Genomic DNA, 115343 nt, shown 5'->3' on the forward strand with positions numbered 1-115343 from the left:
CTCCCCGGTGGCGCTTCGCTTACCGGGGCTACGGGTTCACCGCGTCCCACCAGCCGGTAGCCCGGAAAAGGCGCGTCAGGCGCCGCCTCCGGGAAACAATTGGCACGAAGCCTGAGTTCAACCTCCCCGGTGGCGCTTCGCTTACCGGGGCTACGGATTCACCGCATTCCACCAGCCGGTAGCCCGGAAAAGACGCGTCAGGCGCCGCCTGCGGGAATCGATTGGCACGAAGCCTGAGTTCAACCTCACCTACAGGTTCACCGCTCTCCGCGGTCCGGCTGTTGTTAGCGTAAATTCATCTGGTCGAGCTTTTCGCGCAATTCCCCTTCCAGCGGCTGCGCCTTCTGCGTTTTCAGATCAATGCAAACAAAGGTAATCAGCGCATCGGCCACCACTTCACCGTTAGGATTAAGGGTCACCACCTGACTTAAGGTGCCGCTTTTACCGTTCAACTGCTCCAGCTTACTGGTCACGGTAAGTACATCCCCGAGTACCGCCGGGCGGCGATAATTGATATTGATATTGACCACTACAAAAGCGATGTTATGGCTGGTCATCCAGTGAAACGCCGGGCTACTCTCCAGCCCATCCCAGCGCGCCTCTTCGAGAAACTCCAGATAACGAGCATTGTTAACGTGCTGGTAAACGTCCAGATGATAACCGCGAACTTTAATTTGAGTCTGCATAGCGCACATGCCTTACTATTATTGTTGTTAATCAGGTAAGAGGTCACACCAGATGGCGTAACCTCTTTAGCATGGCAAAGATTTACCACTGTGCAAACCAGCGGGTGAAATTAGAGCGTCAGATGTGACAGATTTCTCTCTACCAGCGAACTGCCCATCCCCGGAACCTGTTTAAGATCGTCGAGAGTCTTAAACGGCCCATACTCTTCGCGGTAGCTGACGATTGCCTGCGCTTTCTTGAGCCCAACGCCGTTCATGGCCTGTGCGAGCTCCTCCGCGCTGGCATTATTGATGCTGACCCGCGCGCCGACGTTATCGGTCGTTTTTCCTTCCTCCGGCATTTTCGTCTGCGGCGCCTGAATAGTCTCTTTTGCCGATGCCGCCTTGCCGCTCGCCGATGCCGCCAGCGCCCCCTGAGAACCCGCCGTACAAGCCAGCAACACGGCGACAATAACCATTTTCATTCCTCTGTTCATGCTGTTATCTCCTTGTTTGTAGACAGCAAGGTCACGATAGCGGCTGCGAAAACGGAGTACAAAAGGCAGATTGCGGAAATGGAAAAGGCCGCGAAAGCGGCCTTTGAGTATTGCATCGCGTTACCTCGTTTTGCGAGGCGGCGCGAAATTATTGCTGCTGGTCGACGAGGTCGCCAAGCTTGATTTTGGCGTCTTTACGCAGGTTGCTCATCAGCGCTTCGAATGCGATTTGCGCATTATTCTGGGTAATACCCTGCACCATCGCTTTCTTCTGCTCTTCTGGCATAGAACCCGCTTTCACTTCATCAAGCGCCAACAATACTACGTTGCCTTTGGCATCGTTGCCCACGCCGTAGCTCGCTTTATCTTTCTGCGGCAGCGGCAGGGAGAAGGCTGCCTGGCTCAGCGGATCCTGGCCGGTACGGGACAGCGTCTGCGCCGCGCCGAAGCTCAGGCCGGCGGCTTTCATCGCTTCATCGCCTTTGCCCGCTTTCAGGTCGGCCAACAGTTTATCGGCATCCAGTTTCGCCTGCTGTTCCGCTTTGTTGCGCTTCACGATATCAGTCACCTGCGCTTTCACTTCCGCCAGCGGTTTAACGCTTTCCGCTTTGTGCTCGCTAATACGCAGGACAAAGGCGCGATCGCCGTCAACGGTAATGATGTCGGAGTTATTACCCGGCGCGCCGTTTTCACCCACCAGACCGCCATTAAAGATAGCATCGGCAACCGGCTTGAAGTTCAGCTCTTCCGGTAAGTTGTTACGACCGAACCAGCCGGTCTCAACCACTTTCAGGCCGGCGACCTGCGCGGCCCCCGCCAGGGATTCGTTATCGTTGCTGGCCGCATCGCTAACCTTCTGCTGTAGCGCGTAGTAAGCATCCAGCGCTTTTTCCTGCTTCACTTTCGCCGCGATGTCGTTACGCACGTCGGCCAGCGGTTTGACCTGCGCCGGCTGAACATCGTCCAGGCGCGCCACCAGGAAACCTACAGAAGATTTAATCACCCCGGAAAGCTGGCCTTTGTCTTTCAGGCCGGCATCTTTCAGCTCAGGCACGGTGGAAGCCTCTTCCATCCAGCCCATATCGCCGCCGTTACGCGCGGAGATGATGTCGGTCGATTTCTCTTTTGCCAGCGTGGCGAAGTCGGCGCCTTTTTGCAGTTCGGCCAGTACCGCTTTCGCATCAGCTTCAGTTTTAGTCTGAATCACGCTGTAGCGATTACGCTGCGGCTGAGTGAATTGATCTTTATGCTGGTCGTACCATGACTGAATTTCTTCGTCAGAGGCGTTTTCCTGCATGCTGGCGGCATCCATCTTGATGTAGCTCACGCGGAACTGCTCCGGCGCCATAAAACGGGCCTGGTTCTGCTGCCAGAAGGCGTTAATCTCTTCATCGCTAACGGTCTGTTTCGCCGCCAGAGCGTTAACATCGATAGTCGCTTCACGAACCACGCGCTGCTGGGAGACCAGCGCCGCCAGTTGATCGGACTCGCCCGGCAACATGAAATCGGTACCGGCTACCGCGTTGATCAGCTGCTGAGTGGTCAGCTGATTACGCAGCGCTTGCGCGTATTGATCGGTGGTCATGCCCATTTGATTCACGATACCGGTGAAACGTTCGTTATCAAACTTGCCGTTTGACTGGAAGGCCTGGGTCTGGAAGATGGCCTGTTTCACCTGGTCGTCACTGATGCTAAGGCCCAGTTGACGAGCATACTGGTCCAGCAGCGATTCGTCGATCAGGCGGTTCAACACCTGCTGACGCATGGTCTTCATGTAGTTTTCGTTGGCCGCCAGTTCGGAGAACTGATCGCCTAGCTGCTGCTGCATGCGGTTACGCTCGCTGGCAACGGCATTTTCAAACTGCGCGCGGCCAATCTCCTGACCATTCACTTTTGCGGCATAGTTGTTGCCGCCGCCAATCAGGTAACCACTCACCCCGGTCAAAATGAACGAGACGATAATGATACCGAAAATAATCTTGAGCACGACGCTGTTGGCGGCCGTGCGTAGGTTGTCCATCATGGTGTAACAACGCTCCGCTGTAGATGACTTTTGCTCGCGCAGCATAGCACGTGATGGCTGCCGCGCGTGAGGACGTATTTTGACAAGAAAACGGGGCAATTGTCAGCCCACAAGTGCGCATAAACACACATAAAGTCGCGTTCTGGACAAATAAAAAAGGCACATCTCGCGATGCGCCCTTGTACTTCGTCACATTCCCTGACGGGAGAGCCGATTAGTTTACCGCGTCTTTCAGCGCTTTACCTGCACGGAAGCCCGGTACTTTAGCGGCAGCAATGGTAATTTCTTTACCTGTTTGTGGGTTGCGACCAGTACGGGCAGCACGCTCTTTAACAGCAAAAGTACCGAACCCTACCAGCGCAACGTCATCCCCAGCTTGCAGAGATTCAGTAACAGAAGCGATCAAAGCATCTAACGCACGTCCAGCTGCAGCTTTAGAAATGTCCGCACCCGCAGCAATTTTGTCAATCAGTTGAGATTTATTCACTGTTCTCTTCCTCTCTTTATAATTTATATCGCACCAGAATCCTTCATGGCGCGACCGCGCAGCAGTTATATCAGGACTGTCATGCCCTTACAACAGAGTTGTCGATGACCCCTGCCAGCGATCTAAGTTAGCTACACAAAAAAAGGCTGGCAAGTACGAATTTACTTACCAGCCCCACTTTTCTTAACGCTATTTGCGCGATATCACTATTTTGCGCTTACAACCTGCATGCCAAACGGTTCATTTTGCAGAGCAAGTGTCAGAACTTCCTCGATTCGCTGTACCGGATGGATATCCAAATCGGCGATAACGTTTTCCGGAATTTCTTCAAGGTCACGCTTGTTTTCGTAAGGAATCAGAACAGTCTTAATGCCCCCACGATGCGCCGCCAGCAGTTTTTCCTTCAGACCGCCGATCGGCAGCACCTGGCCGCGCAGGGTGATTTCCCCTGTCATCGCCACATCGGCGCGTACCGGGTTACCGGTCAGACAAGAAACCAACGCGGTGCACATCGCCGTACCGGCGCTCGGACCATCTTTTGGCGTTGCCCCTTCCGGTACGTGCACGTGAATATCGCGTTTTTCGTAGAAGTCCGGATTGATACCGAGCTTCTCAGCACGCGCGCGCACCACGGTCAGCGCAGCCTGAATCGACTCCTGCATGACTTCGCCAAGTGAACCGGTATAGGTTAACTTACCTTTGCCCGGAACGCAGGCGGTTTCGATGGTCAGCAGATCGCCGCCCACTTCCGTCCACGCCAGACCGGTCACCTGACCTACGCGGTTTTCACTATCCGCACGGCCATAGTCAAAGCGCTGCACGCCAAGATAATCATGCAGATTTTCACCGTTAATCTCGATGTGTTTCAGCGATTTATCCAGCAACAGCTGTTTAACGGCCTTACGACACAGTTTGGAGATTTCACGCTCCAGGCTACGAACGCCCGCTTCACGGGTGTAGTAACGAATAATGCCGATAATGGCGCTATCGTCGACCGTCAGCTCGCCTTTTTTCAGCGCGTTGCGTTCGATCTGCTTCGGCAGCAGGTGGCGCTTAGCAATGTTCAGTTTTTCATCTTCGGTATAACCGGAGAGACGAATGACTTCCATACGGTCCAACAGCGGAGCCGGAATATTCATGGAGTTGGAGGTCGCCACGAACATGACGTCGCTGAGATCGTAGTCCACTTCCAGATAGTGGTCGTTAAAGGCCACGTTCTGTTCCGGGTCCAGTACTTCCAGCAACGCTGAGGCCGGATCGCCACGCATGTCGGAGGACATTTTGTCGATCTCATCCAGCAGGAACAGCGGGTTTTTCACCCCGACTTTCGCCATTTTCTGGATCAGTTTACCCGGCATGGAGCCAATATAGGTACGGCGGTGACCACGGATTTCCGCTTCATCACGCACGCCGCCCAACGCCATGCGCACGTACTTACGCCCGGTGGCTTTGGCAATAGATTGACCCAGCGAGGTTTTACCTACCCCCGGCGGTCCAACCAGGCACAGGATCGGCCCTTTCAGCTTGTTAACGCGACTCTGCACCGCAAGATACTCAAGGATGCGGTCCTTGACTCGTTCCAGACCATAGTGGTCGGTATCGAGGATCTCCTGCGCCTGACGCAGATCTTTTTTGACCTTGCTGCGAGCATTCCACGGCACCTGCACCATCCAGTCGATGTAGCCGCGCACGACGGTGGCTTCCGCCGACATCGGGGACATCATCTTCAGCTTTTGCAGTTCCGCTTCGGTTTTTTCTTTCGCCTCTTTCGGCATCTTCGCCGCGTCGATCTTACGCTTCAGCGCTTCGTTTTCGTCCGGGGCGTCATCCATCTCGCCGAGCTCTTTCTGGATGGCTTTCATTTGCTCATTCAGATAATACTCACGCTGAGATTTTTCCATCTGCTTTTTCACGCGGTTGCGAATGCGTTTCTCAACCTGCAGCAGATCGATTTCAGATTCCATCATCGCCATCAGATATTCCAGACGTTCGTTCACGTCGGACATCTCCAGCACGGACTGTTTGTCCGCCAGCTTAAGCGGCATATGCGCAGCGATGGTATCCGCCAGACGTGCGGGATCGTCGATGCTATTCAGCGACGTCAGCACTTCCGGTGGGATTTTTTTGTTCAGCTTGATGTAGCCTTCAAACTGGCTGATAGCCGTACGCACCAGCACTTCCTGCTCACGCTCTTCAATGACCGGAGAAGCAAGGTACTCTGCTTTGGCGGAGAAGTGTTCGCCGTTATCGGACAGCGCAGTAATACGCGCACGCTGCAAGCCTTCCACCAGCACTTTCACGGTGCCATCAGGCAGCTTCAGCATTTGCAAAATTGACGCCACGGTCCCGACGGTGAAAAGATCGTTTACACCCGGCTCATCCGTCGACGCTTCTTTCTGTGCGACCAGCATGATTTTTTTATCATGGTCCATGGCCGCTTCCAGACAACGGATAGATTTTTCCCGCCCTACAAACAGGGGTATGACCATGTGCGGATAAACCACCACATCGCGCAACGGCAATACGGGGATTTCAATGCGTTCAGAACGCTCAGGATTCATAGAGCTCTCTCTTAGTTTAAAGTCCGCCAGGTAGCCGACGACACCTTCATTAACGCGTCGCCGTTAATATGTAATCCAGTATATGGGGATGTATTCCATACATTCAACGGCGGGAACACAGGAAAAATAAAAGGGGGGATAAAATCCCCCCTTTTTGCTTAACTGCTTGTGTCGATTGGCGAATTATTCGCCAGATGCCTGCTGCGCTTCCGGCTTGCCGTAGATCAGCAGCGGTTTGCTCTGACCTTCGATTACCGACTCGTCAATCACCACTTTTTCGACATCTTCCATGGAAGGCAGATCGTACATGGTGTCGAGCAGCGCGGCTTCAACGATTGAACGCAGGCCGCGGGCGCCGGTTTTACGCGCCATCGCTTTCTTCGCGATCGCATCCAACGCTTCATCACGGAATTCCAGCTCCGCGCCTTCGAGGCCAAACAGCGCCTGATACTGCTTAGTCAGGGCGTTTTTCGGCTCTTTCAGGATCTGAATCAGCGCTTCTTCACTCAGTTCATTCAGCGTCGCAACAACCGGCAGACGGCCGATAAATTCCGGGATCAGACCAAACTTGATCAGATCTTCCGGCTCGACCTGCGCCAGTAGTTCACCTTCGCTGGCTTTGTCAGATTTCGCTTTAACCGTCGCGCCAAAACCAATGCCGGAACCGGTTTCTACGCGGTGGGAAATCACTTTGTCCAGGCCGGCGAACGCGCCACCGCAGATAAACAGAATCTTGGAGGTATCAACCTGCAGGAACTCCTGCTGCGGATGTTTACGTCCGCCCTGCGGCGGAACAGCGGCTACGGTGCCTTCGATGAGCTTCAACAGCGCCTGCTGAACGCCTTCGCCGGACACGTCGCGGGTAATCGACGGGTTATCCGATTTACGGGAAATTTTGTCGATTTCATCGATGTACACGATGCCGCGCTGCGCTTTCTGCACGTCGTAATCGCATTTCTGCAGCAGCTTCTGAATGATGTTTTCTACGTCTTCACCCACGTAACCCGCTTCGGTCAGGGTGGTGGCATCGGCCATGGTAAACGGAACATCCAACAGACGCGCCAGCGTTTCCGCCAACAGCGTTTTACCGGAACCGGTCGGCCCGATCAGCAGAATGTTGCTTTTACCCAGTTCTACGCCGTTGCTGGTATCGCCGTTACGCAGACGTTTGTAGTGGTTGTATACCGCCACTGCCAGCACTTTTTTCGCCTGTTCCTGGCCGATAACATAATCGTCCAGGTGATGGCGAATTTCGTGCGGCGTCGGCAGCGCGCTGCGCTCACGATGCGGAGCGACTTCTTTAATCTCTTCGCGAATGATGTCGTTACATAAATCAACGCATTCGTCGCAGATATACACGGACGGCCCGGCGATCAGCTTACGCACTTCATGCTGGCTTTTGCCGCAAAAAGAGCAGTACAACAGTTTGCCCGAACCATCTTTGCGTTTATCTGTCATGAGTCCAAACCTCTTCTTAAGTTCTTTGTGCCGCAGATGACGACGCAAATGCCATTCTCAGGCGCAAGTCGCGGTGACGCGTTGTGCCGCCCAGTTGTTAAAACAAGTATAGCGGCACCCTTACGCCACGGGCATCAATTACGATGGGTCAAGATGGAATCGACCAGTCCGTATTCCACCGCTTCCGACGCCGACAGGAAGCGATCGCGCTCGGTATCACGCTCGATCTGCTCAAGGGATTGACCCGTATGATGCGCCATCAGTTCATTCATGCGCCCTTTCACTTTCAGAATTTCACGGGCGTGGATTTCGATGTCCGTCGCCTGACCCTGATAGCCGCCCAGCGGCTGGTGAATCATCACGCGGGAGTTCGGCAGGCAGAAACGCTTGCCTTTCGCCCCAGCGGTCAGCAGGAAGGCCCCCATTGAAGCCGCCTGCCCCATACAGATAGTGCTGACATCCGGCTTGATGAACTGCATGGTGTCGTAAATTGACATCCCGGCGGTGATCACGCCGCCCGGAGAGTTAATGTACAGGTAAATATCTTTTTCTGGATTTTCCGCTTCCAGAAACAGCATCTGCGCCACGATCAGATTAGCCATGTGGTCTTCCACCTGGCCGGTCAGGAAAATAACGCGTTCCTTGAGCAGACGGGAATAGATATCAAAAGAACGTTCACCGCGTGAGGTCTGTTCAATGACCATCGGCACCAGGGCCATATGGGGTGCAAAGTTATCTCGTTCGCCACTGTATGACATTTCCGTCTCCTGGATTAATTTTGAAAAAACCTGCTGCACTGATTGTAACCTTATGGACGGATTATCAGCCAGAGTTTCTATCCGCAGGGCACTGATACGTTGAGCTGGTCATTATTTCTGACGCTGCGGATGCAGATACGTCACCCGGTTATGGGGATGGCGCAGCCATAATTCAAGCATAACAACCTTTTGGAGTAACGCTATCACTGAAAATGTGTTTTAGCACTCATCCTAAGCCTATCATTGCAATAAAAAAACCCGCAGCCTTTCGGCAACGGGTTTTTGCGCGAACTTTAAACAGCCCGGCGAAATTACGCCTGCTGGTTCATCAGTTCGTTGAAGGAAGTGGCTTTTTCAGACACTTTAGCTTTCGCCAGCACGGCTTCAACAGCCTGCTCTTCCAGCGCGACGTTGCGCATGTTGTCCATCAGCTCTTTGTTCTTGCTGTAGAACTCAACCACTTCTGACGGATCTTCGTATGCGGAAGCCATCTCTTCGATCAGGCCTTTCACGCGCTCTTCGTCAGCTTTCAGCTCGTTGGTGCGAATCACTTCGCCCAGCAGCAGGCCAACAACTACGCGACGTTTAGCCTGCTCTTCGAACAGTTCGCGAGGTAGTTCCAGAGCCTGTTTCTCGTTACCGCCGAAACGCTGAGCAGCCTGACGACGCAGTACGTCGATTTCGCTGTCGATCAGGGCAGCAGGAACGTCGATGTCGTTCGCTTTCACCAGGCCTTCAATAGCCTGAGATTTAACGCGGTTACGCACGGCGCCTTTCAGCTCACGTTCCATGTTTTTACGCACTTCCGCGCGCAGACCTTCTACGGAACCATCTTCAACGCCGAAACGTTTGATGAATTCTGCAGTCAGTTCCGGCAGTTCGCGTTCTTCAACTTTTTTCAGGTTGATAACGAACTTAGCGGCTTTACCTTTCAGGTTTTCAGCGTGGTACTCTTCCGGGAAGGTCACGTCGATGGTGAATTCTTCGCCAGCTTTGTGGCCTTTAATACCGTCTTCGAAGCCCGGGATCATACGGCCCTGGCCCATCGCCAGTACGAAGTCAGACGCTTTACCGCCTTCGAACTCTTCGCCGTCTACGGAACCGGTGAAGTCGATGGTAACGCGATCTTCAGCGTCAACGGCGCCTTCTTTTTCTTTCCAGTTCGCCTGCTGCTTACGCAGGGTGTCGAGCATGCCGTCAACGTCAGCGTCGGTAACTTCAACAACCGGTTTTTCAACTTCGATTGCGTCCAGACCTTTCAGCTCAACTTCCGGATACACTTCGAACTCTACCGCGTAGGTGAAGTCTTCGCCCAGCTTGTATTCGCCCGGAACGTAGTTCGGCGCGCCGGCCGGATTAATTTTCTCTTTGATGATCGCGTCAACGAAATGACGGCTCATCAGGTCGCCCAGCACGTCCTGGCGAACGGAAGCGCCATAACGCTGAGCAACAACATTCATCGGCACTTTGCCTTTACGGAAGCCGTCAATGCGAACTTTTTTCGCTACGTTGACCAGCTCGCTTTTGACAGCATTCTCGATGCTGTCAGCGGCGATAGTAATCGTTACACGGCGCCCAAGGCCCTGAGTGGTTTCAACTGAAACTTGCATCTTGTTACCTCAAAAAAATCACAGTGCTCGGTCAACTCTGGAAGCGCGTGTAGGTGGCTTCGCAGAACCGGGATGCCCTCTTCAAATCAGAAACACATTCCCTGTCGTCAGAATCATCCCGAAGACATTCATATATAAGACGCGGCATTATAGCGGCATCACTTTTGTGAGTCGAGAACGGTTGTCGCCTACTGCTGCGGCGTTTTTCACATTTCCCGCTCAAATTTGTCTGCAAAAGCGCGAACTTTGCGCATTTTCCAGGCAAAAGAAAACGGCCCGCAGGCCGTTTTTGCTAAATCTTCACGCAACATACTGGAAAAGCGCCAGCGGTTGCAAATGTGATTTTTACGCGATGCTCCCCGCTCCGCGGCATGGCGGAGAGGCAAAGACGGTATCCTGTAGCCCTTCCCACTCTTTAATCGTGTAAGTATGCAGCGCCAGCGCGTGCACGGTGCTTGACAGCTCCTCGGTCAACGTACCGTAAATCATACGATGACGATTAAGGAAACGTTCGCCGGTGAAGCGGTCGCTCACCAACACCACTTTAAAATGACTTTCAGAGCCCGCAGGGACGTTGTGCCGATAGCTTTCATCCACGACTTCCAGATACATCGGGTCGAACGCTGCTCTTAGTTTTGCTTCGATCTGCTCACGTATCATCATGAATTTTCTCCTCCGACAACGCTGAGATGCCGCCTTTCCCTTTAAATGTTAGCCGCTTTTACCGCTTCCATTGGCAGAAAACAACAAAAAATTAGCATTCCTCTGATATTTTCACGCAAAAGTATCAGGTTTACTGATGATGAATGCTAAATCTCCCGGCCAAATCGCCACCGGAAATGGGACGAGGTCATAAAACGCACAACACGATGATTTTCCACTCGTAGCCACTTCCCCTCACCGTTGGCGATGTTATGATGGCGGGAATTTTCCTTAAACACCCTAACTACTTCGAGTTGCAGAAAAAAGCGCCCGCGATTCCCCGTAGCGCCTGAAACCTGAATTATGACGGGTATAACAACACCGTGCGTTGAGACCCTGAACATGCTGAAGAAAATTCTATTCCCGTTGGTCGCGATGTTTGTACTCGCAGGATGCGCCACCCCGCCGACGACCATTGAAGTATCGCCGAAAATCACCCTGCCGCAGCAGGATCCGAGCCTGATGGGAGTTACCGTCAGCATAAATGGCGCAGACCAGCGTACCGATCAGGCGCTGGCGAAAGTCACCCGCAACAACCAGTTGGTCACCCTGACCGCCTCTCGCGATCTGCGCTTCCTGCTGCAGGAAGTGCTTGAGAAGCAGATGACCGCGCGTGGCTACATGATTGGTCCGAATGGCGCCGTCGATCTGCAGATCATTGTTAACAAACTATATGCTGACGTCTCGCAGGGCAACGTGCGTTACAACATCGCCACTAAAGCGGATATCGCCATCATCGCCACCGCCGCTAATGGCAACAAGATGACCAAAAACTACCGCTCCAGCTACTCCGTTGAGGGCGCTTTCCAGGCTTCCAACGAGAACATTGCAAACGCGGTTAATAGCGTGCTGACCGATACCATCGCCGATATGGCGCAGGACACCAGCATTCACGACTTCATCAAGCAAAACGCTCGTTAATTAAATAGCAGACCCGGTACTACGCCGGGTCTGCTCTATATGCCATGTCCAATCACTATTTGCGTATTTTTCAGCAGCCCAAATCAGCTATTTTGCTGATCCTTGGCTTTGCTTCTGGTTTACCTCTCGCGCTGACCTCCGGCACGCTGCAAGCGTGGATGACCGTCGAAAATATCGATTTAAAAACTATCGGCTTCTTCTCTCTCGTCGGACAGGCATACGTATTTAAATTTTTGTGGTCGCCATTAATGGACCGCTACACGCCGCCGTTTTTAGGCCGTCGCCGCGGCTGGCTGCTGACGACGCAGATAGCGCTACTCGTCGCCATCGCCGCGATGGGCTTTCTTGAACCCGCAACGCAGTTGCGCTGGATGGCGGCGTTGGCTGTGGTTATCGCTTTTTGCTCCGCCTCGCAGGATATCGTCTTTGATGCCTGGAAAACCGACGTCCTCCCGGCGGAAGAGCGCGGCGCCGGTGCTGCCATCAGCGTGCTCGGCTATCGCCTGGGGATGCTGGTATCCGGAGGGTTAGCGCTCTGGCTGGCCGACCGTTGGCTGGGCTGGCAAGGTATGTACTGGCTGATGGCCGCGTTACTTATTCCATGCATTATCGCCACGCTGTTAGCGCCGGAGCCCAGCGACGTCATTCCGGTGCCCAAATCTCTTGAACAGGCCGTCGCCGCGCCGCTGCGCGATTTCTTCGGTCGCAACAACGCCTGGCTTATCCTGCTGTTAATTGTCCTTTATAAGCTCGGTGATGCCTTCGCCATGAGCCTGACCACCACTTTCCTTATACGCGGCGTCGGTTTTGATGCCGGCGAAGTCGGAATGGTGAATAAAACGTTGGGCCTGTTCGCCACCATCGTCGGCGCACTCTACGGCGGCGTACTGATGCAGCGCCTGACGCTGTTCCGCGCCCTGCTGATCTTTGGCCTGCTGCAGGGAGCCTCCAACGCCGGATACTGGATCCTCTCGGTAACCGATAAACATCTTTATTCGATGGCGGCGGCGGTATTTTTTGAAAACCTGTGCGGCGGGATGGGCACCGCGGCATTTGTCGCGCTGTTAATGACGCTATGCAACAAGTCGTTTTCCGCCACTCAGTTCGCGCTGCTGTCGGCACTGTCGGCGGTGGGTCGCGTTTACGTTGGTCCGATTGCCGGCTGGTTTGTTGAAGCGAACGGCTGGCCGACGTTTTATCTTTTCTCCGTCGTAGCCGCCGTGCCGGGGATTTTGCTCCTGCTTCTGTGTCGGCGTACGCTGGAATATACGCAGCGAACGGAAAGCTTCTTGCCGCGCACGCAATACCCGCAAACTTATGCTCTGGCGCTGGTTATCCTGGCGGTAGGTTGTTTGATGCTGGCGATATGGCTGCTGCTGTTGGCGATGAACGCGCTGGATTACACCTCTTTTTCCTTCCTGCCAGGCCTGCTGGAAGTCGCCGCATTGACCGCTATCGGTGGTATTTTGCTCGGCGCGATTCTGGACTATATGGCGCTACGCAAAACGCAGCTGATTTAATTTTCGCCAAACCGTTAATAGCCGTTTTAATTACCTGAGGTAATTATAACGGCTTATTAGCGATTTTATTTTTCCTGAGAACTGATTTGTTGTTTTGTGCGTTTTAGATTTCTGGAAATTATTGACAATTTTTACGCGATTCTTTAATTAATTTAACCGATTCAGCAGCGTTACTTTATTTTAACGTTTTCTTTATGTCTTTTATTTGATAATTAATTGTTAATTATTTGTGTTATTTTTACGATGTTTATATCCGTATCCCCATAAGCATTCCCTTTCTTATCCCTTTCGTTATAGATCCAGCGTAAATCAGGCTTTGCAAGCAATTACGTCACATTCCGTAACATATGTGACAATCCAAGCAGAACCCGCTAACACAGAACTGACACAGATCCAATCGTGTTTACAGTAATGCAACCTTACCGTAAAATGCCCGTACACTTTAAACGCCACCAGATCCCGTGGAATTGAGGTCGTTCAATGAGACTCAGGAAATACAATAAAAGTTTGGGATGGATGTCATTAATCGCAGGTACTGTATTACTCAGTGGTTGTGATTCTGCACTCCTCGACCCAAAAGGACAGATTGGACTGGAGCAACGCTCTTTGATTCTGACGGCATTCGGCCTGATGATGATTGTCGTTATTCCCGCCGTCTTAATGGCAGTAGGATTTGCCTGGAAGTATCGCGCGAGCAATAAAGATGCGAAGTATAGCCCGAACTGGTCACACTCCAACAAAGTTGAAGCTGTGGTCTGGACGGTTCCTATTCTGATCATCCTGTTCCTGGCCGTTCTGACCTGGAAAACCACTCACGCTCTGGAGCCAAGCAAACCGCTTGTCCACGACGAGAAAGCAATCACCATCGAAGTAGTATCGATGGACTGGAAATGGTTCTTTATTTACCCGGAACAGGGTATCGCTACCGTCAACGAAATCGCCTTCCCGGCGAACGTACCGGTACACTTTAAAGTCACTTCCAACTCCGTGATGAACTCGTTCTTTATTCCGCGCTTAGGTAGCCAGATTTATGCGATGGCCGGGATGCAGACTCAACTGCACCTCATTGCTGATGAAGCAGGCACTTATGACGGTATCTCCGCAAGCTATAGTGGCCCGGGCTTCTCTGGTATGAAGTTCAAGGCTATCGCCACCCCGGATCGTGCAACCTTCGATCAGTGGGTAGCAAAAGCGAAACAGTCCCCGAACTCCATGGACTCCATGGCTGCATTCGACAAAGTGGCTGTGCCTAGCGAAAACAACAAAGTGGAATACTTCTCTAACGTGAAACCGGATTTGTTCAAAGATGTTGTTAACAAATTCATGTCTCACGAGAGCATGAACATGTCTAAACCTGAAGGCGAGCACGCTGCGCACGAAGGGATGGAAGGCATGGACATGAGCCACGCGGAAACCGCTCACTAAGGGGCCGAGGAAGAAAACGATGTTCGGAAAACTTACACTGGATGCAGTGCCCTACCACGAACCAATTATCGTGGTAACGGTTGCTGCAATCATCGTCGGGGGACTGGCGATACTGGCAGCGATCACTTACTTCGGTAAGTGGTCCTACCTATGGAATGAGTGGCTGACGTCCGTCGACCACAAACGTCTCGGTATCATGTACGTTATCGTGGCAATCGTCATGCTGCTGCGTGGCTTTGCTGACGCCGTTATGATGCGTAGCCAGCAGGTGCTGGCCTCTGCCGGGGAAGCAGGATTCCTGCCGCCTCATCACTACGATCAGATCTTTACCGCCCACGGCGTTATCATGATCTTCTTCGTGGCAATGCCGTTTGTTATCGGCCTGATGAACCTGGTGGTTCCGCTTCAGCTCGGCGCACGCGACGTTGCTTTCCCGTTCCTCAACAACCTGAGCTTCTGGTTCACCGTTGTGGGCGTAATTCTGGTTAACCTGTCTCTGGGCGTCGGTGAGTTCGCACAGACCGGTTGGCTGGCGTATCCGCCGCTTTCGGGAATTGAATACAGTCCTGGCGTAGGGGTCGATTACTGGATTTGGGCGCTGCAGCTCTCCGGTATCGGTACTACCCTGACCGGTATCAACTTCTTTGTGACCATTATCAAGATGCGTGCCCCTGGCATGACCATGTTCAAGATGCCGGTATTCTCCTGGGCATCTCTGTGCGCCAACATCCTGATTATCGCCTCCTTCCCAATTCTGACCGTCACCGTCGCGCTGCTGACCCTGGACCGCTACCTGGGCACCCATTTCTTTACCAACGATATGGGTGGCAACATGATGATGTACATCAACCTGATTTGGGCCTGGGGTCACCCGGAAGTGTACATTCTGGTTCTGCCGGTATTCGGGGTCTTCTCCGAAGTCGCAGCGACCTTCTCGCGTAAACGTCTGTTTGGTTACACCTCGCTGGTGTGGGCAACCGTCTGTATTACCGTTCTGTCGTTCATCGTTTGGCTGCACCACTTCTTCACCATGGGTGCCGGCGCGAACGTAAACGCCTTCTTCGGTATTACCACTATGATTATCGCAATCCCGACCGGGGTTAAGATCTTCAACTGGCTGTTCACCATGTACCAGGGCCGCATCGTCTTCAACTCGGCGATGATGTGGACTATCGGCTTCATCGTTACCTTCTCCGTTGGTGGGATGACCGGTGTTCTGCTGGCGGTACCGGGCGCGGACTTCGTACTGCACAACAGTCTGTTCCTGATTGCGCACTTCCATAACGTCATCATCGGCGGTGTGGTATTCGGTTGCTTCGCAGGTCTGACCTACTGGTGGCCGAAAGCCTTTGGTTTCACCCTGAACGAAACCTGGGGTAAACGCGCATTCTGGTTCTGGATCATCGGCTTCTTCGTGGCATTTATGCCGCTGTACGTGCTGGGCTTCATGGGTATGACCCGTCGTCTGAGCCAGGACATCGACCCGCAGTTCCACTCCATGCTGGTAGTTGCAGCATGCGGCGCGGCGCTGATCGCTTGCGGTATCCTGTGCCAGCTGATTCAGTTCTACGTTTCTATCCGCGATCGCGATCAGAACCGTGACCTGACCGGCGACCCATGGGGCGGCCGTACTCTGGAGTGGGCAACCTCTTCTCCACCGCCGTTCTATAACTTCGCAGTCGTTCCTAACGTTCACGAACGTGACGCGTTCTGGGAAATGAAAGAAAAAGGCGAAGCGTACAAGCAACCTGCGCATTATGAAGAAATTCATATGCCGAAAAACAGCGGCGCGGGCATCATCATTGCTGCATTCGCAACGGTGTTTGGCTTCGCGATGATCTGGCATATCTGGTGGATGGCGATTGTTGGTTTCGCTGGCATCGTTGTGACCTGGATTATCAAGAGCTTTGACGAGGACGTGGATTACTACGTACCGGTTGCGGAAGTCGAAAAACTGGAAAATCAGCATTTCGATGAGATTAACAAAGCAGGGCTGAAAAATGGCAACTGATACTCTTGCGCATAATGCCCACGCGCATGAACACGGGCACCATGATACAGGACCGATGAAAGTCTTCGGTTTCTGGATCTACCTGATGAGCGACTGCATTATCTTCGCTACGCTGTTCGCAACCTATGCCGTTCTGGTGAACGGCACGGCTGGCGGCCCGGCGGGTAAAGATATTTTTGAACTGCCGTTCGTTCTGGTTGAAACCGCACTGCTGTTATTCAGCTCCATCACCTATGGCATGGCGGCTATCGCCATGTACAAAAACAACAAGAGCCAGGTCGTTTCCTGGCTTGCCCTCACCTTCCTCTTCGGTGCAGGGTTCGTTGGGATGGAAATCTATGAATTCCATCACCTGATTGTTGAAGGGATGGGTCCGGACCGTAGCGGCTTCCTGTCAGCGTTCTTCGCGCTGGTTGGTACCCACGGTCTGCACGTCACCTCCGGTCTGCTGTGGATGGCGGTGCTGATGGTTCAGGTATCCCGTCGCGGCCTGACCAGCACTAACCGTACCCGTATTATGTGCCTGAGCCTGTTCTGGCACTTCCTGGACGTGGTGTGGATCTGCGTGTTCTCTGTTGTTTATCTGATGGGGGCGATGTAATGAGTCATTCTACCGATCATAGCGGCGCTTCTCACGGCAGCGTGAAGAGCTACATGACAGGGTTCATCCTGTCGATCATTCTGACGGCTATCCCGTTTGCAATGGTTATGAGTGGCTCGGCCTCGCATACAGCGATTCTGGGAACCATCCTGGTCACGGCTGTGGTGCAGATTCTGGTACACCTGGTGTACTTCCTGCACATGAACAGTAAATCTGACGAAGGTTGGAACCTGACCGCGTTTATCTTCACCGTAATCATCATTGCTATCGTAGTTGTCGGCTCCATCTGGATTATGTGGAACCTCAACTACAACATGATGATGCACTAAGAGCGGCGAGTATGTTTAAGCAATACCTGCAAGTAACGAAACCAGGCATCATTTTTGGCAACCTGATCTCCGTGATCGGCGGTTTCCTGCTGGCCTCCAAAGGCCACATCGACTATCCGCTGTTCGTCTGGACGCTCCTCGGAGTATCCCTGGTGGTCGCCTCGGGTTGTGTTTTCAACAACTACATCGACCGTGATATCGATCGTAAGATGGAACGGACGAAAAACCGGGTGCTGGTCAAAGGGCTGATCTCGCCAGAATCATCGCTGGTATACGCCACCTTGCTGGGTATTGCTGGCTTCATGCTGCTGTGGTTCGGCGCCAACCCGTTGGCTTGCTGGCTGGGCGTGATGGGGTTCGTGGTTTATGTCGGCGTCTACAGCCTGTACATGAAACGCCACTCCGTCTACGGCACGCTGATTGGCTCTCTCTCCGGCGCTGCGCCGCCGGTGATTGGCTACTGCGCGGTTACCGGTGATTTTGACAGCGGCGCGGCGATTCTACTGGCGATCTTTAGCCTGTGGCAGATGCCTCACTCCTACGCCATCGCGATCTTCCGTTTTAAGGATTATCAGGCGGCGAATATTCCGGTTCTGCCGGTGGTGAAAGGTATCTCCGTCGCAAAAAACCATATCACGCTGTACATCGTGGCCTTTGCCGTGGCAACGCTGATGCTTTCTCTGGGGGGCTATGCCGGATACAAATATCTGGTCGTAGCTGCCGCAGTCAGCGTCTGGTGGCTTGGCATGGCATTACGTGGGTATAAAGTGGCGGATGATAAAGTCTGGGCACGTAAGCTGTTCGTCTTTTCCATCGTCGCCATCACTGCCCTGTCGGTGATGATGTCTGTCGATTTCATGGTCCCGGATTCACATAATCTGCTGGCTTACGTCAGATAAGATTACGCTTTATATGAAATGATAAAAGCCTCCGCAAGCGGGGGCTTTTTTATCTAGAGAAATTGCCCTCTCCCCTCCCCTTTTGCTTCATTTTCTTCACCTATTACGCTGTTAAAAATTGAGAAAAAAATGAGCATCGCTAACCGCCGCCTATCTCGCTCCATCACTGAAGTTAGTGCTAGCCTTATCTCGTAGGCAAACGCCTACATAAAACATGGATTTAACTGCAAGGAATAACAATGAAAGAATTAACATTCAACGAAATGGAATCTGTCTCAGGTGGTTTCAACCTGGTAAGCGCCGCAACTGGTTTCGCCAGCTTTGTCGCTAATTCCGCGGCAGGGTTTACCTCATTTGCGCTGACCTCCGGTCTGGCGTTTGCCTCTTTCGTCGGCGATAGCGCGATTGAATTTGGCAAGTTCCTTCTTGGGCAGACAAACTGGGAAAGCGTAGTCAGCACCGGTCAGGAAAACTGGGCAAACTTCGTTTCCACTGCTGGAAGCAGCTGGAACACTTTCGTGAATAACGCCGCAACCGACTGGAATAGCTTCCTGGATCAGGCTGCATCCTAATCGGTATAATGATCAGGGCAGATTTCATTTCTGCCCTTTCCGTTGTTTTTAATCTTTTATTCCGCTCTGCACCATTTTAGCCTCTGGTTCTCATCCCTTCTTCTATTACGCAACACAGTCGTAATATCTGCTAAACAAACATTTATTTACGCGTCCTTATCCCCCCACTACACTAGTCACAGTTTTTATATTGAGGTGGTAATGAACGATAACAAAATGACGCCAGGAGAACTGCGCGCAACCTGGGGTTTAGGGACCGTATTCTCACTGCGCATGCTCGGCATGTTTATGGTCCTGCCTGTTTTGACCACATATGGCATGGCGCTGCAGGGGGCTAGTGAAGCGCTGATTGGTTTAGCTATTGGCATTTACGGGCTCGCCCAGGCCGTCTTCCAGATCCCGTTTGGCCTCCTGTCTGACCGCATTGGCCGTAAACCGTTAATTATTGGTGGTTTGCTGATATTTGTTATCGGCAGCATCATCGCCGCGCTGACCGATTCCATCTGGGGCATTATTCTTGGCCGCGCGCTGCAGGGCTCTGGCGCTATCGCCGCCGCCGTCATGGCACTACTTTCTGATTTAACCCGCGAACAGAACCGTACCAAAGCCATGGCCTTCATTGGAGTCAGTTTTGGCGTGACCTTTGCTATCGCCATGGTGCTCGGCCCTATTGTCACTCACCAGTTAGGGTTGCATGCGCTATTCTGGATGATCGCTATTCTGGCCAGCCTCGGTATTTTGCTGACTCTCTGGGTAGTACCAAATAGCCACAACCATGTACTGAACCGTGAATCTGGCATGGTAAAGGGCTGCTTCAGCAAAGTGCTTGCTGAACCTAAACTCCTCAAGCTGAACTTCGGCATTATGTGTCTGCACATCATGCTAATGTCGACTTTTGTTGCGCTGCCAGGACAACTGGAGGCCGCGGGTTTCCCGGCCGCCGAGCACTGGAAAATTTACCTGGTGACCATGGTCATTTCCTTTGTCGCCGTGGTACCATTCATCATCTATGCGGAAGTGAAGCGCAAGATGAAACGTGTGTTTCTGTTCTGCGTCGCTCTTCTACTGATAGCTGAAATCGTGCTCTGGGGAGCAGGTGGCTATTTCTGGGAACTGGTCGCGGGCGTGCAGCTGTTCTTCCTCGCCTTTAACCTGCTGGAGGCATTGTTGCCTTCATTAATTAGCAAGGAATCACCAGCAGGTTATAAAGGCACGGCAATGGGTATTTACTCTACCAGCCAGTTTATCGGCGTGGCCATCGGTGGCGCCCTCGGCGGCTGGGTCGATGGTTTCTTTGATTCACAAACGGTGTTCCTGCTTGGGGCCCTGCTAGCAATGTTATGGCTGCTGGTTGCCAGTACGATGAGCGAACCACCTTACGTGAGCAGTCTCCGAGTTGAGATCCCGGACGAAGTCATCATTAATGATGAACTACAGCGCCGTCTGTTGTCGAAACCTGGCGTTGAGCAGGTCATGATTGTCGCTGAAGAACGTTCAGCCTACATAAAAATTGACAGCAAAGTGACCAACCGCTTCGAGGTTGAACAGGCTATTATCGCAACTTCGTAATCGCCCCCCATTTCTATGCTCTAAACAATAAGTTGAACGCGCGGCAACTCAGAAGATACCTTCGGGTATCTTCTCTTATCAAACATGAATTGACGTAATAAGCCCCCGTACTTTTCTAATTCTGTTTTGTGAAGTTTAATTCACATTAAAACTAATAGATCATTTAAATATTCACTATTATATAAAAAACCCTCTGATTAGTATATTGCCCGGTGTGCATAGGCACATCATTAACAATTCATTAATCTAGGATGGAATTAAAAATGAAAGAATTAACCGCAAACGAAATGGAATATGTCTCTGGTGCAGGCATTATCGACCTGCCTTGCGCTTTGGTTGATTTCACCGTTCAATCAGCGCTGGGCCTGGTAGCAGCAGGTATTAACGCAGGTATGATTCTGGCCTCCTCCGCTCTGGAAACCACTATTGATCTGGTTTCTAATATTCTTGGCGGTTCGCCATCTAGCCTGGGAAGCATTATAACTGACCATATCAACTCCCTGCTGTATGCTGAATCAGGGGTTTGGTCAAACTTTGTTTATAATGCTGCTACTGACTGGGGTGGTGTTGTTGAGGCCCTGCAGAGCTAAATAGCATATGGCCAGTCAGTTTTCTGACTGGCCATATTTTCTGATGTTATTTATTATTTTCGCCACATCTGAGATACATATCACATGCCGTCATGTAATCATCATGCCAGCGCCAGTAAACATGTAAATAAAAGTATCCCATCGCCGGTATCATGCATAAAATAAAATAGACATAAAAATATATTTCCCACCCTAATAATTTCAGCAACAGGCTAAAAATTACGGTCCATAACAGTTGAAGAATAAATAAAATAACTAACCGCAACCACAGCGATTTCCTATACATTACGGTAAATGGGATAGTTTTAGCCAGGTTCACATCAAACTCTTTCTGAAAAAGCCGTCCTAAAAAAGTATAACGCCTGGATGGGTGAGCAAAAATCAAATTAACTGCCAGTATCGCTGAACAAAGAATCAGCATAGCAACTATCAACTTTGCAGAAAAAAAACCATTGGATAAGGAAAAATCTTCATCCGCGACTAAGGGGCTGATAACCAGAAAACTGGTCATAAAAGTTACGGTAACATTTAAGCAAGCATAATGATGGAGATTACGGTATCTAAGCGTATACGCAGTTGCCCGCTGTAACTGTTTGACGTAACAATTCCTGGCGAACCAGCACATCATATAGACCATTATCGGCACAAAGATGACAATACAGACCATCGCGAGAATGCTTGAAAAGAAGAGTAGAAATCCCTTCACAACCAGATAGCACCCCAGTAAACAGCAAGCTGTAGCAACAAGCGGATGCCATAGTATGGCCTCACATTGCGAATACTTTTTTCCCTGAAACCAAGAAAAGTTGATATTTTTTATCGCATATTTGTAAGCCCAATACGCTTTAAGTTCATAAACAAAGCTAAACATAGTTAACGAAAAAATGGCGCTGACAGGGAATGCATCTTCCACGGTCAAAAGATACCCTCTGTTTTTCACGTAGAATGCAATCAGCATCGTACAAATAAAGTACAAATAGGGTAAAAGCGAACGATCCTGTCGACGAATAAAAGTTAAATAATCCGGAATCATGCTAACCTCGTTACGCCCCCAATATTTTTCGACAATGAATAAAATACTCTGCCGAGAAATCATCGAAATCATTTAGTAATTGTCCAAGATACGCTTTATTGCTGATTTCAACGAACCTGACGACGGGAGTATGTTGTAAAAAAGCAGTCATAGATGCTGTCCATTGTACGGTATGGGTCAAATGCAACGATAAGTTGTTTTTAATTATCTCAGGGTCACCTTCTTCGCTCCCGGTAACATTCATTAGTACAGGATAATTTGGCCGTACCATTTCCACCACCTCCAGGGCATCTCGCATAAGCTGAACTCCATCAGCCATTAGTGGCGTGTGCCAGGCACCGCTAACGCCCAACTTTACCGTTTCCAGGCCAGCTCCCATAAGTACCCCGGCGAATTCGCTTAAATCTGGCAGCGTTCCGCCAACCACCTGCTGATAGGGACTATTATCACAACTCACCACAACCGGACTTCCGGAATCGTTAATCAACTGGCTTATCGTTTGATAATCGGCACCTCTCACCGCTAGCATTGCGCCTTTACGAATATGACTTAAATCATCCATGATAGTTGAGCGCGCTGATATTAGTTTGAACACATTCTCCAGCGTTAAAGCGCCGGCCGCGTAGAGTGCGCTATATTCACCAACACTATGCCCACATGAACCCACGATGTGAGCGTCAGAGAATTGCTCAGCATAAAGACTATAGAGCGTAACGTTGATAGCCGTCACCGCTGCCTGCTGTGTCGTCGTTCTCACCAGACGATTCATTGGCCCTTTCAGACATAACCGACGAAGATCCAACCCTGTTACATCACTAGCGCAATCCCAGATTTGTCTGGTGGTTGCGTTTAGATCCCATAAATCTGATCCCATTCCAATTACAGGATTTCCCTGACCGGCGAAAATAAGCACCAATGGTTGCTCTGATAACTTTGTCATAGACAATATATCCTTATAAATAGTATTTAAATCCAATATAGACTCCGAGGGTCTCGCCAAAAAGTGCGAACTCAGAATCACGATGACCTAATGCGCTATAAAACCCCGAATAAATCTCTACCCGTTCGCCCAACCCTTTTACCGGCTTGATATAATGGGTGCCAATTAATGCACTACCATCAACTAAGTTCATCACCAGATAGGGCTGAAAAGTTGAATGATCTGTACTCTGTAAACTTAGCCACGAATTAATATAATGTCGTCCTTGTAACATCCCTTTATTTCCTGTATTACTTATTTCTGACCCCATCAGATACTTATAATCATCAAATACTTTATCTAAACTGGACAAGCCAGTTTCATTACTTAATAGTTTAATAAAGTCGGTCTGCTCTCGCCATGCCGCTTTTGAGTATCCTTCACTCTGATAATAGTATTCGATACCTAATACACTAAAAAGGTCAGTGGTATACTGGCCGCCAACGGCTAATTCATAGTTTTTTTTATCATCCTGAGCATAAAGCGATGAAGGATATTTCCCAGATAATACTGCATCTCGTTTTTCACGGGAAAAATGCCGCCACTGTTGATTTTTGTGTAAAGCCGCCTCTACGTTGACAACAAACTGAGGAGTTATATTGTAGCTATCCGCCAGGGCCAACGAAGGAGAATCGCCAAGCATCACATCTGCTGCCAGTCGATGATTAGCAAGTCGATAATCGGAGTAACTTAATAAATAATACTCACTGCTGTTGCTCCGTTGATTGGCTGTCCAGTTGCTGGATGACTCATAATATTCATCAATACTCGCCAATTTGGGTATGATAGTAAATGAGAATGCATAATCGCGGAACTCTTCTGAGATCCGCCCCCCCCAAAACGGCTCATTATAGGTGGAATTAAATCCGGGGTCGAATATTCTGGTAGGTTTAAATCCGGCATAATAAGTCGTCAACAATGCTGCAGGCGATCTTAAATGAAAAGCACCGGAATGCGGTCTAAGTTTTCCGCCTTCGAGACTGACGTTTTCAGATAATGTTGCGTTCAGCTTTAGCCTATCGATTAATATTTTAGAGCGACTATTATCTTCTTCGAATAGCCCCACCTCGTTCATCGGATGATATCCAAAGCCATATAATGAAAAATCCACAGCCAACACATCATCAATAATGTCACAAGAGCTAGAGACGTTAAGTGAAATATTATTATAGGCGTTATCAGTGGTATACGGGTTAGATCCACTGATGCGCCATAGAGACTCATTTTTATGTGTAAAGGATGTTTGCCCCATCAAAATCAATTGACCATTTTGTTGTATTTCATCCGCGGTAAGACAATCTGCCATCCCCAACAACGGTATTAATGTTAGAATTGATAGTAATACAGCCCGAAGCAATTTCACTTTGCTTCCCTCTGAATGAACTCCTTCGTGAAGTGAAATTCTGGTAAGGACTCAAGGCGAACATTACTATACTTCATGACAGAATAGCCCTTTTCATACCGAGTATTCTGCACAATAATTTCTGTTGGCCGGTACATTCCCAATACCATTTGATAGTTTTTATACAAAACACTCTTGAGTAATTGATTATCAAGTGAGTAATATGATGCCTTAAATGGTCGATACTCGGCGTTTTTTTCTACCAGGTAAATCACTTTTGGATAAGTAACGGCCTCAGATTTACGAATAAGAGACAACCGATAGCAGATTTTATCACCACAAGGCTCCACACCCTCCAGCGTCGAATCATAGGCATATTCGAAGTTCGTTACGATAACATCACCATTAGAGATCTGGCCTATTAAGCGTTGTGAACGCGAAATGGGAACTGGCCTTCGAAGCTCAGGTGTATAAAACCATAAATCATACCAATCAGATAACATGACTTTACCTTTATCTCGCGGAGGATAAGTAAAGCGTATCAATGAACGAGCGTCAGCTTTAATACCGTTTTTCGGCTTAATAAATCGCATTGAAATATCAAGAGATTGTTTATTTTCAGGTTCATCCACTCCCTCTTTAAACTCCAACACGGTCACTTCATAGCGGAAAGGTTCATTTGGTGAACGAACTTCATCCGCCCTGCGAATAATCTCCAGAGCCTGCTGATCAATTTTTGTCGCTTGCACTGCAGCTGAATGCAGTAATACTGCCAAATATAATAAATACCACATGCCAATTCTCATACTGCCCTCTATGAAGATTTAAATGCATCTGTAATATTAAGCCGCGATGCACGATATGCAGGAATGATAGAAGCCAGGGCTGACGTTAAAATTGGCAACATCAAGGTAAACCAAATTAACTCTGCGTCATTGCTTTTAATAAATGCAGTATATCCAACTGACTGCCCTGGAGAAGGAGGCATTGCAATGCCGGAAATATTAATAATCGCAGCAATGGTATAACCAAAAGCAAGGCTACCGATTGCCCCCAAAATGCCTATATATATACCTTCCAACCAGAATAAAAGCGTAACACGACTGGACTGTAAACCGATGGCTCGTAGTGTCGTGATCTCTTTAGTCCGCTCAACGATATTCATGGTCATTGAATTACCGATCATAAATATCACAATAAGTGCTACTATGACTTTAATAAAAAAATAGATACCCGAAAGCATGCCTTCAACTTGCTGGTAAAAAATAGAGCTTTCCTTCCAGTCCTTAACGATAAGGGGTAAATTCTGTTGAGCGATAAACTCTCTCATTTTAATAACAAATGGCGCTACATCATCATGTTTTAATAAGATAACTATTTTACTGACGCCATTTGTACCCATGATTCGCTGAGCGGTATCAAGAGGTATCTTTAGTGCAACATCATCATAATCCTTAATTCCCGACTCAAAGATGCCACGGAGTTTGACTGATATAGCGCCCTGTCCTCCTGCCACATTTACCGCCAGGATATCGAGCCAGTCACCATAGTGGCTATCAAGTGTTTTGGCCAAACCGCTTCCGATGGTAATTTCATTATGTTTTACGCGAGATAAATCGCTTCCAAAGACTATCTTATCAAATGCTCCTAGCTTCAGAGATGGTAATGGTTCAATGCCTTGCGCCGAAAAATAATTTGACGTTTCGCTTTCGTAGTGAGATATAATCCCACTAAACTCTAGCTGACCTGAAATTGTCGAAATTGCATTAGAAAAATAGGCATTTTGTAATATATTATGCTTTAGTGAAATGTAGTCAGAAATAAGGCTTTTATTCTTATTAGCCGTTTCAAAGTAGGATTTATTATAAATTTGCACATGGCCAACATTAGTTCGTATCGTCTGCTCCTTGAGTATCCAAAAAGAGTATTTGATAAAACCACCATATAGAAATATAGCGCCACCACCTAAAACAATTGCAAAAATAGTAGAAAGGGTTCTACGCTGATGCCGTAGCAAATTAAGGAATGAAAATTTAGCATCACCATAGTTGAAGATGATATTATAAACTACAAATAGCAATAACAACGCCACAATACCATTAATGAATATCACATCCCTTGACATTTAATCACCTTTAATAACCGGAACAATAACCTGCACGACTTCAGCCATTTCCCACGCAGGCGGATTGTTATTTGCATAATCGATTTTAAGGTTTTGCCCTACGCTTCTCAGATACTGAAGGAATTGTTCTTCTTGTGGTTTGCTATGGCACTGATGGAGAGCTCGTAAACGCATCTCGTTGATCTTCCGAACAATCTCGACGCTGAATTTATCTCTATTCCTCATCAGCAAGTCGGTATCTTCAATCGTAATCACGCAGCGCCCCAAATTACCCGGAAGCCAGGCATCAACACGCGCACGCAAATATCTGATTAGCAAATTATCTTCATTGACATCTACCGACTCATCCATATAGAAGAATCCTGTCTTTGCATATTCAGAGGCGTGAATCAGATCATTAACACTCAGGTAATAAGCTGCTTGCCGCAGCATCCCCCATGAATAAAAGATCAGCACGCCAACGTTATTAGTGCGTTCATATTCTTTAAGCAAATTTGCTGTGACCGATGCTAATGCTTTTGGCTCACCTGGTAACCCATCCTGTAAAACACGATCCGAAACAGGTGTGGGTATCGATTCAGCGAATGCTGAAAATATAACTGTGGTTAAACACAGAAGCAAAACTCTACAAAGATTGCTTCGCTGAATCATATATTATTGCTCCATCTTTAATTTCCACTCTCCGACGAGCTCGCTCTTGTAGTTGAGTCGAATGAGTGGAGATAATAAACGTCGTCTCTGTGCGCCGATTAATGTCAAGCAGCAGGTCAAGAATCGCTTCTCCAGTGGCCAGATCCAAATTTCCGGTCGGTTCGTCGGCAACAACGACTTCAGGACTATGCGCTAACGCCCTTGCTATCGCGACCCGCTGTTGTTGTCCGCCTGATAATTGGCCTGGCTTTCGCCCAACTAAGTGGGCTAAGCCCACACTATCGAGGAAATGTAGACTCCGTGCTTTCGCCTCTTTTGCATTGAAATGCCCATTTAGCATCAGGGGATAAAAAACATTATCAAAAACACTTAGTACCGGGACTAAATTGAAAAACTGAAAAATAAACCCTAAATGATGACTACGGAGTCGCGCCAAATTCTTTTCAGACAGCGCATTTAGATTTTTGCCAAGAAAAAAAACATTACCTGCCGTTGGTTTATCAATACCTGAAAGTATATTAAGCAAGGTACTCTTACCGCTTCCCGAAGGGCCACATAATGCTACGAACTCACCTCTTACAATATCCAGATTAATATCATTCAGTGCAATAGTAATGTTATCCTGAGGACCATAAGATTTATGTATACCGTACAGAGATATATCAGGTAATTCTGTTATATTGCTGCGCATAGGGCCTTCTATTCGTACCAGGTATCAAAATAAGCATAGCCACCGACTGCCCCAGGGATAACGGTTCGAAGACAGCCATTATGCAAAGCGTGGTGTGCAATGTATTGCCAGCTCAAAGCAGGGGTCATGCAGCCGCTACAACCATAACGAGTAATGAGATCGACTCCTTTGTTAGAAGGTGGTATTAATTTATTGATACCACCGGCATAGGCAACCAAGTCAATATCATTATTTTTTTCTGATTGTGATACAAACAAGCGGTCTACACCATTAGATATATATGGACCACAGTTCACTCTCATATGACTTTCTCTTCTACTGAATATAAAGCAGCCCACTCTTTCAATTGACACATTCACGCCAGGAACATGCTTATGATGCTTTTTCCTTTCGCCTTGGCTAAGACTTTCTGCGGTAAAAGCCAACAACGGCACCGCACGGTAACCTCCGCAGATAACGACAAAATCAAATACATCCCAAGCAAGATAATCCTGTGTCAATGCCATTGCCTGAAATAGAGCATAGTTTTCACCTCGTATTTTACAGGTCACGTTGTTGATAGAAAATTTCTTAATCAAATTCTTAGGTAAAGTATCAATAGTTGATAAGTTAAGGCTACTTATATTGTATTCAAAAACGCCTGACTCCCCCCATGAATCAATATAGATAAAGGCGGTTCGTGATTTCAGGAGTAGCATCCGTTCTTTTGCTGATAAGCTATGTAGAGCATCGTCCGACACTCTTTCCATGGCATTAATATAGGGTATATGATCTGGTCGCCTTGTGATTTCACGATTATATATTTCGGCACGTGTGCCAAAGCGTTTAAATCGCCAACCATTCGCTCCCGTTGCCTTGAGCGCGGTATTGAATGAATGCGACTCCCATACATTTAACCAGTTTGGATAATATAAATTAAACGGTTCTTCAGGTTCAAGAAATGAATATGAAGACAAATACATCTTACTATTCATATCAACCACAACTCTTATTCAAATTTGTCATTAATAACGCAACAACTGAACCATCGACGCCTAACCCGGTCTTCAGAAGATGGTTTTTTTCATGCTTCCTCACACCTCCTTCTACGGAGATATGGCAAGCGACATCATCTATGATTTCGTCATTGATAACAGGAAAAATCAATTCATTCGTGAGCAGTAAATGATAGCCAATAATTAGGTCTATCACCCCAGATCCCGTTGCGGTATAACCAACTTGTCCTTTATAGGCCAATACGGGAAGCGGGGTTTCACCAGCAAACATAGCGATCGCTTTTGCTTCAACTTTATCACTGGATGAGGTTCCATTACCGTGAGGGATGAATCCACAAAGGTCCTCTTTTCTCACCCCAGCGTCATTTAATAATGAATGAATCAACTTCAAAATGCTGGTGCTTTGCCAGGATGCATCATTACTTCGACTAGCATTAATTTGCTTATATGCCGAAGTAATACATACTCCCGGACTTTTTCCGCGCATCATTCGGTGTTGTTGACTTTCCAGTAACATAACGCTATAGCCTTCGGCAAAATGCACACCATTGCTGTTTACCCCGAAGGGCTGGACAATTTTACTGTCCAACATTCCCTGGCTTGCAAGGAATACAAGATCCTGATATTTAATTTTTGAAATATTAATAACAAGCCCGAGGTCAATACCTCCACTCTCTATTGCCCTGGTAACCAAATGAATAGCCGTCAATGATGAGTTACTTGTACAGTTCATATTTGGCGGCAAATATTGCAACTCATACTTTAGCCCCAGCGTATAAGAAACATTATCCTGCGACATATTTTTTACAGAAAGATTTTTAATTGAAGATGTTACCGAAACATCTTCCATATCATTGTAATTATAAAAATTCCTGTAATCCATAACATCAACACGAGGGCCTATTCCGGTAATATATACTCTAACTCTGTTGCCTTTCAGGCTGTCATTACTAAGACCAGCCTGTAGTAAGGCGTCATCAATGAGTTTGTACACCAGTTCAAAAGCGCTATCGTTTTCTCGTTGTAGTTTCGCAATGAATATATTCTCTGCAAATCCACATTCTCTAGCCTGGTTATCTGATATAAACCATGGCGACAAATGTACCCGTTTTCCTTGCTGCAGATTTCGAATTAACAGCGAACTATTCTCAGCATATGGCAAGGATACACTGAATCCAGAAATAATAGCTCTCCCGCTCACCTTGTTATCCTTTAATCACGATAGCGTAATAATTCCCGCCTTCTGTAGCGCCAATTAAAAGAGCGTATTTGATAGCTATTTCTCGTGTTTTCTTTACAAAGTTAATTCTTGCGTCGGAAAAGTTTTGTGTATATGGAATAGCAGGAACCGATTGTCTTTGAATACAATCAAGAATCACCGCCAGGTTTAAAAGCCCTGCAGACGAAGCAACAAAGCCAAAAAATGCGTTATAATTCACCACTGGAACATGTGGATTATGGCTATGGAATGAATCATAGATTGCATTAATTTCTATGATTGAGCTAACTTCGCTGCCACTACTAGTTCCACACACTAAATCAATCTCTTTTGCGGTAATACCCGCATCGGCAAGCGCGCGAGCGATCGCCAGCGACATTGCGGTAGATTTTTCCTCAATCTGCGTCGCATCAAAGTAGGAATTACTGCATGACTTACCATAACCTGCAATTTCTCCCAATATTTCAGCGCCACGGGTAGCTGCTGCACGCGCGTCTTCCAATAACAGCATACAGGCCCCTTCACCAGGAACATATCCATGTTCCTCTTTGGCATATACCTGATAATCAGCGACATTTGACGTCATATGAATCTTGTTGGTCACCGCATCCATATACAGGGACATCGATGGAAAATATTCATCAGCCCCACCAACAATGACCTGTGGCTGTAGTTGCTGGCGAACAATTTCATAGCCATAAGTCAATGCGCCAAGCGCGGCGTTTTCACCGGTCGCTAACGTAGTCGTATATCCCTTTATACCTTCCGAAATCCCACAAAATGTCGTCATCGAGTTCATCAGCGAACCAGGAAACTCTGAAGTACGTACTTTGCGCGGATCGGGCTTTAAACTTTGTAAATACTTGTAGGTAGTTTCTTGCGGTCCACGGGCCATCCCCAGAACCATGCCCAGCTCCTCTCCATCACGTTTAATCTTGCGTTTCGCCCTATTCAGCGCTTCTGAAAGTGCAATCAGCGCAAACGTACCGCCGCGCGTTGCTTTGCGTGGGTCATAGCGGCGTAAATGTTTACGTGGTTCGAGGCCTTTCACCTGGTAAGTTTTAAAGTGCTTTTCTGACTCCGGCTGTCGGTAGGCCGCTTCTCGATATTCTTCGCCAAATATTTCCGCAAACTGATTAGTTTTTTCTACAACATCCAACAGCGCTTTAGCCTCTTCAAGCGTATCATCAGGAAATACTACGCCGCTCAACTCCAGCGACCTGGCATCTTCATGGATATAGCGAAGAATTTCATTAAGCGTATGTCCAATAGCCGATACGGCACCTATCCCAGTTATAACAACACGTTTGGCATCATAGGCGGTAAGAGGAACTGAACATGGTTTGGTACTGACAATCATGCAGCAATTATTACCGCCGAATGCGTAGTTATTCTTCATAAAGATATTGATATCTTTGTGTCGAAACTCATTCGCCACGTAGTCCAGATCGCAGTTAGGGCGCGGCTGCGAAAAATTCAACGTTGGCAGAACATGCTTCTGCGGAAGGGTAACTAAACAAGCGATGAGCTCGACAATACCGGCGGCGCCAATATTGTGGCCAAAATACGATTTAGTAGAACTGATCAATATATTTTCGGCGCCAGAGAAAACTTTCTTCATCGCCAGAGTTTCTATTTGGTCATTAGCCTGCGTTCCCGTACCATGCGCATTAACGTAATCAATTTGCTCAGGTTTGATACCTGCATTCGCCATGGCTTTCTGCATGACCTGCACTGCGCCGCTAGCTCGCGGGTCGGGCCCCGTTTCATGGTATGCATCACACGAGGTGGCGTACGAGAGAATTTCGCCGAGAATCGTCGCACCACGCGCGACCGCATGCTCATACTCTTCCAGGACTATTGCCCCTGCGCCTTCGCCAATAGACATACCTGAATGCCCCGAAAATGGCGAACACGATTGCGGGTGCATAACGTTCAGGGCATAAAAACCGGCAAAGGTGGGTAAATAAATAGGTTCTGTTCCAATAGCCAGCATAGCCTTGCTTTTGCCGTTTTGGATGTAATCAAAAGCCATACCGACGGCGTTCGGGCTTGCCGTACAAGCCGTTGCAACGAGTTCCACGCCTCCTTTCAGGCCTAATAACGTAGATGCGCTGGAACAACACGATGAAAAGCTGCCTGAAAAAAGAGCCTTCCGTAACGAAAAGTCCTGAATATGCTGCTCAAATAACGGAAGGAATGCTTCAGTGCCTGCAGAAGAAACGCCTACAATCAGCCCCATCTGTTCCAGGCACTCCCGATGGGTTGCCAGTTCTGCCTGCTCTAGTGCTTCCTTACCAACTTTGTAGGCCCAAAGTGCAGCATTATCTAGCGATGAGACAACCTCTTTCGATAATTCGGGACAATGAATTTGATGCAGCATTTCAGCCGCACGGGCGTTCGCAAACCATTTAGAGAAACGCGCACTATCAGTGATGCCATTTTTTTTCTCCAGCAGCGCTTGCCTGAAGTCTGCGATGTTGTCAGCCAGAGACGACAAAATCCCCATACCGGTAATAACCACTCTTTTTCTACTAGTTTTCATAATGTTATGCTTTATCCCGATTGTTATTATCTACCGACCGATGCTGGATATAATATTGTCATCGCTAAACGTTATACCGTGGCAAACGCGCTCTTTGCTTTCGAAGCATCAACAAAGCTATGCGTTGTGGGATTAACCAACAAACTCAAGTTATAAATAAAGGGTAAGTTCTGTGTTTTCGCAGCGATTTCACCATTTGCGGTTTTAAGGCTAAAACCTGAAATATCGGCTAACGCATAACATTCATCAATAAGGGCCAACGCAATCCATGCTTGCCTGGCCGGCGAATATGTTGCATTAATAATAACCCCTACCTGTTGTCCATTAACCATCACAAGATCATCTGAATCGATCTGACAACATTCATCGCATGGAGAGATCCCAATAAGCTTACGTTGTGCGCCATTTCGCGATAACTCCACGACTGCACTCTTACCAATAAAGTCCTCTTTATCATACTGGATAGCCCACTGCATTTGCAGTTCCACCGGATTTGTGGAATAGCGAGGGTAAATACTTTCATCCCATCCTGTATTTTCAATTCTCACCAGACGTTGATATTCTAAGCCACCGGTTTTCAGCGAATATCTGGCGCCTATTTCTTGTAACTTCATCCACATGGTGACAAGCGTTGCTTGTGCACCAATCAATTGATATGCGAATTCGCCATGTTTCCCACAACGAAAAACCATAAGTCCATCATTGGTATTCATATATTCATAATAAGGTAGGCCAATGATATCAAAACCATAAACCTCTGCCATTACTTCCCAGGCATAAGGCCCTTCCAGCATAATGACGCCCCAGTCATCCTCTCCCATCGATTTTATTTCTGGAATCTCCTGAATATCTAAATCATCCGCCTTAACAAGGATTTCATTCAGGATATTTATAACTTCTTGTGCAGTCAGATTCTCTGATAGAATATAATAGCCTTCAGCGGCGCACAGAACATAAGCATCACCGCGGATAGTTCCATCAGCGTTAAGCAGCAAAGAGTAAATACCCTGTTCATCACGGATGATCGATACATCAGCAGATACCAAATAGTTTACAAGCGCCCATGCATCCTCCCCCATCACACTGGTAATGGACATATGAGAATAATCTACCAGCAAGACATTTTCACGCACAGCTTTATACTCTTCATAAATATCATGATATGAAGAAGGTACGCATTGGTGATTATAGATACCCATAACCGCATTGTTTTTAAAATGGAGATCAGAAAGTAACTTCATAAAATACCCTTCAATATAACCTTATCAATTCAGGATGTTTTTTTCTTTAGAATGAAAGATGCCAGATTATTTATGCTTCGCATATAGGCTGGATCATCGCCTTCTGAGACCTGGATGTTGAAGGTTTTATCAAGCATAACGATAATCTCCGTTGCATCGACAGAGTCAAGTTTCAAGCCATTGCCAAACAAGGGCGTATCATCATCTATTTGATGAGCCTCACGCTGGACATTCAGGCGTTGAATAATTTCGTTTTTAATCGTGATGATTATTTTTTTTCTTTCATCAATTTCATCATGGATGTTTGTCACACCGAACTCCTTGGATAATTAAATGATTTCTCTAAAGTTAATAATGACGCCCTGGCTAATAATTTTCTTGCCAACATTAGCTGTAACTAAATAATGTTTAAACCCACTATCATCAGAAAATGACAGCTTGCTTACCACTTCAATCGTATCTCCCGGGTAAGCCGTTTCTTTAAATTTCAAATTCTGTGATGCTAACACTCCACGCACCGCAGCACGCCTTGCATGTATTATGCTCAACATATCCGGATGCTTGATATAAGCATGTATATCACGCAATGACCTAAGTTCTTTACCCGAGTGTTGTTGATAAATATCACAGATATCAGTGAGAAAAGAATAATACTCGCTTGCCTGGCCAAATATCTCAGAAATGATCGCTCCTGGCATAATGGGATCTTCCGGAAAATGTCCAAGCAGATAAGGATCATTATAAGTTACATGTTTTATAACTTTGATGAAGCCATTCTCTCCGTATTTAAAATCGACTATTTTATCTACCATGAGTAAAGGTTGACGCCAGCCGCCCATAGCAAGAAAAATTTTTGGTGGTATTGAATACTTAGACATATATCACCGCATTACCATGCCACCATCGACGACGATGGTTTGCCCTATGACATAGCTAGATGCTGAAGAACTTAAATAAACAATAACGTTGGCCACCTCGTCACATTTTCCGAGTCGTTTTAATGGAATTGAGTTAGTCACTTCACGAACAACTGTACGTGGAACCTTCTTCGCCATTTTAGATTCAATCATCCCCGGCGCGACCGCGTTAACGCGTACTCCCCGCGGCGCCAGCTCAGCGGCAAGTGTCCTGGTAAAACTTAATATTGCACCTTTTGATGCGCTATAGTTTGCCTGGCCAACGCTTGGTACAAGAGCTGCCACCGATGCGACATTAATAACAACTGGATTTTCCGCTGAACGTAATAGCATTAATGCTTCCTTCGTTAACCGGAACAAGCTAAGTAAATTAATGCTAATGACAGAATAAAAATCATCAAAGGTCATTGATGCAAAGAGGCTATCCTTAACAATCCCCGTATTATTCACCAGCACGTCCAGTCTTCCGGCTTCGACAGTCAAGCGCTCACACAACGCAGTCACTTCTTTCTGGCTTGTGAGATCGCATGGCAAAATATTAAGTAAGTTGCCATTAGCATGGTTTCCTTTCAGAGCAATCAAAGGCTCGACATTTGATTTATACAACGCATATACCGTGCATTTTTGCTCAAGAAATTTCTCGCAAATTGCAAGACCTATGTCGCCGCTGGCACCAGTAATCAGCACCTTTTTACTTACAAGATCGCTATACCTATACATTTTACATGAATGCCTTTATTAATAGATTATGGTTGCGGCTATCGCATATGTCCGGCAGTGTGAAATACTCAATGATATATTCATAATTTGTTGATTATTTAGAATCTCCTTAACACTCCCTGACAATATGAATTCAGGTTTTCCATATTCATCATGAACGACCTCAATGTCATGGAAACGGATCCCGTGACTAAATCCATACCCTATGGCTTTTACCAGAGACTCCTTAGCAGCCCAAAATCCTGATGCCCTCTCATAATTAGGGCAAGGAAAATCAATATCTTTGATCTCATTATCCGTAAATACTCGATGAAGAAATCCTGACTTATCATTGGCAATGGCTTTTTCTATTCTTGCCACTTCAACAATATCTGTACCAATACGCATTGCACATCCCCCAATGAATTAAATCTGGTACGCAAAGTTGAAATTTAATTTATATTCATCGACATCCAAATTATTAGGATAGATAAAAGGGGCTGATACCGAAGCATCATATTCCAGAGCTCTGACAGCCCCTTTGACCCCCAAAATACCACCCATTATTTTTTTGCCACTAAGGTTCTGTGAAGGTAACTTACCAATTATTTGACCGTAATCTGCACCGATATAGGGTATGAGACCTTTATAACCCGTCACAGCATTTAGCGTGTTCTGTAAAAAGAAACCTTTATTGCCATAGATCCCATCACTATTTTGAAAACCACGCACACTCCAACGATCGCCTATCGTGAACTGATCCTGTAACGTCAAATTATCCGGTGAATACTGGGCGCCAAAATTAAGTTCATAATAGGCGTTAACTGGCAACATTGTTAACCATTTCACGTAATTCACATTAAGGTTCACAATTTGACTTTCTTTACTAACAGTGCCAGTGCGCATATCAGGTGTATCGGTACCGCCAAACGCCTTGGTAAACCGCTGCCAGGTTACCGTGGAGTCCAGTGCTGCCCCGGTAAAGTTTCTCTTATAATTTACGCCTAACCGTACATTACCCATATCACGCTTTTGCAATACCAGTTCTGTCCCACCCAATGTGTAGTAATACTTACGTCTGATCAGTTCAGCGCTTGCAGACAATTTTGAGTTCACATTGCGGTATAGCATTCTATTGCCTTTAAGACTGAAGTATTCTGTCTTGCCAATATAGTCAAAAGTATATGCACCAATATCGATGCCTTGATGGGATTTACTTTTACTATAATAGAGACTAAGATCATAATAACCGAATGGCACACTATAATAAGTACTCACGTTCTTATAGCCACCCGTTTGGCTACCTGTCCCTGCAAGATAAAAAAGGTCACTCAAGCCTGTGACATTATATAAATAACTTGTTCCACCGATAAGTTCACTACCAGTACTCTGATCGCCGAAGTTATTATAGGAAGCCCTTAAGCTCCATTTTTTTTTGCGCTGCGTATTTATTACTACTTTGCTCGAACCATTTTCGGAACCTGGCAGAATGTTGATCTTTACATCCACCTCAGGGGTTCTCTGTATGTTTTCCAGGCCTTGTTCTAGATCTCGGATGTTCAGAATATCGCCAACTGAAAAAGGTAAAATCCACTTGCTTATATCATTTCCAGCAACAACGATCTCTGAAATTCTTCCAGGCACAACCGTCAGTTTTAATTTTTTCGTTGATAAATCCTGAGTTGGAATTTCAACTCTGGTAGTAATATACCCTGCGTTTATATAATAATCCTGGAACAGCACCGCAGCCTTTTTGAGCCCATTCATTCCGAGACATTGACCAACTACCTGATTTTCTATTTTCTTTAATTCATTATTATCTAAAAAATCATCACTAAGAATCAATTCATTGATCTGAAAACAAGGTGTTTCTTGCGGGAATGTGCTATCAGTATATTTCTTTGTTGTGGCATCAGAATACACATCTTTCTGCTCTATTTTTCTGTCTTGTAAGGACGCATTATCGTTACTTTGCTGTTCTTTTATAAGACGACCTAACTGAACATCAGCAGCAGCCACAGGAAGCGCAACCAAAAAAAGAGAAGTAATAATTAATGTATGTCGAATATCCATTTCATATCCTGATAATGTGAAAGCAGTAATCCCTTACTGCTTTCACCTGCTACCTGATTTATTTACCGACCACGGTACCAAAAATGTTTACAATATTAGCAGTAGTCTGAAATCCTTGCGCACCACCTAATACAGCCCAAAAACCAGTATTGACTATTTTTTTGGCATTGATAACAGCTTTACCATTGGTATACAGATTACCGTAATTATAAATGTTATTACTTGCCGTGACGTTCAATTCGCTGTCAGCAACTAAGTTAGCCCAGTTAGAGATATTTTTAGCGGTGACGTTAGTTGTTTTGGCCGAAATGTTCGCGCCAAGGTTATTGGTCAGGTCATTTGCTGTAGAAATATTAAGCGTATTTCCAGCAGCAATATCACTGTTATTAGTAATGGTTTTCCCCGTCAGGTTCAAATCACCATCAGCACTAAATGCATGGTTATTAGTCAGATAACCAGAAGCATTTACCGTCATATTACCTTTGGCGTTCACCCAGCCGGTATTATTATAATCTCCATTGATATTAATCAATACGTCGCTATCAGAAGAGATGATACCGGTAGCCGTGTTTTTTGCGATAGAGCCACTTGCTTTGGACGATAATCCACTGGCATCAATCTTCATGTTGCCTGAACTGTAGATTGTTGCATAATCAGCGGCAATTCTCTTCGCTGCAATCGTCATTTTCCCGGAATTCGCAACAATCTGCCCTTTGTTACTGGCAAGATCGCCAGTCAGGTTAATATTTACATCACCGGTTTGCGCAATGATACGACCGGATTCGTTATTCAGGCTTTTCGCCGTAATATCAACACCCTCACCACCAATTAAACCACCTTGTTGGTTTCCATAACCGAAATATTGACCAACATAGAAACCGAACTTGTCGCTATCGGTGCTGGTGATTTTGCCTGCCGCATTAAGCGCTAGTTTTTGATCAGCAACCATCATAGTATATTTAGCATCGATATCAGCTCCGGAATCGATACTGATATTTTTAGCTTTAATGACTGAACTGTCTGTGCTCACGGTGTTGGCTTTGATAGTAACATCACCGTTTACTGAAGTTATCACCCCCAAGCGGCTGTAGTAATTATCGAGATCGATATTTACACCATCTCCTCCGTTAATACCGGATTGGCTGGTATTGATGTCGCGACCAGTAATTGAAACAGTCTTACTGCTTTCAATTTTACCCATATAGTTATCAATATCACTGGTGGTTTGGATGCTCACATCACCATCTGAGGCAATTTCGCCAGCCCAGTTGAATAAGTAGTCAGCAGCAATCTCGATGCCATTACCTGAGACGATACCCAAGGATTCACCGCCCGTGGTATCGGCCGATTTGTTGTCGTTGTTTTTAACTGCTTTCGTTGTCGTTAATTTTACAGCACCAGCACTGGAACGGATCAAACCAGTTACGTTTTCAATGTTTCCAGTACTTTCAACTTCGACATTGCCCGTTGAATCAATAGTGCCACCATTATTGGTTAACGATGTATTTTTCAGGCCAACATAGCCAGCATGAATCTGACCGTTGTTATTATTAAAATCACCTGATTCTATTGCAACGACACCCGCCTCAATACCCGCCGTTTTAGCTTTTCCGGTATTGGTAAAAGTATTACCACTGGTATTGACAGCCAGCGTTTGTCCGGCAGCCAGTTTACCATTACTATTATCGAATTTACCGCTGGTAATATAGTTATTCGTGGTTGCTAAAATATTTCCACCGTTGATATTACTAACATTATTACCCGAAGTATCAATAGCGATCATTTTATCGCTATTGATTTTCCCTGCGCTATTTTCTAAAACACCGTTGGTGTTCAGGGTGATATCGCCACTAGACTGGATAGCTGCATTTTTATTAACTAACTTCCCATTGCTGGTAAGCTTTATACCGCTATCGCCGCCTGCAATCGTTCCCTGATTTCGCACACCAACCCCAGTTTCAGTACTGACGAGGTTAATCTTATTCGCGTACATTCCGCCTAACTTAGATACATCCACGCCATAGCTGCTAGCATTGCCAGTAGCAGTCACGGCACCCGTCACCACCCCCTCAGTATTAAGGGCATTATTGCCAGCGACGACATTAAGTTCACTCGCAGAAAGAGCGCCATTCACCACGATACTGCGCGCGAGGATTTCGGTCGGCGAGTCGCTCTGAAATCCACTTACCGTAATCGTTCCGCCATTAACCGAATAGCCATTTAGCAGCCCATCATCACCGATCTTTGGCGTGCCAGTCGTCAATGTCCCTTTTTCAGCGTTGATGAATCCGCCTCCCTGAGTCGTAATGCCATTAGGGTTGGCAATGATTAAGTGAGCGGAATCACCTGCAACTTCCATCATGCCATTAATGGTACTGGCATTTGTTGAAGTTACTTCGTTAAGAATAACCATTGCGCTGCCATCCGTAAGGTTCGGGTTGGCCGCAATCTGCCCTGCCAGCACGGACTGTGCTGCGCTTGTTGCGTTATTAAAAATAACGCCCTCGGCACCAACATTCAGCGTGTCATATACGTTATGCGAAAGGCCATTGCTGTTCGCTTTGGCGATATTAACAACCGGCACGCCATTGGAAGCTTCAGTAACGCTGCCATTTTTAATAGAAATTTCCGCCTGCGCCATTACGGGCATCAGCAGTAATAATGACGCTGCAATCGGGTTTAATTTCACTGACCTTTTTTTGTTTTCGTGGTATTTCATATGAACCTTTCTAAGATAGTATTGATTGAGTGCAGCCAGAAGGAATAATCTGCGCTAATGCAGCAATATTCACCCTGACTATTTTAAGTACGCATCATGCATACAAAATCCCTGTGAAAAGCACGTAAACTCATCAAATGTTATATGCAGTTCTATTCAATAAATTATTTTTAAATATATTAAAAATGTATTTTTGCGCTCGCCTACGCCGAATGCATATACCTACATGGAACAAAGAAAATTGATTCAATTCATACAAAATATGAGACATCCCCTGTCCACGCATCGAGCGTAACGACTCGTTTCAACGCTGTTAGTTCATCAGTTCTCATCTCGCCTGCTAAACCAATTCAAAATTTTTTTAGCGATGCGTAATAAATAATGGCACACACAACGCCGTATCCTTACTCCGTTACAGTTTCACCGATTAAAATAATGAACAAAAAGTGAATTCGTTCCGTGCATAATCAACTTTCCTTATTTCATGATTGAGATCAACGCTGTATGCCCCTCTTCTTCCGGGGTTTATTCACTCTCATGTTTTATCATGTAAGTATGAATTCATCGTTTTGAGGTTCAATTTGAGAAATTAATTAGCAAAACTAATCTGGCGTTGGTCATGAAAAAATATGCTGAATACTTTTTGAAGGATTACAAAGCAGGACGGAAGGGATCAGTAATGAAATCTAGATTTGCCGGAGAGCGGCTTAAGCCTTCTCCGGCATCGACATCAGCGCAATGCCCGAATGGCGTTGCGCCATCGGGCTTTGCGTGTTAATCGCGGAAGTTTTTGAACTGGAATGGCTGGCCGAGATCGCCGCTACGCACCAACGCCATTACCGACTGCAAATCGTCACGGGATTTACCTGTGACACGAATTTCTTCGCCCTGAATCTGCGTTTGTACTTTTAGCTTGCTGTCTTTAATCAATTTAACGATTTTCTTCTGTATTGCGCTCTCAATGCCCTGTTTCAGCTTAGCTTCGACAAACCAGGTTTTCCCGCTATGTACAAAGGTTTCTGGTACGTCGAGCGAACTTCCCTCAATGCCGCGCTTGAGCAGCTTCGCGCGTAAAATATCTAATAACTGATTGACCTGGAAATCAGACTCACTCAGCACCTTGATGGTTTTACTGGTTTCATTCAGCTCAAAGGTGGCTTCAACATTACGAAAATCAAATCGTGACTCGACTTCGCGGCTTGCGTTTTCGACCGCATTACGCGCTTCCTGAAGATCGACTTCAGAGACAATATCGAAAGATGGCATCTTTTCCTCTCCTTCCGTTTCTTTTGCGTTGCATAATACCCACAACGCGGCATAACTCAACTTGTTATCCCGGAAGCTTAGCTGATAACGCTATACTTTAGCTACAAGCGCCTGGGAGTCGCAGGTGAGGAGGAATAATGAAAGTAACCGTACTGGGATGCGGTGCACTGGGACAACTGTGGTTAACCGCGCTGTGTAAAAACGGACATGAGGTCCAGGGCTGGTTACGCGTCCCGCAACCATTTTGTAGCGTTAATCTCATTGAGACTGACGGTAGCACCTTTAACGAATCAATGACCGCTAACGATCCTGATTTTCTCGCCTCCAGCGATTTGCTACTGGTGACGTTAAAAGCATGGCAGGTTTCGCAGGCGGTGAAAAATCTGGCCGCTATATTACCGGCTTCGGCGCCTATTTTGCTTATTCATAACGGCATGGGCACCCTGAATGAATTAAAAAACATTAAGCAACCACTGCTGCTGGCGTCCACCACCCACGCCGCCCGACGCGATGGCAATGTCATCATTCACGTCGCCCAGGGAACCACTCATATCGGCCCTGCTAAAAGCTATAGCGAAGATTACAGCGACCTCGCCGACATCCTACAAAACGTACTACCGGATGTCGCCTGGCACGACAATATCCACCCGGCGTTGTGGAGTAAGCTGGCCGTCAACTGCGTGATTAACCCCCTGACCGCGCTGAAAGATTGCAGAAATGGCGATCTGCGTGATTTTCCGCATGAAATCAATGTTATCTGTCAGGAAGTCGCCGCAGTAATGCAACGTGAAGGCATTCATACGTCGGCAGAAAACCTGTTATTGTATGTGAATCAGGTCATTGAAAGTACTGCAGATAATATTTCATCGATGTTGCAGGACATCCGCGCGCAGCGGCATACGGAAATCGACTATATCACCGGTTTTCTGCTTAATCGCGCCCGGGCCCACGGTCTGTCAGTGCCGGAAAATGCCCGTTTATTTGAACAGGTAAAGCGAAAGGAGAATATTTATGAGCGCGTCGGCACTGATTTGCCTCGCCCCTGGTAGCGAAGAGACCGAAGCGGTCACCACTATCGATTTATTAGCGCGCGGCGGTGTGAAAGTGACCAACGCCAGCGTCGCCAGTGATGGCAATCTAACGATTGTCTGCTCAAGAGGCGTGAAGCTCCTCGCGGATGCGCCGCTGGTCGAAGTCGCCGATGGCGATTTTGATATCATCGTTTTGCCTGGCGGAATTAAAGGCGCCGAGTGCTTCCGCGACAGCCCTTTGCTGGTAGAAACCGTAAGACAATTTCATTTATCCGGGCGCATCGTGGCGGCAATCTGTGCCGCGCCAGCGACCGTTCTGGTGCCACATAATCTGTTCCCTATCGGCAACATGACCGGTTTCCCGGCGCTAAAAGAGCATATCCCCGCCGAACAGTGGCAGGATAAACGTGTCGTCTGGGATCCCAGGGTTAATTTGTTGACCAGCCAGGGGCCTGGAACATCTATTGATTTCGCCCTCAAAATGATTGACCTGCTGGTCGGGCGCGAAAAAGCGTATGAAGTGGCTTCGCAGTTGGTCATGGCTGCTGGCATCTATAATTACTACGAATCCTGATAGCCGGTCCGCGCAGCGGACTGGCCCCCCTGTATCTTGAGGAGCCGTAGCATGTCCCGTAGCGCAACCGATTCTCGTGACCTCGTCATTAGCCGCTGGCTCAGCGCGCCCACTTCAGCTCTCTGGCGCGCGTGGTCCGATCCGGCATTACTCAAAACCTGGTGGTGCCCTAAGCCGTGGTATACCGACGTTCTGGCCTTTGATTTGCGTCCAGGCGGGGCTTTTCACACCGTGATGCACGGCCCTGACGGTGAACGTAGCGATAACCCCGGCTGCTTTCTTGAAGTCATTCCGCAGCAAAAATTAGTCATGACCTCAATGCTAACCGAGAACTTTCGGCCGGCCGTTACCCCTTTTGCTATGACGGCTATTATTACCTTTGCGGATGAAAACGACGGCTGTCGCTATACGGCTACGGTACTGCATGCAGATGATGAAACCCGCGAGCAGCATGAAAAGATGGGATTTTTTGAGGGATGGAATATCGTTATCGATCAGTTGAATGCGCTGGCGATGACGCTACGCTGATACGCCAGCCAATAGATGTAAAAAAGCCTTCCCTAAGGGAAGGCTTTTTCATAAGTACAAGCGAATTACGGACGATACACTTTCACGTTAGTAAAGCCCTGCTCGCGCAGGTATAGCGCCTGCAGACGGCTCATCACGCCGCGTTCACACCACAACAGCCAGGTTTTGCTTTGATCGAGGTTGCCAAATTGGGTGCTCAGTTTATAGAACGGCAGCGAAACAACATCGACGCCTTCCACTTTTAATGGCTTGTCATCCTGCTCATCGATAGAACGAATATCGAGAATCACGTCATTGGCGCTGAAGCCGCTGACGGTTTCCACTTCCACCACGTCCTGCTGCGTTTGCTGGGCGATATCGCGAATATCGATGTTATTCGCTTCCTCAACCACTTTATCCAGAATGCTGAAGTCGAAGTTCTCTTCTTCCGCTTCGATCTTCGCTTTCACCGCTTTTACGGTTGGGCTCTTCGAGATAACGCCGCAGTATTCCGGCATGGTGCGGGCAAAATCTTCCGTGCCGATTTCACGCGCAAGATTGATGATGTGTTCTTTATCATGCGAAATCAGCGGACGCAGGATCAGCGTGTCGGAGACATTATCGATAAGACGCAGGTTGGTCAGCGTCTGGCTGGAGACCTGGCCCAGCGCTTCGCCGGTCACCAGCGCCTGCACGCCATAACGCTCAGCGACTTTCGATGCCGCACGCACCATCATACGTTTGAGCACCACCCCCATCTGACCATCATCGACTTTTTCAAGAATTTCGCCAACGACCGGCTCAAAATTGATTGCCACAAAGCGAACGCGATGGGAGCTGCCGAAGCGGTTCCACAGATAGTGCGCCACCTGACGAACGCCGATTTCATGCGCGGCGCCGCCGAGGTTGAAGAAGCAGTAGTGTACGCGGCAGCCGCGGCGCATCAGCATATAGCTTGAAACCCCGGAGTCGAAACCGCCGGAGATGAGCGACAGCACATCTTCCTGAGTACCAATGGGGAAGCCGCCAATACCTTCATAGCGCCCTTTCACCAGCAACAGGCGATCGTTTTCGATCTCGAGGTTAACCGTCACGTCCGGGTCGGTGAGCTTCACGCGCGCCGATTCGATATGCTGGTTCAGGCCGCCGCCAACGTAGCGCTCAACCTCAATTGAGGTGAATTCATGTTTACCACGGCGCTTCACACGCACGCAGAAGCTTTTGCCTTCGAGCTGATCGCGCCACAGCGGTAATGTCTGCTCAAAAATGTTGTGCAGCGAAGTGAAAGGTACATCTTCCACTTCCAGAATATGGTGAATGCCCGGGATACGGGTCAGCGCGTCGCGAATAGCCGGACGCTGATTTTCGTCTTTCGCGCGAACTTCGATATGATCCCAATGACGAACGACGGCGAGCGTCTCATCATAGTTTTTGAGAACGTTACGAATGTTCCCGGTTAAAATTTTAATAAAGCGCAACCGCACAGATTGGCTTTTGATGGTGATTTCCGGGAACAATTTAATGATAAACTTCATGGCGACAATAGTTCGTTGGCAAGCCCGACGGGGCTTTAAGCAAAAAAGTTGTACAGGCGCAATACAGCGTCTGCATCCAGGGCGCGGAGTATACCATCATTGTTCGCTTTTCGCCTGGCATTGCGCATTTTCGCAAAAATGTATCCGTAGGGTGAATGCCGCGAGTTTGCTTAACCGCCCGACTCCGTTACCATACTGATAGCCATCGAGACATAACAAGAGTCTATATTCACTATGCCAAAGAAAAATGAGGCCCCGGCCAGCTTTGAGAGCGCTTTAGGCGAACTCGAGCAGATCGTTAATCGTCTGGAAAGCGGCGCACTACCGCTGGAAGAAGCGCTCAGCGAATTTGAACGCGGGGTGCAGCTCGCGCGCCAGGGCCAGACGAAACTGCAACAGGCCGAGCAGCGTGTCCAAATCCTGCTGGCTGATAGCGAAGATGCGCCGTTGACTCCCTTTACGCCGGACGCTGAATAAATGGACTTCCCGCAACAATTACAGGCCTGTGTCACCCAGGCCAATGACGCGCTGCGCCGTTTTATCTCCCCGCAGCCGTTTCAGAACACTCCGCTGGTTGAAGCCATGCACTATGGCGCATTATTAGGCGGTAAACGGCTGCGCCCTTTCCTGGTTTACGCCACCGGCGAGATGTTCGGCGTTAGCCGTTCCACGCTGGATGCCCCAGCCGCCGCCGTCGAATGCATTCATGCCTACTCGCTGATGCATGACGATCTGCCGGCGATGGACGACGACGATCTGCGCCGCGGTCAACCCACGTGCCACATCAAGTTTGGCGAAGCGAACGCTATTCTTGCCGGTGACGCCCTGCAAACGCTGGCATTTTCTATACTGAGTGATACGCCAATGCCGGAAGTGCCGGATCGCGACCGTCTGGCGATGGTTTCCGAACTGGCCCAGGCCAGCGGCGTCGCCGGAATGTGTGGCGGTCAGGCGCTGGATCTCGAGGCGGAAGGCAAACAGGTCGATCTACAGACGCTGGAGCGAATTCACCGTCACAAGACCGGAGCGCTTATCCGCGCGGCGGTTCGTCTTGGCGCGCTGAGCGCCGGCGAGCGTGGCCGTCAGGCACTGCCGGCGCTCGATCGCTTTGCGGAGAATATCGGTCTCGCCTTCCAGGTGCAGGATGACATTCTTGATGTGGTAGGTGATACTGCGACTCTTGGCAAACGTCAGGGTGCCGACCAACAGTTAGGCAAAAGTACCTATCCGGCGCTTTTGGGTCTTGAGCAAGCCCAGCAGAAAGCACGCGATCTGGTTGCCGATGCCCGCCAGGCGCTAGATGAACTGGCTGTGCAATCGCTGGATACCACGGCACTGGAAGCGCTCGCGAATTACATTATTCAGCGCGATAAATAAACAATAAATGAGTCTCTGATGAGTTTTGATATTGCCAAATACCCAACCCTGGCGCTGGTAGATTCCACCCAGGAGTTGCGCCTGCTGCCGAAAGATAGCCTGCCTAAGCTCTGCGATGAGCTGCGCCGCTATCTTCTGGACAGCGTGAGCCGCTCAAGCGGCCATTTTGCCTCTGGCCTTGGCACGGTTGAACTGACCGTGGCGCTGCACTATGTCTACAATACGCCGTTCGACCGCTTAATCTGGGACGTCGGTCATCAGGCCTACCCGCACAAAATTCTCACCGGTCGTCGCGACAAAATCGGCACTATCCGGCAGAAAGGCGGGCTGCATCCGTTCCCATGGCGTGGCGAAAGCGAATATGACGTACTGAGCGTCGGTCACTCCTCCACCTCTATCTCCGCCGGGATCGGCGTCGCTATTGCCGCCGAAAAAGAAGGCAAACAGCGACGTACCGTTTGCGTCATTGGCGATGGCGCTATTACCGCCGGGATGGCATTTGAGGCGATGAACCACGCGGGCGATATCAAACCAGACATGCTGGTCGTGCTGAACGACAATGAAATGTCGATCTCAGAGAATGTCGGCGCGTTGAACAACCATCTGGCGCAGCTGCTCTCCGGCAAGCTGTATTCCTCGCTGCGTGAAGGTGGCAAAAAAGTCTTCTCCGGCGTACCGCCGATTAAAGAACTGCTTAAACGTACCGAAGAGCATATTAAAGGTATGGTGGTGCCCGGCACGCTGTTCGAAGAGATGGGCTTTAACTATATCGGCCCGGTAGATGGCCACGATGTGCTGGGTCTGGTTAATACGCTGAAGAATATGCGCGACCTGAAAGGACCGCAGTTCCTGCACATCATGACCAAAAAAGGCCGTGGATATGAACCGGCCGAAAAAGACCCCATCACCTTCCATGCGGTACCAAAATTCGATCACACCAGCGGCGTGCTGCCAAAAAGCAGCGGCGGCCTGCCAACATATTCTAAAGTCTTTGGCGACTGGCTGTGCGAAACCGCGGCGAAGGATGACAAACTGATGGCCGTCACCCCGGCGATGCGTGAAGGTTCGGGCATGGTCGAGTTCTCGAAGAAATTCCCCGATCAATATTTTGATGTCGCCATTGCCGAACAGCACGCAGTCACCTTTGCCGCCGGGATGGCGATTGGCGGCTATAAGCCGATCGTGGCGATCTACTCAACCTTCCTGCAGCGCGCTTACGATCAGGTGATCCATGACGTCGCCATTCAAAAGCTGCCGGTGCTGTTTGCAATCGATCGTGCGGGCATCGTCGGCGCCGACGGTCAGACACACCAGGGAGCGTTCGATCTCTCCTTCCTGCGCTGCATTCCGGAAATGGTGATCATGACCCCGAGCGACGAAAATGAATGTCGCCAGATGCTCTACACCGGTTATCACTATAACGACGGCCCTAGCGCGGTACGCTATCCGCGCGGTACCGGAACCGGCGCCGCGCTTGAGCCGCTGGCGTCGCTGCCGATCGGAAAAGGTGTGGTGAAACGTAACGGCCAGAAGCTGGCAATCCTTAACTTCGGGACATTATTGCCGGAAGCCGCGCAGGTTGCGGAAAAACTCAATGCGACGCTGGTCGATATGCGTTTTGTGAAACCGCTTGATGACGCGCTAATCCTGCAGCTTGCCGCCGATCACGATGTGCTGGTCACCCTTGAAGAGAACGCCATCATGGGCGGTGCAGGCAGCGGCGTAAACGAGCTTTTGATGGCCCACCGTCGCCCGGTACCGGTGCTGAACATCGGCCTGCCGGACTTCTTTATCCCACAGGGGACTCAGGAAGAAGTTCGCGCCGATCTCGGCCTGGATGCCGCCGGTATCGAAGCCAAAATCCGCGACTGGTTGGCATAATTGCCCATACCGCTCCTGCTATGCTTAAAGGATACCTTTTAAAGTAGCAGGAGCGTCTTATGCACTACATCCCTCTTGGCGATACCCATCTTCGCGTTTCCCGACTCTGTCTCGGCTGTATGACCTTTGGCGAACCTGACCGCGGCAATCACGCCTGGACGCTCCCTGAAGAGAGCAGCCGTCCGCTGATTAAACGTGCGCTGGAAGGCGGAATTAACTTCTTTGATACCTCGAACAACTATTCCGATGGCAGCAGCGAAGAGATACTTGGCCGCGCGCTGCGGGAGTACGCTCGCCGCGATTCGGTGATCGTCGCCACCAAAGTTTATCACCAGGTCGGCGATCTGCCGCAGGGACTATCACGCTCGCAAATCATGCGATCCATTGACGATAGCCTGCGCCGTCTGGGAATGGACTATGTCGACCTGTTGCAGATCCACCGCTGGGATTACGCCACGCCCATCGAAGAGACGCTGGAGGCGCTCAGCGATGTCGTACGCGCCGGGAAAGCGCGCTATATCGGCGCATCATCAATGCATGCCCGCCAGTTCGCCCAGGCGCTCGCCCTGCAGGAACAGAACAATTGGGCGCGCTTCGTCACCATGCAGGATCACTACAATCTGATTTATCGCGAAGAAGAAAACGAGATGCTGCCGCTATGCCAGCGCAAAGGGATTGCGGTCATGCCGTGGAGCCCGTTGGCGCGCGGCCGACTAACACGACCATGGGGAGAAACGACCGCACGCCTCGTCTCCGATGAGTTCGGTAAATCGCTGTATAGCGCCACCGACGCCAATGATGAGCAGATAGCACAGAAGCTGGAGGAAGTGGCTGAGGAGTTAGACGCCAACCGCGCGCAGGTGGCGCTGGCCTGGCTCTTAAGCAAGCCCGGCGTGGCAGCGCCGATTATTGGCGCCTCGCGGCAGGAACAGTTGGATGAGCTCCTTCATGCCGTCGATTTAACCCTGACGCCAGAACAGATCGACAAGCTGGAGGCGCCCTATCGGCCCCATCCAATCGTCGGCTTCAAATAACGCCGCAATTTAGACCCCGGCCGCGCCGGGGTGCAGATTTAGAGTAGACCTATCGGCCAGTGGTGGCCAATCAGATACAGTACGCCGGCGGAGATCACCCCGGCGACGATATCGTCGACCATAATCCCCATTCCGCCATGAATGTTGCGATCGAACCAGCGGATTGGCCATGGCTTCCACATATCGAAGATACGGAAAATAACGAAGCCGGCGGCCACCCACTGCCAGTCCATCGTCGGTAGCGCCATCAGGGTGATCCACATCCCGACAAACTCATCCCAAACGATGCTGCCGTGATCATGGGTGCCCATATCTTTAGCCGTACGGTGGCAAAGATAGACGCCAATACAGATGCTCATCATCACCACCAGCGAATAGAGCTGCCAGGGGAGAAAGGTCATCAGATACCAGAACGGAATCGCCGCCAGCGACCCCATGGTTCCCGGAACCACCGGGCTCAGCCCGCTACCGAACCCGGTCGCCAGCAGGTGCCAGGGATTGCGCATATTGAGGCGGCTTTTCGCCTCGTCTCTACTGCGTGCCAAAATGATCGTACCCCTTTAAATCCAATTTAATCGGCTTACCCTCACGGATAAACTGCAGTCCATCTGCTTCCGCCACGATCTGGCCGATACAGGTAAAACGCGCGCCTAGCTGACCAATCGCGACATCCAACGCCCCGCGGTTCAGCTCAGGTACGGTAAAGCACAGCTCATAATCTTCGCCGCCGGCGAGCGCCCAGCGCAGCGCCTGCTCAGGATCGACCTGGCGCAGCATAGCATCGGAGTACGGCATCGCATCGAGATCGATACGCGCGCCGCAGGCGCTGGCCTTCAGGATATGACCAAGGTCTGAGATCAGACCGTCAGAAAGATCGATCGCTGAATTGGCCAGGTCGCGCAGCGCCTGCCCCTGCAGCACGCGGGGCATCGGACGCAAATGGCGCGCCAGCAGGTAATCGGCATCCGCTGGCGAATCGACCGTTAACCGGTCCTGTAAAAGCGCCAGCCCGGCGGCGCTGTCGCCCGGCGTGCCGGTGACATAAATCCAGTCGCCAGGCTTGGCCCCGGAACGCTTCATCGCGCGACCCGGCGGCACAAAGCCGTGGATACCCAGCGTCATCGACAGCGGCCCTCGGGTGGTGTCGCCGCCGATTAGCTGCATATCATAATAGTTAAGCTGGACAAACAGACTGTCGCTAAAGGCTTCAAGCCACGCTTCGTCTGCTTCCGGCAAGGTGAGCGCCAGCGTTAACCACGCCGGTTCCGCGCCCATCGCCGCCAAATCGCTCAGGTTCACCGCCAGCGCTTTATACGCCAGGTCGGCAGGGTCGATGTCGGCTAAAAAGTGGTTGCCCGCCACCAGGGTGTCGGTGCTGATTGCCAGCGTTTTTTTCTCGGGGATATTCAGGAGCGCGCAGTCATCGCCGATGCCGGTTTCAACATCAAGGCGGGCGCTTTTAACGCGATCAAAATAACGGGCAATCAGGGAAAATTCGCCGCATGCCATACGTTATGCCTCAGCAAAGAAAAGAATAAGGCCGGGTTCGCAGGATCAGATCCTGCAAAGCCCGGCCTGCAGTTTACTTTTTGCGGGGACGGATTACCGGGGCCGCTTTATCCAGCACGCCGTTGACAAACTTGTGGCTATCTTCAGCGCCGAAGGTTTTCGCCAGCTCGATAGCTTCGTTGATAGCCACTTTGTACGGCACGTCGTCACGCTTCGACAGCTCAAACAGCGCGATACGCAGTACCGCTTTTTCTACCTGACCCAGCTCTTCCAGCTGGCGCGACAGGTATGGCTTCATCAGACCGTCGAGATACGCGCTGTTAGTCGCCACTCCGGACAGCAGTTCGCGGAAATACAGAACGTCGACATCTTTTACATCCTGTTCCGCCAGGAACTGGTATTCAACATCAGCGATGTCGTTCTGGGACAACTGCCAGGAGTAGAGCGCCTGGACGGCACACTCACGGGCGCGGCGACGAGCAGCAGGTTTCACGGAATTCCCCTTACAAAAAATCAGGCCTTGATGGCTTTCAATACGTTAATCATTTCCAGCGCGGTCAGCGCGGCTTCTGCGCCTTTGTTACCGGCTTTGGTGCCAGCGCGTTCGATGGCTTGTTCAATACTTTCAGTAGTCAGAACACCGAAGGCTACCGGGATTTCACTGTCCTGAGCGACGTGCGCCAGGCCATTGCTTGCACCGCCAGCCACATATTCAAAGTGGGCGGTACCGCCGCGAATCACCGTACCCAGCGCGATCACCGCGTCATATTTACCGGTTTTTGCCAGTGCGCCAGCCGCCAGCGGCAGCTCATACGCGCCTGGAACCCAAACAACGGTGATGTTTTCATCTTTTACCTGACCAATGCGCTTGAGGGCGTCAATCGCGCCTTCCAGCAGGCTGTCATTGATAAAGTTGTTGAAACGCGCAATGGTGATGGCGACGCGAGCGTCCGGGGTAGCAACGTTAGCTTCAATAATGTTCATACTCTTCCTTCGGGTTCATGTGCCCCGCAAGGGGGGCGGATTTTATCATAATATTCTGGGCGCTGCTTCCTAATATTAGGAATACATCACGCAGTCGTTAAATGCAGGCAGACATCGGGGCCGACCTGACGTATCTCGTTGAATTTGAAATGGGGGGCCTGGCTCAGTTTCTCAAGCCCCGGCAGCGCGCATAAACCGCGCGCATCACTGCCTAACAGTTTAGGCGCAATATAGACGATAAGCTCATCCACCAGCCCGGCCTGTAGCAAAGCGCCGGCCAGCGTCGCCCCCGCTTCCACCCAAATACTGTTCACCTGCTGTTTACCGAGCTGCATCATTAGCAGCACGAGGTCAAGATGGCCGTTATGCTCCGGCACCAGCAGGGTACGCACGTTGTCAGGCCAGGCACGTTCATCGGCATGGGTGCGGGCGAAGAGGGTTTCACCTTGCTGCTGAACAATTCGATGCTCCGGCGTGACGCGGTTTTGGCTATCGATGACGATACGCAGCGGCTGTCGCAGGTTCTCCTGCGGATAGAGCGCCTGCGTATCGGCGCTCAGCTCCTGCCAGCGCACGGTCAGCGCCGGATCGTCCGCCAGCACCGTCGCGCTGCTGGTGAGAATAGCGTGGCTCTGCGCGCGCAGGCGCTGCACGTCGCGTCGCGCCTGCGGCGAGGTGATCCACTGGCTTTCACCGCTGGCCATCGCCGTACGGCCATCGAGCGAAGCGCCCATCTTCAGCTGGATCCACGGAAAACCGGTACGCATGCGCTTCAGAAAACCTTTATTCAGCGCTTCCGCTTCATTCATCATCAGCCCATGGCTGACGTCAATGCCTGCCTGCTGCAGGCGATACAGGCCGCGACCGGCCACCTGTGGATTCGGGTCCTGCATTGCCGCTACCACGCGCGCCACGCCCGCGGCGATCAGCGCGTCGCAGCACGGCGGCGTGCGGCCATGGTGGCTGCAGGGCTCCAGGGTGACGTAGGCGGTCGCGCCTTTGGCTTTCTCACCGGCCATGCGCAGCGCGTGCACTTCCGCGTGCGGCTCGCCGGCCCGATAATGGAAGCCCTCGCCGACGATCTCGCCGTCTTTTACAATCACGCAGCCGACGTTGGGATTAGGATGGGTAGTAAAGCGTCCGCGCGCGGCAAGCTTCAGCGCTCGCGCCATGTACATTTCGTCCTGCATGGCTTAGTCCTGTAAACGGGCGATTTCTTCGCCGAACTCTTTAATATCTTCGAAACTGCGATAGACGGAAGCGAAGCGAATATAGGCGACCTTGTCGAGCTTCTTCAGTTGTTCCATCACCAGATTACCGATCATTTTACTCGCGACTTCACGCTCGCCGGTGCCGCGCAGATGGGTTTTAATATGATTTACCGCCATTTCGACGTCATCGGCGCTGACCGGGCGCTTTTCCAGCGCTTTCAACATCCCGCTACGCAGCTTGTCTTCGTTAAAAGGTTCGCGCACGTCGTTGCTTTTTACCACCCGCGGCATCACCAGTTCCGCCACTTCAAAAGTGGTAAAGCGTTCATTGCAGACCAGGCACTGCCGACGACGACGCACGGAGGAGCCTTCGCCGACCAGGCGAGAATCGATGACTTTGGTATCCACGGCGAAACAGAAAGGGCAATGCATGGCGCGTCCTGACAGGTAGTTAATCTGAAGGGTAGTTTACCCTGAAGTCAGCGGACTACAAAGAAAGAGCTTTTGAGACAAAGGATCTATGGTAGGTCAATTCAGTTTAGCTACCATTAATCATCCTCTGTAAACGGAATCCTGACCATGACAAGACGTTACCTACAACTGGCTATCATCGGCAGCCTGTTCACCCTTACCGCCTGCGCCCAGCAAAGCGAAGTTCGTCAGATGAACGAGAGCGTCAGTACGCTGAGCAAAGAGATGACCCAGTTGAATCAGCAAACAATAAAAATCACCCAGCAAAACGCACTGAATGCTAAATCAACCCGCGGCGTTTATCTGCTGCCGGAGGCCAAAACCCCGGCGCGGCTGGAGAGCCAGATCGGCACCCTGCGTATGTCAGTGGGTAGCATTACGCCAGATGGCGACGGTTCGCGCCTGACCTTACGCATCCAGGGCGAGTCTAACGATCCGCTCCCGGCCTTTACCGCAACCGTCGCTTCCGGACAGATTACCGGCACTACCCACAGCTATCAGGAAGTCAACGTCCAGGATCAATTGATTAGCGCCCCGGCCAGCATCCTGGCGCCCAGCGATGTCGATATCCCGCTGCGCCTGAATGTGACGCCTGATAAAGTCGGCTTTATTCGTATCCACGATATCCAACCCGCCAGCGCGCAGTAAGCGCTCACGCCGGGCAAAACGGCCCGGCGATCCGCTTTCATCACTCGATATTATCCATTTACAACTTTTCATAAGAGTTCATTAGAAATCGTTCCTGATGGCGATTTTCAGTAGCATTTTGTCAAGAAATGCATAGAATCGTGAACGCAATCGATTACGCATGTTCTGGTTATGTGAAACAACACGTATTTTTGTGAGCAATGATTTCTATAATAGACCCCCACAGAAAGACGAAATATTTAGCAACGCTTCGGCAATTTTCTTAACGCCTTTTGGCTTAATTTAAACAGTGGCATCAACATGAAAAAAACATTACTGGCAGCGAGCGCTGTTGTGGCGCTTTCCGCTTCTTTCACCGCTGGCGCGGCAGAAACTGAAAAACCGCAGTACCTGTCTGATTGGTGGCACCAGAGTGTGAACGTGGTCGGCAGCTACCACACCCGTTTTGGACCGCAGATCCGTAACGATACCTATCTGGAATACGAAGCGTTTGCTAAAAAAGATTGGTTTGATTTCTACGGCTATATTGATGCCCCGGTCTTCTTCGGCGGCAACAGCACGGCGAAAGGTATCTGGAACAAAGGCTCCCCGCTGTTTATGGAGATCGAACCGCGTTTCTCTATCGACAAGCTGACTAACACCGATCTGAGCTTCGGGCCGTTCAAAGAGTGGTACTTCGCGAACAACTATATCTACGATATGGGCCGTAACGACTCCCAGGAGCAGAGCACCTGGTACATGGGTCTGGGTACCGACATCGATACCGGTCTGCCGATGAGCCTGTCGCTGAACATCTATGCCAAATACCAGTGGCAGAACTACGGCGCCTCCAACGAAAACGAGTGGGACGGCTACCGCTTCAAGGTGAAATACTTCGTTCCGCTGACCGACCTGTGGGGCGGTTCGCTGAGCTATATCGGCTTCACCAACTTCGACTGGGGTTCTGACCTCGGCGACGATAACTTCTACGATATGAACGGTAAGCACGCGCGTACCAGCAACTCTATTGCGTCCAGCCATATTCTGGCGCTGAACTACGCGCACTGGCACTACTCTATCGTCGCGCGTTACTTCCATAACGGCGGCCAGTGGGCTGATGATGCCAAGCTGAACTTCGGCGACGGCGACTTCAGCGTTCGCTCTACCGGCTGGGGTGGTTACTTCGTTGTCGGTTACAACTTCTAATTGCTGATACAGCAAGACAGCGCCCGGGACGCGTTTTACGCCAACCGGGCGTTTTTTTATTGCTCCTCACATCTCACCTTACGTAAGAAATCGCTCAATGAACGGTCGGCGCACTCGCTGAAACGACGCTCGGTCGCCCTTACCTCCAGACAACGATCGAGACGAAAGTTACGATAATCACTGCGCAGTTCGCACCAGGCCACCAGCAGCCAGCGCTCCCCCCAGAAAAACAGCCCCAGCGGCAACACTTCACGTCGCGTCACCTGACCGGATTCATCCTGATAGTGAAGCTGTAATACCTGCTGATTGGATACGGCCTGATGGATAACGTCAAAGTGGGTTTTAGCATAGCGATGCGCGCCAAGATCAGGGGCAAACAGCCGGGTCTGCTCCGCTTTGCGCCGCCTCTCCTCCGGCAAAATCGCCAGCATTTTTTCCTGGGCTGACTCCAGCGACTGCGAAAGCGCATCGCCGCCCCAGGTTTTTAACAGTCGAATCGCCGCAATGAGCGCTTCGGATTCTTTGGCGGTCAACATGAGTGGCGGCAGGTCGTAGCCCGCCAGCAGACGATAACCGCTCCCTGCCTCCCCCTCAACCGGGACACCGGAGAGCGAAAGGTCGCGAATATCGCGATAGACGGTACGCTCCGACACGCCCAACCGTTCAGCCAGCAACGCCGCGGTAGTTAGCCGCCTGCCGCGCAGGATCTGTACTATCTGAAATAAACGGTCGGCGCGTCGGGTCATTTCTCGTTTCGCTAAATAGTGAGGTTAAGCCGGTTGATGCAAGCCTACGCGGTTGCCTTCGCTGTCGGTAAACAGGGCGATGGCGCCAATATCATTCGGCAGCGTCAACGGGCCAAATACACACGCCCCACCCGCCGAGGCGACGCGATCCAGCGTGGCGGCAAGGTTGTCGGTGTGCAGATAAATAATAGCGCCCTGCGGCGATGGCGCGATCCCGTCAAATTTAGCCAACGCGCCGCCGGGGGCCGGATCCTGATGCGGGAAGACGGCCAGGTCCGCACAATCCATGGTTTCACGACGCAGCGTCACCTGCATTACCGGCTCATAAAACGCGACGGCGCGATCCATATCAGCGACCGGAATTTCAAACCAGTTAATCACGTTGTTCATACTTCCTCCTGCTCGTTAGTGAGTTCAGAAGCAGTGTACGAGAGGCCTCCTGACAGCATACTGTCAGCAGGTTTCAGGCAGGCAAAAAAAATCCCGGCCATCGAGGCCGGGATTGCTTTATATCAACTGAACCGGATTACGGCAGAATAGACGGCTGATCCGCCCCTTCTTTTTCGACCTTCTGCTGGATCAGATGCTCGCGCTTCATGCCCAGCTTCAACGCCAGCGCGGACGCGACGTAGATAGAAGAAGCCGTACCGATGGATACACCAATCAGCATGGTCAGCGAGAAGCCTTCCAGAATCGGGCCGCCGAAGAGGAACAGCATCAGGATCACCATCAGGGTGGTACCGGAGGTGATCAAGGTACGGTGCAGCGTCTGGGTCAACGACACGTTAAAGATTTCGTACGGCGTACCGCGACGGATCTTACGGAAGTTTTCACGGATACGGTCCGAAACCACGATACTATCGTTCAACGAGTAACCGATGACCGACATCAACGATGCGACGATGGTCAGGTCAATCTCGATGTGGAACAACGACAGCACGCCCATGGTAATCACCACGTCGTGCGCCAGTGCGATAACCACCCCTGCCGCCAGTCGCCATTCAAAGCGGAAGCCGACATAGATAAGGATACACACCAGCGCCGCAATCAGCGCCAGAGCGCCGGTTTGCGCAAGGTCCGCGCCCACGCTCGGGCCAACGAACTCAATTCGTTTCACCGTCGCGCTTTGGCTGGTCGATTCGTTAATCACGTTAACGACTTTACTGCCCAGCTCCTGGCTGCCGTTGGCATCGTGTACCGGCGGCATACGCACCATGATGTCGCGGCTGCTGCCGAAGTTCTGCAACTGCGGCTCTTCAAAGCCCGCTTTCTGCAGCGAATCGCGCAGCTGGTCCATATCAACCGGTTTTTCGAGGGTAATTTCAATCACCGTACCGCCGGTGAAATCAAGACCCCAGTTAAACCCGCGGACGCCGATGATGGCGATCGACACAATCAGCAGAAAACCTGAAATGCCGAAGGCCCAGTAGTCCCAGCGCATAAAGTCCCAGACTTTACGGCCGTGGTTCAATTGTTCAACAGTATATTCCTGTGCCACAACGCACTCCTCAGATAGACAGCTTTTTCACGCGCTTGCCGCCGTACAGCAGGTTCACGATGGCACGGGTGCCGACGATAGCGGTAAACATTGAGGTCGCGATACCGATACCGGTAGTAATCGCAAACCCTTTAATGGCACCGGTACCGACCGCGTACAGGATGATAACCTTAATCAGCGTCGTCACGTTGGCGTCAAAGATGGAGCTAAATGCGCCCTTATAACCTTCGTCAATCGCCTGCTGAACGGTACGTCCGTTGCTCAGCTCTTCTTTGATACGCTCGTTAATCAGTACGTTAGCATCGACCGCCACCGCAAGGGTTAAGACGATACCCGCGATCCCCGGCATGGTCAGCGTCGCCCCAGGAATCAGGGACATAATGCCGACAATCAGCACCAGGTTAGCAATCAGCGCAGAGGTCGCAATCAGACCGAACTTCTTATAGAAGAAGATCATGAACAGGATAGAGACCACCAGACCGGCCAGACATGCTTCCAGGCCCTGCTTGATGTTCTGCATACCCAGAGTTGGGCCGATAGTACGCTCTTCAACAATCTGAATCGGCGCAATCAGGGCGCCCGCACGCAGCAGCAGAGAAAGCTGGCGCGCCTCGGTCGGGTTGCTGATACCGGTGATACGGAAGCTATTGCCAAGGCGAGACTGGATGTTGGCGATGTTAATCACCTCTTCCTCTTTCGCAAGGATAGCGCGACCGTTGGCATCTTTCTTACCGCTGTCTTTGTACTCCACGAACAGGGTCGCCATCGGTTTACCGATGTTGTCCTTGGTGAAGTTAGACATGATGTTGCCACCTGCGCTATCGAGCGAGATGTTAACCTGCGGCTGGTTGTACTCGTCCATGCTGGAAGTGGAGTCGGTGATATGGTCGCCGGTCAGGATCACGCGCTTATACAGCACCACCGGACGGCCTTCACGGGTGTCTTTCACTTCCGAATCGCCCGGTACGCGGCCAGAAGCGGCTGCGGACTGATCGACGTTGGTGTTCACCAGACGGAATTCCAGCGTCGCGGTCGCGCCAAGGATTTCCTTCGCACGCGCGGTATCCTGGATACCCGGCAGTTCAACCACGATACGGTCGGAACCCTGACGCTGAACCAGCGGTTCGGCCACGCCGAGCTGGTTTACGCGGTTACGCAGAATGTTGATGTTCTGCTGAACGGCGTATTCACGGGCTTCTTTCAGACGTTCGTCGGTCATCACCGCTTTCAGCGCATTGTTACCCTGGCTTGAAATAACCAGATCGCGATGGCGCGGGCTGAGATAAGAGATAGCCTGATCGCGCGCCGCGCTGTCGCGGAAGACGATGCTCAGACCGTAGTTGTCTTCCTTACGCACGGTAGAGTAAGGAATGCCTTTGTCACGCAGCTCGCTGCGCAGGCTATCGATGTTTTGTTCCTGCAGTTTGCCTAATGCGGTGTCCATGTCCACTTCCATCAGGAAGTGCACGCCGCCGCGCAGGTCAAGACCCAGCTTCATCGGCTCGGCATACATCGCCGCCAGCCAGCGCGGGGTCGCCGGAGCAAGGTTTAGCGCCACGACGTATTTGTCACCCAGCAGATTTACCAGCGCTTCGCGCGCTCGCAGCTGAGTATCGGTGGTGTCGAAGCGCGCAAGAATTGCGCCCTCTTCCAGTGCCACAGACTTCGCGGTGATTTTTTCTTCTTGTAAAGTTTTCTGGACCTGGATCAGCGTTTGCTCACTGGCGGCGACGCCGCGCGCGCCAGTGATTTGAACAGCCGGATCCTCACCATACAGGTTGGGAAGCGCGTAAATCAGGCCGACGATAATCACGACGACCAGCATAACGTACTTCCACAAAGGATAACGGTTTAACACGGCAGTTCCCTTAGGGAAAATGGTAATTACAGCGCCTTCATGGTGCCTTTCGGCAGAACGGCAGCTACGAAGTCACGTTTGATAACCACTTCGGTGGTATCGTTCAGCGCGATAGCGATGTAGCCGTTTTCCGCGACTTTAGTCACGCGACCAACCAGACCGCCGTTAGTCAGGACTTCATCACCTTTGGCGATGGAGTTCATCAGATTCTTGTGCTCTTTAGTACGTTTCTGCTGTGGGCGCAGGATCATGAAGTAAAAAATCAGACCGAACACCACCAGCATCAGAATCAGAGACATTGGGCTGCCCTGCGCCGGCGCGCCGGTTGCTGCTACCGCATCAGAAATAAAAAAGCTCATTGAAATTCCCTCATTATTAAAATTAATCAACGTTCAAAGGAGGAACGGAACGCCCCTGACGTTGGTAAAAATCGGTCACGAAGCTCTCTAATTTACCCTCTTCGATAGCCTTGCGTAAACCAGCCATTAAACGCTGATAGTAGCGCAGGTTATGAATGGTATTGAGGCGCGCGCCCAATATTTCGTTGCAACGATCAAGATGATGCAAGTAAGCACGTGAATAATTGCGACACGTATAGCAATCGCACTCGGCATCCAGCGGCGATGTATCGCTTTTATGCTTCGCGTTGCGGATTTTCACTACGCCATCGGTCACGAACAGATGGCCGTTACGCGCGTTGCGCGTCGGCATAACGCAGTCAAACATATCGATGCCGCGACGTACCCCTTCCACCAGGTCTTCCGGTTTCCCGACGCCCATCAGGTATCGCGGTTTATCTGCCGGGATCTGCGGGCAAACGTGCTCCAGGATACGGTGCATGTCTTCCTTCGGCTCGCCGACAGCCAAACCGCCGACAGCGTAGCCATCAAAGCCAATCTCTACCAGACCTTTCACCGAGATATCTCGTAAATCTTCGTAAACGCTGCCCTGAATGATGCCAAAGAGCGCGTTTTTGTTGCCGAGGCCATCGAAACGGTCGCGGCTGCGCTTGGCCCAGCGCAGAGACATTTCCATCGAACGCTTAGCGTAATCCCAGTCCGCCGGGTACGGCGTACATTCGTCGAAGATCATCACGATATCGGAACCGAGATCGTACTGAATCTCCATCGATTTTTCCGGATCGAGGAAAATCGGATCGCCGTTGATCGGATTGCGGAAATGCACGCCCTGTTCGGTGATCTTACGGATATCGCCAAGGCTGAAGACCTGGAAGCCGCCGGAATCGGTGAGGATCGGCCCTTTCCACTGCATGAAATCATGCAGGTCGCCGTGCAGCTTCATGATTTCCTGGCCCGGGCGCAGCCACAGGTGGAAGGTGTTGCCGAGGATGATTTGCGCGCCGGTGGCTTCAACTTCTTCCGGCGTCATCCCTTTGACGGTGCCGTAGGTGCCAACTGGCATGAAGGCTGGCGTTTCAACCACGCCGCGATCAAACACCAAACGGCCGCGACGCGCGCGGCCGTCGGTGGTATCAAGTTCAAATTTCATCATTGCTCCTGCGTCAGAAAAACAGTCCGACGTTTAAATACTCGCCACGGAATGATTCCGTGGCTAAAAAATGCGTCAAGGCGTCAGAAAGCCGGCGTGCCGGCCTTTTTAGGGACGCTCAGAAATAGCCTGCGGATTGTACGTGATAAACATCGCGTCCCCGTAGCTAAAAAAGCGATATTTTTGTTCTACCGCAGCCTTATAGGCGTTCATGGTGTGCTGATAGCCAGCGAAAGCGGAGACCAGCATAATCAGTGTGGATTCAGGGAGATGGAAGTTAGTCACCAGCGCATCGATGACTTTGTACTGATATCCCGGATAGATAAAGATCTGCGTATCGGCAAAGAACGGCTCAATCAGGCCATTTTTAGCCGCCTGCGCCGCGCTTTCCAGCGAACGCACGGAAGTGGTGCCGACGGCGATGACGCGGTTGCCGCGCGCTTTCGCCGCCAGAACCGCATCGACCACATCCTGCGGCACTTCCGCATACTCAGAGTGCATGATGTGCTCTTCAATGCTGTCAACGCGCACCGGCTGGAAGGTCCCCGCGCCAACGTGCAGCGTCACAAACGCCATCTCGATGCCTTTCGCGCGCAGTTTTTCCAGCAGCGGATCGTCAAAATGCAGGCCGGCGGTCGGCGCGGCGACCGCGCCCGGCTTGGTGCCGTATACCGTCTGGTACAGCTCGCGATCGGCGTCTTCGTCCGGGCGGTCGATATACGGCGGCAGCGGCATATGACCGATGCTGTTCAGGATATCGAGCACCGGGCGCTCATCGTTGAATTCAACTTCAAAAAGCGCGCCGTGGCGCGCCAGCATCGTGGCGTTAATGCTCTCGTCATCGCCTAACAGCAGCTCCGCCCCCGGCTTCGGCGCTTTAGAGGCGCGAATATGTGCCAGAATACGTTTATCGTCCAGCATGCGCTCGACCAGCACTTCAATCTTGCCGCCGCTGGCTTTACGGCCAAACAGACGCGCCGGGATCACCCGGGTATTGTTAAAGACCAGCAAATCGCCAGGGTTGAGCTTATCGAGCAGATCGGTGAAAGTACCGTGCGTCAGCGCGCCCGTCGGCCCGTCCAGCGACAGCAAGCGGCAACTACTGCGCTCCGGCTGCGGATAGTGGGCAATCAGGGATTCAGGTAATTCAAAGGAAAAATCGGTAACGCGCATGACGATGACTCAGACTAAATAAAGAGGCGGGTAGTCTAGTGCCGGGCGGGTCTTCCTGCAACCGTTACCCTATTCAACGCTGGATATAATAGCGGAATACCATGATTAACCAGCAAGAACGCCATGACCGTGTGAAGGATTGAAGTTGATATGAATTTTCTCGCGCATTTACACCTCGCCCATCTTGCGGATAGCTCGCTGCCGGGCAACCTGCTGGCCGATTTTGTCCGCGGTAACCCGCAGGGCGAGTATCCTGAGGATGTGGTTGACGGCATTTATATGCATCGGCGTATAGATGTAATGACCGACAATCTGGCGGAAGTTAAAACGGCGCGCGAATGGTTTCGCCCCGAGACCCGCCGGGTCGCGCCGATTTCCCTCGACGTGATGTGGGACCATTTCCTGTCGCATCACTGGGCGCAGCTGTCGCCGGATCTGCCGCTAAACGAGTTCGTGCGCTACGCCCACGCGCAGGTGGCGCAAATTCTGCCGGATTCGCCGCCGCGCTTTGTTAATCTCAACGAATATATGTGGTCCGAACGCTGGCTGGAACGTTATCAGGATATGGAATTCATTCAGCGCGTCCTGAACGGTATGGCCAGCCGCCGCCCGCGCCTCGATGCGCTGCGTGATTCATGGTACGACCTTGATAACCACTATGGACAACTGGAACAGCAATTCTGGCGTTTTTATCCGCGAATGATGGAGCAGGCGAAAAAGAGAACGCTGTAAACCTTGCGCTTTCTCACAAAACGATTATTCTGAAAGCGCTATTGAATAATTATCAATAGGCAAAATCTATCTCATCGATTGTCAGCGCCGCATTGAGTTCCTGCCCGCCTCTGCCTATACTGGCCCGCGTTGCGTTCCAATTAACCTTAGTAATAACAGGAGAATCATATGGTTCTGGTTACTCGTCAGGCTCCGGACTTTACCGCTGCAGCAGTATTAGGTAACGGCGAAATCGTTGAGAAATTCAACTTCAAACAGCACACCAACGGTAAAGCTACCGTCCTGTTCTTCTGGCCAATGGACTTCACTTTCGTTTGCCCGTCTGAACTGATCGCTTTCGACAAGCGCTATGAAGAATTCCAGAAACGCGGCGTAGAAGTGGTTGGCGTTTCCTTTGACTCCGAGTTCGTTCACAACGCATGGCGTAACACTCCGGTAGACCAGGGCGGTATCGGCCCGGTTAAATACGCGATGGTTGCCGACATCAAACGTGAAATTCAGAAAGCATACGGCATCGAGCATCCGGACGAAGGCGTTGCGCTGCGCGGTTCCTTCCTGATCGACGCTAACGGCATCGTTCGCCACCAGGTTGTTAACGACCTGCCGCTGGGCCGTAACATCGACGAAATGCTGCGTATGGTTGACGCGCTGCAGTTCCACGAAGAGCACGGTGAAGTTTGCCCGGCTCAGTGGGAAAAAGGAAAAGAAGGTATGGCCGCTTCTCCGGAAGGCGTAGCTAAATACCTGACCGAGAACGTATCCAGCCTGTAATCGGCTAGACGTTTTAGTCAAAAGGCTCGCAAATGCGAGCCTTTTTTGTGCCTGTTATATTCGCTGTAGGTCCGGTAAGCGCAGCGCCTCCGGGCAAAAGCATCAGAACGCGAAGCAAGAACAGCCTAATACGCCCCAGAAAGCCTGCTCATCCGCCACCGGAATCGACGACTTGCGCGCAATATCATGCTGATGTCCATGCACGCCGCAGCTGCCGCAGCACTGGTGCATCTGCACCACCGCGCCAATCTTCGCGGCCGCAGGCGGCGCCGAGCGATAATGCCCTGGCACTTTTACCACCGGCGACCACTCCGGCAATACCGGAATTGGCGGCGGCGCCAGCGGCGAGAAATGACCGGCCGCGTACACCACCTTGCCATCAACGATGGTCAATACCGACTCAATGCCTTTGATTTCCTCTTCCGCAACGCTGAAGTAGTCTTTTGACAGCACCACCAGGTCAGCCAGTTGCCCTTTCTCAATACGTCCTTTTTTACCCTGCTCGCTGGAGAACCACGCGCTACCGGCGGTCCATAGCTCAAGGGCGACGTCGCGCGGCAGACGGTTGTTATCATCGTACATCGCCATGCCGCCGACGGTACGCCCGGAAACCAGCCAGTACAGCGCGGTCCACGGGTTATAACTGGCGACGCGGGTCGCATCGGTACCCAGCCCTACCGGTACGTCCAGTTCCAGCATTTTCGCCACCGGCGGCGTATGTTTCACCGCCTCTTTGCCGTAGCGGTCGACAAAATACTCGCCCTGGAAGGCCATCCGGTGCTGCACCGCGATACCGCCGCCTAACGCCTTCACGCGTTCAATATTACGTTCGGTGATGGTCTCGGCGTGGTCGAAGAACCAGTGCAGGCCGTTAAATGGAATATCGCGGTTCACCTTCTCGAACACATCCAGCATTCGGCTAATCGACTCATCGTAGGTGGCATGCAGACGGAACGGCCAGCGATGTTCCACCAGATGACGAACCACCCGCTCCAGCTCATCCTCCATGCCTTGCGGCAGATCCGGCCGCGGCTGCAGGAAGTCTTCAAAATCCGCCGCCGAGAAGACCAGCATTTCACCAGCGCCGTTGGCACGATAGAAATCGGTGCCCTGCCCCGGCTTCAGCATGTCGGTCCAGCGCTCGAAATCATCCAGCTCCTGCTTCGGCCGCTGGGTAAAGAGGTTGTAGGCGATACGAACGGTCATCTGCTCTTTGGCATGCAGTTGCTCGATAATTTCGTAATCTTCCGGGTAGTTCTGGAAACCACCGCCGGCATCGATGGCGCTGGTTAATCCTAAACGGTTCAGTTCACGCATAAACTGGCGCGTTGAGTTGACCTGCAGATCGAGCGGCAGCTTCGGCCCTTTGGCCAGCGTGGCATACAGGATCATGGCATTCGGTTTGGCGATCAGCATCCCGGTCGGGTTGCCGTTGTTATCGCGAACGATCTCGCCGCCCGCCGGATCCGGCGTCTCTTTGGTATAACCAACGGCTTTCAGCGCCGCGCGGTTAAGCAGCGCGCGATCGTACAGATGGAGTACGAATACCGGCGTGTCAGGCGCCGCTTCATTCAGCTCTTCCAGCGTCGGCATGCGGCGTTCGGCAAACTGGAATTCGCTCCAGCCGCCGACTACCCTCACCCACTGCGGCGACGGGGTGCGATCGGCCTGATCTTTTAGCATACGCAGCGCATCCGCCAGCGATGGCACGCCTTCCCAGCGCAGCTCGAGGTTATAGTTCAGGCCGCCGCGAATCAAATGCAGGTGGGAGTCGTTAAGACCCGGGATCACCGTATGGCCTTTAAGATCGACAATTTGCGTCCCCTCGGCGGCGAACGTCATTATTCGATCGTGGCTTCCGGTCGCGAGAATTTTTCCCTCGGCGATGGCCACGGCTTCCGCCAGTGGGTTCGCGCGATCGAGCGTATGAATCTGACCATGGGTCAGAATCAGTGTGGCAGTTTGCGACATAACACACTCCTTTAAGCTGGTTGAGTTAGTTTTTTTTCAACCAGCCGGCAAAAAGACGGGTCACGATTGGCATCCACAGCCAGACCACCAACGCGACCACCAGGGCATCGTTAATCAGATGCAGTAACAAGCTTCCCCGTAACTCCGGTAGCGCCATGCCGGTCAACCACGGCACCAGGTTGGTACTCGGGAAGATGACCAGCAGGGTTATCAGAAACTGTTTCCAGCGCAGCGGCTGGCGAATGTTGGCAGCAGGCGGGGTAAACCAGAACGCCGGTTCGGTGCGGATTTCGGTACGATCGCCATCGTTGAGATACGGCGCGATTTCCGCGACTAATTCACGACGGGTTTCCGACTGCGTCCAGGCGTAGAGATGTTCAATGGTGTCGAAGCGAATAATCACGCTCCAGAGATTTTGCCCGGCTGCCGGACGGATCACGTTGGCGCCGAGATGGCCGGGAAACTCCGCCGCAACCGGCATGATTTTCCCCAACCATGCTTCATACCGCTGGCCGTTTTGCGGATCGAGATGATGGCTGATGACCAGCGTCACTGATTTCTGTTGCGCCATTAAGTATTCCTTGCTTCAGGGAATGGCGGGATTTCCCCCGCCATCAGCCATAAATGACAATACACAAAATCATTCATGCCGCATTGAGGCGGCAAGATTGCCCTTCCCCGGGAGCTGACATCAGTCAGTGACCGGGGCGGGCAAACGAAGCCAACAAAGAGGCAGCTTGCAGGGTGAAGTGTTTTAGGCTTTACGTTCCGGCGCGCCGTGCACCATGGTATAAGCATAATCCACGCCCATACCGTAGGCGCCGCTATGTTCGCGAACCAGATCCATCACCGCGTCGTAAGTCTCTTTACGTGACCAGTCGCGCTGGTACTCCAGCAGAACCTGCTGCCAGGTCACCGGCACGGCGCCGGCCTGCACCATACGGTCGATGGCGCGCTCGTGAGCGTCAACGGAGGTACCACCGGAGGTATCGGTTACCACGTACACTTCATAACCTGCTTCCAGCGCCATCAGCGCCGGGAAAGTCAGGCACACTTCGGTCCACAGCGCGGAAATAATCAGTTTTTTACGTCCAGTGGCTTTTACCGCATTAACAAAACCGGCGTCTTCCCATGAGTTCATAGAAGTACGTTCAATCGGTTTCACTTCCGGATGAACCGCCAGCAGTTCTGGCCAGATATAGCCGCTGAAGCTTTTGGTTTCGACAGAGGTATAAATAACAGGAACGTTAAAAATCTTGCCCGCTTTGGCCAACGCGACGGTGTTATTTTTCAGCGTCTGGCGATCGATATTGGCCACGCCAAAAGCCATTTGCGGCTGGTGGTCAATAAAAATAAGAGTGGAATTAGACGGATCAATCAGTTCACGAATAGACATAACATATCCTATTAATCAATTGGTTAGGAAGATAATTCACTGCCGTTGTGCTGTGCTGATTGTGGCCAATAACGCATGATGAGTATAGTCAGTAATTTCTAACGAGTTATTAAAGAATTCTTTCCGTTTTAATTCACTTGAGTAAAAATAATGGCCGTTTGAATATTTAAATAAAGCTAATCAAAAAATTACGGGAAACTGTTCTAATTTATTCACTGGAATTGAACATGGCCCTTCGGTAAAACAACGTTATTATTAGACTGACGGATCGAAACTAATGCGTTTAAACCTTGATGTACTTTTGATTCTTGATGCTCTGGATAGACATGGCTCGTTCGCGCTGGCGGCCGAGTCGCTATTTAAAACCCCCGCCGCGCTGAGTTACATGATCCAAAAACTGGAAAGCGATCTGAACATCAGTCTGCTGGATCGTTCCGGACACCGGGCGAAATTTACCGATACCGGTAAAATGATGCTGGAAAAGGGGCGCCTGCTGCTCAATGCCGCCAACGATCTGGAAAAACAGGCGCAGCTGCTGAGTTCCGGCTGGGAGCGGGATCTGGCGATTGCGCTGGACGACTCTTTTCCTTTCCAGGCCCTATTGCCGCTGATTGAAAAGTTTTACGCGCAATATCCGCAAACCCGCCTCAACTTTACCCATCATACTCTGGCAGGCTCGTGGGAAGAGCTGACTCACAACGGCGCGGATATTATTCTTGGGGCGATTAACGAACCGCCGACTTCAGCGGAATGGTCGTGGAAAATGCTCGGCGCGATGGACAACGTGTTCGTTGTCGCGCCCGGCCACCCGCTGGCGGAAACGACCCAACCGCTGACCAACAAACAGCTTAGCCTGCATCGCGCGGTGGTTATTAGCGATAGCGCCCGCTACTGTCATCCATTGAACAGCAACCTGCTCGATGAGCAGGAGCAAATCCGGGTCGATGATTTCGCCACCAAAGTCGCGCTCCTGCGCGCCGGTTTGGGATGCGGATTCCTGCCCCGCCACATCGCCCGCCCGTGGCTGGAGAGCGGTGAGTTGCTGGAGAAACCGGTGATTTCGAGCCGTGAGAAAGATATTACCTATATGGCCTGGCGTAGCGGCAATAACGGTCTGGCTCAGCGCTGGTGGCGAGAGGCTATTCTCGAAGACAGCTGTCTGAGCCAGCTCTACCGTTAACGGCTACACCAGACGCTAGCGGAAATCGCGGGCAGACTCAGCACATCATCGTGCATGTCGCCCGCGCCTTCTTTACGCTGCCACGTTTTCCCCTCCAGCAACGGCGATGCGTCGATTACCACCTCGCAGGCGTGACCGCGGTTTATCGCCACCAGCACCCGCTGCTGTTTGTAAACGCGAACAAAGACCACCACGTTATCTTCCGCATAGATGACCTGGCAGCCGCCGTAGCGCAGCGCCTGATGCCCCTTACGCAAGGTGGTCATACGCTTATATAACGCCAACAAGGTTTCATCCTGCAGTGCCGGATCCCATGGGAAGGGTTTACGGCAGAAGGGATCGTTGTTGCCATCGACGCCGACTTCATCACCATAGTAAATACACGGAACGCCCGGCCAGCAGAACAGCCAGACCACCGCCAGCGGCAGTCGCGCCACATCTTTACCCAGCAAGGATTTGAAACGCGCGGTATCGTGGCTATCCAGTTGGTTAAACATCCGCAATTGCTGCTGATGCGACAGTCCGGCGCGATAGTTGTCCATCCACGCCATACAGGTTTGCGCATCGATGTGCTGCGGATCGTAGGAAATATCGGTATTAGCGAGGAAACCCCACAGCGGGAAGGTAAAACCACGATAGTTCATCGCCGCATCTTCGGCATCAGCCTGCAGCCACTGGCGCGCGTCGCCGAAATGTTCGCCGAATACAAAAGCCTCCGCCTGCTCCCGCTTCGCCGCCTGGGTGATACCGGCAATATGGCGCAGGTTGTTGCGCGCGCCGCCATCTTCGCCCAGCATATGCACCACGTCCAGACGCCAGCCGTCCATACTCCACGGCGCTTTTAACCAGTGGCGCACCACGCTGTCTTCGCCCGCATAGATTTCATTAACCAGGCTCGATGAACGGTAGTCAAGTTTTGGCAGACTGGCGTAACCCAGCCAGTTATGCGCTACCCCGTCCGGGGAAAAATTAAACCACTCACGCCACGGTGAATCCGGCCGATGGCAGGCGCCGTTACTCGTCTGCTGGTGGCGATCGAACCACGGGTGCGAGTCACCGGTATGGTTAAACACGCCGTCGAGGATCAGCCGCATCCCTTCACGCTGCGTATTGTGGCGCAGGCGCAGCAGCGCGGCATCGCCACCGAACTGCGGATCGACACGGCGGTAATCAGCGGTATCGTATTTATGTACGCTGGGCGCGACGAATACTGGGTTGAGATACAGCGCGGTCACGCCAAGCTGCTTCAGATAAGGAAGCTTCTCGCTAATACCGTCGAGATCGCCGCCATAAAAGGTCGAACCGCCCGCCTCGCCGGTTAACGGCTCATCCCACGCTTTTAGCACAATATCCTGGCCGGCCGCATGGTGGTAATAAACCTGGTCCTGCCCGGCTTCTCGCGCCTCGCTACGGGCGAAACGGTCGGGGAAAATTTGATAAAAGACCTGATCGGCGACCCACTGCGGGCCGCTATCCGGCACATCAACCGCAAACTGCTCCAGCCGTGCGGGCGGAAAACGCTGAAAACCCTGCGGCGTAAACCACAGCTGACGGTCCGCCCACAGCAGCTTAAAGCTATAGCGGCGGCGCGGCTGGCCGTTCGTCAGGTTGATCTCTCCACGCCAGGCGACGACATCGGCGTGTGGGGATTGGCGCAGGCGCTGCATGGGCAACGACAGCTCTTCATTGTCTTCTTCCGCGCGCAGCGTAATGCGCTGCGGCATCGTTTCGCCGCTTAGCCACAATGTGATAACAAGTCGTTCCTGCTGCTCTTTAATAAAAGGAGCAACCGGCAGGTGCCAGGCCTTCAACATCATCATTCCTCTTTTTGCGTAATGGCCACACCTTGCCACAGTGAACCGGCGTATAACTCATCATCAATAGAATAATTGGGGGAGGAGAAAGGAGGAGGATGTGATTTTTCCGGGCCGCGGCAAAGCCGGACCCGGAAGAGCGGAGAATTACTGCGCCTGGGCTAACTGACGGTCGCGGCGGGTCTTAATTTTCCAGCCAACGAGCAGCAGCGCGATCCACGCAAAGCCGACGTACAGCGATATGCGGGTATCCGGATGGTAGCCGATAAGCGCGATGATAAAGACCAGGAACAGCAGGCCGACCACGGTGGTGGCCACGCCGCCCGGCACTTTAAACTTCAGCGCCTTAACCTCTTCCGGCGACAGGCGACGACGGAAAGCGATTTGCGACAGCAGGATCATAATCCACACCCACACCGTGGCGAAGGTCGCCAGCGAGGCAATCACCAGGAAGACGTTTTCCGGCATGATGTAGTTGAGATAGACCGCAAACAGCAGCGCCACGGTCATCACCAGCACCGTCACCCATGGCGTACCGCGACGCGACGTTTTGGCGAATACCTTCGGCGCGCTCCCCTGTTCGGCCATTCCGTGCAGCATACGACCAACGCCGAATACGTCGCTGTTAATCGCCGACAACGAGGCGGTTAACACCACGAAGTTCAGGATGCCGGCGGCGAAGGTAATTCCCATATGCTGGAAGGTCAACACGAACGGGCTGCCGTTAGTCCCCACCAGGTTCCAGGGATAGATAGACATAATGACGAACAGCGTCCCCACGTAGAACACCAGGATACGCATCGGCACCGAATTAATCGCCCGCGGAATCGATTTTTCCGGATCCTTCGCTTCACCGGCGGTGATACCGATAATCTCAATCCCGCCGTAGGCGAACATCACCATCTGCAGCGACATCACCATCCCCAGCCAGCCGTTACTGAAGAAACCGCCGTTACTCCATAAGTTATGAATCCCGGTTGGCTGACCGCCGTTGCCGATACCCCAGATGATGATGCCGAAACCGGCGAGGATCATGATGATAATCGTGGCGACTTTAAAGAATGAGAACCAGAACTCCAGTTCGCCGAACACCTTGACGCTCATCAGATTGACGGCGCAGATAATCAGCACCACGCTCAGTACCCATATCCAGTGCGGCACCGCCGGGAACCAGACACCCATATAGATACCGAAGGCGGTCACGTCGGCAATCGCGACGATCAGGATTTCAAAACAATAGGTCCAGCCGGTGATATAGCCGGCCAGCCCGCCGAGGTTCTCCTGCGCATAACGCGAGAAAGAGCTGGCGGAAGGGTTATGCACCGACATTTCGCCCAGCGCGCGCATGATGATATACGCCGCCACGCCGCCGATAATGTATGCCAACAATACGCTCGGCCCCGCCATTTTAATGGCGTCTGCCGAACCATAGAACAGGCCGGTACCAATAGCGGAACCAAGGGCCATAAAGCGAATGTGCCGGGTACTTAGCCCGCGCTTAAGCTTGTTACTACTTTCCATCGTGTTCCATGCCGTTTTTCTCGTTTGTGCTTTGCGGGGGCAAAACGCAAAAGGGAATGACCAAAAAAACAAAAAACCACGGGACCTTAAGTCCCGTGGTTAAACACCTGCGTAAAGCGTCGGTTAATGGGCTTTTGAGACCACCGGGCTACCCGCTGCGCGATCGATGATCGCGGCCAGCACGGCCATCACCGCGGTTGGCAGCAACCATGCCAGACCTTGCGCTGCCAGCGGCAGGCTCGCGGTCCATTGCGGCAGAATATCTGCGAACGCCGATGCTTTAACGCCATCAATGATACCAAACATCAGGCTGATAAACATTGCCGGCGCGATAACGCGGGAGGAATTATGCCACCAACCGCGGGTAAAGCTTAATACCACCAGTGCGATACACGGCGGATAGATAGCGGTTAACACCGGAATCGAGATCTGAATCAGATGGCTGAGCCCCAGGTTAGAAACCGCCATGGAGAACAGGCCGAGAATAAACACCAGCGAACGATACGACAGCGGCAGATACTGCGCGAAGAACTCAGCGCAAGCGCAGGTCAGGCCAACCGCGGTGACCAGACAGGCGATAAATATCAATGCCGCCAGCAGGAAGCTGCCCGCGCCGCCGAAGGTATGCTGCACGTAGGAGTGCAGAATAGCCGCGCCGTTTGCCGACTGATCGACCAGCGTCGCGCTATCGGAACCCAGGCGGAACAGCGCCAGGTACAGCAACGTCAGGCCCACGCCGGCCATCAGACCAGCCCAGACGGTGTAGCGAGTCAGCAATCGGGCTTCGCTAACGCCGCGGGAACGTGCGGCATTAACGATAACGATACCAAAGACCATCGCCCCCAGCGTGTCCATGGTCAGATAACCATTGACGAAACCATTAGAGAACGGCGCGGTACGATAGGCTTCCATCGCGTCGCTAATCGGGCCGGCCGGCCAGATTACCGCGGCCACCGCGAGCACGACCAGGGCGATAATTTTCAGCGGCGCCAGGAAATTGCCGACGGTATCCAGCAGTTTGCCCGGATAGAGGGAAACCAGAATCACCAGCGCGAAATAGATAACGCTATAGATAAGCAGCGGCAGCGCGCCGTCGCCGGTCAGTGGAGCAATCCCCACTTCAAATGAAACGGTTGCGGTACGCGGGGTCGCGAACAGCGGCCCAACCGCCAGGTAGCACACCACGGCCAGCAGAATGCCCGCAACTTTGCCGATTGGCGAGCTCAGACGCTCAACGCCGCCGCCGACTTTCGCCAGCGCGACTACCGTTAGCACCGGCAAACCCACGGCGGTAATCAGGAAGCCAATGGCTGCGGTCCAGACGTGTTCGCCGGCCTGTAAGCCAACCATCGGAGGGAAGATAATGTTGCCTGCGCCAACGAACAGCGCGAAGGTCATAAAGCCCAGCGCGATGATGTCGCGAGATTTTAACTGATGGGTCATAAATTCATTACTGCCTGTGGATGTGGTGTTGTAAAAACGGAAAAATACCGTGCCTTCCTTTCGGGATGATACAGCGGCCATTGCCTGTAAACTCAGCGAGATATGCTCTCGAAGCGGCGTGGAAAAGAATTGTTTTTTGAATTACCACGCAAAAGCAGTCTTACCGGGACTGCATAGGGGGCAATTTAAACGCTTATAACGTTTTAAAGCAAGGTGGGATCGTAAAACCAGATGATTATGCTAACTATGATTTTGAACCTGGATTAATTGACCATAACGACGCAAAACGCGTGGCTAATCATGCGAACAATAAATAACCAGGCGTTCGTTTAATACGCAACGTAAAGTTGACTGCAAATGAAAATGACCAGCCGAAGCTGGTCATTGGCAAGGAAAGCTGACAAACGCCGCGTCAGGCGACATTTTTGGCAATTAAACGTTCCGGCAGCAGGAAGCTAAAGCGCGTTCCCTTCCCGACCGTACTTTCGATTTCCAGGCGGCTTTCGTGATGGCTGACCGCGTGTTTCACGATAGCCAGCCCTAAACCGCTGCCGCCGGTTTGCCGGGAGCGCGCCTTGTCGACGCGGTAGAACCGCTCGGTTAGCCGGGGTAGATGCTCAGGCGCAATGCCCGGGCCGTTATCCTCAACGCTAAACAGCGCGCCGTGCGGCGCCCGCTGCCAGACGACGCGGATCTCGGTTCCCGCTGGCGTATGGTTTACGGCGTTGTACACCAGATTGGAAATCGCGCTGCGCAACTGCTCTTCGTTACCCATCACCTGGAGCGTTTCGTCGACGCTAAAGTGCAACTGATGCTTACCCTGGCTTAGCGTTTGCGCCTCGCGCTCAACCACCCGCAGCATCATCAGGACGTCGATTTTATCGTTCATCGCCAGCACCGGCGCGGCTTCAATACGCGAGAGCGTCAGCAACTGCTTCACCAACCCTTCCATCCGCTGCGTTTGCTCACGCATGGTATGCAGGGCTTTTTCCCGCGTCGGCCCTTCCAGCACCTGCTCCTGCATCATCTCGAGATAACCCTGCAGTACGGTGAGCGGCGTGCGCAGCTCGTGGCTGACGTTGGCGAAAAAGTTACGCCGCGCGCCTTCCAACTGGTGCATTTGCGTGACATCGCGCGCCACCATCAACCACTGTTTATCGCTATAAGGCATCACGCGAATTTCCAGATGACGGGCGTTATTGAGCACCAGATTAAGGGGCTTGGTGAAATCACGGTTTTTCAGATAGTTAGCAAACTCTGGGTAGCGCAGCAGGTTGAGGATATTCTGCCCGCTATCGTCCGGCCAGCGTAGATTAAGGATTTGTTGCGCCAGGCCATTACACCAGAAGATGGCGCCCTCTTCGGTGGTCAGCACCACCGCATCGGGTAAGGATTCCGCCCCGCTGCGAAAGCGCTTGATAAGGCTTCCCAGCTCGCGGCGACGTTTTTTATTACGCATCTGCATTTGATGCAGACCATACAGCAGCGGTTCCCAACTGCCGCTTCCCGGCGGCGGTGTCATACTGCGATCGACCCACAGCCACCATGACAGACGTAACAAATTCCAGAAATGCCAAATAAGCAACCCGGTCACCGCCGCCAGTAAAAACCACGGCAGATGACCGAAAAACGCCCCGAGGATCAGGGCCGGGATACAACATAAGAAAAGCTCAAGCGCCAGCCTTTTCCATGACAGCCGTTCCAGCACGGGTCACACTCCTGTCAAAATTCAGAAACGGGCGGAGAAACGATATCCCGTGCCGCGAACCGTCTGTACCATTCGGTCATGGCCGCTATGTTCCAGCGCTTTGCGCAGGCGGCGAATATGCACATCCACCGTCCGGTCTTCAACGTAAACGTTGGTTCCCCAAACGTGATTCAGCAGCTGTTCACGGCTGTATACGCGTTCCGGGTGGGTCATAAAGAAGTGTAATAATTTAAACTCGGTCGGCCCCATATCCAGCGGATTTTCACCGGTCATGACGCGATGCGAGGAAGGATCCAGGCTCAGCCCCTGCATCTCAATCACCTCTTCAACCGCCATTGGCGAAATACGGCGCATCACCGCCTTAATTCGCGCCACCAGCTCCTTCGGCGAAAACGGCTTGGTAATATAATCATCCGCGCCGGTTTCCAGACCGCGAACGCGATCTTCTTCTTCGCCGCGCGCCGTCAGCATCACCACCGGAATATCGCGGGTCATCGCTTCGCGCTTAAGCTGTTTAATAAACTGTAGCCCCGATCCGCCCGGCAACATCCAGTCGAGGAGAATCAAATCGGGCCAGGGTTCATTGAGTTGATTCACCGCACTGTCAAAATCTTCCGCCTCGACGGGCTGAAAGCCGTTTTGCTCCAGAACAAAGCAGACCATTTCGCGGATTGGAGCTTCATCTTCAACGACCAGAATTCTTCTCGCCATTATTTACCCTGTGTTTTTTAGCCATCAGTATAGAAGTGCGCGGCCATTATGCGTCAGATTTGTGACAGATTTATGAAAAAATGACCGTCTGATGAATGCGGATTTTGAATGATGACACGCACTTAACGCATCCTGTCTCGCCGTAATAGGGCAAAAGGAATACGGGCGGCAGGATCAACGTTATAATGGCCGCCTGGCTTTTATCGCAACGGAATTTTTATGCGCATCCTTCATACCTCCGACTGGCACCTCGGCCAGAACTTCTACAGCAAAAGCCGCGCGGACGAACACGCCGCCTTTCTCGACTGGCTGCTGGAACGCGCGCAGGAATACGAGGTGGATGCCATTATCGTCGCCGGCGATATTTTTGATACCGGCTCTCCGCCGAGCTACGCCCGCGAACTGTATAACCGTTTTGTCGTTCAGCTGCAGCAAACCGGCTGCCAGTTGGTGGTGCTGGCGGGCAACCACGATTCGGTGGCGACGTTAAACGAGTCGCGCGAAATTCTCGCCTTCCTGAAAACCACCGTGGTCGCCAACGCCGGTCACGCGCCCTTTGTCTTACCGCGACGCGACGGCACGCCCGGCGCGGTCTTCTGCCCGGTGCCGTTTTTGCGCCCGCGCGAACTGGTGGTCAGTCAGGCTGGCCACTCCAGCGGCGAAAAACAGCAGCAGTTGCTCACCGCCATCAGCGACTATTATCAGCAGCAATATCAGCAGGCCTGCGACCTGCGCGGCGAACGCGTATTACCGATTATTGCCAGCGGCCACCTCACCACCGTCGGCGCCAGCAAAAGCGACGCGGTCCGTGAAATCTATATCGGTACCCTTGACGCCTTCCCGGCCAACCGCTTCCCGCCCGCCGATTACATCGCGCTCGGTCATATTCATCGCGCCCAGATGGTCGGCGGCTGCGAGCATATTCGCTACAGCGGTTCGCCGCTGCCGCTGAGTTTTGATGAAACCGGAAAAAACAAAAGCGTTAATCTGGTCTCATTCAGCGAGGGCAAGCTCAGCGAGGTGACGCCGCTGCCGGTGCCGATCACCCAGCCGCTGGCGGTACTGAAAGGTGATTTCGCCAGCATCACCGAACAGCTTCAGCAGTGGCAGGATAGCGCGCAGCAGCCGCCGGTCTGGCTGGATATCGAAATCACCAGCGATGAATATCTGCACGATATCCAAAGAAAAATTCAGCAGCAGACCGAATCGCTGCCGGTGGAAGTGCTGCTGGTGCGCCGCAGTCGCGCCCAGCGTGAACGCATTCTGGCCGGCGTTCAGCGAGAAACGCTGAGCGAACTGCAGGTGGAAGAGGTGTTTGCCCGCCGTCTGGCGCTGGAAACCCTTGATGCTCCACAGCAACAGCGGCTGGAGCAACTGTTTACGGAAACGCTGCATAGCCTGAACGGTGAGGAACACCTGTGAGAATCCTGAGCCTACGCCTGAAAAACCTTAACTCGCTGAAAGGCGAATGGAAAATCGACTTTACCGCTGAACCATTCGCCAGCAATGGGTTATTCGCGATTACCGGGCCGACCGGCGCCGGGAAAACCACCCTGTTAGATGCCATCTGTCTCGCGCTGTACCACGAAACGCCGCGCCTGAGCAGCGTATCGCAATCGCAAAACGATCTGATGACCCGCGACACCGCCGAGTGCCTGGCGGAAGTTGAATTTGAGGTCCGGGGCACCGCCTATCGCGCCTTCTGGAGCCAGAACCGCGCCCGCAACCAGCCGGATGGCAATCTACAGGCGCCGCGCGTTGAGCTGGCGCGCTGCGACGACGGTAAAATTCTTGCCGACAAGGTCAAAGACAAACTGGAGCTGACGGCATCAATTACCGGCCTCGACTATGGGCGTTTTACCCGTTCAATGCTGCTTTCGCAGGGACAATTCGCCGCTTTCCTCAATGCCAAACCGAAAGAGCGCGCCGAGCTGCTGGAAGAGCTGACCGGGACTGAAATTTACGGGCAAATTTCCGCGCAGGTCTTTGAAAAACATAAACTCGCCCGCATTGAGCTGGAAAAGCTGCAGGCGCAGGCCTCCGGCGTCGTACTGTTAAATGATGAGCAGCAGCAGGCGTTACAGCAAAGTTTGCAAGTACTTACTGCTGAAGAACAGCAGCAGCTTGCCGAACAGACCCGCCAGCAAAATGCCCTACAGTGGCTGCGCCGCCGTCAGGAGCTAAACGCGGAAGCCACCCAGGCGCAGGCCGCTTTACAGCAGGCGTTACTGGCGCAGGAAGCCGCCGCGCCGCAGCTGGCGGCGCTACAAACCGCGCAGCCGGCAGAGCAACTGCGACCATTATGGTCGCGGCTGCAGGAACACAGTACCGCGCTGGCGCAAACCCGCCGTCAGGTTGAGGAAGTAAATACTCGCTTACAGGACAGCCTGCGCCGTCGCGCCGGGATCCGCCTGGCAGCCCAACAACGTCTGGCTCAACTAGAATCCAGCCAGCAATCGTTGCATGAGTGGCTTAAAGCGCACGAGCGATTCCAGCAGTGGAGTACGGCGCTGGCAGGCTGGAAAGCCACCTTCCAGCAGCTTAATCGCGACGCTCAGCAAGAGTTGACGCTACAGCAGCGCCTGCAGGATGCCAGCCGTAAGCTCGGCGAATTGCCGGCCACCGCGCTAACCCTCGATGCGCAGCAGGTCAGCCGCGAGCTGGCACAGCATACCGCCGCCCGCCCGCTGCGCCAGCAGCTCTCAACCCTCCATCGCCAGCTGCAGCCGCTGTTCCTGCGTCTGCGGCAGCTACAGAGCGCGGAAAACGCCTCACAGCAGGAAAAAGAGAAGCTTGAAGCCGCGCTACAACAGCGCCGTCAGGCGTGGAAGGAAAAAAATCAACAGCTCAGCGATGTAAAAGCCATCTGCGAACTGGAAGCGCGTATCGCCGGGCTGGAAGCCGAGCGCGCCCGCCTGCAGCCAGGCGCGCCTTGTCCACTGTGCGGTTCCGAACATCATCCGGCGGTCGCGGAATACCAGGCGCTGGTGCCCGGCATCAACCAAACCCGCCGCGACGCGCTGGATCGGGAAGTGCGACAGCTGGCGGAAGAAGGCGCGCAGCTGCGCGGCCAGCTTGAAGCGTTGCTTAAACAACAGCAAAAAGACGCTGACGAGAAAACATCGCTTCTGCAGCAGGAGCAAGCGCTCACCTCTCAATGGCAAGCCACCCTCGCGGAATTGGCGATCGCGCTAACGCCGCAGGATGATATTGCCGGCTGGCTTGATAGCCAACAGCAGCATGAACAGCAGCTGTATCAGCATCAACAACGACTGGCCTGGCAGGCGCAACAGCAGGAGAGCCAGCAGCAGCTCCAGCAGTTACAGCAGGATCTCGAACAGCGCCGTCGCGCGCTGCAGGCGGAGCTGGAGGTTTATTCCCTGGCGCTTCCGCCTGCCGCAGAGGCTAACGACTGGCTGGCCCAGCGCGAAGCCGAGACCCACAGCTGGCAGGCGAAACAAAATGAAGCCGCCGCGCTGCAGGAGCAACGCCAGCAGCTAACGCCGCTGCTTGAGACGCTGCCCGAGTCAACGGAAACCGTCGTTCCCGCGCCGCTGGAGGGCTGGCGGCAGGTGCATGATGATTGCCTGGCGCTACAGAGCCAGTGGCAAACGCTGGGCCAGCAGGAAAGCCAGCAGCAGGCGCAGGTGAAGGAAAGCGAAAAGCAGTTTACCGCCGCGCTGGCCGCCAGCCCGTTTGCCGACCAAACGGCCTTTCTTGCCGCTTTGCTTGACGAGGCTAGCCGCCAGCGGCTGGAACAACTCAAGCAGACGCTGGAAAAAGAAGTTCAGCAGAACCAAACGCTGGCCCTGCGGGCGCAGGCGTCGCTTGAACGCCATCAGCAACAGCCGCCCGGCGATATTGATATCAACCAGCCGCTGGAGCAGCGAGAGAATAGGCTGGAGCAACTGGCGCGCCAGTTGCGGGAAAACAGCGCCCGTCAGGGTGAGATCCGCCAGCAGTTGAAGCAAAACAGCGATAACCAACAGCGCCAGCAATCATTACGCCAGCAGATGGAACAAGCCGCGCAGCAGGTCGAAGACTGGGCCTGGCTGAATGCGCTCATTGGTTCAAAAGAGGGCGATAAGTTCCGTAAATTCGCCCAGGGGCTGACGCTGGATAATCTGGTGTGGCTGGCTAACCAGCAGCTCAACCGCCTGCATGGTCGCTACTTGCTGCAACGCAAAGCCAGCGAGGCGCTGGAGCTGGAAGTGGTGGACACCTGGCAGGCCGACGCGGTGCGCGATACCCGCACGCTTTCCGGCGGCGAAAGCTTCCTTGTGAGCCTCGCGCTGGCGCTGGCGCTATCTGACCTGGTCAGCCATAAGACGCGAATTGATTCGCTCTTCCTTGACGAAGGATTCGGCACCCTGGATAGCGAAACGCTGGATACCGCGCTGGATGCGCTCGACGCGCTTAACGCCAGCGGCAAAGTTATTGGCGTGATTAGCCACGTCGAGGCGATGAAAGAACGCATCCCGGTGCAGATTAAAGTGAAAAAGATAAACGGTCTGGGATACAGCCGGTTGGAGAAAGCGTTTGCGGTGGAGTGAAGTCTTCTCCTCACCCTAACCCTCTCCCCACAGGGGGGAGAGGGAATGAGATTATAGCGGCCACAGCCATGCCGCGCCGCGTACGCCGCTGGAATCGCCATGCATCGCCTGGCGAATCGGCGTCTCGCATTCTCCGCCGAATACCCACTGTTTCATCAGCCCCGGAACCGTTTGATACAGACGTTCGACGTTGCTCATCCCGCCGCCTAACACAATGACATCCGGATCGAGGATATTCACCACGTGCGCCAGTGATTTCGCCAGACGCTGCTCGTAGCGGCGCAGCGCCAGTTCGGCCTTTTCGTCACCTTCCCCCACCAGGCGCATAATCTCGCGGCCGGTTAATGGTTTTCCGCTTAGCCGCTGATAGTCGGTGGCGAAACCGGTGCCGGAAATAAAGGTTTCAATACACCCCTGCTTGCCGCAATAACAAGGCACTTGCTGACGATAGCGCAGCTCATCTTCATCCATCCACGGCAGCGGGTTGTGTCCCCATTCGCCGGCTGTACCATTGCCGCCGATATGCGCGCGCCCGTTCAACGCCACCCCCGCGCCGCAGCCGGTACCGATAATGACCGCAAACACGGTTTGCGCCCCCGCGGCCGCGCCATCGACCGCTTCCGAAACCGCCAGGCAGTTAGCATCGTTGGCAAGCCGGACCTCACGATTGAGGCGCAGGCTGAGGTCTTTATCGAAGGGCTGGCCGTTCAGCCAGGTCGAGTTGGCGTTTTTCACCACCCCACTATATGGCGAAATCGAGCCGGGGATGCCCATACCGACGGTGCCGCGCTGCCCGGTCTCCTGCTCGGCCATCTCCACCAGCGAGGCAATGGTCTCGATGGTCTGGCGATAATCCTCCCGCGGGGTTGGCAAGCGGTGGCGAAATAACTGCTGGCCCTGCTCACTCAGGGCGATGACTTCTGTTTTTGTTCCACCTAAATCAATACCAATACGCACAGTCTGCTCCTCACCCCGATTAACAATGCAAGCATAGCGACAATTCGCTATCATGCCCGCCTGATTTAACGACAAAGCCGTGGAAATTATCATGCTGTGGTTCAAAAATTTAATGGTTTACCGTCTGAGCCGCGATATCGAATTGCGCGCCGAAGAGATGGAAAAACAGCTGGCCGAGCTGACATTTACCCCTTGTGGCAGCCAGGATATGGCGAAAACCGGTTGGGTATCGCCGATGGGATCGCACAGCGACGCGCTGACGCATACGGCAAACGGCCAGATCGTTATCTGCGCCCGTAAAGAAGAAAAGATCCTGCCGTCGCCGGTGATCAAACAGGCGCTGGAAGCGAAGATCCTCAAGCTCGAAGCCGATCAAGGCCGCAAGCTGAAGAAAACGGAAAAAGATTCGCTGAAAGATGAAGTGCTGCACTCGCTGCTGCCGCGCGCCTTTAGCCGCTTCAGCCAGACGATGATGTGGATCGATACCGTCAATGGCCTGATCATGGTGGACTGCGCCAGCGCCAAGAAAGCGGAAGATACGCTGGCGCTGCTGCGTAAAACGCTGGGCTCGCTGCCGGTGGTACCGCTGACGCTGGAAAATCCGATCGAGCTGACGCTGACCGAATGGGTGCGCTCCGGTAGCGTGGCTCAGGGCTTCCAGCTGCTTGACGAAGCTGAATTGAAAGCGATGCTGGAAGATGGCGGCGTGATCCGCGCGAAGAAACAGGATCTGGTGAGCGATGAGATCGCCGTACATATCGAAGCGGGTAAAGTGGTCACCAAACTGGCGCTCGACTGGCAGCAGCGTATCCAGTTTATGATCTGCGACGACGCATCGATCAAACGTCTGAAGTTCTGCGACGAATTACGTGACCAGAATGAAGATATTGACCGCGAAGATTTTGCGCAGCGTTTTGACGCCGACTTTATTTTAATGACCGGCGAGCTGGCGGCATTGATCCAAAGCCTGGTAGAAGGCCTCGGCGGCGAAGCTCAGCGCTAAGGCATCACCTTCCTGCCGGGCCCGGAAAGTGGACGCGGCAGGAAGGCGCTTAAATTACAGATAACGGCACAGGTAGGAAGTCGGTTCCGCCACCTGCAGGTGGAATTCGCTATTACCCGGCACGTTAAACACTTCACCTGCCGCGTACACCTTCCATTCCGTTTCCCCCGGTAACAGCACGTTCAACGCGCCGCTGACCACGGTCATCTCTTCCGGCTGGGCGGTGCCAAAGGCGTATTCACCCTCTTCCATCACCCCAACGCTGGCGCGGCCGGTACTGCTGCTGGTGAAGCCGATAGATTTCACTTTCCCTGAAAAATACTCATTGCTTTGAAGCATAAACAAGACCTTATCATCGTTGGTTGAAGCTTCAATATAGGGGGCGCTCCTTGCCCCTGTCACGTAAAATTAATCGATAACGTCGGGTTAAACTAATAGTTCTGCCGCCAGTCGCGAAACCAGCACATTTGACAATAATACCGGGACATCCAGCGCCTTTTGTAATACGTCGCGGTGATGCTGATGATAGCCAAGACAGTCGAGCACCAGTACATCCGCCCCCTGTTCGACTAAACCTCTTCCTGCATCCAGCAGATCGCTGTCGCTGCCGCCCATCGGGTTCGCCAGCGCATAGTAAGGCGTATTTTCTAAAGTGAGCCACTTTTGCCGCTGCAGGGGCAGGACTTCTTCAACGGGTACAATCACACCCACCTGATGGCCATCGACGATCGATGCCACCAGCGGCGGAATAATCCGTTCAGGCTCAAGAAGGATAGCGTTGTGCGTCGCAAGGCCGCTCAACTGTTCGGAACTGAGAAGAAGAATGACATCATATTCCTGCCGATCCAGCATCTCGATAACGCAGCGCAGATCGCGCTCCACCTTTTGGCGGGAGACTTCCACCAGTTGGTTGTCATTGAGTAAGGTCAGCAGCCCCTGGTCACCGGATTCCACGGCATAATTTTCCATAACGTCTTCACGCGTCATTTTACCTAACAGGCTAATATGGGTGATCTGCTCTTCCCTGATATGTTCGGTTAACAGCGGCAAAACTTCCGCCACCGGCGCCACGCCAATGGTCAAAATTGCCATCGTTGCACTCATATCATGTACCTTTTCACTACCACTGCTTCAACACAGGCTTTTCACACACGACATCCGCCCCCCTGGTGAGTAAAAATCAACCGTCGAGAAGCGTAGCAGCTCAGCGGCGCTGCGGAATGTAAAGATTCCAGAAGCTTCAGAGTCGCTCCTGAAAAATCCGTGTGTTAGGTATTCATTAGTACCATTGATGAATTAAAAATGTGAGCTGAGCCCGGTATTGCCATCTTCATGGCACAAACCGGGCCGGGGGATTATGTTTTTTCGGGATCTTCGTAGCGCCGTTTAGCGTCTAACGCTTCCTGCTCGGAGGGATGTTCGCTGATCAGCGAATCGGGTGTCGGGTAATCCGCACGCAGCTGATACCAGGTGACCGTCTGACCCGCGGCGCCTTTTTCGACGGCGACAACGCGTGCTTGTCTCGGATAAGGGGGTCTGTTTGGCATTGTTCTTCCTTTTTCGGCTGTCAGAACAATTAAGTATAGGCTCCGCTTTCCCCCCTGACCCAGGTAAAATCCTAACTTACCGTCACATCGCACAGCATGGTCATAATCTGTTCAACCACCGCATCCGGCGTCGCGGTGGCGTCTACGGTATGATGGGCGGTTTCGCGGTACAGGGCTTCCCGCTGCGCCAACACTTCGCCGACTTCCTCGCGGACGGGCTTACCGGTCAGCGTTGGACGCTGTTCCGCCTGTGGGTATGCTTCCAGACGCTCAATTAAGGCGTTAACTGAAGCCTGCAGATAAATCACGATGCCGTTTTCACGCATAAACAGACGATTACGTTCAGCGAGAATAATTCCTCCGCCGGTCGCAATCACCGTATCCGGCAGCGTAACAGCCTTCAGCGACAGCGTCTCCAGTTCACGAAAGCGTTCCCAGCCCTCTTTCTGCACGATTTCCGCTACCGTGCGTTTCTCATGCGCCTGCAAACGATGATCGGTATCGGAAAACTGGAAATGCAGCGCGCGCGCCAGGGCATGGCCGATCGTCGTTTTACCGCAGCCTCGCGGCCCGATGAGAAAAATTGGTTGTGTCATTACCGAAGACCCCCTGGTTCCGCGTTTCGCGGAGAAATAAAGGCGAAAAGTACGCCATGATACCTGCAAATGCCTGCCACGATAACCGTAAAATAATCGTTACATTTTTTAGGGAACCCTATTTACCACAGAGTTTGAATGGATTCCGCATGTAAACTTATCATTGCATTTAGTGTTATGCCAGCTTTACTTAAAGGCGAAGGATTATTTTTTATCCATTCTTTGCCGTAAACGGTAACACATTTCTGCACAGCTTTACGCTGCAACATATTTACAACACCGGCCGACCGTCGCACTCTGACGGTAAATGACCCGTGTGACAGAGGAATGTATCATGCAATCTGAAGAACAACGCCTTATTGATGGCCTGTTTTCCCGTTTAAAAGAGGCCGAGACGCACAGCGCATCGCGCGACGCCAGCGCCGAGGAGCGGATTGCCCAGCACGTAACCCAGCAGCCGGCGGCCCCGTACTATATGGCGCAAACTATCCTGATTCAGGAAGCGGCTATCAAACAACTAAACGACCGCATTCAGGCGCTGGAGGCTCAGGTTAGCCAGCTGCAGGCGGCAAAACCGAGCAGCGGCGGGTTCCTGTCGGGCCTGTTCGGCGGCGGCCAGTCCCGCGGCTCCGATCCGATTCCTGGGGCAGAGCAATATGGCCGCCCGCAGGCCAATAACGCGCAACCGCAGTATGCGCCGCAGCAAAACTATGCCCCGCAGGCGGCAGGCCGCAGCGGCGGCGGCTTTATGGCGGGTGCGCTACAAACCGCGGCCGGGGTGGCAGGCGGCGTAGTGTTGGGTAATATGCTGACCAATATGTTCAGTGGTTCACACCCGCAGGAGATTGTGAACATCATCGATGAACAGCAGCCGCAGCAGCAACAAGACGTCAGCCCGGCGCTGGATAATAACGCCGCCGAGGATCCGTTCCGCCAGCAGGACGATCCTTTCCTGGCGGACAACAACACCCTTGACTCCGATTTCGACGCCGGCTTCGGCAATGACGATGATTTCGGTAGCGATGACGACAGCTGGGTTTAATCCTGCTGACGTTTAACCGCAAGCAGCCACTTCTCCAGCTCGGCGGCGAATAACTGCCGATCGCGCTGCGATAAACTATCCGGGCCGCCGGTCTGTACGCCGCTGGCCCGCATCGTCTCCATAAAATCACGCATCGTCAGGCGCTCGCGAATGGTCGCCTCACTGTAGCGCTCGCCGCGCGGATTCAGCGCCGCTCCTCCTTTCGCCAGCACTTCCGCCGCCAGCGGGATGTCAGCGGTGATCACCAAATCGCCCGGTTCACAGAGACGGACAATCTCGTTATCGGCAACATCAAAACCCTGCGCCACCCTTAGCGCGCGGACGTAGCGCGACGGTGGAACCCGCAGCGACTGGTTGGCGACCAGCGTCAGCGGCGTCTGCGTGCGTTCGGCGGCGCGGAACAAAATTTCTTTAATGACATTCGGACACGCGTCCGCATCTACCCAAATCGCCATTTCGGCTCCTGTCGTCGGCAAAGGTTGCGACATTGTCGCCTGCTTTTCTCCCCCAGAAAAGCGCCAGGATGATAAGCTAGTGGGATCGTAACGAAAAATGCAGAGGGGAAAGGTAATGGATAAGAAAATTGGCTTTATCGGCTGCGGTAACATGGGTAAAGCCATTCTCGGCGGCCTGATCGCCAGCGGACAAGTGCAACCGGCGCAAATCTGGGTCTATACCCCATCGCCGGACAAAGTTGCCGCCCTGCATGACCAGTACGGTATTAATGCGGCGGAAAGCGCGCAGGAAGTCGCTCAGGTCGCCGATATCGTCTTCGGCGCGGTGAAGCCGGGGATCATGACCAAGGTATTAAGCGATATCGCTTCCAGTCTGAACAAAGATTCGCTGGTGGTCTCGATAGCCGCAGGCGTCACGCTGGATCAGCTGGCGCGCGCGCTGGGCCACGATCGCAAAATTATTCGCGCCATGCCGAACACGCCGTCGCTGGTGAACGCCGGGATGACCTCCGTGACGCCAAACGCGCTGGTCAGCGCGGAAGAGATCGCCGAGGTATTAACCATTTTCCGCTGCTTCGGCCAGGCGGAAACCATCGCCGAACCGATGATTCACCCGGTGGTTGGCGTCAGCGGTTCCGCGCCGGCTTACGTCTTTATGTTTATCGAAGCCATGGCCGATGCCGCCGTTCTCGGCGGTATGCCGCGCGCGCAGGCCTACAAATTCGCCGCGCAGGCGGTCATGGGGTCAGCGAAGATGGTACTGGAAAGCGGCGAACATCCGGGCGCGCTGAAAGATATGGTCTGCTCGCCGGGCGGCACCACCATTGAAGCGGTTCGCGTACTGGAAGAAAAAGGTTTCCGTTCAGCCGTTATCGAAGCAATGGCGAAGTGTATGGAAAAATCAGAGCAACTGAGCCGTTCCTGATAATCCTGAAAGAGACTACGGGTGAGGCGCCACCGCCCCACCCGTCATCTTATTTCTTCAGGCAGGTACTCATAAACTTATTACGATCGTCACCCTTCAGCGATTTCGACGACGCTTCTTTGCTACAAGCGCTCATCTTCTGCTGTTGAGGCGTCAGCGTCTTGCCGGCCGCTGGCGCATCTTTCTTCAGGCAATTGCTCATAAAGGCTTTACGTTCATCCCCCTTCAGCGACTTTGACGCCGCTTCGGTATTACATACGCTCATTTTCTGCTGCTGAGGCGTTAACGTTTTATCTGCGGCACTTACCGCGGCAACAAAGACCAAACCAAAAAGTAGGGTTACCAGAAATGTTATTTTCATCACACCATCCCTCTGTTAGTGGATCTCTGTAAGTCTGGTCGCTATCAGCAAAAAAACCAGCCGGTAACGTAAATTCGTTACCGGCCGCGGGTTATTTCAGACCCAGCGCGTCTTTCATGGTGTAAAACAGATCGGTCTGGTCGGTAAGACCCACCACGTTGCCCGCATGCGGGCCATAGGCGGCAATACGCAGTTGGGTGCCGGTGTGTTCCATCGACTCTTCTTCAGAGTTGCCATAGCTCATCACCATTACCGCGCCATCTTTGGTCGTCAGCGCCTGGGTCAGGCCCGGCGCTTTCGTGTCGGCCGGGATAATCTGGCTGGAGTGGGCGTGATCGGCGGTGACGATCACCAGGGTATTACCCTCTTTTTTGGCAAATTCCAGCGCTTTCTGTACCGCTTCATCGAGGTCGACGGTTTCGCCAATCTGGCCGCAAGGGTTTGCCGCGTGGTCCTGTTTATCGATAGACGCCCCCTCAACCTGCAGGAAGAAACCTTTCTCGTTGCGGCTCAGGAGATCAATCGCTTTTTCGGTCATCTGCGCCAGCGTCGGTACGGAAGCATCGCGTTTCGGGTTTGGGGTACAGGTTACCGGCGGTTTGTCGATATTGCCGTGATAAGAGGCTTTCGGGCCTTCCCACCGCACCGGCATATTGCCGTCGGAGAACAGACCGAGCAGCGGTTTACCCTGATTTGCTTCGCTGATAGCGGCGAGAGAGGCGGCGTCGGTCACAATCTGATAGCCGCGAGCGACCGCCTGCTCATGCAGGGTTTTCCCCTGCCACTCCCCTGCGGTCGCCGTTTCAGCAAAGGTCTTCGCCCCGCCGCCTAAAGAGACATCCGGACGGGCATTCAGCAGTTGTTCGGTGATAGAGCCCTTGCCGCCTTTTTCCAGCGCGTTGCTGGCGCATTTTTCGCTGGTCACGCTGGGACCATAGCATTTACGCGAGGTCACATGGGCCACCTGCGCCGCCGGCGTCGCATCCTGCAGCTCAGCCGTCGAGACATTGCCGGTGGCAAGACCCGCGGCTTTCGCCAGCTCAAGGATGGTCTGATGATCTTTTTCGTGGATATCAACGCCCAGCGCGCCGTTATAGCTTTTCACGCCGGTGGTCCACGCGGTTGCCGAAGCGGCGGAATCCGTCACGTAATCCGGTTTGCCGGTTTTTTTATCCAGAGAATAATGAGTGTACTGGCCCGTCAGCGGCAGGGCATCAATACCTTTAAAGAAACCGCCGGCGCCTTCGGCATAATTTCGTGCGGCGGTAATTTCTGAATCGCCCATGCCATCGCCAATGAGCAAAATAATATTTTTCGCCGGCTTATTGATTAAAGAAGCGCGCAGCGCTTCGGTCTGATCGCCCGTTAAACGGCGCGCGCCGCCTGGGGTCGTGATATCGCCCTGGGCCGCGCGATTTTCCAGCACCGGCGATGAAGTTGTTTGTGCATGAATAACCGGGGGAGCCAGCAGCGGTAACAGGGCAATAAAGAGGGCAGATAATTTCACTTTGTCGTCTCCATGTAAAAAATACTTAAAAAACAAAACGAGGGAGACTTTATAAAAGTGGTGTGACAGAAAAATGACAGCATCCTTACTGGTCACATGATTAGTTACGAGGATGCCGGAGCAGCTTTTTTATATATTGCTGCAGAAGTTGGGTGTCACGGTCGTCCACCAGCGGTCCGGGCTTTACCTGCTCCATGGCGGTTTCGATATCCTGAATCAAACGTTGCTGTGCATCCTCAGCCATATGGCGCAGTAGCGCGGTGACGACAATTTCCAGCGCCTCAACCTGTACCGTCAGCTCTTTTGCCTCTTCTTCTTTTTGCGCCAGATTGACCAACAGCTCAGCAATGAGATTTTTCATTACGCATTATCCTTAAGCAACATCCATAATGGCCTAGTTATGTCATACATCGGCATATCGATACCAGAATTATTTTCAAATAATAGGGTTATTCCTGCAATAATATTCAGCGAAACGTTTTTATTACCGCCAGGCAACAAAGGGAAAGCCCCTATTATTAATAGCGAAAAGATAATTCTATAACCAAATTTAATAGTAAATAATAAAATGGAATATGTGTCGCACTATTTAAGGATAACCAAAGGTAATGGTTAATAGCTATATCAGCTGATTAATATAAGGCGCCCTTATGAGCGCCCAATATTTTTATTTAAACGGCCGCGCGGCGGCTACGGCGTAACATAATCGCCAGTTGCCAGATATTAATCAGGACAATCAACGCAGTGGCAATAAACACCCAGCGGAACCCCGCCATTGCCGAGACCGAAGCGCCAATGAGCGGCCCGGCGACATTACCCAGATACATAAATGACTGGTTATAACCGAAAATACGCCCGGTGACGTTATCGCTGCAGTATTTCAAGAGCAACGTCTGAACCGCCGGTAACATCGCGCCGTCGGCAAAGCCCAGCAGGAAGCGCAATACCCCGAGCTGCAGCGGCGAGGTCACGAACGACATCGCAAAGAACATCACCACCGCGCAGCATAACGTCGCCAGCAAAATGCGCGACGTCCCGATGCGATCGCCGAGTTTTCCCAGGCGAGGCGCGGAAATCAATGCCGAAATCCCCGGTACGGCGGCAATCATCCCCGCCAGAAACGCGATATTGTTGCTGTCCGGCGCCATCGACTTGATAAATAACGCCAGAATCGGCCCGATAGAGCCGTTACACAACTGGATAACCAAGGTGGTGAAAAACAGGCTAATCACCAGCCCCGGATGGGTCAATGAAGCAAAGACCGCTTTGCCGCTCAGGCGTTCAGCTTTGCTCACTTGCGGCCGGGCGCCCTCTTTAATCAGAAACAACGTCACGAGGAAACTGACCGTCAGTAAAATCGCGGTAATGAAAAACACCGCCCGCAGGCCGACGTGGTCAGCAAGAAAACCGCCGAGCAGCGGGCCGCCGATCACACCGCTTATCTGCGCCGTCGACAGCGTACTGAGCGCCCAACCGCTGCGTTCACGCGGCACCTGCGAGGCCACCAGCGCCATGGCGTTGGGAATATAACCGGAGGTCAGCCCCATTACCGCACGCAAAATAAATAGCTGCCAGACGTTGTTCGCAAAAGCCTGCAGCAAAATCGCAATCGCCATACCAAGGGAAGCGCGCAGCAGCATGAGTTTGCGCCCTTTGCGGTCTGCCAGGCTCCCCCACATCGGCGAGACAATCGCCGACACCAGGAAGGTGACGCTAAAGGTCAAGCCTGACCACATCGACAGCGCTTCATGTGAAGTAACGCCCAACTGAGAGACATACAGCGGTAAGAAGGGCAGAATTTGACTGATGGCGAGTCCGGTGAAAAAGCAGCCGAACCAGACAGAAATGAGATTAACCTTCCAGGATTCCATAACTACGCGTATTCATTAGTGTTTCGTAAATTATTACCTAGCTTAGCAATTTCCGTCTTCGCACGTAGTACCAGAGATGCGCATACCGCGAGTTTGGTGTTTTATCGCCCTGACCGCGGAGTAGACAAACATAATCGAAGATAACCGCATTGTCGTCAGTGGGATGTGCTGAGGCACATCGGCGATAGTGGCGAATGCGCAGCATTTAACCCTCTGCTGTAAAGGGTAAAGATTCAGGCAGCCATCTCGCTAAAACACATGCTATGTTATGTGTTTTGATGTAATCAGGATGGAAGTTGAAATGGCTAAAATGAGGGTTGGGATCGTTTTTGGCGGTAAGTCGGCAGAACATGAAGTGTCGCTGCAGTCAGCCAAAAATATCGTCGAAGCAATTGATAAGACACGCTTTGATGTTGTGCTGCTGGGAATCGATAAACAGGGGCTTTGGCATATCAACGATGCCAGCAACTATCTGCTGAACCCGCAGGATCCTGCCCATATCGCGCTGCGCCCGTCCGACGTGACGCTGGCGCAAATTCCTGGTCGCGATGCCCATCAGTTGATCAACGCCGATAGCGGCCAGCCGCTGGCGGCCATCGACGTCATCTTCCCGATTGTTCACGGCACCCTTGGCGAAGATGGTTCGCTGCAGGGGATGCTGCGGATGGCGAATTTGCCGTTCGTCGGCTCCGATGTGCTGGGCTCCGCCGCCTGCATGGATAAAGACGTCACTAAACGCCTGCTACGCGATGCCGGTCTGTCGATTGCGCCGTTCATCACCCTGACTCGCGCCAACCGTCAGCAGTTCAGCTTTGCCGATGTCAAAGCGAAGCTGGGACTACCGCTATTCGTGAAGCCCGCGAACCAGGGTTCTTCCGTCGGCGTCAGCAAAGTGAAGAGTGAAGAAGAGTATCGGCAGGCCGTCGCGTTAGCCTTTGAATTCGACCATAAAGTGGTGGTTGAACAAGGGATTAAGGGCCGTGAAATCGAGTGCGCGGTGCTGGGCAATGATTATCCCCAGGCCAGCACCTGCGGGGAGATCGTACTCAATAGCGAATTCTATGCCTACGATACCAAGTACATCGATGATAAAGGCGCGCAGGTGGTGGTTCCGGCAGCCATCGCCCCGGAGATCAACGACAAAATCCGCGATATCGCCGTCCGCGCTTATCAAACGCTCGGCTGCAGCGGAATGGCCCGCGTTGACGTCTTCCTGACGGAAGATAACGAGGTGGTGATCAACGAAATCAACACGCTGCCGGGCTTCACCAACATCAGTATGTATCCGAAGCTGTGGCAGGCCAGCGGCCTGGATTACACCAGCCTGATAAGCCGCCTGATCGAGCTGGCGCTGGAGCGCCACGCCGCCGACCGCGCGCTGAAAACCTCAATGAACTAAGCATTTTTCCCGGGTAGCGGCGTACCGCCTTACCCGGGCTACCGCGGTGCCGTTATTTTGTCGGATGGCGGCTAACGCCTTATCCGACCTACGGTCCGTGCGGCCTGCTGTTAATTTCTTCACCACGCTGGCTGACACTACTGGTGCTCTCCCCCCCCCGGTGGCGCTGCTACAGCGCTTTGCGATTTGGTAGCCCGGAGAAGGCGCAACGCGCCGCGTCCGGGAAAAACCCTTAAAAAGTCGCAAACCGATAACAGTATCTACGCCGGCATGTGATCTGTAGGCCCGCGCAAGCGTAGCGCCGCCGGGCAATAACCGCGGGTAAAAAGCCACTTTCGCGCCGGATGGCGGCGGCGACTGGCCGCCCTCTGTGCGCTCCCTGCGCCATGAGAGACATAACGCAGAAGGATTATCGGGAGCGCAATGTGCCTGGAAACACCACAGAACAACCGTTTTTCCAGGGCGAAACGATCGCAAACCGATAATAATAACTACCACGTCTTGCCGGGGATATTACGCCTCTTCTGCCGGACGGCGGCGAATAACAAATCCCGCCAGCCAGAAGCTCACTACCCACGTCACCAAACCGACGGCATAAGATTGCCAGCCCTGCGCGTCAAACCCCAACAGCCCCACCACGCCATTGAGAATAAAAATTAACCCCAGCGCAAACGCGTAGTAGTGCCAGTCACGGCGGATTTTGTCGGTCAGCTTCATAACGACTCCTGCGGAAAAAAAACATCATCGCATAGCCGCCCGCCGCGCCAACAAGATTGTTCGCACAATGCGAAGCCGCTCTCCCTTTTGTGCAATGCGGGCTCGCCGACAGTTTTGTCAAAACAGGATTATTCCTGGCAGAAATTACCAGCAATCTGATACAGGGAAACGCCCGGCGCTGCCAGAATTCCTGTCTATAGAGCTGGAGGAAAAACCAGCGGAACAGGTGTTGCGGAGGTTTATATGGCTGAATTTACGTTTTCTAAAACGCTGATGGGGAGCAACAAAAAGAAGGTATCGATCACCAGCGGTAACATTGCCTACGCGCTTTTTGTTCTGCTGTGCATCTGGGCCGGCGCGCAAATGTTGAGCATGCTGGTACACGCGCCAGGCGTATTCGAACATCTCATTCAGATTCAGGATACCAACCGCCCACGCATTGAGATTGGGCTCGGCGTCGGTACCCTGTTCGGTTTAATTCCGTTCCTGTTTGGTAGCCTGCTGGTCGGCGCGCTGGGGCTTATCCTACGCTGGTACCATAACCGTTAACGACGCGCCATACAGCTGGCGCGGCGATCGTCGACCCGCTTAGCAAACCACGCGGTAGTAAGATTGCGGGTGATTTTCGGGCTTTCCAGTTGGATCCCCGGCAACATCTCGCGCGGAAGCGTTTTCCCGGCCTTTTTCTCGGCGATTTTGAATATTTTCTTATACAAATCGCTCTCTTCAAACGCCAGGCTATCGCCCTTCTTCAGTTGGCGATGGATATCGCCATCGCTCATCCCCAACTGCCCGGCTAAACGGCGCACCGCCAGCTCAGTCGTTCCAGGTTCATCGCTGTCATAACGAATAAGATCGCCATCCAGCGCCAGCTTAACGCCGGTGGCTTTAACCACCGCATTCTGGAAGGCGGCGTTACGGCTGGCATACCAACCGGCATTGAAATCAGCAAAGCGGTACAGCGGCACGCTATAGTTAGCCGGGTAGTTGAGCAGATGATAGGTGCCGAACCACAACCCGCCGCGCAGGCTGAAGACTTCCTGGCGCACGGTGCCGTCGATTTTCCACGGATAACCGTCGGTATGCTGCTGGGCAAAGGCGATGCTTACCTGCATTGGCCCGCCGGTATGCACCGGGTTGAGAGAGCCGAACAGCTTCTGGCCCATCGGCACCATGCCAATGAAGTCATCAAAAATCGCGCTTAGCTGTTTTTCCGTTTTGACGTTATCGAGGCGCTCGCTGTAACTTTTACCGTTCGGCGAGGTGATTTTCAGCGCGGTATGCACCAGAAATACCGGGATATGCATTTTTTCCGCCCGACGGTCAATTTCCTGCCAGGCGATTTTATTCAGGCCCGGCACCGCCGGATCGGCCTGATAGTTTGATTCCTGCTGGGCGACCGCCAGCACCGAACAGACGTTTTCTTCCGTCGGCGCCAGCTTCTGGCTGTCAAAGGTTTTGGCAATCGCCTGCGCCCAGGCCTCGCGGTCTTTGACGCTGGCAGGCATTTTTTGCCGCACCACGGCGGCGACATCCACCGGCTTCTCGCCTTCTTTCAACTTAGGCGCCTGCTGGCTGGTACAGGCGCTCAGCACCAACCCGGCCAGCAGCGTAAAAGAGAGTGAAACACCGCGAGAAACCTGCGCCATAAACCTTCCTTGCATTCATTAATTAATTAACGGTTGAAGAGACTTCCTGCAGCCCTTTGTTATCCAGTTCGCGCTCAAAGCTGCGCAGACGTTTATAGATGGACATCAGTTCCACCAGCGTGGTCCACGAACTAATCAGATACTGGAACGAGCCGCGAACCTGACCGAACACGTTGGTGATCTGGGTCATCAGGCCGAGCGTAATCGTACCGGCGACAATCGACGGAAACAGCAGGAACAAGCCGAAAACGTTATCCACCTGCAGGTAAAGAATACGGGCAATATTGAAATACATATAGTGGAAATAGAGACGGAAGTAGTTGCGGCGCACCGCGCTGAACAGCTCGCGCACGGTCGGCGGCGTGGCGCGGTTGGCGTCATCCTCGCCATACACCAGCTCTTTACGATAGGCGGCTTCTACCCGCTGGTTTTTAAATTGCAGGCCCGGCAGCTTGATCCCGACCACCGCCAGCAGCCCGGTTCCCATCAGCGACCACACGATAGCGGCAATCACCAGCCCATACGGTAAATGGCCAACGATCGGCAGGTCCGGCACATGCGCCGACAACGAAACCAGCACCGGCAGGAAGGCAATCAGCGTCATTACCGCATTAATAAAGCTTACGCCCATATCTTCAAGCGTCGCGGCGAAGCGCATGGTGTCTTCCTGCACACGCTGAGCGGCACCTTCGATATGGCGCAGATGCTGCCAGTGTTCCATATAGTGTTCGTTCATCGCGGTACGCCAGCGGAACACATAGTGGCTTACGAAGAAGTTATTCAGCACGCCAATCACCACCGCAATCAGCGCGATGCCGAGAAAAATGCCAATCTCGTGGTAGAACTGATTGATGCTGACCTTGTGCGGCGTGGCCAGCGCGCTCTGAATCAAGTCATAGAACGGCGCATACCAGGCGTTGATCGCCACCCCAACTTCCACCAAAAACCAGGTGACAAAAATAATCAACGAGGTGCCGAGAATAGACCAGTATTGCCAGCGATGCGGGCTATAGATAAACCAGAACAGCGCGAAGGCGCCGACGCAGAACAGGTAATACGCGTAAAACACCAAATAGTTGAGCGACCAGAACCGCGCCGCGCTGATGGCGACATCCTGCGATGCGCCGGTTATCCGCAGCAGCCAGTCGCCGCCGCCCGCCTGCCAAAAGATCACCGCCAGCAGCGACCAGATAAAGGCAGAAATAAAAAACGGCCCCGGTTTGGGGAAAAAAGCTTTAAACATCGTACTCTCCTGCTAACTTCTTATCGTTCTGTTTTTGCTGTGTACCACACGTACGCCCGCCGCAACGCGCGGCGGCGAAGTAAAGCGGACCCATGATGAGACCGGATATCAGCGACTTAGTTCGTCTGCCATTCGGCAAGAATTGTTTCTACGGGTTTCACGCGTAAAGGATTATCGGGAAGGGTGAAAGTCCGCCACACCTCGTTATAGTGAGCGATCAGCGTTTTGGCCTCGGCGGCGGCGCGATTGGCGGTGGTATGGGCATCTTCGGCGATGGTGATGGCGTAGCCGCGGCTGGCGCCGTTTTTGATGGTGGTATCGACGCAATAATCGGTCGCGCAGCCGCAGATAACAAAAGCGTGAGTTCCGTTCTCGCGCAGTACCTGTTCAAGATCGGTTTTATAAAACGCATCACAGGCCGTTTTAGTGACGTAGCGCGCCCCGGCGGGTTGCGCCAGTTCAGGCAGCAGCGCGAATCCTTCGCTTCCTTCTTCCAGGCCGCCTGCTTCAGCGTGCTGAATGAAAATAACGCTATCGGCGGCGTGAATCAGGCGATTGATTTGCGCTACGCAGCGTTCGCGATCGACACGCGGCGTCTCGAATACGCCGTTTTGCATATCCACTACCATCAGAACCCGTTGAGATGCCATCACCACTCTCTTTTATAAGATGAATAAGAGCTTAATCATACGCGTCAGGCGGAAAAGCAGATATCTGAAAGCGGAAAAAAGTCATTTTTACGCACCGTTACGCTTTTCTGTGAAATATTGTCGTTATTCCCACTTTGCTCGCCGCGACTTCGTAGTATAAATACGGTGTATATTCCCCTAATAAACGATGGATGCCTCCGTTGAAACGTAGTTTGCTCATTTTTGCTGCGCTGTGCGCGGCGTCGTGGACCTCAGCCCAGGCGGTTCAGCCGAGCGTTGATCCGGTATTTACTTCTGATGTGGTCGACCGCTTCGCCGAACATATTTATTACGGCAGCGGCGCCACCGGCATGGCGATGGTGGTTATCGACGGCAACCAGCGCGTATTCCGCAGCTTCGGCGAAACCCGTCCGGGTAATAATCAGCATCCACAATTGGATTCCGTTATCCGCATCGCCTCTCTGAGTAAGCTGATGACCAGTGAAATGCTGGTGAAACTGCTCGATCAGGGAGTGGTTAAGCTTGACGATCCGCTGAGTAAATACGCGCCGCCTGGCGCGCGGGTGCCAACCTACCAGGGCGTACCGATTACGCTGGTCAATCTCGCAACCCACACCAGCGCCCTGCCGCGCGAGCAGCCCGGCGGCGCGGCGCATCGCCCGGTATTCGTCTGGCCGACCCGCCAGCAGCGCTGGAACTGGCTGTCGACGGCTACGCTTAAAACCACGCCGGGTTCGCAGGCGGCCTATTCCAACCTGGCCTTCGACCTGCTGGCCGATGCGCTATCGACCGCCGCCGGTAAGCCCTACCCGCAGCTGTTTGAAGAACAAATCACCCGCCCGCTCGGCATGAAGGACACCACCTTCACCCCATCGCCGGATCAGTGTCAGCGCTTGATGGTGGCGGAGAAAGGCGCCAGCCCGTGTAATAACACCCTCGCGGCCATCGGCAGCGGCGGCGTGTATTCGACCCCGGGCGATATGATGCGCTGGATGCAGCAGTTCCTCTCTTCGGATTTCTATACTCGCGGCCAGCAGGCCGATCGCATGCAGACGCTGATTTATCAACGTACCCAGCTCACCCGAGTGATCGGCATGGATGTTCCGGGTAAAGCCGATGCGCTGGGTCTTGGCTGGGTGTACATGAAGCCGAAAAACGGCCATCCGGGCATTATTCAGAAAACCGGCGGCGGCGGCGGATTTATTACCTATATGGCGATGAACCCGCAGGCTAACGTCGGGGTCTTCGTGGTGGTGACCCGTTCCGCGTTGACCCGTTTCAGCGCCATGAGCGACGGCGTCAACGACCTCGTCAGCGCCTTAAGCGGCGTGCAGCCGAATATGGAAACCGCCAGCCAGTAATCGTTGCGGGATGTTTTGCCACTGATTGTTAAGGATCGTTTTGGCGAAACATACCGCTGTCGTTTGCGGTACACTACCTTCTTTCATTTCACAAAATCAGGCAAACCATGACAGATTTAATCACTCGCCCACGCCGCCTGCGCCAATCCGCCTCGCTGCGCGCCATGTTTGAAGAGACAACACTGAGTTTGAACGACCTGGTGTTGCCGATCTTTGTTGAAGAAGAAATTGACGATTACAAAGCCATCGAAGCGATGCCTGGCGTCATGCGTATTCCGGAAAAACATCTGGCGCGCGAAATTGAGCGCATCGCCAACGCCGGGATTCGTTCAGTGATGACCTTTGGTATTTCCCACCATACCGACGCGACCGGTAGCGATACCTGGAACGAAAACGGTCTGGTGGCGCGCATGACCCGTATCGCCAAACAGGCGGTGCCGGAAATGATCGTCATGTCCGATACCTGCTTCTGCGAATATACCTCGCACGGCCACTGCGGCGTACTTTGCGAGCACGGCGTCGATAACGATGCGACCCTGGAAAACCTCGGTAAGCAGGCGGTGGTCGCTGCGGCCGCCGGCGCTGATTTCATCGCGCCATCCGCCGCGATGGACGGTCAGGTGCAGGCGATCCGCCGTTCGCTGGATGCCGCAGGCTTTACCAATACCGCGATTATGTCTTACTCGACCAAATTCGCGTCATCGTTCTACGGCCCGTTCCGTGAAGCCGCCGGTACCGCGCTGAAAGGCGATCGTAAAACTTACCAGATGAGCCCGATGAACCGTCGCGAGGCAATCCGCGAGTCGCTGCTCGATGAAGCCCAGGGCGCGGACTGCCTGATGGTGAAACCGGCCGGCGCCTATCTGGATATCCTGCGTGATATCCGCGAGCGCAGCAACCTGCCGCTCGGCGCTTATCAGGTCAGCGGCGAGTACGCGATGATCAAATTTGCCGCGCAGGCTGGCGCAATCGACGAAGAGAAAGTGGTGCTGGAAAGCCTTGGCGCAATTAAACGCGCGGGCGCGGACCTGATCTTCAGCTATTTCGCCCTCGATCTGGCCGAGAAAAAAATCCTGCGTTAAACCTGCCCTCTCCCCGGTAGCGCTGACGCTTACCGGGGCTACCAACCAAATGCCAAATCGTAGATATTATTATCAGTTTGCAACTGTTTCATTCCTGGAGAAACGGTTGTTCTATGCTGTTTCCGGGCACATTGCGCTCCCGAAATGTCTTCTGCGTTATGTCTCTCATGGCATAGGGAGCGCACAGGGGGCGGCCAGTCGCCGCCGCCCCCTGTACCCCCGGGCTCTGGCCGCCAAAATCGCCACTTCGTGGTTCCTTCGACTTATCCCGGCAGTCTTCGGGTCGGGCCGAGGCAGCGTCCGTGCAAAACACGGCCCTCAGCCCGCATCCATGCGGGCTGCCCCGGCCTGCCGGGAACGTCTCAGCGATTTTGAGGCCACCAACACCGGCAGTTTCAGTAGCCATGGATACAAGGGTAGAGCTCTGCAGCATGCAATGGCACGGACTGTAGGTCGGGTAAGGCGTAGCCGCCACCCGACAAAAAAACGGCGCTGCGGGTCGCCCGGATAAGGCGTAAGCCGCTATCCGGGAAACCTCGCCTGCTGAGACCGAATCTTCACCGAATTGTAATCTGAACGACATCTGCGCCTTCTACTGTCTGGGCAGGACAGAGGAGGAGTCACTATGTTTAGTCTCGACAACGTTCTCGATGACCTGTGGCCTCAGGCGAGGCCCGCCCCCTGGCAGAAAAAGGTGTTGAAAAAGCTTCTGCATGAAGCAGAGTTCCAGCAATTTGCCGCCCGCCATCGTCACCTGAAAGGACTGGATACGGTCGAACAGGTCCTCGAACATCTCAATATCCGCTGCGCTATCCCGGCGCATGACCTTGAACAAATCCCCGAACATGGCCCGCTGGTGATTATCGCCAACCATCCGACCGGGACGCTCGATGGGCTCGCCCTGCTTTATGCGGTCTCCCGCGTGCGGCGCGATGTCAAAGTCGTCACTAACCGTATGCTGACCCATCTTGAACCGCTGAGCTCGCTGTTTATTCCGGTGGATAATATCAACGGCCGTACCGCCAAAGCGGCGCTGCAGCAGATGGACCAGCAGCTTCAGCAGGGCGGCGTGCTGATCTTCTTCCCTGCGGGGGAAGTCTCGCGCCTGACCCGCCGCGGCATCCGTGATAAAAAATGGCATCCCGGCTTCATCAAGCTGGCGACGAAATACCGCGCGCCGCTGCTGCCGGCCTGGATCCGCGCCCACAACAGCCCGCTGTTCTACGCCAGCGCCCTGCTCTCCGAGAATCTGCCGCTGCTGCTGTTAATGCAGCAGATGTTTCGCCGCCGCGATAGCAGCTTGCCGTTGCGCATTGGCCAGCAAATCGCGTGGTCATCGTGGCATCAGCCGCAGCTTTCCGCCCGCGAACTGGCGGACCGGTGCTACCGCCACGTCGAGCGCCTCGGTAAAGGACACCCCGGCCTGTTTAAAAGCGAAAGCGCGATCGCCCGCCCGGAAGACCGCGCGCTGCTCAAACGCGAGCTGGCAAAAACCGAATGTTTAGGCAAAACCACGGACGGTAAACTGATTTATCTGTGGCAACGCAACGGCCAGGAAGAGGCACCGCTGCTACGCGAACTGGGCCGTCTGCGGGAGATAGCCTTCCGGGCGGTCGGCGAAGGCAGCGGCAAACGCCGCGATATCGATAGCTACGATGATGACTACCTGCACCTGATTTTATGGGATGAAGAGGATCTGGAGATCGTCGGCGCCTATCGTTTTATGCCTACCGCCATGCAACTGGAGAAACGGGGAGTGGAGGGCATCTACAGCTACAGCCTGTTCCACTACGACGCGCGGATGGACGATATTCTGCAGCACGGGATTGAACTGGGGCGCAGCTTCATTCAGCCGCGCTACTGGGGACGCCGCGGGCTGGATTATCTCTGGTCAGGCATCGGCGCCTGGCTGGCGCGAAACCCGCACTATCGCTATCTTTTTGGCCCGGTCTCGATTTCCGGCGGCTTGCCGCCCGATGCCCGCGATTTGCTGGTCGCCTTCTACCGCTTATGGTTTCCGGCGACGCATCCGCTGGCCAAATCGCGCCGCCCCTACCCAGCTTCGCTACCCGACGTGCTGGCGCAGTTTGGCGGCGAGGATTACACCGAAGACCTGACGCGGCTGAAGTCGCTGCTCGGCAACCTCGGCTGCGCCATTCCGCCGCTGTATAAACAGTACTCGGAAGTGTGCGAGCCGGGCGGCGTGCAGTTTATCGATTTCGGCAGCGATCCGGACTTTAATCACTGCGTCGATGGGCTAGTACTGGTGGATTTAACCTACCTCAAAGCCAACCGCTACCAGCGCTACATCGGCGCGCATCTCTAGCCGTTTATCCCGCCCGGTAGAACGGCTTATCGCCAAGAATTGTCGCGCGGTGCATGATGCGCCGCTGCGGCAGATAGTCGGCGTTAGCGTAATGCTGCGTCACCCGGTTATCCCAAATCGCCACGTCGTTCGGCTGCCAGCGCCAGCGCACCTGGAATTCCGGTTTAGTGACGTGAGCAAACAGGAAATTCAGCAGCGCCTCGCTCTCTTTCTCGCTGACACCCACAATGCGGGTGGTAAACCCTTCATTGACGAACAGCGCCTGCTTACCAGTTACCGGATGGGTACGTACCACCGGGTGCAACAGCGGCGGGTGCTTCGCCACCGCCTCGCGCCAGCGCTGATGCTCCGCTTCCGTCTTGTTGTACTTATACTCCTGGAACGATTTGCGGAAATCGTGCTCCGCGCGTAAACCGCTCAACAGTTGGCGGAACGGTTCGGAGAGCGCCTCCCAGGCGGCAATACCGCTGGTCCACAGGGTATCGCCGCCGGTAGAAGGTAACTCCTTCGCCGCCAGAATCGCCCCCGCCGGCGGCGTGTCGATAAAGGTCACGTCGGTATGCCAGTTATCGTTGTCCGGCGGATTATCGTTATGGGTATCCAGTACGATAATTTCATCCACGCCCGGCGCATGCGGATAGACCGGATGAATATGCAAATCGCCGAACCGTAACGCCAGATCGCGCTGCTGTTGCGGGGTGATATTTTGCTCGCGCAGGAACACCACCTGATGACGCAGTACCGCGTGATATAGCTGCTCGAACTGATTGTCGCTTAACGGACGGGTCAAATCGGCTCCGGCCACCTGCGCGCCAATATACGGCCCCAACGGGGTAATGCTAAGACGTTCACTCATTGTACTTCTCCATGCCAGGGCGTCAGGCGGCGCTGCAACGCGCGCAGTCCCAGTTCCAGAACAAATGCGATTATCGCAATCACCGCGATCCCGGCTAACACCACATCGGTCGCCAGGAATTCACCGGCGGATTGCACCATAAAACCTAAGCCGCGAGTGGCGGCAATCAGCTCCGCCGCCACCAGCGTCGACCAACCGACGCCAAGGCCAATGCGCAGGCCGGTAAGAATTTCCGGCAGCGCGCCCGGCAGGATCACCAGCCACAGCACCTGAGCGCGACTGGCCCCTAAAGACTGCGCGGCGCGAATACGGACCTGCTGCGCGCTTTTAACCCCCGCCAGCGTCGACATCACTACCGGGGCGAAAATAGCCAGATAGATCAGTAAGATTTTCGGCGTTTCGCCAATGCCGAACCAGATGATCACCAGCGGCAGCCACGCCAGCGGCGGTACCGGACGATACAGTTCGATCAGCGGGTCGAGGATCCCGCGTACCGTTGGGCTCAATCCCATGGCGATCCCCACCGGCACGCCAACGATCGCCGCCAGTACCAGCGCGATGGCGATACGCGTCAGGCTCGCCGCCAGATGCTGCCACAGGGTCGCGTCCATAAAGCCTTGCGGCCCGGCAATGGTGAGTAGCTTCTGCAATACCTGCCACGGCGAGGGTAAAAACAGCGGGCTAATCAGCTGTAGCGCGGTCACCGCCCACCAGATAGCCAGCAACACCGCCAGCGTCGCTACGCTAAGGGTCAGCTGCCGTGATAGCGGCCAGCGCCACTTCAGCGCGCGCTGGCGCGGTTTATCATTGAGGACCACGCTCATGAGAAAGCCTCCCGTTGTTCGAACACCCGGCTAAGCACATATTCGCGCTGGGCGATAAATTGCGGATCCGATTTAATGCTGCGGCAGGATTCACCGGCGACAAAACGGCGGCCGAACTCCAGCGGCAGGCGTTCCTGCACCCGCCCCGGCCCCGGCGACAGCAGCACCAGCTCGCTGGCCATAAATACCGCTTCTTCGATATCGTGGGTAATCAACAGCACCTGCTTGCCGGTTTCATGCCACAGTCGCAGCAGCAGAGTTTGCATCTGCTCGCGAGTAAAGGCATCCAGCGCGCCGAAGGGCTCATCCAGCAGCAAAAGCTGCGGATCCGCCGCCAGCGCGCGCGCAATACCGACACGCTGACGCTGGCCGCCGGAAAGCTGCCAGATAAAGCGTTTTTCCGCCCCCTGCAGGCCGACTTTCTTTAACATCTGCGCGGCGATTTCCCGGCGTTGGGTCTTTTCAACCCCCGCCAGCTGTAATCCCAGCGCGACGTTATCCAGCACGTTGCGCCACGGCAACAGGCCTTCATTTTGAAACACCACGCCGCGATCGGCGCCCGGCCCGTCGATGCGACGGCCTTCGAGAGTGATGCTGCCGTGCTGGTAAGGCACGAATCCGGCAATCAGGTTCAGCAGCGTGGTTTTGCCGCAGCCGGAAGGGCCCAGCACCACCAGCAGTTCGCCGCTGTCCAACGTCAGGTTGATATCCGCCAGCGCCGGTTTACCGCCATAATCAGCGGAGAGATGCGAGATTTGCAGCATCGGAGCCTCCTTTTATTTCACGAAACGGTCAGTAACGAACTGGCTATAGTCGGTTCCGGCCGCCGGTACTTTGCCCTGCTCTTTGAGGAATTTCGCGGTATCGATAATCGCCTGGTTCACCGGGCCGTTAAGCTCCTGCGCCTGCTGGGCGGCGGTAAGATAGGTATTGCCTTTGACTAACACCGGCACATCCGCCTCCGGCACGCCGCTCAGTCGCGACAGCTTGCTGAGATTTTCCGGCTGCTTCAGCCACGCCTCCGGGTTGGCGATATAGGGCTGCTGCGCGTCGATGGCGCTTTTAGCGAAAGCTTTCACGATTTCCGGATGCTGCTCGGCAAAGTCTTTACGCACAACCCAGACATCCAGCGTCGGCGCGCCCCATTGCCCCACCTGCGCGGAGTCGGTCAGCACCTTGCCCTCTTTTTCCAGTTCGTTAACGGCTGGCGCCCACACGTAAGCGCCATCAATATCGCCGCGCTGCCAGGCGGCGATAATCGCCGGCGGCTGCAGGTTGATAATCTGCACCTGGCCCGGTTTGATTCCCCAATGTTTCAGCGCGGAAAGCAGGCTGTAGTGGGTGGTCGAAATAAACGGTACCGCAATGCGTTTGCCAATCAGATCTTCCGGCTTAGTGATATCTTTCTTCACCACCAGCGCTTCGGAATTACCGAGCTTCGAGGCCAGCAGGAACACTTCAATCGGTACCTGCTGAGTGGCGGCCACCGCCAGCGGGCTGGAACCGAGGTTGCCTATTTGTACATCGCCTGAGGCCAGCGCGCGTACGATGCTGGAGCCGCTGTCGAATTTACGCCAGTCAACGGTGGCGCCGCTGGCTTTGGCGAAGGTGTTGTCCGCCTGGGCGACTTTCGCCGGTTCGGCGGAGGTTTGATAGGCGACGGTGACGTTAACCGCCTGCGCCTGGAAGGCAGCGAAAGCCAGCGCCGCCAGAAGAGTAATTCGCGATGTGAATGCCATAGTGTCTGCTTCCCCTTAGTTGTTATGGGTGCAGTATTTCCGGCATCAGCGTGGAGATGAAGTAATTAAAAATTCTGCCTAATAGCGAATCGTTTTTAGAAGAAAAGCGGGATTAGATAGTTAAAAACAGGGATTAAAGAAATGGGTTCCCCCGGCTCGCGGTACTGGTAGCCCGGATCAGGCGCGGAGCGCCGCCATCCGGGGGGAAAGAAATACAGGTGTTAACGGCCCGCCGCCAGCGCGGCGATATCCTGCGGCGTGGTGCGACAACAGCCGCCAATCAGCCTGGCGCCAGCCGCCAGCCACTGCGGCAAATAGGCCGCGAGCGTCGCGCAGGCTTCGCCGTGATGATGCCAGGTCTTGGTCAGCGCATCATAGTGCTCGCCGGAGTTAGGATAGACCACCAGCGGCAGCGACGTCAGGCTGTGCAGATGCTGCAGCGCGGCGGTGGTATTTTCCAGCGCGATACAGTTAATCCCCAGCGCCAGCACCTGCGGATTATCGGCCAATACCGCAACAACCTCGCGCAGCGGCGTACCGTCGCTGAGATGTTCGGCATCGCGCAGGGTCAACGAGAACCAGGCGCGGGCGCGCGGGTAGTCACGCAGCAGCGCCACCAGCGCCGTGATTTCGGCAAACGACGGCAATGTTTCACAGGCCAGCAGATCCGCCCCGGCATCCAGCAGCGCTTCGACGCGCGGACGGTGGAATGCCTGAAACGCCTCCGCGCTGCGCTGATAATCGCCGCGATACTCAGAGCCATCCGCCAGATACGCGCCATACGGCCCGACCGACCCGGCCACCAGCAGCGTTCCCGCCTGCGGGTTTTCCGCCAGATACGCCTCGCGGGCTTTACGCGCCAGCTCGACGCTTTTACCTATCAACGCCTTCGACTGCGCCTCATCCAGCCCGCGGGCGGCAAAGCCTGCCGGTGTTGCCTGATAGCTGGCGGTGATCGCCACCTGTGCGCCAGCGCGGAAATAGTCGAGATGCACATCGCGGATCAGCTGCGGGTTTTCCAGCAGTACCTTCGCCGACCATAAACTATCGGCCAGATTGCAGCCGCGCGCTTCCAGCTCCGTCGCCATCGCGCCATCCAGCAGCACGAACGGTTGCGTTTCAAGGATAGCGGTTAGCGGATTATTCTGCGGCATGTTGCGGCTCCTGAGTTAATTTCCGTGTACGAGTCAGATAGTAAGCGCCATAACATAGCGCGACGAACGGGATCCCGCACCACAACGCAATACGCTGGCTTGGGTCAAAGGCCAGCCCCACGCAGGCCACCAGGCAAAGTACAAAACCCAGCGCCGGCACCAGCGGATACCATGGCGCGCGATAGTGCAGCTCGCTTAACGCTTTGCCCTGTTGCAGATGGCGGCGGCGGAAAACAAAATGCGACGCGCAGATGCTCAGCCATACCGCGACCACCGCAAAACCGGAAATCGCCGACAGCGCAACAAACACCGTATCCGGCGCGACTACGCTGGAAAACAGCGCCAGCACGCCGCCCAGCATGCTCACCGTCAGCGCGGTTAGCGGCACGCCGCGTTTATTCACTTTGGCAAAGCAGGCTGGCAACGTCTTCTCATTTGATAGCGACCACAGCATCCGCCCGGAGGCATACAGGCCCGAGTTGGCCGCCGACAAAATCGCGGTCAGGATCACGAAGTTAAAAATATCCGCCGCATAAGGAATACCGACCTTTTCAAACACCAGTACGAACGGGCTTTTTTCCACCCCCGCCTGCTGCATCGGGATTAGCGCGGCGAGCACGAAAACGGTGCCGATAAAGAAAATAATCAGCCGGGCAATAGTGGTGCGGATCGCGACCGGAATCACCTGATGCGGGTTTTGCGTCTCACCGGCGGCAATACCGATAAGTTCGGTGCCCGAGAAAGCGAAGTTCACCGCCACCATGGTCATCAGGATCGGCAGGCCGCCATGAGGGAACCAGCCTTCGGCGGTGATGTTATGCAGCCCCGGCGCCGGTGAACCGTCGGTCAGCGGAATAAAGCCGAAGATGGCCGCGCCGCCGAGAATAATAAAAGCAATGATGGTGATCACTTTGACCAGCGAGAACCAAAATTCGCCTTCGGCAAAGAAGCGGGTAGAGATAACATTCAGGGCGAAAATCACCGCGCAGAAAATCACGCACCAGACCCACACCGGCACCTGCGGGAACCAGTACTGCATACAGAAGCCGGCGGCGGTAAAGCTCGAGCCGAGCGCCACGGTCCAGGTCAGCCAGTAGAGCCACGCCACGGTATAGCCGGTCGCCGGGCCGAGATAACGCGCGGCATACACGTGAAAGGCGCCGGTTTCCGGCATCGCCACCGACAGTTCGCCAAGACACTGCATCACCAGCCAGACCACTAGCGCGCCGATCAGATACGCCAGCAGCGTGCCCGCCGCGCCGGTGGTCGAGATAATATAGCCGGTATTGAAGAATAACCCTGTGCCAATGACGCCGCCCAGCGAGAGCATAATCAGGTGGCGCGTTTTCATGGTGCGCTTAAGTTGCCCACCTTGTTGTTGTGATGTTGTTTGCATATTGCCTTCTTTATGTATGGACGTCTAAACATCCAAATGAAGGTCATTTATACCGTGACGGTGGGGAAATTGCAAAACGGAGAAGGGAAAAAAACAGGGAGAACAGGAGTAGAAGCCAGGGTTTAAAGCTGCTTGGGCTGCGGAGCCTCTCCTTTTTACCGCAACCGCAAGCAGCCTTCTGCTACACAGAGCACACCTCGTTCCAGTAGGCTTCGCGCGTCCAGCGCCGCTCAGTATGTTTTGTCATGGCGAAACCACCGGGTTTCCACGTTGCCGAGATCCACGCCATACAGGCTGGCGACCGGCAAGATCGCCTCCATCATCCGTTGACCATCTTGCTGCCCGGCTTCTCCGTTAGATAAAAAAGCCAGCCAGCCGGTAATCCGTTGCCACAGCGCTACTTTCATTTCTCCTCCATCGGTCGGGTTTGCGTTGTTGTTATTTCAACCACAATCGCCGACGGGCGGGAAATATCAATTCCGAATTTGTAATCCTGGAAGATGCATATTCGCCGCTGCGCTTCGGTGACTAACCCCTTCCTGTAAAAGCGATTTGGTTAACAGCAATATCCCCATTTTTATTAAGAGATTTTGGTTATAGATAAGAATTTTTTCTTCTTTGCCGGACGAGGCGCTTTTGTGGGAGCGTGATAAACACAAAACAAAACAGGGATTCAGGGGAATGATGATGCATAAAACTTATACCAAAATCGCTTTTGCGCTGGGCGCGCTGCTGCTGACCGCCCAGGTTCACGCCGACCAGTTAGCCGATATCAAAGCCGCCGGGGTGGTGAAGGTCGCCACCTTCGACGCTAACCCGCCGTTTGGTTCCGTGGATGCCAAAACCCATCAACTGGTGGGTTACGACGTCGATTTCGCGCAGGCGCTGGCGAAATCTCTTGGCGTCAAGCTTGAGCTGGTGGCCACTAACCCGGCTAACCGTATTCCGCTGCTGCAGTCCGGTAAGGCCGACCTGATCGTCGCCGATATCACCATTACCCCGGAGCGCGCGCAGGTAATTGATTTCTCAACGCCCTACTTTGTAACCGGCCAGCAGTTCCTGGTTCCGGCTAAGTCGCCGGATAAACTGGATGACTACAGTAAAGCGCGCATCGGCGCGGTAAAAGGCACCACCGGCGAACAGGCGCTGCACCAGCGTTTCCCGCAGTCGCGGGTGCTCTCCTATGACGATATTCCATTGGCGCTGACCGCTCTGCGAAACGGCAACGTGCAGGCGATTACCCAGGACAGCACCATTCTCGCCGGGCTGCTGGCGGGCGCGCCGGATAAAGCCAACTTTAAAATTCTGCCGGACCTGCTGAGCAAAGAAGAGATTGGCGTCGGTGTGAAAAAAGGCGAGCCGGCGCTGCTGAAAGCGGTAAACGACGAGCTGGTTAAGCTGGAAAAATCCGGCCAGGCGGCGAAAATCTACGACACCTGGTTTGGCCCTGGCACCGCCTCTCCGCAGCCGCGCGCCTTTACCATAGAAGCGAAATAACCCAGATGTTTTCCGCCTTATTTTCACGATCCGCGGCTTCGGCCGCGGATTTCTCGCATCTGCAGCAGGCCAGTATTACCTTTCGCGACGTGGTTAAACGCTACGGCGATCATCAGGTACTTAACGGCGTTAATTTAACGGTCAATCCCGGCGAAGTGGTGGCGATCCTCGGGCCATCAGGATCGGGTAAATCAACGCTGATCCGCCTGATCAACCAGCTTGAATCGCTAAGCGGCGGCGAGATCCTCATCGATGGCAAACCGACCCGCCGCCTGACCGGCAGCGCGCTGCGCCAATTGCGCAGCCGGGTCGGCTTCGTTTTTCAGCAGTTCAATCTCTACGCTCACCTGACGGCGCAGGAGAATATTACCCTCGCGCTGGAGCGCGTGCACGGCTGGCAACACGATGCCGCCCAAAAGCGGGCGCTGGAATTACTCACCCAGGTCGGCCTCACGGATAAAGCGCGGCAGATGCCCGCTCAGCTCTCCGGCGGCCAGCAGCAGCGCGTCGCCATCGCCCGCGCCCTTGCCTCCTCGCCGCAAATCATCCTGTTCGATGAACCGACCTCGGCGCTGGATCCGGAGATGATCGGCGAAGTGCTGCAGGTGATGAAAGCCCTGGCCCACAGCGGTATCACCATGGTGGTGGTCACTCACGAGATGCAGTTTGCCCGCGAAATCGCCGATCGGGTGGTGTTTATCGACGGTGGCGAAATCCTCGAAACCGCGCCGCCGGCGGAATTTTTCGCCCGCCCGCAGCATGCGCGTACCCGCCGTTTTCTGCAGAAGGTGCTCGACCCGCTACATCAGGAGAGCGTTGAGTGATGGCGATTCTCGACTGGCATGGCGTGCTCAGCGGGCAGCCGCTGCAGTGGATAATCTCCGGTTTTCTCACTACCGTCTGGGTCAGCGTGGCCGGGATACTGCTGGCCACCGCGCTGGCGGTGCTGCTGCTGGCGCTGCGTCTCGGCGGCGGACGCCCCGGCCGCTGGCTGGTGGCGGCGTGGGTATCGCTGTTTCGCAATACGCCGCTATTGGTCCAACTGCTGTTCTGGTACTTCGCCGCCTGGAACCTGCTGCCGCTGGCGGCGCGCGATTTTATCAACGACTCCCATAGCTGGTCGATTCTACCGGGCGACGTCTGGTGGCTGACGCCGGAATTTCTCTGCTCAATGTGGGGGCTCGGCGTATTTACCTCGGCATTTCTGGTGGAAGAGATTGCCGCCGGGTTGCGCGCCGTCAGCCACGGCCAGCGCGAAGCGGCGCTGTCGCAGGGATTTAGCCCCTGGGGTGAATTACGTTTTATTCTGCTGCCGCAGGGGCTGGCCAACGCCTGGCAGCCGATTGTCGGCCAGTACCTGAACCTGATGAAACTCTCTTCGCTGGCCAGCGGTATCGGTTTTGCCGAGCTCACCTACCAGGTACGGCAAATCGAGAGCTATAACGCCCACGCGCTGGAGGCCTTTGCTGTCGGCACAGTGCTGTATCTGGCGCTGGGTATCGTTATGGGACTGGCGCTGACGCGTTTCGGTCCGGGATATCGTCAGCCACGGAGCGCACAACATGAACGCTAACCTCGCGGTGATCGCCGACAACCTTGATTATCTGCTGTGGGGACGGCTGGCGGAAGGCCAACCCGGCGGCGTGGCGCTCACTTTACTGATGGCCATCGGCGCGACCGCGCTGGCGCTACCGGGCGGTATTCTGCTGGCCTGCGCCGCCTGGCGCTACGGCGGAGCGGTCCGTCGTCTGCTATTCCTGTGGGCGGAAATTATTCGCGGTATCCCGCTGATCTTCGTTATTTTCTGGCTATGGTATCTGCTGCCGATGCTGACCGGCGGCGATCTGCCGGGCGCGGTGACGGTCACGCTGGCGCTGGCGTGGTTCACCGCCGCCTCGGTGATGCACTCGGTGCTGGCGGGGCTGCGCGCCCTGCCCGGCGGCCAGTATGAAGCGGCGCTGACGCAGGGATTCGCCCCCGGCCAGACGCTACGCTTAATCCTGCTGCCGCAGGCGCTGCGCAACGTCCAGCCGTCGCTGGTCGGCATTTTTATCGGCCTGCTGAAAGACACCTCGCTGGCGTTTATCGTCAACGTGCCTGAACTCACCACCGTCGCCGGGCAGGTCAATAACCGGGTGCAAATCTACCCGCTGGCGATATTCGTCTTTACCGGCGCGGTTTACTATTTACTGTGCTGCGCCCTCAGCCAGCTGGCGAGCCGCCGTTTTACCAGGCGTAGCGCTGACAGGCGCTTCGCAGCCGATTGAGAAACAGCCGGGCATTGGCGGTGAGCGCCGATTTTTGCGACCATACCGCGCAATACTGCGCCGCCGGGAGCGTGGATACCGGCAGCGTGACCAGCTTATCGCCAAGCTGCAGCGGCTGGCTCATGGCGCGCGCGACGATGGTCAGATAATCGGATTCCAGTACCATCTGCAAGCCGACAATCACCGAGTCGGTGCGTAGCGGGGTAATCGACACCTGGCGATAAAAATGAATCAGCTCGTTTTGTAGCTGCTGATAGTAGCCCATCGGTGACTCCGGCAGCAGCCAGCGGGCTTTACGCAGCGCCAGCAGATCGCTTTCGTGCGCCAGCGGATGCCCCTTGCGCGCGATAACGCAGAACGGCGCGGTAAACAGCGGTTCCAGCATCACCCCTTCCGGCGGATGCATCGGGTCGACCGATCCGATAGCCAGGTCAATCTCTCCGCTGCGGACGCCCGGCAGCAGCGACGAAAGCTGCCCCTCTTTCACCGTCATCTGTACCTGCGGCAGCGCCTGCTTAAATCCTTCGGCCACCTGCGGAAACACCGTCAGGGCAATCAGCGACGAAAAGCCGACCGTCAGCCGACCGTGGGTGACATGGTTTATCTGTTCCACCTCGTCCGCCGCGCGCCGCAACTCCTCCAGCACCCACTCCGCGCGCTGTAAGAAAGCGATTCCCGCTTCGGTCAGGGCGACGCCTTCTTTGCTGCGCAGAAAAAGTTGCGTGCCGAGGATTTGCTCCAGCTCACGTAATGTCCGGCTCAGCGCTGGCTGCGATTGCCCCAGTTCACGCGCCGCTGAGCGGATGCTGCCGCTACGCGCCACCTGCCGTAGCGCCTGCAGCTGGTTCAATTTGGGAAGATATTTCACCGCTCACCCCTATCAGAAAAAAGCATCACCTATAGAAAAATTATATCTTCCCGCCGCGCGGGTAAAGCCTGAGGATGCAGTGGGGGGATTTCCCACGACAACACATGCAACCATGAGACACCGGGCGGAAAAAAATGAAAAGTCAGTCTCAGATGATCTTCTTACTGTTTATCGGCTACGTGGTCGTTTATATCGACAAAACCGTCACCGGCTTCGCGCTGCTGCCTATCGAAAAGGAGTTCGGGCTTAACGCCGAGCAGTTGGGCTACATTACCGGCATCTTTTTTCTCGCCTATTCGCTGTTTCAGGTTCCGGCGGGCTGGCTTAACGATCGCATTGGCTACAAAACCATGCTGGTGCTGTCGCTGGCGGCGCTGGGGATCTTCGCGCTGTGCTTCGGCCTGCTGGGAGCGAGCTTCGGCCTGCTGCTGCTGTTCCGCTTTCTGTCGGGCGTCGGCCACTCCGGCTATCCCTGCTCCTGCGCCAAAGCGGTGGTAAGCAACTTCACTCTTGAACAACGTACCTTCGCCCAATCAATATTGCTGTCGTCAGCGGGACTGGCGATGACCATTGGGCCGATTATCGCTGTTAACGCGCTGGCGCTGCTCGGCTGGCATCTGTCGTTCACCGTACTGGGGATCGTTGCCTGCGCTATCGCCCTACTGATCGCCCTGCGCGTGCCGCGCCGACAGCCGACGGCGGTGGTCGCGAAACAGAGCGCCGCTGGCGCCGCCCTGTGGCGTAACCCCACGGTTATCCTGCTCTTTCTGGCTATCTTTTGCGTCAATATTCCCAGCTATGGCCTGATGGCCTGGCTGCCGAAGTTTTTTGTTCAGAGTATGGGAATGTCGCTTTCTGCATCCGGCTACGTGGTGGCCGCGGGGGGGCTGGGGATCTGGATCTCATCGCTCGGTACCGGCTGGCTGGTGGGCAAATATTTTCTTAATCGCGAACCGCTGGTGATTGCCATCAGCGCGCTAATCAGCGCCGTGGCGATCTTCGCCATCTTCCACGCCCGGACGCCGCTTATCGCCAGCCTGCTGCTGTTTATCGGCGAAATTTTCCTGATGTCGACCTTCGTCACCGCCTTTACCCTGCCGATGAAGCGCCTGCCGGAAAATATGATGGGCTCGGCCATCGGTCTGATTAATACCGGTGGTACCCTCGGCGGCTTTGTCTCGCCGATCGTCATTGGCTATCTGGTGGAGAAAACCCACGGTTACGCCAGCGCTTTCCTGTTTCTTTCACTGGCGATGGTTTGCTCCGCGCTGGCGGTGCTGCCGCTCATGAAACGTAAAACCGTCGTCAGTCAGCCCGTTATTGATTGAAGGAGTCACTGATGCAACACGCCACTGAACAATTCATTTCCGCCGCGGCCGAGGAAGCGCTGCGCTGGCGTCGGCATATCCACGCCCATCCGGATCTGTCGTTTAACGAGAAGCCGACCGCCGATTATATCGCCCGCGAGCTGGCGCTATTTTCCGGCCTCGAGATAAGCCGCCCGCTGGAAAATAGCGTGATTGCCGTGCTGCGCGGCGCGCATCCTGGGCCAATGTGGGCGCTGCGCGCCGATATCGATGCCCTGCCGCTACAGGAAGAGAGCGGTGAAGCATTCTGCTCAACGAAGCCCGGCGTAATGCACGCCTGCGGTCACGACGCGCATACCGCGATGCTGATGGGGGCGGCGAAAGTCTTGTGCCAGCTTCGCGAACAGCTGCACGGCAGCATTAAATTCATCTTCCAGCCTGCGGAAGAGGTGCCGCCGGGCGGCGCACGTGAGCTGGTTGAACTGGGCGTGGTTGACGACGTCGAACATATTTTCGGCCTGCATGTTTTCCCCACCAGCCCGGTTGGCGTGATAACCCTGAAAGAGGGTGTGTACGTCGCCTCCAGCGATAACTTTGATATCACCATTCGCGGCAAAGGCGGCCACGGTTCGATGCCACAGCACTGTATCGATCCGGTGACCATCGGCGCGGAAGTGGTCGGCGCGCTGCAGCAGATCGTCGCCCGCAATATCGATCCGGGCAACGCGCCGGTGCTGACTATCGCCACTTTTCAGGCCGGCGATAGCTATAACGTGATCCCCGACAGCGCGCGGCTGGCCGGGACGCTGCGTACCCATAGCCAGCAGGTACGCGAGGCGGTACCGCCGCTGATGGCACGGATTATCGACGGCATCACCGCCGCCCACGGCGCCAGCTACGAGATTAAATGGCAGCAGGGCTATGCGGTGGGCAACAACCACGACGCCACCAATCATATCGCCCGCGAAGCCATAGCCCGCCACTTCCCGGCAGGCACGCTACAGCTGCAGGATAAGGCGCTATTCGGCAGCGAGGATTTCTCCTCCTATCAGGAAAAAGTACCGGGCACCTTTCTGTTTATCGGCTGCGGCAATGCGCAAAAAGGGGCGACGTGGAACGTGCACAACCCGCATTTTCGCATCGACGAAGATGCGCTGGCGGTCGGCATTAAGACCCATATCGCGCTGGTGAGTCAGTTGCTGAACGAGGAATAATTCAGGCGATTGCCCGGCTATTTCACCGGGCAGTCATTGCTGATTTTAATAAATTTCTCGTTATAGATGATGTAGTGGTTGCCGGGCTTACGCAGCGACGGCTGGCGAACGACATCGCCGGGGCGCAGATACCAGGCGTCACCTTCCTCTTCCGTGGTGTCGCATCCCGGTTTGATCAGCAGCTTAAACCAGGTATTGCCGGTATTACTGACGCTCCCCGCCGCTTTATCGAACGCCCATTTAAACTGAACCTGCCGCGGGCGTACCACCAGAATGGTATCCATCACCACCACCGGCTCCATGCTGATCTGCCCGCCTGCCGGGGCGCGCATCACCAGGTTGCGGGTGGGAATTTCACGAAACGAGACCCGATAGTAGCGTTCGCGGTTATCCTTCGGCCCGTGATAATAGAACTTGAAATATTCGCTTTCGCCCGCCTGCAGCGTCAGCTGGCGCGGGGCGAACAGCAGTTCGCCGTCCGCCGGGCGGGCACGAACCTCATGGCCGCCGGGCCGGTCGATACCCACCACCGACACCCGATACAGCCGCGCGCTTTTATTGTTGTTGATAACCCTTTTCGCCGCAAACTCAGCGTCAGAGGCCAGCGAAAAGGTCAGATTACCGACAGAAATCGCCTGCGCCAGCGGCGCGGCCAGCAGCCACAGGCTCGCCAGCGTCAGCTTAATTAATGTTACGCCACGTCGCCTGGACATGAATCTCTCCTGAAGCGCTGACCTCGCCAAACCAGCCGTTGTCGGTGATGGTGCGCAGCGAGATAGGATCGTCCATAGCAATCGAGAAGCGCACCGTTGTTTTATCCATCTGCCCCACATCGCCGGAAATATCAGTCCACGGCGTGGTAAGCCATAGCGCATCGGTCATGTCGTGCCAGCTATCGTCGCAGCCGGCGTCGTAACTTTTCGTCGCCCCGCTTTGGGTAATGAAAGAGAGCGACGCCGGAAACGGCACCTGCGCGGTACCGTCCGCCGAGCTAAACAGGCAATACGAGCGCCCGCTAATCGCCTGTGACGGGCCGGTCACTTTAATCAACACCTCATCGGCGGCGGTTTTGCCGCTGGTGGTGACGATGTAGCCGAAATCCAGCGCCGGTTCGCCGCTGCCGACGTAACCCTCACGCGTAGGCGCCGAGGTGTACTCATCGGAGATAATGCTGATGCTGAAATCACGCGGTTTGATAATCAGGCTATTGGATGTCGAGAATTCATACCAGCCGGATTCCGGCGAAGTGGTGTTATAAAAACGGAAGTTAAACAGATCTTTGGTGTTAATGTCGCTAATGCCCAAC

General features: G+C 53.2%; 111 protein-coding genes (1 of these 111 running past the window's edge). 38 read left to right on the top strand and 73 right to left on the bottom strand.

The genetic code is table 11. The features are described 5' to 3' along the window. Positions 1 to 284: 284 nt before the first annotated feature. The 9 genes from PGR23_RS18860 to bolA all read right to left on the bottom strand — a co-directional run bounded on the left by PGR23_RS18860 (position 285) and on the right by bolA (position 10722). Positions 285 to 686 (bottom strand): YbgC/FadM family acyl-CoA thioesterase, encoded by a 402-nt coding sequence (locus PGR23_RS18860; protein ID WP_020079469.1) that lies wholly within the window; start codon positions 684 to 686, stop codon positions 285 to 287. 110 nt (positions 687 to 796) lie between these two features. Beyond that, on the bottom strand, positions 797 to 1162 hold the full coding sequence (locus PGR23_RS18865; protein WP_045390835.1) for a helix-hairpin-helix domain-containing protein: 366 nt from the start codon (positions 1160 to 1162) through the stop codon (positions 797 to 799). Between the two features lie 148 nt (positions 1163 to 1310). Further along, complete coding sequence (ppiD, locus tag PGR23_RS18870) at positions 1311 to 3185, bottom strand: peptidylprolyl isomerase (RefSeq protein WP_045390838.1); 1875 nt, start codon at positions 3183 to 3185, stop codon at positions 1311 to 1313. A gap of 214 nt (positions 3186 to 3399) precedes the next feature. Next, positions 3400 to 3672 (bottom strand): nucleoid-associated protein HU-beta, encoded by a 273-nt coding sequence (gene hupB, locus PGR23_RS18875; RefSeq protein ID WP_002444653.1) that lies wholly within the window; start codon positions 3670 to 3672, stop codon positions 3400 to 3402. A 206-nt stretch (positions 3673 to 3878) separates the two neighbouring features. Continuing rightward, positions 3879 to 6233 carry an endopeptidase La gene (gene lon, locus PGR23_RS18880; protein ID WP_015367948.1) on the bottom strand — a complete coding sequence of 785 codons (2355 nt, stop codon included), beginning with the start codon at positions 6231 to 6233 and terminating at the stop codon, positions 3879 to 3881. Positions 6234 to 6416: 183 nt separating this feature from the next. After that, a complete protein-coding gene (gene clpX / locus PGR23_RS18885) occupies positions 6417 to 7691 on the bottom strand; it encodes an ATP-dependent protease ATP-binding subunit ClpX (RefSeq protein ID WP_015704591.1) in 1275 nt (424 codons plus the stop codon). A 134-nt stretch (positions 7692 to 7825) separates the two neighbouring features. Beyond that, entirely contained in the window at positions 7826 to 8449 is a 624-nt protein-coding gene (gene clpP / locus PGR23_RS18890; RefSeq protein ID WP_003021624.1) for an ATP-dependent Clp endopeptidase proteolytic subunit ClpP, read from the bottom strand. A gap of 311 nt (positions 8450 to 8760) precedes the next feature. Further along, positions 8761 to 10059: a trigger factor gene (gene tig, locus PGR23_RS18895; protein ID WP_015367952.1), complete on the bottom strand. Its 1299-nt coding sequence runs from the start codon at positions 10057 to 10059 to the stop codon at positions 8761 to 8763. A 345-nt stretch (positions 10060 to 10404) separates the two neighbouring features. Further along, positions 10405 to 10722, bottom strand: coding sequence for a transcriptional regulator BolA (gene bolA, locus PGR23_RS18900; RefSeq protein ID WP_015367954.1), 318 nt, complete (start codon positions 10720 to 10722; stop codon positions 10405 to 10407). A gap of 381 nt (positions 10723 to 11103) precedes the next feature. Here bolA and PGR23_RS18905 point away from each other — a divergent pair, with 381 nt between their 5' ends. The 10 genes from PGR23_RS18905 (at position 11104) to PGR23_RS18950 (ending at position 21198) form a co-directional block, all read left to right on the top strand. Continuing rightward, positions 11104 to 11682, top strand: coding sequence for a lipoprotein (locus PGR23_RS18905; protein WP_045390841.1), 579 nt, complete (start codon positions 11104 to 11106; stop codon positions 11680 to 11682). Positions 11683 to 11726: 44 nt separating this feature from the next. Continuing rightward, complete coding sequence (gene ampG / locus PGR23_RS18910; RefSeq protein ID WP_045390843.1) at positions 11727 to 13202, top strand: muropeptide MFS transporter AmpG; 1476 nt, start codon at positions 11727 to 11729, stop codon at positions 13200 to 13202. A gap of 480 nt (positions 13203 to 13682) precedes the next feature. Further along, the gene (gene cyoA / locus PGR23_RS18915; protein ID WP_015704588.1) at positions 13683 to 14627 is read left to right on the top strand and encodes a cytochrome o ubiquinol oxidase subunit II; all 945 of its coding nucleotides are present in this window, start codon (positions 13683 to 13685) and stop codon (positions 14625 to 14627) included. A gap of 19 nt (positions 14628 to 14646) precedes the next feature. After that, positions 14647 to 16638, top strand: a complete 1992-nt coding sequence (cyoB, locus tag PGR23_RS18920) for a cytochrome o ubiquinol oxidase subunit I (RefSeq protein WP_015704587.1) — start codon at positions 14647 to 14649, stop codon at positions 16636 to 16638. After that, positions 16628 to 17239: a cytochrome o ubiquinol oxidase subunit III gene (locus PGR23_RS18925; protein WP_015704586.1), complete on the top strand. Its 612-nt coding sequence runs from the start codon at positions 16628 to 16630 to the stop codon at positions 17237 to 17239. The genes cyoB and PGR23_RS18925 overlap by 11 nt, the downstream gene beginning before the upstream one ends. Beyond that, entirely contained in the window at positions 17239 to 17568 is a 330-nt protein-coding gene (locus PGR23_RS18930; RefSeq protein ID WP_396279871.1) for a cytochrome o ubiquinol oxidase subunit IV, read from the top strand. The genes PGR23_RS18925 and PGR23_RS18930 overlap by 1 nt, the downstream gene beginning before the upstream one ends. Positions 17569 to 17579: 11 nt before the next feature. Beyond that, a complete protein-coding gene (gene cyoE, locus PGR23_RS18935; RefSeq protein ID WP_045390845.1) occupies positions 17580 to 18467 on the top strand; it encodes a heme o synthase in 888 nt (295 codons plus the stop codon). Between the two features lie 239 nt (positions 18468 to 18706). Next, positions 18707 to 19039, top strand: coding sequence for a hypothetical protein (locus PGR23_RS18940; protein WP_045390848.1), 333 nt, complete (start codon positions 18707 to 18709; stop codon positions 19037 to 19039). A gap of 201 nt (positions 19040 to 19240) precedes the next feature. Continuing rightward, positions 19241 to 20608, top strand: a complete 1368-nt coding sequence (locus PGR23_RS18945) for an MFS transporter (RefSeq protein WP_047044459.1) — start codon at positions 19241 to 19243, stop codon at positions 20606 to 20608. Between the two features lie 263 nt (positions 20609 to 20871). Beyond that, a complete protein-coding gene (locus PGR23_RS18950) occupies positions 20872 to 21198 on the top strand; it encodes a hypothetical protein (RefSeq protein WP_047044462.1) in 327 nt (108 codons plus the stop codon). A gap of 46 nt (positions 21199 to 21244) precedes the next feature. Here PGR23_RS18950 and PGR23_RS18955 read toward each other — a convergent pair whose 3' ends face one another. The 18 genes from PGR23_RS18955 to PGR23_RS19040 form a co-directional block, all read right to left on the bottom strand. Next, positions 21245 to 22231 carry a hypothetical protein gene (locus tag PGR23_RS18955; RefSeq protein WP_396279872.1) on the bottom strand — a complete coding sequence of 329 codons (987 nt, stop codon included), beginning with the start codon at positions 22229 to 22231 and terminating at the stop codon, positions 21245 to 21247. Positions 22232 to 22241: 10 nt separating this feature from the next. Then, on the bottom strand, positions 22242 to 23171 hold the full coding sequence (locus PGR23_RS18960; RefSeq protein WP_396279873.1) for an ACP S-malonyltransferase: 930 nt from the start codon (positions 23169 to 23171) through the stop codon (positions 22242 to 22244). Between the two features lie 13 nt (positions 23172 to 23184). Continuing rightward, positions 23185 to 24516 (bottom strand): hypothetical protein, encoded by a 1332-nt coding sequence (locus tag PGR23_RS18965; RefSeq protein ID WP_396280113.1) that lies wholly within the window; start codon positions 24514 to 24516, stop codon positions 23185 to 23187. A 53-nt stretch (positions 24517 to 24569) separates the two neighbouring features. Next, positions 24570 to 25358, bottom strand: coding sequence for an outer membrane lipoprotein-sorting protein (locus PGR23_RS18970; RefSeq protein ID WP_396279874.1), 789 nt, complete (start codon positions 25356 to 25358; stop codon positions 24570 to 24572). An 8-nt stretch (positions 25359 to 25366) separates the two neighbouring features. Then, a complete protein-coding gene (locus PGR23_RS18975; RefSeq protein ID WP_045390866.1) occupies positions 25367 to 26677 on the bottom strand; it encodes an ABC transporter permease in 1311 nt (436 codons plus the stop codon). Then, positions 26678 to 27328 (bottom strand): hypothetical protein, encoded by a 651-nt coding sequence (locus PGR23_RS18980; protein WP_047044475.1) that lies wholly within the window; start codon positions 27326 to 27328, stop codon positions 26678 to 26680. Continuing rightward, positions 27303 to 28019: an ABC transporter ATP-binding protein gene (locus tag PGR23_RS18985; RefSeq protein ID WP_063416609.1), complete on the bottom strand. Its 717-nt coding sequence runs from the start codon at positions 28017 to 28019 to the stop codon at positions 27303 to 27305. The genes PGR23_RS18980 and PGR23_RS18985 overlap by 26 nt, the downstream gene beginning before the upstream one ends. Before the next feature lie 8 nt (positions 28020 to 28027). Continuing rightward, positions 28028 to 28993, bottom strand: a complete 966-nt coding sequence (locus PGR23_RS18990) for an ATP-binding protein (RefSeq protein ID WP_074165883.1) — start codon at positions 28991 to 28993, stop codon at positions 28028 to 28030. A gap of 1 nt (position 28994) precedes the next feature. Then, the gene (locus tag PGR23_RS18995) at positions 28995 to 30215 is read right to left on the bottom strand and encodes a beta-ketoacyl synthase N-terminal-like domain-containing protein (protein WP_047078655.1); all 1221 of its coding nucleotides are present in this window, start codon (positions 30213 to 30215) and stop codon (positions 28995 to 28997) included. Positions 30216 to 30219: 4 nt separating this feature from the next. Beyond that, positions 30220 to 32778 carry a beta-ketoacyl-[acyl-carrier-protein] synthase family protein gene (locus PGR23_RS19000; protein WP_072056480.1) on the bottom strand — a complete coding sequence of 853 codons (2559 nt, stop codon included), beginning with the start codon at positions 32776 to 32778 and terminating at the stop codon, positions 30220 to 30222. Positions 32779 to 32849: 71 nt separating this feature from the next. Further along, complete coding sequence (locus PGR23_RS19005; protein WP_047044485.1) at positions 32850 to 34019, bottom strand: aminomethyltransferase family protein; 1170 nt, start codon at positions 34017 to 34019, stop codon at positions 32850 to 32852. 29 nt (positions 34020 to 34048) lie between these two features. Further along, on the bottom strand, positions 34049 to 34330 hold the full coding sequence (locus tag PGR23_RS19010; protein WP_045390881.1) for a phosphopantetheine-binding protein: 282 nt from the start codon (positions 34328 to 34330) through the stop codon (positions 34049 to 34051). 18 nt (positions 34331 to 34348) lie between these two features. Further along, on the bottom strand, positions 34349 to 34897 hold the full coding sequence (locus tag PGR23_RS19015; RefSeq protein WP_047044488.1) for a 3-hydroxyacyl-ACP dehydratase FabZ family protein: 549 nt from the start codon (positions 34895 to 34897) through the stop codon (positions 34349 to 34351). A gap of 3 nt (positions 34898 to 34900) precedes the next feature. Then, the gene (locus PGR23_RS19020) at positions 34901 to 35656 is read right to left on the bottom strand and encodes an SDR family oxidoreductase (RefSeq protein WP_049059413.1); all 756 of its coding nucleotides are present in this window, start codon (positions 35654 to 35656) and stop codon (positions 34901 to 34903) included. 18 nt (positions 35657 to 35674) lie between these two features. Then, on the bottom strand, positions 35675 to 36043 hold the full coding sequence (gene acpS / locus PGR23_RS19025) for a holo-ACP synthase (RefSeq protein ID WP_088389819.1): 369 nt from the start codon (positions 36041 to 36043) through the stop codon (positions 35675 to 35677). 18 nt (positions 36044 to 36061) lie between these two features. Then, entirely contained in the window at positions 36062 to 37708 is a 1647-nt protein-coding gene (locus PGR23_RS19030; RefSeq protein ID WP_396279876.1) for a ShlB/FhaC/HecB family hemolysin secretion/activation protein, read from the bottom strand. Between the two features lie 58 nt (positions 37709 to 37766). Beyond that, positions 37767 to 40427 carry a filamentous hemagglutinin N-terminal domain-containing protein gene (locus PGR23_RS19035; RefSeq protein ID WP_396279877.1) on the bottom strand — a complete coding sequence of 887 codons (2661 nt, stop codon included), beginning with the start codon at positions 40425 to 40427 and terminating at the stop codon, positions 37767 to 37769. Positions 40428 to 41201: 774 nt separating this feature from the next. After that, a complete protein-coding gene (locus PGR23_RS19040; protein WP_045390897.1) occupies positions 41202 to 41693 on the bottom strand; it encodes a YajQ family cyclic di-GMP-binding protein in 492 nt (163 codons plus the stop codon). A gap of 137 nt (positions 41694 to 41830) precedes the next feature. On the opposite strand from PGR23_RS19040, the gene panE reads away from it, so the two are divergent. The 3 genes from panE to PGR23_RS19055 are packed head-to-tail and all read left to right on the top strand — an operon-like array spanning position 41831 to position 43826. Beyond that, positions 41831 to 42742: a 2-dehydropantoate 2-reductase gene (panE, locus tag PGR23_RS19045; RefSeq protein WP_047044505.1), complete on the top strand. Its 912-nt coding sequence runs from the start codon at positions 41831 to 41833 to the stop codon at positions 42740 to 42742. Beyond that, complete coding sequence (yajL, locus tag PGR23_RS19050; RefSeq protein WP_047044507.1) at positions 42705 to 43298, top strand: protein deglycase YajL; 594 nt, start codon at positions 42705 to 42707, stop codon at positions 43296 to 43298. Before panE ends, yajL begins: the two co-directional genes overlap by 38 nt. A 51-nt stretch (positions 43299 to 43349) precedes the next feature. Then, on the top strand, positions 43350 to 43826 hold the full coding sequence (locus tag PGR23_RS19055; protein WP_020079493.1) for an SRPBCC family protein: 477 nt from the start codon (positions 43350 to 43352) through the stop codon (positions 43824 to 43826). A gap of 65 nt (positions 43827 to 43891) precedes the next feature. On the opposite strand, the gene thiI is transcribed toward PGR23_RS19055, so the two are convergent. Then, complete coding sequence (gene thiI / locus PGR23_RS19060) at positions 43892 to 45340, bottom strand: tRNA uracil 4-sulfurtransferase ThiI (protein ID WP_320482315.1); 1449 nt, start codon at positions 45338 to 45340, stop codon at positions 43892 to 43894. A 234-nt stretch (positions 45341 to 45574) separates the two neighbouring features. Here thiI and xseB point away from each other — a divergent pair, with 234 nt between their 5' ends. The 4 genes from xseB to PGR23_RS19080 are packed head-to-tail and all read left to right on the top strand — an operon-like array spanning position 45575 to position 49632. Further along, positions 45575 to 45817 (top strand): exodeoxyribonuclease VII small subunit, encoded by a 243-nt coding sequence (gene xseB, locus PGR23_RS19065; protein ID WP_045390907.1) that lies wholly within the window; start codon positions 45575 to 45577, stop codon positions 45815 to 45817. Then, positions 45818 to 46717, top strand: coding sequence for a (2E,6E)-farnesyl diphosphate synthase (gene ispA / locus PGR23_RS19070; protein ID WP_045390909.1), 900 nt, complete (start codon positions 45818 to 45820; stop codon positions 46715 to 46717). An 18-nt stretch (positions 46718 to 46735) separates the two neighbouring features. Continuing rightward, a complete protein-coding gene (gene dxs / locus PGR23_RS19075) occupies positions 46736 to 48598 on the top strand; it encodes a 1-deoxy-D-xylulose-5-phosphate synthase (RefSeq protein ID WP_047068049.1) in 1863 nt (620 codons plus the stop codon). Between the two features lie 59 nt (positions 48599 to 48657). Next, the gene (locus PGR23_RS19080; RefSeq protein WP_047044517.1) at positions 48658 to 49632 is read left to right on the top strand and encodes an aldo/keto reductase; all 975 of its coding nucleotides are present in this window, start codon (positions 48658 to 48660) and stop codon (positions 49630 to 49632) included. Between the two features lie 38 nt (positions 49633 to 49670). On the opposite strand, the gene pgpA is transcribed toward PGR23_RS19080, so the two are convergent. The 6 genes from pgpA to nrdR form a co-directional block, all read right to left on the bottom strand. Beyond that, positions 49671 to 50183 (bottom strand): phosphatidylglycerophosphatase A, encoded by a 513-nt coding sequence (pgpA, locus tag PGR23_RS19085; protein ID WP_257393917.1) that lies wholly within the window; start codon positions 50181 to 50183, stop codon positions 49671 to 49673. After that, a complete protein-coding gene (gene thiL, locus PGR23_RS19090) occupies positions 50164 to 51141 on the bottom strand; it encodes a thiamine-phosphate kinase (protein ID WP_045390918.1) in 978 nt (325 codons plus the stop codon). The genes pgpA and thiL overlap by 20 nt, the downstream gene beginning before the upstream one ends. A gap of 73 nt (positions 51142 to 51214) precedes the next feature. Next, positions 51215 to 51634: a transcription antitermination factor NusB gene (nusB, locus tag PGR23_RS19095; RefSeq protein ID WP_015367993.1), complete on the bottom strand. Its 420-nt coding sequence runs from the start codon at positions 51632 to 51634 to the stop codon at positions 51215 to 51217. Between the two features lie 20 nt (positions 51635 to 51654). Continuing rightward, complete coding sequence (ribH, locus tag PGR23_RS19100) at positions 51655 to 52125, bottom strand: 6,7-dimethyl-8-ribityllumazine synthase (RefSeq protein ID WP_001021161.1); 471 nt, start codon at positions 52123 to 52125, stop codon at positions 51655 to 51657. An 86-nt stretch (positions 52126 to 52211) separates the two neighbouring features. Next, the gene (ribD, locus tag PGR23_RS19105; protein WP_396279879.1) at positions 52212 to 53315 is read right to left on the bottom strand and encodes a bifunctional diaminohydroxyphosphoribosylaminopyrimidine deaminase/5-amino-6-(5-phosphoribosylamino)uracil reductase RibD; all 1104 of its coding nucleotides are present in this window, start codon (positions 53313 to 53315) and stop codon (positions 52212 to 52214) included. 3 nt (positions 53316 to 53318) lie between these two features. Next, positions 53319 to 53768: a transcriptional regulator NrdR gene (gene nrdR / locus PGR23_RS19110; RefSeq protein ID WP_002890417.1), complete on the bottom strand. Its 450-nt coding sequence runs from the start codon at positions 53766 to 53768 to the stop codon at positions 53319 to 53321. A gap of 147 nt (positions 53769 to 53915) precedes the next feature. Between nrdR and PGR23_RS19115 the strand changes: the two genes are divergently transcribed. Together PGR23_RS19115 and PGR23_RS19120 are read left to right on the top strand one after the other, a co-directional pair. Further along, positions 53916 to 54455, top strand: coding sequence for a DUF3251 domain-containing protein (locus PGR23_RS19115; protein WP_015367995.1), 540 nt, complete (start codon positions 53916 to 53918; stop codon positions 54453 to 54455). 300 nt (positions 54456 to 54755) lie between these two features. Next, positions 54756 to 55640: a nucleoside-specific channel-forming protein Tsx gene (locus tag PGR23_RS19120; protein WP_015367996.1), complete on the top strand. Its 885-nt coding sequence runs from the start codon at positions 54756 to 54758 to the stop codon at positions 55638 to 55640. A gap of 56 nt (positions 55641 to 55696) precedes the next feature. Here the strand turns inward: PGR23_RS19120 and PGR23_RS19125 are convergent, their stop codons facing one another. The 7 genes from PGR23_RS19125 to queA form a co-directional block, all read right to left on the bottom strand. Beyond that, entirely contained in the window at positions 55697 to 56386 is a 690-nt protein-coding gene (locus PGR23_RS19125) for a helix-turn-helix transcriptional regulator (RefSeq protein WP_045390927.1), read from the bottom strand. Positions 56387 to 56410: 24 nt separating this feature from the next. Then, positions 56411 to 56776 (bottom strand): VOC family protein, encoded by a 366-nt coding sequence (locus PGR23_RS19130; RefSeq protein ID WP_047044525.1) that lies wholly within the window; start codon positions 56774 to 56776, stop codon positions 56411 to 56413. A gap of 136 nt (positions 56777 to 56912) precedes the next feature. After that, positions 56913 to 57884: a protein translocase subunit SecF gene (secF, locus tag PGR23_RS19135; protein ID WP_015367999.1), complete on the bottom strand. Its 972-nt coding sequence runs from the start codon at positions 57882 to 57884 to the stop codon at positions 56913 to 56915. 10 nt (positions 57885 to 57894) lie between these two features. Continuing rightward, a complete protein-coding gene (gene secD / locus PGR23_RS19140) occupies positions 57895 to 59742 on the bottom strand; it encodes a protein translocase subunit SecD (RefSeq protein WP_015704558.1) in 1848 nt (615 codons plus the stop codon). Between the two features lie 26 nt (positions 59743 to 59768). Further along, positions 59769 to 60101: a preprotein translocase subunit YajC gene (yajC, locus tag PGR23_RS19145; protein ID WP_003859109.1), complete on the bottom strand. Its 333-nt coding sequence runs from the start codon at positions 60099 to 60101 to the stop codon at positions 59769 to 59771. A 22-nt stretch (positions 60102 to 60123) separates the two neighbouring features. Then, positions 60124 to 61251: a tRNA guanosine(34) transglycosylase Tgt gene (gene tgt / locus PGR23_RS19150; protein WP_015368001.1), complete on the bottom strand. Its 1128-nt coding sequence runs from the start codon at positions 61249 to 61251 to the stop codon at positions 60124 to 60126. 108 nt (positions 61252 to 61359) lie between these two features. Further along, the gene (gene queA / locus PGR23_RS19155; RefSeq protein WP_015368002.1) at positions 61360 to 62424 is read right to left on the bottom strand and encodes a tRNA preQ1(34) S-adenosylmethionine ribosyltransferase-isomerase QueA; all 1065 of its coding nucleotides are present in this window, start codon (positions 62422 to 62424) and stop codon (positions 61360 to 61362) included. Positions 62425 to 62574: 150 nt separating this feature from the next. On the opposite strand from queA, the gene acpH reads away from it, so the two are divergent. Both acpH and PGR23_RS19165 read left to right on the top strand, forming a co-directional pair. Beyond that, positions 62575 to 63156 (top strand): ACP phosphodiesterase, encoded by a 582-nt coding sequence (acpH, locus tag PGR23_RS19160; protein WP_015368003.1) that lies wholly within the window; start codon positions 62575 to 62577, stop codon positions 63154 to 63156. Between the two features lie 168 nt (positions 63157 to 63324). Further along, positions 63325 to 63927, top strand: coding sequence for a peroxiredoxin (locus tag PGR23_RS19165; RefSeq protein ID WP_015368004.1), 603 nt, complete (start codon positions 63325 to 63327; stop codon positions 63925 to 63927). 102 nt (positions 63928 to 64029) lie between these two features. Here PGR23_RS19165 and PGR23_RS19170 read toward each other — a convergent pair whose 3' ends face one another. From PGR23_RS19170 to PGR23_RS19180, 3 genes are all read right to left on the bottom strand, one after another. After that, positions 64030 to 65898 carry an amidohydrolase gene (locus PGR23_RS19170; protein WP_047044530.1) on the bottom strand — a complete coding sequence of 623 codons (1869 nt, stop codon included), beginning with the start codon at positions 65896 to 65898 and terminating at the stop codon, positions 64030 to 64032. Between the two features lie 25 nt (positions 65899 to 65923). Continuing rightward, positions 65924 to 66469: an antibiotic biosynthesis monooxygenase gene (locus PGR23_RS19175; RefSeq protein WP_045390938.1), complete on the bottom strand. Its 546-nt coding sequence runs from the start codon at positions 66467 to 66469 to the stop codon at positions 65924 to 65926. Between the two features lie 183 nt (positions 66470 to 66652). Continuing rightward, on the bottom strand, positions 66653 to 67294 hold the full coding sequence (locus tag PGR23_RS19180) for a hydrolase (protein ID WP_045390940.1): 642 nt from the start codon (positions 67292 to 67294) through the stop codon (positions 66653 to 66655). A 277-nt stretch (positions 67295 to 67571) separates the two neighbouring features. On the opposite strand from PGR23_RS19180, the gene PGR23_RS19185 reads away from it, so the two are divergent. Beyond that, on the top strand, positions 67572 to 68474 hold the full coding sequence (locus PGR23_RS19185; protein WP_045390943.1) for a LysR family transcriptional regulator: 903 nt from the start codon (positions 67572 to 67574) through the stop codon (positions 68472 to 68474). On the opposite strand, the gene malZ is transcribed toward PGR23_RS19185, so the two are convergent. From malZ to phoB, 5 genes are all read right to left on the bottom strand, one after another. Continuing rightward, positions 68471 to 70288: a maltodextrin glucosidase gene (malZ, locus tag PGR23_RS19190; protein ID WP_047044533.1), complete on the bottom strand. Its 1818-nt coding sequence runs from the start codon at positions 70286 to 70288 to the stop codon at positions 68471 to 68473. The genes PGR23_RS19185 and malZ overlap by 4 nt on opposite strands. 147 nt (positions 70289 to 70435) lie before the next feature. Then, the gene (gene proY / locus PGR23_RS19195) at positions 70436 to 71809 is read right to left on the bottom strand and encodes a proline-specific permease ProY (protein WP_047044535.1); all 1374 of its coding nucleotides are present in this window, start codon (positions 71807 to 71809) and stop codon (positions 70436 to 70438) included. A gap of 123 nt (positions 71810 to 71932) precedes the next feature. Further along, positions 71933 to 73252, bottom strand: coding sequence for a branched-chain amino acid transporter carrier protein BrnQ (gene brnQ, locus PGR23_RS19200; RefSeq protein ID WP_015368011.1), 1320 nt, complete (start codon positions 73250 to 73252; stop codon positions 71933 to 71935). Positions 73253 to 73664: 412 nt separating this feature from the next. Beyond that, entirely contained in the window at positions 73665 to 74960 is a 1296-nt protein-coding gene (phoR, locus tag PGR23_RS19205) for a phosphate regulon sensor histidine kinase PhoR (protein ID WP_396279880.1), read from the bottom strand. 21 nt (positions 74961 to 74981) lie between these two features. Continuing rightward, the gene (gene phoB, locus PGR23_RS19210; protein WP_004099401.1) at positions 74982 to 75671 is read right to left on the bottom strand and encodes a phosphate response regulator transcription factor PhoB; all 690 of its coding nucleotides are present in this window, start codon (positions 75669 to 75671) and stop codon (positions 74982 to 74984) included. A 219-nt stretch (positions 75672 to 75890) separates the two neighbouring features. Here phoB and sbcD point away from each other — a divergent pair, with 219 nt between their 5' ends. Then, the gene (sbcD, locus tag PGR23_RS19215) at positions 75891 to 77093 is read left to right on the top strand and encodes an exonuclease subunit SbcD (protein WP_047078664.1); all 1203 of its coding nucleotides are present in this window, start codon (positions 75891 to 75893) and stop codon (positions 77091 to 77093) included. Next, positions 77090 to 80224, top strand: coding sequence for an exonuclease subunit SbcC (gene sbcC / locus PGR23_RS19220; RefSeq protein WP_396279881.1), 3135 nt, complete (start codon positions 77090 to 77092; stop codon positions 80222 to 80224). The genes sbcD and sbcC overlap by 4 nt, the downstream gene beginning before the upstream one ends. A gap of 51 nt (positions 80225 to 80275) precedes the next feature. On the opposite strand, the gene mak is transcribed toward sbcC, so the two are convergent. Further along, a complete protein-coding gene (gene mak, locus PGR23_RS19225; RefSeq protein ID WP_396279882.1) occupies positions 80276 to 81181 on the bottom strand; it encodes a fructokinase in 906 nt (301 codons plus the stop codon). Positions 81182 to 81272: 91 nt separating this feature from the next. Between mak and rdgC the strand changes: the two genes are divergently transcribed. Further along, the gene (rdgC, locus tag PGR23_RS19230) at positions 81273 to 82184 is read left to right on the top strand and encodes a recombination-associated protein RdgC (protein WP_047044545.1); all 912 of its coding nucleotides are present in this window, start codon (positions 81273 to 81275) and stop codon (positions 82182 to 82184) included. Between the two features lie 54 nt (positions 82185 to 82238). Here rdgC and ppnP read toward each other — a convergent pair whose 3' ends face one another. The 4 genes from ppnP to aroL form a co-directional block, all read right to left on the bottom strand. Then, on the bottom strand, positions 82239 to 82523 hold the full coding sequence (gene ppnP, locus PGR23_RS19235) for a pyrimidine/purine nucleoside phosphorylase (RefSeq protein ID WP_047044546.1): 285 nt from the start codon (positions 82521 to 82523) through the stop codon (positions 82239 to 82241). 87 nt (positions 82524 to 82610) lie between these two features. After that, positions 82611 to 83288, bottom strand: a complete 678-nt coding sequence (locus PGR23_RS19240) for an AroM family protein (protein WP_396279883.1) — start codon at positions 83286 to 83288, stop codon at positions 82611 to 82613. A 251-nt stretch (positions 83289 to 83539) separates the two neighbouring features. Next, a complete protein-coding gene (locus tag PGR23_RS19245; protein WP_015368019.1) occupies positions 83540 to 83731 on the bottom strand; it encodes a YaiA family protein in 192 nt (63 codons plus the stop codon). Between the two features lie 71 nt (positions 83732 to 83802). Then, entirely contained in the window at positions 83803 to 84327 is a 525-nt protein-coding gene (gene aroL, locus PGR23_RS19250) for a shikimate kinase AroL (RefSeq protein ID WP_032707531.1), read from the bottom strand. 334 nt (positions 84328 to 84661) lie between these two features. Between aroL and PGR23_RS19255 the strand changes: the two genes are divergently transcribed. Beyond that, positions 84662 to 85369 carry a DUF2076 domain-containing protein gene (locus PGR23_RS19255; RefSeq protein ID WP_047078667.1) on the top strand — a complete coding sequence of 236 codons (708 nt, stop codon included), beginning with the start codon at positions 84662 to 84664 and terminating at the stop codon, positions 85367 to 85369. Here PGR23_RS19255 and PGR23_RS19260 read toward each other — a convergent pair. Then, positions 85366 to 85824: a YaiI/YqxD family protein gene (locus PGR23_RS19260; protein ID WP_015368022.1), complete on the bottom strand. Its 459-nt coding sequence runs from the start codon at positions 85822 to 85824 to the stop codon at positions 85366 to 85368. The two genes, PGR23_RS19255 and PGR23_RS19260, sit on opposite strands and share 4 nt — an antisense overlap. Before the next feature lie 115 nt (positions 85825 to 85939). Between PGR23_RS19260 and proC the strand changes: the two genes are divergently transcribed. Further along, the gene (proC, locus tag PGR23_RS19265) at positions 85940 to 86749 is read left to right on the top strand and encodes a pyrroline-5-carboxylate reductase (protein WP_015368023.1); all 810 of its coding nucleotides are present in this window, start codon (positions 85940 to 85942) and stop codon (positions 86747 to 86749) included. A 49-nt stretch (positions 86750 to 86798) separates the two neighbouring features. On the opposite strand, the gene PGR23_RS19270 is transcribed toward proC, so the two are convergent. From PGR23_RS19270 to PGR23_RS19285, 4 genes are all read right to left on the bottom strand, one after another. Next, on the bottom strand, positions 86799 to 87110 hold the full coding sequence (locus PGR23_RS19270) for a PsiF family protein (protein ID WP_047078668.1): 312 nt from the start codon (positions 87108 to 87110) through the stop codon (positions 86799 to 86801). A 91-nt stretch (positions 87111 to 87201) separates the two neighbouring features. After that, positions 87202 to 88617, bottom strand: a complete 1416-nt coding sequence (gene phoA / locus PGR23_RS19275; protein WP_015368025.1) for an alkaline phosphatase — start codon at positions 88615 to 88617, stop codon at positions 87202 to 87204. Between the two features lie 100 nt (positions 88618 to 88717). Continuing rightward, positions 88718 to 88978: an anti-adapter protein IraP gene (iraP, locus tag PGR23_RS19280; RefSeq protein ID WP_015368026.1), complete on the bottom strand. Its 261-nt coding sequence runs from the start codon at positions 88976 to 88978 to the stop codon at positions 88718 to 88720. Positions 88979 to 89288: 310 nt separating this feature from the next. After that, the gene (locus PGR23_RS19285; RefSeq protein ID WP_045390975.1) at positions 89289 to 90488 is read right to left on the bottom strand and encodes a multidrug efflux MFS transporter; all 1200 of its coding nucleotides are present in this window, start codon (positions 90486 to 90488) and stop codon (positions 89289 to 89291) included. 301 nt (positions 90489 to 90789) lie between these two features. Here PGR23_RS19285 and ddlA point away from each other — a divergent pair, with 301 nt between their 5' ends. After that, entirely contained in the window at positions 90790 to 91887 is a 1098-nt protein-coding gene (gene ddlA / locus PGR23_RS19290; RefSeq protein ID WP_045390977.1) for a D-alanine--D-alanine ligase, read from the top strand. A gap of 513 nt (positions 91888 to 92400) precedes the next feature. On the opposite strand, the gene PGR23_RS19295 is transcribed toward ddlA, so the two are convergent. Then, positions 92401 to 92604 (bottom strand): DUF2754 family protein, encoded by a 204-nt coding sequence (locus PGR23_RS19295; RefSeq protein ID WP_045390980.1) that lies wholly within the window; start codon positions 92602 to 92604, stop codon positions 92401 to 92403. A gap of 243 nt (positions 92605 to 92847) precedes the next feature. On the opposite strand from PGR23_RS19295, the gene PGR23_RS19300 reads away from it, so the two are divergent. Then, positions 92848 to 93153 (top strand): DUF2755 family protein, encoded by a 306-nt coding sequence (locus PGR23_RS19300; protein WP_015704540.1) that lies wholly within the window; start codon positions 92848 to 92850, stop codon positions 93151 to 93153. Here PGR23_RS19300 and PGR23_RS19305 read toward each other — a convergent pair. The 3 genes from PGR23_RS19305 to PGR23_RS19315 all read right to left on the bottom strand — a co-directional run bounded on the left by PGR23_RS19305 (position 93150) and on the right by PGR23_RS19315 (position 96125). Further along, positions 93150 to 94253 (bottom strand): DUF1615 domain-containing protein, encoded by a 1104-nt coding sequence (locus tag PGR23_RS19305; protein ID WP_396279884.1) that lies wholly within the window; start codon positions 94251 to 94253, stop codon positions 93150 to 93152. The two genes, PGR23_RS19300 and PGR23_RS19305, sit on opposite strands and share 4 nt — an antisense overlap. Positions 94254 to 94275: 22 nt before the next feature. Continuing rightward, complete coding sequence (sbmA, locus tag PGR23_RS19310; protein ID WP_045390986.1) at positions 94276 to 95496, bottom strand: peptide antibiotic transporter SbmA; 1221 nt, start codon at positions 95494 to 95496, stop codon at positions 94276 to 94278. A gap of 116 nt (positions 95497 to 95612) precedes the next feature. Next, positions 95613 to 96125, bottom strand: coding sequence for an isochorismatase family protein (locus PGR23_RS19315; RefSeq protein ID WP_161801920.1), 513 nt, complete (start codon positions 96123 to 96125; stop codon positions 95613 to 95615). A 221-nt stretch (positions 96126 to 96346) separates the two neighbouring features. Here PGR23_RS19315 and ampH point away from each other — a divergent pair, with 221 nt between their 5' ends. From ampH to PGR23_RS19330, 3 genes are all read left to right on the top strand, one after another. Next, entirely contained in the window at positions 96347 to 97507 is a 1161-nt protein-coding gene (gene ampH, locus PGR23_RS19320; protein ID WP_020079517.1) for a D-alanyl-D-alanine-carboxypeptidase/endopeptidase AmpH, read from the top strand. A 107-nt stretch (positions 97508 to 97614) separates the two neighbouring features. After that, positions 97615 to 98589, top strand: a complete 975-nt coding sequence (gene hemB, locus PGR23_RS19325) for a porphobilinogen synthase (RefSeq protein ID WP_015368036.1) — start codon at positions 97615 to 97617, stop codon at positions 98587 to 98589. A 625-nt stretch (positions 98590 to 99214) separates the two neighbouring features. Continuing rightward, complete coding sequence (locus PGR23_RS19330) at positions 99215 to 100915, top strand: lysophospholipid acyltransferase family protein (RefSeq protein ID WP_063414136.1); 1701 nt, start codon at positions 99215 to 99217, stop codon at positions 100913 to 100915. A gap of 4 nt (positions 100916 to 100919) precedes the next feature. Here the strand turns inward: PGR23_RS19330 and tauD are convergent, their stop codons facing one another. From tauD to PGR23_RS19365, 7 genes are all read right to left on the bottom strand, one after another. Beyond that, on the bottom strand, positions 100920 to 101771 hold the full coding sequence (tauD, locus tag PGR23_RS19335) for a taurine dioxygenase (RefSeq protein ID WP_063414138.1): 852 nt from the start codon (positions 101769 to 101771) through the stop codon (positions 100920 to 100922). Next, complete coding sequence (gene tauC / locus PGR23_RS19340) at positions 101768 to 102595, bottom strand: taurine ABC transporter permease TauC (protein ID WP_045390998.1); 828 nt, start codon at positions 102593 to 102595, stop codon at positions 101768 to 101770. The genes tauD and tauC overlap by 4 nt, the downstream gene beginning before the upstream one ends. Next, entirely contained in the window at positions 102592 to 103359 is a 768-nt protein-coding gene (gene tauB / locus PGR23_RS19345; protein ID WP_045380937.1) for a taurine ABC transporter ATP-binding subunit, read from the bottom strand. The genes tauC and tauB overlap by 4 nt, the downstream gene beginning before the upstream one ends. Positions 103360 to 103371: 12 nt before the next feature. Next, positions 103372 to 104334, bottom strand: coding sequence for a taurine ABC transporter substrate-binding protein (gene tauA / locus PGR23_RS19350; RefSeq protein ID WP_015368105.1), 963 nt, complete (start codon positions 104332 to 104334; stop codon positions 103372 to 103374). Between the two features lie 221 nt (positions 104335 to 104555). After that, positions 104556 to 105488, bottom strand: a complete 933-nt coding sequence (mmuM, locus tag PGR23_RS19355; RefSeq protein WP_141238300.1) for a homocysteine S-methyltransferase — start codon at positions 105486 to 105488, stop codon at positions 104556 to 104558. After that, a complete protein-coding gene (mmuP, locus tag PGR23_RS19360; RefSeq protein WP_047045994.1) occupies positions 105475 to 106884 on the bottom strand; it encodes an S-methylmethionine permease in 1410 nt (469 codons plus the stop codon). The genes mmuM and mmuP overlap by 14 nt, the downstream gene beginning before the upstream one ends. A gap of 230 nt (positions 106885 to 107114) precedes the next feature. Beyond that, positions 107115 to 107291, bottom strand: a complete 177-nt coding sequence (locus PGR23_RS19365) for a hypothetical protein (RefSeq protein WP_015368101.1) — start codon at positions 107289 to 107291, stop codon at positions 107115 to 107117. A 280-nt stretch (positions 107292 to 107571) separates the two neighbouring features. Between PGR23_RS19365 and PGR23_RS19370 the strand changes: the two genes are divergently transcribed. The 4 genes from PGR23_RS19370 to PGR23_RS19385 are packed head-to-tail and all read left to right on the top strand — an operon-like array spanning position 107572 to position 110648. Then, positions 107572 to 108381 carry an ABC transporter substrate-binding protein gene (locus PGR23_RS19370; RefSeq protein WP_396280114.1) on the top strand — a complete coding sequence of 270 codons (810 nt, stop codon included), beginning with the start codon at positions 107572 to 107574 and terminating at the stop codon, positions 108379 to 108381. Positions 108382 to 108386: 5 nt separating this feature from the next. Continuing rightward, positions 108387 to 109205 carry an amino acid ABC transporter ATP-binding protein gene (locus tag PGR23_RS19375; RefSeq protein WP_032707519.1) on the top strand — a complete coding sequence of 273 codons (819 nt, stop codon included), beginning with the start codon at positions 108387 to 108389 and terminating at the stop codon, positions 109203 to 109205. After that, positions 109202 to 109954 carry an amino acid ABC transporter permease gene (locus PGR23_RS19380; RefSeq protein WP_396279886.1) on the top strand — a complete coding sequence of 251 codons (753 nt, stop codon included), beginning with the start codon at positions 109202 to 109204 and terminating at the stop codon, positions 109952 to 109954. The genes PGR23_RS19375 and PGR23_RS19380 overlap by 4 nt, the downstream gene beginning before the upstream one ends. After that, complete coding sequence (locus PGR23_RS19385) at positions 109944 to 110648, top strand: amino acid ABC transporter permease (protein ID WP_289578276.1); 705 nt, start codon at positions 109944 to 109946, stop codon at positions 110646 to 110648. The genes PGR23_RS19380 and PGR23_RS19385 overlap by 11 nt, the downstream gene beginning before the upstream one ends. On the opposite strand, the gene PGR23_RS19390 is transcribed toward PGR23_RS19385, so the two are convergent. Next, the gene (locus PGR23_RS19390; RefSeq protein ID WP_045391015.1) at positions 110608 to 111516 is read right to left on the bottom strand and encodes a LysR substrate-binding domain-containing protein; all 909 of its coding nucleotides are present in this window, start codon (positions 111514 to 111516) and stop codon (positions 110608 to 110610) included. The two genes, PGR23_RS19385 and PGR23_RS19390, sit on opposite strands and share 41 nt — an antisense overlap. Before the next feature lie 134 nt (positions 111517 to 111650). Here PGR23_RS19390 and PGR23_RS19395 point away from each other — a divergent pair, with 134 nt between their 5' ends. Both PGR23_RS19395 and PGR23_RS19400 read left to right on the top strand, forming a co-directional pair. Beyond that, entirely contained in the window at positions 111651 to 112844 is a 1194-nt protein-coding gene (locus PGR23_RS19395) for an MFS transporter (protein ID WP_045391018.1), read from the top strand. A gap of 11 nt (positions 112845 to 112855) precedes the next feature. Continuing rightward, on the top strand, positions 112856 to 114037 hold the full coding sequence (locus tag PGR23_RS19400; protein ID WP_348876141.1) for an amidohydrolase: 1182 nt from the start codon (positions 112856 to 112858) through the stop codon (positions 114035 to 114037). Between the two features lie 17 nt (positions 114038 to 114054). On the opposite strand, the gene PGR23_RS19405 is transcribed toward PGR23_RS19400, so the two are convergent. Together PGR23_RS19405 and ecpD are read right to left on the bottom strand one after the other, a co-directional pair. Further along, entirely contained in the window at positions 114055 to 114750 is a 696-nt protein-coding gene (locus PGR23_RS19405; RefSeq protein WP_015704522.1) for a fimbria/pilus periplasmic chaperone, read from the bottom strand. Next, positions 114719 to 115343: the 3' end of a fimbrial adhesin EcpD gene (gene ecpD, locus PGR23_RS19410; protein ID WP_227505038.1), read on the bottom strand. Its footprint extends 968 nt past the window's final position; the window shows 625 of its 1593 coding nt (coding positions 969–1593); its start codon lies off the right edge, out of view — the gene reads right to left on this strand; its stop codon occupies positions 114719 to 114721. The genes PGR23_RS19405 and ecpD overlap by 32 nt, the downstream gene beginning before the upstream one ends.

The organism is Klebsiella sp. 141162, assembly GCF_050600755.1.
GTDB classification, from domain to species: domain Bacteria; phylum Pseudomonadota; class Gammaproteobacteria; order Enterobacterales; family Enterobacteriaceae; genus Klebsiella; species Klebsiella aerogenes.

Excerpts from the sequence above, each read along its gene's own strand:
- PGR23_RS18860 (WP_020079469.1), bottom strand. The coding sequence starts at position 686 with ATGCAGACTCAAATTAAAGTTCGCGGTTATCATCTGGACGTTTACCAG.
- PGR23_RS18865 (WP_045390835.1), bottom strand. The coding sequence starts at position 1,162 with ATGAACAGAGGAATGAAAATGGTTATTGTCGCCGTGTTGCTGGCTTGT.
- ppiD (WP_045390838.1), bottom strand. The coding sequence starts at position 3,185 with ATGATGGACAACCTACGCACGGCCGCCAACAGCGTCGTGCTCAAGATT.
- lon (WP_015367948.1), bottom strand. The coding sequence starts at position 6,233 with ATGAATCCTGAGCGTTCTGAACGCATTGAAATCCCCGTATTGCCGTTG.
- clpX (WP_015704591.1), bottom strand. The coding sequence starts at position 7,691 with ATGACAGATAAACGCAAAGATGGTTCGGGCAAACTGTTGTACTGCTCT.
- clpP (WP_003021624.1), bottom strand. The coding sequence starts at position 8,449 with ATGTCATACAGTGGCGAACGAGATAACTTTGCACCCCATATGGCCCTG.
- tig (WP_015367952.1), bottom strand. The coding sequence starts at position 10,059 with ATGCAAGTTTCAGTTGAAACCACTCAGGGCCTTGGGCGCCGTGTAACG.
- bolA (WP_015367954.1), bottom strand. The coding sequence starts at position 10,722 with ATGATGATACGTGAGCAGATCGAAGCAAAACTAAGAGCAGCGTTCGAC.
- PGR23_RS18905 (WP_045390841.1), top strand. The coding sequence starts at position 11,104 with ATGCTGAAGAAAATTCTATTCCCGTTGGTCGCGATGTTTGTACTCGCA.
- ampG (WP_045390843.1), top strand. The coding sequence starts at position 11,727 with ATGTCCAATCACTATTTGCGTATTTTTCAGCAGCCCAAATCAGCTATT.
- cyoA (WP_015704588.1), top strand. The coding sequence starts at position 13,683 with ATGAGACTCAGGAAATACAATAAAAGTTTGGGATGGATGTCATTAATC.
- cyoB (WP_015704587.1), top strand. The coding sequence starts at position 14,647 with ATGTTCGGAAAACTTACACTGGATGCAGTGCCCTACCACGAACCAATT.
- PGR23_RS18925 (WP_015704586.1), top strand. The coding sequence starts at position 16,628 with ATGGCAACTGATACTCTTGCGCATAATGCCCACGCGCATGAACACGGG.
- PGR23_RS18930 (WP_396279871.1), top strand. The coding sequence starts at position 17,239 with ATGAGTCATTCTACCGATCATAGCGGCGCTTCTCACGGCAGCGTGAAG.
- cyoE (WP_045390845.1), top strand. The coding sequence starts at position 17,580 with ATGTTTAAGCAATACCTGCAAGTAACGAAACCAGGCATCATTTTTGGC.
- PGR23_RS18940 (WP_045390848.1), top strand. The coding sequence starts at position 18,707 with ATGAAAGAATTAACATTCAACGAAATGGAATCTGTCTCAGGTGGTTTC.
- PGR23_RS18945 (WP_047044459.1), top strand. The coding sequence starts at position 19,241 with ATGAACGATAACAAAATGACGCCAGGAGAACTGCGCGCAACCTGGGGT.
- PGR23_RS18950 (WP_047044462.1), top strand. The coding sequence starts at position 20,872 with ATGAAAGAATTAACCGCAAACGAAATGGAATATGTCTCTGGTGCAGGC.
- PGR23_RS18955 (WP_396279872.1), bottom strand. The coding sequence starts at position 22,231 with ATGATTCCGGATTATTTAACTTTTATTCGTCGACAGGATCGTTCGCTT.
- PGR23_RS18960 (WP_396279873.1), bottom strand. The coding sequence starts at position 23,171 with ATGACAAAGTTATCAGAGCAACCATTGGTGCTTATTTTCGCCGGTCAG.
- PGR23_RS18965 (WP_396280113.1), bottom strand. The coding sequence starts at position 24,516 with ATGGCAGATTGTCTTACCGCGGATGAAATACAACAAAATGGTCAATTG.
- PGR23_RS18970 (WP_396279874.1), bottom strand. The coding sequence starts at position 25,358 with ATGAGAATTGGCATGTGGTATTTATTATATTTGGCAGTATTACTGCAT.
- PGR23_RS18975 (WP_045390866.1), bottom strand. The coding sequence starts at position 26,677 with ATGTCAAGGGATGTGATATTCATTAATGGTATTGTGGCGTTGTTATTG.
- PGR23_RS18980 (WP_047044475.1), bottom strand. The coding sequence starts at position 27,328 with ATGATTCAGCGAAGCAATCTTTGTAGAGTTTTGCTTCTGTGTTTAACC.
- PGR23_RS18985 (WP_063416609.1), bottom strand. The coding sequence starts at position 28,019 with ATGCGCAGCAATATAACAGAATTACCTGATATATCTCTGTACGGTATA.
- PGR23_RS18990 (WP_074165883.1), bottom strand. The coding sequence starts at position 28,993 with ATGAATAGTAAGATGTATTTGTCTTCATATTCATTTCTTGAACCTGAA.
- PGR23_RS19000 (WP_072056480.1), bottom strand. The coding sequence starts at position 32,778 with ATGAAAACTAGTAGAAAAAGAGTGGTTATTACCGGTATGGGGATTTTG.
- PGR23_RS19005 (WP_047044485.1), bottom strand. The coding sequence starts at position 34,019 with ATGAAGTTACTTTCTGATCTCCATTTTAAAAACAATGCGGTTATGGGT.
- PGR23_RS19015 (WP_047044488.1), bottom strand. The coding sequence starts at position 34,897 with ATGTCTAAGTATTCAATACCACCAAAAATTTTTCTTGCTATGGGCGGC.
- PGR23_RS19020 (WP_049059413.1), bottom strand. The coding sequence starts at position 35,656 with ATGTATAGGTATAGCGATCTTGTAAGTAAAAAGGTGCTGATTACTGGT.
- acpS (WP_088389819.1), bottom strand. The coding sequence starts at position 36,043 with ATGCGTATTGGTACAGATATTGTTGAAGTGGCAAGAATAGAAAAAGCC.
- PGR23_RS19030 (WP_396279876.1), bottom strand. The coding sequence starts at position 37,708 with ATGGATATTCGACATACATTAATTATTACTTCTCTTTTTTTGGTTGCG.
- PGR23_RS19035 (WP_396279877.1), bottom strand. The coding sequence starts at position 40,427 with ATGAAATACCACGAAAACAAAAAAAGGTCAGTGAAATTAAACCCGATT.
- PGR23_RS19040 (WP_045390897.1), bottom strand. The coding sequence starts at position 41,693 with ATGCCATCTTTCGATATTGTCTCTGAAGTCGATCTTCAGGAAGCGCGT.
- panE (WP_047044505.1), top strand. The coding sequence starts at position 41,831 with ATGAAAGTAACCGTACTGGGATGCGGTGCACTGGGACAACTGTGGTTA.
- yajL (WP_047044507.1), top strand. The coding sequence starts at position 42,705 with ATGAGCGCGTCGGCACTGATTTGCCTCGCCCCTGGTAGCGAAGAGACC.
- PGR23_RS19055 (WP_020079493.1), top strand. The coding sequence starts at position 43,350 with ATGTCCCGTAGCGCAACCGATTCTCGTGACCTCGTCATTAGCCGCTGG.
- thiI (WP_320482315.1), bottom strand. The coding sequence starts at position 45,340 with ATGAAGTTTATCATTAAATTGTTCCCGGAAATCACCATCAAAAGCCAA.
- xseB (WP_045390907.1), top strand. The coding sequence starts at position 45,575 with ATGCCAAAGAAAAATGAGGCCCCGGCCAGCTTTGAGAGCGCTTTAGGC.
- ispA (WP_045390909.1), top strand. The coding sequence starts at position 45,818 with ATGGACTTCCCGCAACAATTACAGGCCTGTGTCACCCAGGCCAATGAC.
- dxs (WP_047068049.1), top strand. The coding sequence starts at position 46,736 with ATGAGTTTTGATATTGCCAAATACCCAACCCTGGCGCTGGTAGATTCC.
- PGR23_RS19080 (WP_047044517.1), top strand. The coding sequence starts at position 48,658 with ATGCACTACATCCCTCTTGGCGATACCCATCTTCGCGTTTCCCGACTC.
- thiL (WP_045390918.1), bottom strand. The coding sequence starts at position 51,141 with ATGGCATGCGGCGAATTTTCCCTGATTGCCCGTTATTTTGATCGCGTT.
- ribH (WP_001021161.1), bottom strand. The coding sequence starts at position 52,125 with ATGAACATTATTGAAGCTAACGTTGCTACCCCGGACGCTCGCGTCGCC.
- ribD (WP_396279879.1), bottom strand. The coding sequence starts at position 53,315 with ATGCAGGACGAAATGTACATGGCGCGAGCGCTGAAGCTTGCCGCGCGC.
- nrdR (WP_002890417.1), bottom strand. The coding sequence starts at position 53,768 with ATGCATTGCCCTTTCTGTTTCGCCGTGGATACCAAAGTCATCGATTCT.
- PGR23_RS19115 (WP_015367995.1), top strand. The coding sequence starts at position 53,916 with ATGACAAGACGTTACCTACAACTGGCTATCATCGGCAGCCTGTTCACC.
- PGR23_RS19120 (WP_015367996.1), top strand. The coding sequence starts at position 54,756 with ATGAAAAAAACATTACTGGCAGCGAGCGCTGTTGTGGCGCTTTCCGCT.
- PGR23_RS19125 (WP_045390927.1), bottom strand. The coding sequence starts at position 56,386 with ATGACCCGACGCGCCGACCGTTTATTTCAGATAGTACAGATCCTGCGC.
- PGR23_RS19130 (WP_047044525.1), bottom strand. The coding sequence starts at position 56,776 with ATGAACAACGTGATTAACTGGTTTGAAATTCCGGTCGCTGATATGGAT.
- yajC (WP_003859109.1), bottom strand. The coding sequence starts at position 60,101 with ATGAGCTTTTTTATTTCTGATGCGGTAGCAGCAACCGGCGCGCCGGCG.
- tgt (WP_015368001.1), bottom strand. The coding sequence starts at position 61,251 with ATGAAATTTGAACTTGATACCACCGACGGCCGCGCGCGTCGCGGCCGT.
- queA (WP_015368002.1), bottom strand. The coding sequence starts at position 62,424 with ATGCGCGTTACCGATTTTTCCTTTGAATTACCTGAATCCCTGATTGCC.
- acpH (WP_015368003.1), top strand. The coding sequence starts at position 62,575 with ATGAATTTTCTCGCGCATTTACACCTCGCCCATCTTGCGGATAGCTCG.
- PGR23_RS19165 (WP_015368004.1), top strand. The coding sequence starts at position 63,325 with ATGGTTCTGGTTACTCGTCAGGCTCCGGACTTTACCGCTGCAGCAGTA.
- PGR23_RS19170 (WP_047044530.1), bottom strand. The coding sequence starts at position 65,898 with ATGTCGCAAACTGCCACACTGATTCTGACCCATGGTCAGATTCATACG.
- PGR23_RS19175 (WP_045390938.1), bottom strand. The coding sequence starts at position 66,469 with ATGGCGCAACAGAAATCAGTGACGCTGGTCATCAGCCATCATCTCGAT.
- PGR23_RS19180 (WP_045390940.1), bottom strand. The coding sequence starts at position 67,294 with ATGTCTATTCGTGAACTGATTGATCCGTCTAATTCCACTCTTATTTTT.
- PGR23_RS19185 (WP_045390943.1), top strand. The coding sequence starts at position 67,572 with ATGCGTTTAAACCTTGATGTACTTTTGATTCTTGATGCTCTGGATAGA.
- malZ (WP_047044533.1), bottom strand. The coding sequence starts at position 70,288 with ATGTTGAAGGCCTGGCACCTGCCGGTTGCTCCTTTTATTAAAGAGCAG.
- proY (WP_047044535.1), bottom strand. The coding sequence starts at position 71,809 with ATGGAAAGTAGTAACAAGCTTAAGCGCGGGCTAAGTACCCGGCACATT.
- brnQ (WP_015368011.1), bottom strand. The coding sequence starts at position 73,252 with ATGACCCATCAGTTAAAATCTCGCGACATCATCGCGCTGGGCTTTATG.
- phoB (WP_004099401.1), bottom strand. The coding sequence starts at position 75,671 with ATGGCGAGAAGAATTCTGGTCGTTGAAGATGAAGCTCCAATCCGCGAA.
- sbcD (WP_047078664.1), top strand. The coding sequence starts at position 75,891 with ATGCGCATCCTTCATACCTCCGACTGGCACCTCGGCCAGAACTTCTAC.
- rdgC (WP_047044545.1), top strand. The coding sequence starts at position 81,273 with ATGCTGTGGTTCAAAAATTTAATGGTTTACCGTCTGAGCCGCGATATC.
- ppnP (WP_047044546.1), bottom strand. The coding sequence starts at position 82,523 with ATGCTTCAAAGCAATGAGTATTTTTCAGGGAAAGTGAAATCTATCGGC.
- PGR23_RS19240 (WP_396279883.1), bottom strand. The coding sequence starts at position 83,288 with ATGAGTGCAACGATGGCAATTTTGACCATTGGCGTGGCGCCGGTGGCG.
- PGR23_RS19245 (WP_015368019.1), bottom strand. The coding sequence starts at position 83,731 with ATGCCAAACAGACCCCCTTATCCGAGACAAGCACGCGTTGTCGCCGTC.
- aroL (WP_032707531.1), bottom strand. The coding sequence starts at position 84,327 with ATGACACAACCAATTTTTCTCATCGGGCCGCGAGGCTGCGGTAAAACG.
- PGR23_RS19255 (WP_047078667.1), top strand. The coding sequence starts at position 84,662 with ATGCAATCTGAAGAACAACGCCTTATTGATGGCCTGTTTTCCCGTTTA.
- PGR23_RS19260 (WP_015368022.1), bottom strand. The coding sequence starts at position 85,824 with ATGGCGATTTGGGTAGATGCGGACGCGTGTCCGAATGTCATTAAAGAA.
- proC (WP_015368023.1), top strand. The coding sequence starts at position 85,940 with ATGGATAAGAAAATTGGCTTTATCGGCTGCGGTAACATGGGTAAAGCC.
- PGR23_RS19270 (WP_047078668.1), bottom strand. The coding sequence starts at position 87,110 with ATGAAAATAACATTTCTGGTAACCCTACTTTTTGGTTTGGTCTTTGTT.
- iraP (WP_015368026.1), bottom strand. The coding sequence starts at position 88,978 with ATGAAAAATCTCATTGCTGAGCTGTTGGTCAATCTGGCGCAAAAAGAA.
- PGR23_RS19285 (WP_045390975.1), bottom strand. The coding sequence starts at position 90,488 with ATGGAATCCTGGAAGGTTAATCTCATTTCTGTCTGGTTCGGCTGCTTT.
- ddlA (WP_045390977.1), top strand. The coding sequence starts at position 90,790 with ATGGCTAAAATGAGGGTTGGGATCGTTTTTGGCGGTAAGTCGGCAGAA.
- PGR23_RS19295 (WP_045390980.1), bottom strand. The coding sequence starts at position 92,604 with ATGAAGCTGACCGACAAAATCCGCCGTGACTGGCACTACTACGCGTTT.
- PGR23_RS19300 (WP_015704540.1), top strand. The coding sequence starts at position 92,848 with ATGGCTGAATTTACGTTTTCTAAAACGCTGATGGGGAGCAACAAAAAG.
- PGR23_RS19305 (WP_396279884.1), bottom strand. The coding sequence starts at position 94,253 with ATGGCGCAGGTTTCTCGCGGTGTTTCACTCTCTTTTACGCTGCTGGCC.
- sbmA (WP_045390986.1), bottom strand. The coding sequence starts at position 95,496 with ATGTTTAAAGCTTTTTTCCCCAAACCGGGGCCGTTTTTTATTTCTGCC.
- PGR23_RS19315 (WP_161801920.1), bottom strand. The coding sequence starts at position 96,125 with ATGGTAGTGGATATGCAAAACGGCGTATTCGAGACGCCGCGTGTCGAT.
- hemB (WP_015368036.1), top strand. The coding sequence starts at position 97,615 with ATGACAGATTTAATCACTCGCCCACGCCGCCTGCGCCAATCCGCCTCG.
- PGR23_RS19330 (WP_063414136.1), top strand. The coding sequence starts at position 99,215 with ATGTTTAGTCTCGACAACGTTCTCGATGACCTGTGGCCTCAGGCGAGG.
- tauD (WP_063414138.1), bottom strand. The coding sequence starts at position 101,771 with ATGAGTGAACGTCTTAGCATTACCCCGTTGGGGCCGTATATTGGCGCG.
- tauC (WP_045390998.1), bottom strand. The coding sequence starts at position 102,595 with ATGAGCGTGGTCCTCAATGATAAACCGCGCCAGCGCGCGCTGAAGTGG.
- tauB (WP_045380937.1), bottom strand. The coding sequence starts at position 103,359 with ATGCTGCAAATCTCGCATCTCTCCGCTGATTATGGCGGTAAACCGGCG.
- tauA (WP_015368105.1), bottom strand. The coding sequence starts at position 104,334 with ATGGCATTCACATCGCGAATTACTCTTCTGGCGGCGCTGGCTTTCGCT.
- mmuM (WP_141238300.1), bottom strand. The coding sequence starts at position 105,488 with ATGCCGCAGAATAATCCGCTAACCGCTATCCTTGAAACGCAACCGTTC.
- mmuP (WP_047045994.1), bottom strand. The coding sequence starts at position 106,884 with ATGCAAACAACATCACAACAACAAGGTGGGCAACTTAAGCGCACCATG.
- PGR23_RS19365 (WP_015368101.1), bottom strand. The coding sequence starts at position 107,291 with ATGAAAGTAGCGCTGTGGCAACGGATTACCGGCTGGCTGGCTTTTTTA.
- PGR23_RS19370 (WP_396280114.1), top strand. The coding sequence starts at position 107,572 with ATGCATAAAACTTATACCAAAATCGCTTTTGCGCTGGGCGCGCTGCTG.
- PGR23_RS19375 (WP_032707519.1), top strand. The coding sequence starts at position 108,387 with ATGTTTTCCGCCTTATTTTCACGATCCGCGGCTTCGGCCGCGGATTTC.
- PGR23_RS19385 (WP_289578276.1), top strand. The coding sequence starts at position 109,944 with ATGAACGCTAACCTCGCGGTGATCGCCGACAACCTTGATTATCTGCTG.
- PGR23_RS19395 (WP_045391018.1), top strand. The coding sequence starts at position 111,651 with ATGAAAAGTCAGTCTCAGATGATCTTCTTACTGTTTATCGGCTACGTG.
- PGR23_RS19400 (WP_348876141.1), top strand. The coding sequence starts at position 112,856 with ATGCAACACGCCACTGAACAATTCATTTCCGCCGCGGCCGAGGAAGCG.
- PGR23_RS19405 (WP_015704522.1), bottom strand. The coding sequence starts at position 114,750 with ATGTCCAGGCGACGTGGCGTAACATTAATTAAGCTGACGCTGGCGAGC.